The sequence below is a fragment of the Mucilaginibacter gilvus genome, assembly GCF_004054195.1.
In the GTDB taxonomy this organism is placed as follows: Bacteria; Bacteroidota; Bacteroidia; order Sphingobacteriales; family Sphingobacteriaceae; genus Mucilaginibacter; species Mucilaginibacter gilvus.
The window spans coordinates 57,672-173,014 of the sequence record NZ_SBIW01000012.1 but is presented as its reverse complement, the minus strand read 5'-3'; the positions used below and the strand labels follow the sequence as shown (position 1 = coordinate 173,014).

Here is a 115,343-nt window from a genome sequence, read left to right as displayed (position 1 = left end):
CCGATGCGCTTATTTTTACGATACCACTATGCCCTGCAACAAACGTACACCGGGCACGGGCTGCGGCGCGATGGGCGGTTATAACCGAATGCACGCTATTTTTGGTAGCAGTCCGCAATGTATAGCGGTACACCCAAGCGATATGTGCGTGGCACTCGCTGCGCTGGGTGCAACTGTAACCATCGCCGGTAAAAAAGGCGAGCGACATATCCCCTTTACTGAATTCCATCGCCTGCCAGGCGAACACCCCGAGATGGATAACCACCTCGCAACGGGCGAAATGATATTAGGCGTAGATATCCCGGATAACAACTTCGCAAAAAATAGCTATTACCTAAAAGTGCGCGACAGGCAATCCTACGCTTTCGCGCTTGTTTCGGTTGCCGCCGCGCTGGATCTTCGGGGTGGTGTGATCAAAGAAGCACGGCTGGCTATGGGCGGCGTGGCGCATAAGCCATGGCGCTTGTTCGATGCCGAAAAGTTTTTGGCAGGCAAAGCGCCCACCGAAGAAAACTTTAATAAGGCCGCACAGCTGGCTATGCAGAGCGCAAAGGCTTACGAGTACAATGCATTCAAACTAAAACTTGCCCCGGCTACTATTGCCGAGGCCTTAAAGCATGCGGGGGGCTTAGCATAATATGGAAACTTTAATGAACAAACCCATACCAACATCTGCCGACGGCATGAGCCGCGTAGATGGCCGCGCGAAAGTCACCGGCGCTGCCAAATACTCCGCAGAATATAACCAACCAAATATGGCCTACGCCGTATTGGTGGGCAGCACCATTACCAAAGGCACAGTTGCCACCATAGATACCAAAGCAGCCTCGGCTGCGCCGGGCGTATTGGCGGTGCTTACCTATTTAAATTCGCCAAAGGTGCCGGGGCATATTCCTACAAAAGCACAAAAACCGAGTTCAAAATCGGGGCCACTAAAGGTGTTTTACGATAATAAGATTCTGTACAACGGGCATCCCATTGCCATGGTAGTTGCTGACACTTTCGAGCGGGCGCAATACGGCGCATCGTTGGTGAAAGCCACTTATAATAAGGAGGCGCACGATACACAACCGCCAAAGAACATTACGCAGGGAGTTGGCGCGTGGGGTGGTAAAGATTTCACAAAGGGAACGGTTGATGCCTGGAAAACAGCCCCCATAAAACTGGAGCAGGAGTACACCCACCCCAGCGATGTACACAACCCAATGGAATTGCATGCCATCATAGCACGTTGGGATACGCCCGATAAACTTACCGTTTGGGATAAAACCCAGGGCACGCAGGCCACGCGCGATGATATTGCAAAAGCATTCAAGCTAAAAAAAGAAGATGTGCAGGTAAACTCGCAGTTTGTAGGCGGGGCTTTCGGCAGCGCTTTACAAGTATGGCCGCATGAGGTTGCCGCCATCCTTGGCGCACAGGTGGTAAAGCGCCCGGTAAAACTGGTACTGAGCCGGCCGGATATGTTCACCTCGGTAGGGTACCGCCCTTATACCTGGCAAAAAATAGGTATTGGCGCTACTACCGATGGTAAGCTGGTAGGTATTACGCACGAGGCGGTTGGACAAACATCCAGCTTTGAAGATTTTGCCGAAGGGCCTATCAACACCAGCAAAGGATTATATGCAAGCCCCAATATCACCACGCGGTATAAACTCTTATCGCTGGATGTGAACACCCCTACCTGGATGCGTGGCCCGGGCGAAGCTACGGGCGCGTTCGCGCTGGAATCGGCAATGGATGAATTGTCATATGCCCTAAAGATGGACCCCATCGACCTCCGCATGAAAAACTATGCGAAGACCGACCCGGACAACGGTAAGGAATACAGCAGTAAATTTTTAGATGAAGCTTACGCCATGGGCGCTGCTCAAATAGGCTGGGAAAACCGCCAGGCCCAGCCGCGTGCCGCAAGCCAAAACGGGTGGCTGGTTGGCTATGGTATGGCCGGAGGAATGTTTGGTGCCTACCGCGATGTGGCCGTAATAAAGGCCATGATGAAAGCCGACGGTACCCTAACCATACAGAGCGCCGTAAGCGATATAGGCCCCGGCACGGGTACCGCTATGGTACTCATAGCTGCTAATAAAATGGGGATTGATGCCGGCAAGATAAAATTTGAAATGGGTGATTCGTCGCTGCCGGATGCGCCAATGCAGGGCGGTTCGGCCACGGTTTCGGCAGTGGGCTCTGCTGTGCATGATGCCTGCACGGTTTTGAAAGAAAAATTTCAGCAGCTGATGGGCAACGGTGGTACTGATAAACCCGATTACGTAAAAATACTAAAGGATAACAACCTCCCCTCTTTGGAGGTGCTCACCAAATCGGCACCCGGGCCCGATAACCAAAAATATTCGATGCAATCATGGTCGGTACATTTTGTGAAGGTGCTGGTGCATCCGGCAACCGGCGTGGTTAAAATTGATAAGGTGGCCTGCGTGGCCGATTGCGGTAAAATTATCAGCCCCAAAACAGCCCGCAGCCAGGTAGTTGGCGGCGCTATTGGCGGTATTGGTATGGCATTGATGGAAGAAGGAATTATAGACCACCGTTACGGGCGCTACGTAAACAACAACTTTGCCGATTACCATGTACCGGTGAATGCCGATATCCCGCAGATAGATGCCATGTTTGTAAACAAACCCGACCCGTATATTAACCCTATCGGTGCAAAAGGCATGGCCGAAATTGCCCTGATAGGTATGGCACCCGCCGTGGCAAACGCGGTTTACAACGCTACGGGGAAGCGCGTTCGCGATTTGCCGATAACACCCGATAAACTCATATAATTCAAAAGGCGCAAATAACACGAATGAAGGAACTGATAGATATTGTTGCCGCTTACGATATAGCCGCCAAACAGGGCAAAAAAACTGCGCTGGCAACGGTAGTACAGGTAGAAGGTTCGGCCTACCGCAGGGCGGGCGCGCGGATGCTTATTACCGAGGACGGGCAACTTACGGGTGCTATCAGCGGTGGTTGTTTGGAGGGTGACGCGCTGCGCAAGGCCCGGCTGGTAATTTTACAGCAGGAACCCATGCTGGTAACCTACGATACTACCGATGATGACGATGCCAAACTTGGAGTAGGCCTCGGCTGTAATGGCATCATCCATATCCTTATTGAACCTATAAGTGGGGAACCTAACAATCCTATCCGTTTATTAAAAACCGTAGTTAACGGTCGCAGAAACGCGGTACTGGTAACCCTGTTTTCTGTGGAGGACAGGAAAGCGCCGCAACCCGGCACTTGTTTATCCTTAACTGAAAATGAACTATTGTTGAACAGGCTGGAAGGTTTGGCGCATCAGGCGCAGATAATTGACGATGCAAAACGGGTGATGGCGGATCAACGGTCTGAAACCAAATTTTATAATAATGGGATCACTTACACCGCCTTTGTCGAATTTGTAAAGCCGCTTATTTCGCTGGTGGTAGTTGGTGCGGGGAATGATGCTATTCCGCTCACCAAACTCGCCGCAGTTTTGGGCTGGGATACCACCGTGATAGACGGCCGCCCCAATTATGCCTTGCCCGAGCGTTTCCCATCGGCACAAAAAATAATTGTTGCCAAACCGGGGCAGGCGCTGTCACACATCAGCATAAATGAACACACCGCTTTTGTGCTGATGACGCATAACTACAACTACGAGCTGGCCCTGCTGAAAGAGTTATTGCCCCTGCAACTGAGCTATGTGGGCGTGCTCGGCCCAAAAAAGAAACTGGCCCGCTTGCTTGCCGAGATAGAAGACAGCGGCCAGCAAATAACCGAAGAGCAGCTTAAAAATATTTACGGCCCCGTAGGACTCGATATTGGTTCGGAAGGAGCGGAAGAGATAGCGCTTTCTATCGTTGCCGAAATAAAGGCCGTACTATCTAAGCGTAAAGGTAATTCGCTAAAATATAAACCGGCATCTATCCATGCGCCGCACTTGGCAACTATTGGTTAATTAATGGCAGGCATTATCGTATTAGCTGCGGGTAAATCTGAAAGGTTGGGGCAACCAAAGCAAAACCTTATTTTCCGGGGCAAAACGCTGCTACAGCGGGCCATTGATGTGGCGCTCGATTCGGACTGCCGCCCTATTATAATTGTGCTGGGGGCTAACGTGGATCAGATAATCATCCAGCCCAATAAAAAAATCACTATTCTGCAAAACCCCGGTTGGCCCGAAGGCATGGCTTCTTCTATCCGTTTAGCTGTAAGTGAAATGATAGAACAGAGAGTAGATAGCACCATCATGATGCTTTGCGATCAGCCTTTTGTTGATGCGGAACTCCTTACTGCCATGGCGAAAAAACAAAAAGACACCGGCCAACCCATCATCGCCTGCGCATATAAGGGGGCAGTTGGTGTGCCTGTATTGTTTGCCAAGTCGCTATATCCCGAATTGCTTTTGCTACAGGGGCGGGAAGGAGCCAGAAAGATCCTGCAAAATCACCCGGGGCATATCGCCCCGATACCGTTTGAGAACGGAGGGATAGATATTGACACCATGGAAGATTATGAAGGCCTTATTGGTCGCCAAAGTGTAAATTAACGGCATAATATGTTAATTTACTGTTAAAAGCGTACTAAAATCCGCAGCTATTTGCCTATCTTCATCAAGCTATTTCACAATGCGTATGGGCACCCGTCGTTTTTCGTTTTTCGTAAAAACTTTAATTCTTGCTGTAACTTTTTTGAGTTTTAATTTAAGCTCAGAAGCGCAGGTGCTATCGGCTGTATTACATGATGGATCTGCCGTTGATACCACGGGCAGATACCTGAAAGAAAACCCCGGCTTTATTGTCAACAGCTCGCTCACTGCAAAGAGTGTATTGAAAGACCCCGCGCTGGAGCAGAAACTACAAGTATCCATCCGCAAACCATCCGACCGCAACGCGCTGATGAAACACCTGCGGGAGATGAACATCAGTACCGACCTCGAAGCTAACCGCTCCAACAAAAAACTGCTTTATAACCTCGCCAGTACTTTTGCACGCTTAAAGATGTATTCGCTGGCCATGAAATGCTTTTTTAAAACACTGCAATACAATAAAGCCGATCAACCCGACGAGGCCGATACACTTGCCAGCACAACAGCCCTTCCGCCCGACTCGCTGAGCGCGGATGTAGCCAACCTCGACGAGCGCTACCTCAACTTTAACGACAAGGACGACACCGTGCTAAACCACCAGCCAGCCCTGCAGCTGCCCCTAAACGATAAAGAACCTCGGAGCCCGAAAATAACCTATCAGCATATTGTTGAAACTTTTAAGGATGGCAAAAAAGCGGTGGCTTATGCCATGCTCATACACGTAAAACAGCCGGTAGGCGGCAAGCCAAGGGTTTACAAATTCACTAACTCGGGGCATACTTTTATTACTCTCATCAAATACAACCGCGATTCTACCTACGTATCGCTTTCCTTTGGTTTCTACCCGGATAAAAACCACCCTTTCGCCGGCACGCCGCTATTCCCTTCATCAAACTCCACCTTTAGGGATGATGCTGAGCATAAATGGGACGAGGTAGCTGGTAAATTCATTTCTAAACGCAGGTTCGAGAAAATACTGGCGCTCACCAAAAATTACGATGGCCTGAAATACCATCTCAGCAAAAACAACTGTACCGATTTTAGCTTGAATGCCGCCCTTTTTGCCGACCTCAGCATTAACGAAACCACCGGTAAATGGCCGCTGGGGCATGGCAATAACCCAGGCATCACCGGGCAAAGCATGCTGCAAGGCAAAATAACCAACGGTAACAAACCCGACCTGGACGATGTGTTTATTAATGATACGGTGATCAAACAATAAAAAGTCTCCCCCTGTCCGCTTCAAAATAGCCGGGCGACCATTGCCGCCTTCAAAAATCGCCCTCCCCCCTAAACAAAAACCCGTTTTTCTTATTCTATTAAGCCGGGGTTAATATTCTGTGATAGAATATACCTCACCATACTTAAAATACATTTTTATTATCATATTTGGATGTAAGAATCCTATTAACCGAAATACACCATACTACTATGCAGGAATTAGACCCTACCATCCTTAAAAAAGCAAACTCTTGGCTCGAAGGAAATTATGATGCTGATGTGAAGGCACAAATTCAGAAAATGATAGACGATAAAGCGTACACAGAACTTACCGATTCGTTTTACCGCGACCTTGAGTTTGGTACGGGCGGCTTGCGCGGCATTATGGGCCCCGGCAGCAACCGCATCAATAAATACACCATCGGTTCGGCAACACAAGGCCTTGCCAACTACCTTAAAAAAAACTACCCCGGCGAAAAAATAAAAGTGGCCATTGCGCATGATAGCCGAAACAATGCCGACCTGTTCTCCGCCATCACTGCTAATGTTTTCTCTGCCAACGATATCCACGTTTACTACTTTAAAGCCCTGCGCCCTACGCCCGAGCTTTCCTTCGCGGTGCGCCATTTTGGTTGCAAAAGCGGGGTAATGCTTACCGCATCGCACAATCCGAAAGAGTATAACGGCTACAAAGCCTACGGCGACGACGGTGGCCAGTTTGTTGCCCCGCACGATGATGCTGTAATGGACGAGGTTGCAGCTATCAAAAGTATCGACGAGGTGAAATTCACCCGCGTAGATGCCAATATAGAAGAAATTGGCGAAGAGGTGGATGCACTTTATTTAGATAACATCACCACCCTTTCGGTTTCTCCTGACGCCATTAAACGCCAGAAGGACCTGAAGATCGTTTACTCGCCAATCCACGGTACGGGTATCACCCTGGTGCCGCAGGCTTTGGAGCGTTTCGGTTTTGAGAATGTAATTTTGGTTGACGAGCAATCCACGCCGGATGGCAACTTCCCAACCGTGGTTTACCCTAACCCCGAAGAAAAAGAGGCGCTTACCCTTGCCCTCAAAAAAGCACAGGATACCGATGCCGACCTGGTACTGGCTACCGACCCGGATGCTGACCGCGTAGGTATCGCCGTAAAAAACACCGAAGGCGAATTTGTATTGCTGAACGGTAACCAAACCGGTACCATGCTTATTAACTACCTGCTTACCGCATGGGAAGAAAAAGGCAAGCTTACCGGCAAGGAATACATTGTAAAAACCATTGTTACCACTTACCTTTTAGATAAAATAGCCGAAGCCAAAAACGTAACCTGCTACAACACGCTTACCGGCTTTAAGTACATAGGCGAACTGATGACCAAATTTGAGGGGCAGCAAACCTTCATCGGCGGTGGCGAAGAAAGCTACGGTTACCTCATCGGCGATTTTGTGCGCGATAAGGATGCTGTTGTTTCCAGCGCCTTTATTGCCGAGATGACGGCCTACTACAAAGATAAAGGGAGCAGCCTTTTTGAGGCTCTGCTGGATACCTACGTGCAGTACGGTTTCTACAAAGAAAAACTGATCTCGCTTACCAAAAAAGGCAAAACCGGTGCGGAAGAAATTGTGGCAATGATGGATAAATTCCGCAATAACCCACCTGCCGAACTGGGTGGCTCAAAGGTGATCACGCTAAAAGATTACGGAAAAAGCATAGAAACCGATTTGGCAAGCGGCACCAGCAAACCGATAGAATTACCAACCTCAGATGTGCTGCAATTCATCACCGAGGATGGCAGCATCATCTCGGCACGCCCATCAGGTACCGAGCCGAAGATCAAATTCTATTGCAGCGTAAACGGCAAACTGGCCAGCAAAGAAGCCTACGCCGAAACCGACAAAGTTTTGGATGATAAGATCAATACAATAATGAAGGATCTGGGGGTTTAAACCTTGGCTATTAAATATTGAAAGCCATCGGTTATAAAACCGATGGCTTTTTTGTTGTAACCGTATGCTGGTTGGCGGGAGCATACTTTCTTTCTCCCTCCGTCATTGCTAGGCACGAAGCAATCTCCCGAGAGAAAAGTTTACAACTGCAAATTTCAGAGATTGCTTCGTGCCTTGCAATGACGCTTTATTAGTCCTTTTGTTACCTCGGCAGGGTAAACCAAAAGGTGCTTCCTTTGCCTAATTCGCTTTCCACACCTATTTGGCCATCGTGTTTTTTGATGATCTCGGCAGAAATATATAACCCAAGGCCCAGACCGTTGTACGCCTGACCAGAATGGTCGGCACGGTAATAGCGGTCGAATATATAGGGTAGTTTTTCGGGGGCAATGCCGGGGCCGGTATCTTTAACAGACACCTTTGCGAACCCATCCAACTTTTCTACAATGAGATAGATCTCTTTAGAATCGGGCGCGTATTTTACGGCGTTGTTCACAAAGTTTACCACCACCTGGTCTACCCTGTGTTCGTCGGCGTGGATCTGCAGGTCCTTATCGCCGCTAAAAACCAACTCGTGCTTGCCGGCAACCCGTACGTGGTTGCAGCAAAGGTCCAGCATTTCGGCAATGGTGAAAGTGGTTTTGTTAAGATGCAGGTGCCCATCGGTAAGGCGATGAATATTTAAAAGCTCATCAACCAGCACACTCATTTTCTCCATGCTTCGGTTAGACTGCTCTATGAGCCTGATGTGCATGGACGAATATTCTTTATCTTTTATTTTATCCAACAACTGCAACGAGGCCTTTAAGCTGGTTATGGGCGTTTTTAACTCGTGGCTGGCAATGCTTAAAAAATCATCCTTTTGCTGTTCCAGCTTGCGTTGGTCGGTAATATCGGTGTTCGTGCCAAACCATCTAATCACCTCCCCCTTTTCATTTTTTGATGGGATAGCGCGCGACAAAAACCAGCGGTATTCGCCATCGGAACCTTTAAGCGGGAAGATATCCTCCCAAACAATGCCGTTGTTAAAATGGTAACTTACCTTTTCAGTTACCCGCTGTACATGGTCGGGGTGATGTACTTTTTGCCAACCCCAGCCAACCATGTCGCTTAGCGTGGTGCCGGTATAATCAAACCAGCGTTGGCTATACCAATAAATAGAGCCCGTGCCATCAGCCATCCAGGCCAGTTGTGGCATATTATCGGTTATCATACGTAGTGTTTCTGCTGAGGCTTCTATCTCTTCTATAGAATTCTGCAATTCGATTTGCGAAACTACCAACTCTTCATTAGATGCCGCCAGCTCTTCATTTACGTTTGCCAGGCTATTTGCGGACGCTATCAGCTCCTCCTGCGATTCCCGCAGTTCTTCGTTTGTTGCCGTCAACTCTTCGTTCATAGCATAAATTTCCTCGCGCTGCTCGTCGGCCTGTTTGGATAAGCCAAGGTGTTTGTCTATTTCATCCAGCGCCGATAGGCGTAGTTCAACCTGGTCCATAATGGCGGTAGCCATGCCTGCTAAAATAGTCTTCTCTTTTTCTGAAAAAGATCTTGCTTTTTTGTCGATGATACATAAGGTGCCTATCAGGAAACCATCGTAAGTAATAAGCGGGGCGCCTGCATAAAACCGCAACCCAAAATCGCCGGCCACGTTTGGGTTGGCCATAAGGCAGGGCTCTTTTAGCGCGTCTTCAAAAACGGTAACATCGTCGCTTAATACGGCAAGCGCGCAAAGGCTTTTGCCGCGATTGGCTTCTTTAGCATTACCCATGCCGACATTGGCCTTAAAAAAAACACGTTCTGCATCTACCAGGGACACCAAAGAAATAGGAACATTGAAAATTTGAGTACACAGCTTTGCAATATTATCAAACGACGCTTCGGACGGAGTATCCATAATGCGGTATCGTTTTAGCGCACTTAAGCGTTCTATGTCATTATCTGGAATGATGTTCATCCCAAAGGTGTTCTCAATCATTTAAATTGTATTAGTAGGGAGCGGAAAACAGCAATAAATATAATATTATTATTTGCCAAAGCAATTTGATATCGATTTTTGGAGTATAATTTAATTAAAAATAAAAAAACAGCCCGCTCTGAATCTATTTGAAAAGGACCCTGAGGATTTAGCACATTCCCGGATGGCGGGTCCATCAATGGTAATTCATTACCGCCCTAAAGCGCAGGGCTCTCTGTCGAGAGCCCCTGCAGGAACGGGATCCCACCGTACAGGTGTCTCTTTGAAAAGGCCCAGCGATAGAAAATTTCGCATTAGAAAGCACCTCACAGCGACATATATATATTCTGATGATGTTTAGTACTAATTTCCCTGGTATTTTGTCCTCCAGCGATATTCTGCCAGGATTTTATCCAGTTCTTTAAACTTAAATTCTTCGTTTTGCAGCTGTTTCACTAAGTCGGGCACGTCGGCAAATGCTTTGCTCAGCACTTCAATATAATTTCCTTTAGTTAACTCGTAAGTTGTATTACCGTCCTGGTACATCGGTATCGCTTTTGAGGAGGAGTAATACGGAGACATTTGCCAGCTATAATTATTTGTGATGTGTGAACCACCGTTGCCCATCGAATTATAGGACGGGCTTTGGCTTATCACCATTCCGCCGCTGGAGGTGGATTTGAATTTGTAATACAGGTGAGTTGTAGGGGTAACGGCGATGACCTTGCCAAAGTATTTTTTATTGTCCTTACCGTCCTGCGTGAGTACTGTTAGGCTGTCATTCTCATTCAGGCGTATCAATACCAGGGCTTTGATGTCTTCTATCTTGATCTTTTCCGCATCGGCGGTCTTTACTGTTTTGTAATAAAATTTATCGTCCGATGGTACAAAGGTGATAAGCCCGCGGACCTTTTTGCCGTCGTTATCATAAAAATAACCGCTGTTAAATACTTTTTGTGCTTTTGCAGATAACGTGCAGCAGCAAAGGAAAAGTAGAATAGTTTTGCGCATAAGGTTTAGTGTTTATGGGCTTAAATATACTCTTACAAAACTAACAAACACCGGAAAATGATTTTTTTTAACTCCGCAGGGCCGGTCCTTCCTGGCGAGGTACGAAGTTACCCATTTACAAAACACAAAAACCACCGGCTATTAACCGCTGGCTTTTGTAGTTGACAAATAAACGTTTATTTCTCCAATTCCTTTAACCAGGCGGCTACTTCCTCGCGGGCGGCGATGATCACCGGTTTGCCGCGCGGTAGTACATTTTCCATTGGCCGGGTTTGCGGCGGTATTCTTCGTCCAAAAATTCGCCGCCACTGGTTTTGGCGCTAAAATCTACCCTAAGCGCCTTGTGCTTAGCCTACCGGCAAGGTAATTAGCGCCTTCCAAAGCGATTATCATCGACAGCACAATAACTACCACGCTAAGGCCATCCGCTAACGGCATGAAAGAGGAATATAGCAAAGCGTAGAGCAGGCCGCCTAAAATAATACAGTAAAGAAACAGTTGAATAATTACAAAAAGCCAGGGGCGTTTGCCGAGCATGGTGGTAATCAGATTACCGGTAATAATGCCTGCGTATATACCATAAGCCATGCCGCTTTCGCGACTGCCCGTTATACTCACGGCAATAAAAATGCATACAAAAACAGAGAGGACGGTTATGCCTAATAGTTTTAAGTATAAAATTGGGTTAGCATACATGGGCCTGACGTACGAAGATGTACATTAATACATTGATACTGTTGACAAGGCAATACTAAATATTATTTAGCCTAAGTTTATAACAGCCTGAACTTAACCACCCCAGCTTGTTCCCAAACGCAAAGCGTTTTATTGTTGGCCAGCACGCTTGACTGCAGGAACGCCCCCTTATCTATGCTGGTTGTTTTTTTATTTTTGAGAGATACCACCCTCACGGTATCATTACTCTGATAGGTTACAGCAACGTTATCGCCCGTGCCGGCAATATCACAGTTGCGCCCTTTGGCTATAAAGATTTCGGGCTGGCCGGGCCGGGCGAAGTATACATCGCCTTTGCGTTGCCAGGTGGTATAAACAGCGTCCTTATCGCCCAACAGGATGCCGCCACCATCCATGGTACAGGCGTTCAATTTCCAGGTACTCAGGCCTAATTTTTCGGCTGCGCCAAAGGTTTTACCGCCGTTTACCGACCTGGCTACATACAGATCGCGCGATCCCATTAGCCAGTTACGAAACATGATAGCAACCTCGCCACCCTTAACCGCTATGTTGGGTTTGCAGCATTCGCAAACATGCCCATCGGGGCTGCGGTAGGCTATAATGTTTTTCCCCCAAGCCGAAGCACCTGGCTTTAACGACGCGAAGTAAACCTGGTTGTTGCCACCAGTGCGGGTATCCAGCCAAACGGCGTAAAAGTTATCAGCCTTATCGGCGGCGATGCTCATCAGCCCCTCGGGTGCCGAACCCCTTAGATCATTAACGGTGCCCAAGGTTGCCCAGTTCCCGGTAGCATGGTTAAGCCTGAACCAATGTATCGCCCCAGCCTTATCCATCGCCGTAATAACCGTACAACTGGCCGAGCTTGCAATTTGCGGCCCGCGGGCCATACCCAAATGCATATCCTTCACATGCGCTACCAATAATGGCTTAGAAAAACTCACCCCGCCGTTTGTTGATATAACGCAAAATATATCATCGGCCTCGCCATAGGCAACCCTAACGGTATTTTTGTTGTCGACAGCAATTTGCGGCTGTTTACCTGTGGCGATAGTATTGGAGTCGCTTTTTGCGAGCGACAGCAAAAACAGGCAAATAACCGGAAACAACAGCAGGAGTATTTTCTTCATCATACCTTAAAGCTACAGCTTTTGCGCTCATTAGCAAAATTATACGTGCTGGAGAACACTTGAAAACAATGGCAAGGATGTTTGAAAAGTTTCCCATAGGGAGGGGTGTACCATAGGTGTGCCAAAAAATCGATATTTAATAAAACCTCCTTTATTAGAAATTTCTGCGGAACAGAAAAATTCGACATCCAAACTACGGGATCTGATAACCGAGAGAAAAAATAAGGCTGCGGGTTTTGGTGCTGCTATAGTAATAATACGGGTTGTTGGGTTGGATATTGGAAAGACCCAATTCGTACCCGAAGTTAAACTGTAAGCCGTTGCTTATCCTAAAGCCAGCCAATAAGTTGGCACCGTAATCGAAACTTTTAAAACTGCGGAAACTTTTGTCGCCAAACTCATAGGATATAGGATCAAAATCGCCGTTATTATCAGGTCCGTTGTCAAGGGAGGCAGGGGTGAAGCTCGCCTTTAGCCCCTTTGCTATATAGGGACCGCCGCCTAAAAAGAAACTGCCCCCTTTTACGGGAAGATTGTAAATAACATTTATTGGAACCTGCAAATAAGATAACCGTAGCTTACCATAAGTGCGGAATACGATATCGCCCCCAAAGGTGTCTTCGGTAGTTTTGGCACCTTTGGTAACATAATTCACACCCGGTTGAAGCGAGATACGCCCAATAGTAAAACTGGCATAGGCACCGCCGGTAAAACCGGAAATAGCTTTGTCATCATTCGCGATAATAATATCTTCATTTCTTGGGCGCGAAAAACTTGTAACACCAATTCCGGCTTTAAAGCCAAAAGTAATAGGTTTCTCCTGTGCAAAGGTTGATAAGCCTGCCAATAAAAAGCATGCGAAAAGTAAAGGTTTAAGTTTCATTATAGCGTGGTTTGTATATACCTTACGCAGTTTAACGGGCGTATGTTACAGTGAAAATCACTTCCAAATCTTCGCCACATTTAATGCAGTTCTACCCTTTCTTCAAGGTTTGCTTTCGCAGCAAGCTGATGACCACATAGGCCCCAACCAGCGCAGGGAAAAACAACAGGAATGAGCGCTGCAGCAAAGTAAAAATAGGGATCATGCCATTGGGTACTATCTTGCGGAACAATACCGAAACCGCCAGTTCGGCAAAGCCGCTGCCGCCCGGGCTCGGTGCAAAATAGATCATGAACTGAATAAGCACCTGTATGCTGATCACCTGTACCAGGCTGGCGCTAAGCCCAAGGCCAAGCAAAATAACGTATTGCAGGCAGTACTTATTCAGGTAAAGCAGCGTGGTGATCACCAAACTCAGCGGGAACAAAAACGGGTGCTGCCTGATAATAACACTACAAGTTTGCTGGTATTTGCTGATACTGGTAAAAGAGTTTTGCGCCCAGTTGGCTAACTTATCCTTCCTTTTTGGGAAGATAATCGCCAGGCCGCCGGCAATTTTTTTGATGATGGCACCAACCCATAACGGTTTCCAAAATGCCAGCAAAAAAGCCAATAAAAATAACAGGAAAAAGCTAAACCCATACTTAAGCATGGCAGGGATAACACTACTGATAGCGCTGGTATCCATCAGCATAATAGCTACAAAGCCTGCCAATGGCATAAAAATCAGCGTAGCACCCATATTGATAAGGCTCACAGCAAAAGCATCAATAAATGTTACGCCGTTGCTGGTGTACACAAAAATTTGAGCCGGACCCGCGCCGCCATGTGCAGGGGTAACCGCGCCCATAAACATATTGGCCACGTTTGCCCTAAAGCTCACCCAATGCGATACGCCGGGTGCCAGCTTGCGGATGTAGATATGGTTTCGCCAGCTGCCCAGCATCAGATCTACAAAAAGCATTAAAAAGCAAATGGCCACGTATTTATAAGAAATATGCTGAAGCGCCTTTACTGTATCGCCGGTATTGTTGTAAAAAAATATACCGGCTATGGTAATAACCGTGATCAACGCGAACCAAAGAGCGCCTTTGATAATAACGCTTTTATTGAATACTTTATTTACTTCTTGCTTGTCTGCTTTAATGGCTTCCTGTTCAGTCATTTATAGATGCGAAATTTACTTGGCTAATATATTAAAATAATGGCTCGCCTTCCGATTTTTCAGGCACGATGCCTTTCCATTTCAGGATGCTGTCGAACAGGTCGGCGGTACGCGCCGGGCGGGTGTTCCAGCCTTTTTGGTTGTATATTAAAGGCACGTGAATGTGCTGGCGATGCAGCGACCCATGCGAGCCCAGGTGCTCGGGGTATTCCCAAAAATCGCGCAGATCGTAACCAACCGAGGCGCTTATCACAATATCCCCTGCCCTGCGGCTTTGGAAAAGTTGGTAGATCTGGAAGATAGCATCCGGGTAGTCTGTTTCAAAAGTGGCGTCCAATATAGCGCGGTGACCGGTGGCCTCAATTTTGCCACCGTACTTAAGCACATCAGCTGTTAATGGTTCGTAGGCGAAAACATCATCTTTCACCGCAATTTTGGCCTTACCCTCACGATTGTGAATGATGAAGGTTTGCTCCTCTTCGCCACGGTAAATGGCAAAATCTACTGCGTCTTCTTTGATCAGTTTCTCCAGGCGTTCCTGCCCCATGATCTTTACGATCTCTGCTTCGCGAAGCACATGGTCGCCCTCATGATCCAGCAAGTGAATACTGCCGAAGGAGTTACCCGATATCATCACCGCCGATTTTGGGTTTTGCTTCCAGATAACCGGGTAGTAAACAGATTTTAAGCCGTTGTTGGTCATCCAGTCGCCCAGGTCGAGGTGCTTGGTGGTTGGGGTAAGCCCATGGTCGGATGTCATTACAAACAGGGTATCGTCCCACCAGCCTTTATGCTCCAGTTTGGCGCGTACAGTGCCCAGGCTACGGTCTACAATTTTATAAGCTTCAATGGTGCGCTCATCGCGAATATGGTGGTAGTGCGAATCCCAATCCACACTTGGGAACACCGCGAACAGAAAATCGAAATCCTTACCGGCGTTCAGCATATCCATAATACGGTCATGCCCCTGCAGGTCTACCGGGTGGTGGATCTGTTTAAAATGTGCTTTGGTGTACAACCAGCCCTTGCCCTTTTTACCCAGATCGTATTCATCGGGTACGTTGCGGGTGATCATGTTGTACATATTGTACGATTCGCCCATCAGCTCAAACAGCGTTGGCTTATCGGGGTGCATATCGGTATTAAACCAGGCTGCTTCGGGGCCGCAGTAGCTGCGCATAGCGTTCTTGTTCCAGCGGGTGCGTTTAAATTCCTTTTTATCAAACCAGCGGATCCCGGTAATATCCTGCGTGCCGGGGAAGTGGCCGGTTAAAAACGGCAAATACGCCGGGCCGGTGGTAGAAGGGAAACAGGTAGTAGCCTTGCGGTAAGTACCTTCGTCTATAATACGTTTTATATTGGGTAAAAGGCCCTGTTCTATCAATTCGGGCAGTACCTCGCTATGGGCGCCGTCCACTAAATAAAACAGCACTCGCTTTTTGCTTTGCATCAGTATCAGTTATGTTAGCAGCATTCAAAAATTGACCAAATGTCGTTTTCGGTCAATTCCGCAAAGTTAAATTAATTTGCTTAGTGTGAAACAAAGTTTGGGTTTGTAACTGATAAATCACCATTGCATTTGTTAAATTTTAGATAAATTTATGAAAAAACGGACCCAGACCGACACTAACCAGACAATCGAATTACCTTTAATACGGATTAAGAATAAAAATTTAAATCGCCATTCTAAAGGCGATCCCAATTCAGCAGCAGAAATAAACTTAAAATTCAAAGTAATATAAGGAGCCCAAATGGTCTACACAATTCGGGCTTTTAATTGATTGTTATTTTGTTATTAACATCTACTCGCCATTCAAGTGGCCGGGGAGCTTAAGCGTGTTTCTTCACAATTGCCGCTAATTCGGCCAGATCGAAGGGTTTTTTTAAGTACCCATCGGCCAAGCCTGCTTCGGCAATTTCTTTAATGTTGCTAACCGCCGACACGATGATCACCGGGATATGGCTGGTTGCGGGGTTGGTTTTTAAGCCTTTGCTTAACTGCTGCCCGTTGGCATCGCTGCTCCAATCGGTAAGCCAGTTATCCAAAAGGATAATATTGGGGGCAATATCTGCAAGTTGTTTCAATATTTTAGCATTGTCGGATGATATTACCTCATAGCCTTCATCCTCCAGGGCAAGCGTAACTGCATCCCTTATATCTTTATCATCCTCAATAACTAAAACTTTCTTAGCCATAATATTCCTACAGGTTGTGGTATCGATACAAAACTTAACTTGACGATCTGTTTAAGATTAACATTAAAGCAGATAATTTGTTTATTACGAAAAGCAAAAAAACACTATATCAATCTGGTCAATATCTTCACTTCGGCAGGCTTTTTCAGCAGTGCTGGCGATATATGCACAAAATATTTATAATGAGGGGTTTCCATGTGGCGCGATAAAGCATCCTCATCCTTCCACTCCTCTTCAATTACGTAGCGGGTGGGCTCATCTTTATACTGATACAGTTCGTAGGCCAGGCAGCCCTCTTCCTTTACCGATGCATTCATCAATTTTTTTAATTCCGTATCAAAAGCCACCTCCGCATCTTTTTTACAATGCAGGCAGGCCAACAAACTAATGCTCATAACCGTGTTTTGTAGATTTAAACCTGCGGGCGGGGCTGTTTGTTTATAAACGGATTGTAATATTATTTATACCAAGTGCTGTTTAGCCTTTACAGTTTGAAAGCCATGGGCGCTATAACTCACAATCAATTGCACACCTAAATTTGTGTAAACCCTTAAAAATATTAACATATTGACTATCAAATATTTAAAAAGTTAACATTCGAAATTATGTTAACTTTTGTAAACTTTTTGTGAGCAACAGGAACAATTAAACAGCAAACTTCCTTATTGCAAACCGGACGTTCCGTCCAGATTGAAGCAGTTACGGCAGCGGGGTTCGTAACTTTCTTTTTCGCCAAGGAGGATCTGGCTTTCGTCGGGCACCAGGCGGTAAGAGTTTAGCGCCGGGCTGCCGCATTTTACGCACACGGCGTGTAATTTAGTTACCGATTCGGCCATCGCCATCAGTTCGGGCATGGTGCCAAAGGGGCGGCCTTTAAAATCCATATCAAGGCCGGCAATAATTACCCTGACGCCGCTGTTGGCCAGGCTGCTCACTATGCGTGGCAGATCGTCGTCAAAAAACTGGGCCTCATCAATACCAACAACTTGTATATGCGGGGCAAGGGGCAAAATAGCCGCTGCTTTATCTACCGCTTTGGAAGGAATAGAATTTAGGTTATGAGATACCAGGGCGCTTTTATCGTATCGGGTATCGGCCACGGGGCTAAATATCTCCACATGTACCTTGGCAATGCGAGCCCGGTTAACCCGCCTGATCAGTTCTTCGGTCTTGCCCGAAAACATCGATCCGCAGATCACTTCTATACTCCCGCCTACCTCGTTACGCCTTCTAAAAACTTCCTCTGTGTACAAACCTCAAAACTTTTGTGAGGGGCTAATATCAGAATTTTATACTATTTTTGATAAGCATTTTCCTAACATAATAGCATGAAGCAACAGGAAGTTTTTAAAAAGATAGGCGTAATAATACAGGAGATAAACGAACAGTATGAGTATCTGCAAGGTAGCATAGAAAACCTAAACGACCTGGAGCTTGAACTTTTTGTAGCTAACACCCATTTTTTAAAAGACCATGCCGAAATACTGCGCAAGCTGAACGCCATTAAAGGCCAGCCTGTTACTAAAAGCAGCATAAAGGATGAGCCCAAATGGTTTGAGCCGGTTGTACAGCCCGCCAAATCGGCCTCTGTTCCCTTTAAACAAGATACACCGAAACCCGCCTATAACGACAGTATTAAATTTGAAATAGTTCCGCAGGAAGAAGAATTACAGTTTGAACAACCCGAGCCAATTGAAGAGCCTACCCCTATTATAGACATCAGCGGCGATACGCCCGAGGATACATTTTCGTTTGAACGCGAAGAGCCGGAAACCATTCGCCATGAATTGATTTTGGATGAGGCTGATAATTTTGACGATGAGGAAGACGGACAAAGCGAGGATGAAGCCCTGTTGACGCCTGTAGCCGAAATAGCGGAAGAAAGCCCGGAACCGGAAAAGGAAGCCTCTGAAACCGAAGTTGACAGTACACAAGAAGAGGAAATACCCGCCGAAGCAGAGATAACCACTGGAGTTGAAGAGATACCCGAACCTGTAGCGGAAGCTGTTGAGCCGGAGCCTAAAGCTGAGCAAGACATAGAAAGTCCTGAGCCAGAACCTGAGCTATTTGAAGAACCAACGACAAAGGGCAAGAAGGTTTTAGCCGAAAGCATGGAAGATATACAGGTGGATAATCTGGAACCAAAAGCTAACGACAAAAAAAACAACGATGAGCAGCGCCCGCTTACGCTTAACCAGCGTTTATCGGCACAAAAAAAGGAAAGCAAAGCGGCAACCGAAGTGGAAGTGGCAGAGCCATTATCTGATATTAAAGCGGCTATTACCCTTAACGATAAACTCCTGTTTGTAAAAGACCTGTTTAAAGGATACAACCTTGCCTATACTGAAGCTATTGAAATTGTAAACCGTTTCAGCAATTTTGAAGAGGCCGATAGGTTCTTACAAAACAATTATGTAACCAAAAACAACTGGGAAGGCAAAAAGGAAACATCAGAGAAATTTTACGCGCTGCTTAAAAGGCGTTACGCGTAAATAACCCCCATACGGTTACTATCCAGTTTTAAGAGGATAAACAACAGCATGGTAAAGCTTAATAGCGATGAGCCGCCATAGCTGATAAAAGGCAGCGGTATACCAATTACCGGCATCACCCCTATAGCCATAGCGATATTGATAAGTACGTGGAAGAATATTACGGAGGCCACCCCATAGCCGTAAATGCGCGAAAATGGCGCACGCTGTCGCTCCGCTATCATAATAATACGCAGCAATAAAAACAGGTACAAGCCAAGCACCACTACGGAGCCTGCAAAGCCCCACTCCTCGCCTATGGTACAAAAAATAAAGTCGGTGCTCTGCTCGGGTACAAAAGCGTATTTTGTTTGCGTGCCCTGCAGGTACCCTTTACCCCATGCCCCACCAGAACCAATGGCTATTTTTGCCTGATTTTGATTGTAACCCACACCCTTATTATCCTTGGTAATTCCCAGTACCACATCAATACGCTTGCGCTGATGTGGTTTTAAGGCATGTTCATACAATGGTTTCACACCAAACACAAAGGCTATACTTATGGCAGCGCCAATAATTATTTTGAACACCAGCCCGCGGTTTCTTTTGATAGCTAACGCGAGGGCCACCGTTACGGCAATAATAGCGGCTACCACATACCAGCTATTAAACAGCAACGAAGTAATGAAGAGTGTAATAAGCAGGCCAACTACAATCAAAAAATATGGCGATAGGCCTTCACGGTACAATACAAAAATAAGCGAGCAGAATACCAGTGTAGAGCCATCATCGGGCTGTAACTTAATAAGCGCCATCGGCAGCAGTATGATAGCCCCCGCTATAAGGAACGATTTAGGATCGGTTACTTTTACGTTGGTTGCGCTGAGATACCTGGCCAGCAGCAAGCACGTTGCAAATTTGGCAAATTCCGAGGGTTGCAACCTAAACCCGCCCCCCATATCTATCCAAGCCTGGTTACCGCCTACATTGTGCCCCTTTACAAGCACAAGCAATAGCAGCAATGTAGTTGCCACGTAAAGCGCAGGGGCAAGGGCCGAAATGAAACGGCTCTCCAGCAATAATATAATGATGCCCAATACTATGGCTACAATAATGTAGATAAACTGCTTACCGTAACGCGTATCGGTATCAATAATACTGGGGTTGTTCTCGTCAAAAACGGCGGCATGGATGTTAAACCAACCGATAACGCACAATGACAAGAATAAGAATACCGTTAGCCAGTCCACATTTAAAAAGAAGCTGCGCTGCTGATTGTTATTGTAGCTCATCGTCCTTTCGTTTTGGCAGCATGGCTGTTGGCTTGCTTATAGGTTGGTTTTTGGGCGGCGTGTTCGACGCCGCTTTCAATTTCAATTTAGCTACAGAATCTGCAGAGGCTTTTTTAAGACTGTCTAAATGCAACTGCCTTTTTTCGGATGATGTTAACACTACCGGTGGCAGCAGGTTGGCATTCATGTAATACTCGGGGTTAATGCCCGATGATCGCGTGGAGATCTTGCCGGTTAAATATTTTTCTACCATAAAGCTGGCGATTGGCGCTGCCCATGTTGCACCCTGCCCTGATTTCTCTACAATAACCGCAATGGCAATTTTAGGGTTGTCGCGCGGAGCGAACGCTACAAATACCGAGTTATCTAACTGATTTTTCACCTGGGCGGTACCGGTTTTACCGCACATAATGATGCCCGGTATTTTTGAGCCATTAGCCGTACCCACATCCACTACCTGCTGCATCCCATCAATAGCCGGGCGGAAATACTGCGAATCTACCCCCACGTAATTACGCACGGTGTATTCATGCTTTATCACTTGCTTATCGCCGATGGATTTGATCAGGTGCGGTTTATAGTAGAAGCCCCGGTTGGCAATAATAGCCTCGATATTGGCCAATTGCAGGGGCGTTGCCGAAAGTTCTCCTTGCCCTATCCCTAATGATATAACAGCACTGGAGCGCCAGCCGCCTTTTTTGTAAATTTTATCGTAGTACTCGGCTTTAGGTAACAAGCCCCTGCTTTCGCTTGGCAAATCGAGGTCGAGACGACTACCTAAGCCAAATTTGGCCACTTTATCGCGCCATGCGTTGTACCCGGTATCCACATTGCGCGCCCCAAAACGGTTCACCAATTTTTCAAACACCATATTGAAATACCCGTTGCAGGAATGTGCAATTGCCTGGCTTAGTGCCACCGCGCCGTGTACCTCGTGATGAAAACATGGTATTCGGCGGTTACCTGCCTGGTAATAACCAGGGCATACATAAACTGTTTGTGGGGTGATCATTCCTTCCTGCATGGCTATCAACGCGCTCAGCGGCTTAAATGACGAACCCGGCGGGTACAAAGCCTGCACCGGGCGGGTAAAGAAGGGCTTGTATGGGTCTTTATATAATTTAGCGGCGTTATTACCACGCTCACGACCAACCAACAGGTTAGGGTCGTAGGTAGGGCTGCTTACAAAGGCGAGGATCTCACCTGTTGATGGTTCGATGGCTACAATACTGCCTATTTTATTACGCATTAAAGCTTCACCCAATTTTTGGATATTCATATCCAGCGAGGATACCAGCCTGTCGCCGGCTACCGCAGTGGTATCAAAAGCGCCGTTGGCGTATAAACCCTTGCGCGTATTGTGTGAATCTACCATCCAGGTTTGCACACCGCGCTGACCCCGCAAAACGGTCTCGTAAGATTTTTCCACACCAGTGATGCCCACGTAATCACCCGGGCTATAATATCCGCCGGAGCGTTTGATAATGGGATCGGTAACCTCGCCTATATAGCCCAGGAATTGCGCTGCTGCCGAATCGGGGTAAGTACGTACCGGGCGTTGCTGCGGGAAAAATCCGGGGAACTCCGATAGCCGTTCCTGGAAAGAAGCATATAATTGTGCCGATAATTGTTTTTCAAAAACCGAAGCGAGATACGGCGAGTACTTGCGGGCCTTTATCATCCGCTTATTGTAGCCTTCCTTATCAATACCCAGCAGTTTGCAAAACTCCACGGTATCAAATGGCGTAACCTGTTTCGGTATCACCATAATATCGTATACCGGTTCGTTCTGTACCATTATTTTACCGTTCCTGTCCAAAATGGGCCCACGGGCGGGATACAACATAATTTTACGTTGAACATTTTGGCTGGCGTAAAGCGCATAACGCACATCCACCACCTGTATATAAAACAAGCGGCCAAGCAGTACCAAAATAAAGGCTATGAAAATACCGGCAACAATATAGCGCCGCTCAAAAAAACTGTTCATTATCGCTCTTTCCTTCTGAAAAATAACAGCCCCGAAACCAGCATCAAAAATACTGTAAATATTGAACTCAATAAAAAGCGGCTTAGTGTGTATTGTATTTCAGTAATGCGAAAAACTTCGAGATTAAACAGGAAGAAGTGATGAAAAAGGGTAAGTACCAGCGCATAAGTAAAAAACCAGCGGAAACCCATAATGCTGAGGGTTGGCTCGGGCTCGTTATCGAAGCCATCTTTTTGCACCGTTATGCTGATAAACATTACACGCACCAAAGCAAGCACCGTACAAGCCGCGGCGTGCAGCCCCGGTGTATCGTAGAACATATCGATAGTTAACCCTAACAAAAACGACAGGGTAAATAACACTACGTTCGGTGTTTCGAAGGGCAGCAGCAGGATAAAAAGGATATACAGGTATGGTGTAGCCAGATCATAAAGCGCCACATTCTTCAACAGGAAAACCTGCAGGAAGATGAGCATGATAAAGCGCACCAGGTTCATCAGGATAATTCTACTCATCTTTTTTCTCCTGGGCCTCTAATCCCGCCTGCTCTGTAGCAAACTTATTGTTGATCACATACACGTACTCCAGCTTGCTAAAATCTACCGCCAGCGCCACTTCCATATTCAGGAAAAAACCGGCGCCTTTTGCATTCAGCTTGCTTACTTTACCTATCGGGATACCTGCCGGAAAAAGGGAAAGCTGCGAGGTAACCACCATTTCGCCAATTTTTGGCTGCGCGGTGTTCGATACATCTACCAGCAATCCTTTATGCGGATCCAGGTCGTCGCCCCATTCCAAATAGCCAATCTCCTTATTGGTAGCCAGCATAGCGCTAAAGCGCGAATCTTTATGCAACAGGGATTGCACAATGGCAATATGCTCGCCAACCAGTACTACCTTACCCACAACACCGGTACCCGTTATTACGCCCATCCCCTTTACAACGCCATCCTTACTCCCCTTGGTTATGGTTAAGTAGTTGTTGCGCTTGTTAACCGAGTTGTTGATCACCTTGGCATCAATGTACTCGTACTGTTGCTTGTAAATGGTATCGTTAACCACATGTTTGGCAACAGAATCTAAAAACTTGGAGGCGCGCAATTGGTTACGCAGGTCGGCATTTTCCTTCGCCAGCTGGTCATTCACCTCACGCAGCGAAAGGTAGCCCTTCAACTCGTCGGCCCGGTCATAAAACTCGCCGGTTACCTTATTGGTGCTATTGATGAATGTAGCCTTTTGAAAAGAGTTGTATTTAATATAAATAACAAGCGAAATTATCTCAAAAATGAGAAACAAAAAGAATGCGTTGTACTTAGTGATAAATATCAGGAGGTTACGCATCGGGATTGAGATATGAGATATGAGATGTTAGATATGAGATAGAACTCGGTTTGCTCCGGTCTCAAATCTCATATCTAACATCTCATATCTAAATTACTGCATAAGGAATTTAAAGTTACCAATATTCTTAAGGGCGGTACCGGTGCCGCGTACTACCGCGCGCAGTGGGTCTTCGGCAACGTGTACCGGCAATTTAGTTTTAGCAGCCACACGTTTATCCAGGCCGCGCAATAACGCGCCGCCACCTGTAAGGTAAATACCGGTTTGGTAAATATCCGCAGAAAGCTCCGGCGGGGTTATCTCTAATGCTTTTAAGATCGCTTCCTCAATTTTAGAGATGGATTTATCGAGGCAATGGGCAATTTCTGTGTACGATACGGTGATCTGTTTCGGCACACCAGTCATCAGATCGCGGCCTTGTACAGCGAAATCTGCAGGTGGTTCAGAAAGCTCAGGAAGAGCGGCACCTACTTCAATTTTTATCTTCTCGGCGGTACGGTCGCCAATCATAATATTGTGCTGGCGGCGAATGTACTGAACAATATCAGAGTCGAAGTTATCTCCCGCTACGCGGATAGACTGGTCGCAAACAATACCAGATAGGGCGATAACAGCAATTTCGGTAGTACCACCACCAATATCAATGATCATGTTACCCATTGGCTCTTCCACGTCGATACCGATACCTACGGCAGCGGCCATTGGTTCGTATATCAGGTACACTTCTTTAGCGCCTGCTATTTCGGCGCTGTCGCGTACCGCGCGTTTCTCCACCTCGGTAATGCCCGATGGGATACAGATAACCATACGCAGCGATGGGAAAAACCACCCTTTGCCCTGGTTTATCATTTTTATCATCCCGCGTATCATCAGCTCGGCGGCGTTAAAGTCGGCAATTACGCCATCTTTAAGCGGACGCACTGTGCGGATGTTATCGTGGGTTTTACCCTCCATCTGCATCGCCTGGCGGCCAATGGCAATAACCTTGTTTGTGGTACGGTCAAAAGCTACTATCGATGGTTCATCAACAACTACTTTATCATTATGTATAATGAGGGTATTGGCAGTACCCAAATCTATAGCGATTTCCTGTGTGAAAAAATTAAATAAACCCATTTAATGTGTGTTTCTATAATTTGCAAAGTTCATAAAAATAAGCGTAATTGTAGCATCTATTTAGAAGCATTTAACGTCTTTTTTACAACTCATTTAAAAATTATTTATTGTTGATGGCATGTTGAATAAAATTGTAATGCTACTCATTAGCAGTTGTATAATAATTTCCTGCTCTGCAATAAAACCTGCTCCTGATCCTGAATTTTATCGATATTCTGTCGCTTATAAATATATCGTTAAGCACAATCAAAACCTAAGAAAAGCCAGGGTTAGGACTATTGATTCATTAGAAGCAACACAACTATTAGATTTTTATTTAGAAATAGCCAGGGATTGGAAACTAAAAGAAAGAAATATAGTTGATAAGCTCGATAGCATTGATAAAAGTGCACCTAACCCGGTTTACAAGCCGTGGCTCAAGCGTTTAACCAATAGCCCCTCAAAGCCCCCCAAATTTGTGGTGTCTTTTTCTAAAACTTTTAACAACTATTTTACCGCAGAAGTGCTTTCTGTTATCTCGCCAAAATATAACTCGGCAAATGCACAAAGACCAGTGTTTGGCCGAAGCACTATATACTTATTCGCTTTTGGTAAAAACAACGAGATAATAAAAGTATACAGCTATGAACTCGCCTATAACTAATCTCTAATCACAGCCTCTAAACTAACCCTTAGTGCTTGAAGTGCCTCATCCCGGTAGTTACCATGGCGATGCCTTTTTGGTTACACATGTTGATGGAGTCCTGGTCTTTTATAGAACCGCCCGGTTGTAAAACAGCAGTGATACCTGCATCGGCAGCAATCTCCACACAATCCGGGAAGGGGAAGAAAGCATCAGATGCCATTACAGCGCCTTTCAGATCGAACCCAAAGCTTTCGGCTTTGATGATCGCCTGCTTCAGCGAATCTACACGCGAGGTTTGGCCAACACCGCTCGCCATCAGCTGGCTGTTTTTAGCGAAAACGATAGTGTTTGATTTGGTATGCTTTACCACTTTATTGGCAAAATACATATCTTTCAGTTCTTCGGTTGTAGCTGATTTTTCGGTAACCGATTTCATTTCAGCCGGCCCTTCAACCACGAGATCTTTATCCTGTTCAATAACGCCGTTCAGCAGGGTTTTGAATTGCTTGTTTGGCAACTCAACCCGGTTGCGGATCAGTACAATGCGGTTCTTTTTAGCGGTAAGTACTTTTAACGCATCGTCGGTGTAAGCCGGAGCGATAAGCACTTCGTAAAATATCTTATCGATCTCTAAAGCGGTTGCTTCGCAAATTTCGGCATTGGCTATCAAAACGCCGCCAAAAGCCGAAACCGGATCGCATGCCAAAGCATCTAACCAGGCTTCCTTAGTATGTAAACGACTGGCGATACCGCAAGCGTTGGTATGTTTAAGGATGGCAAAGGTTGGCTCGGTAAACTCATCTATCAAAGCAACGGCAGCATCTACATCTACCAGGTTGTTGTACGATAATTCTTTACCGTTCAATTTGGTGAACATGGCATCAAGGTTACCATAGAAGGTGCCTTTTTGATGCGGGTTTTCGCCGTAACGCAAAGTCTGGCTGGTTTGGATGCTTTGTTTAAAAACAGGCATCGGCTCAGTTTGATCGAAATACTGGAATATATGCGTATCGTAATTAGACGAGATATTGAACGCTTTTTGCGCGAAAGTACGGCGCTGATCAATAGTAGTAGCACCATGCTGGCTTTTTAGGATGTCTTCCAAAATACCGTAATCATTTTTAGAGGCAACGATAACCACGTCTTTAAAGTTTTTTGCTGCCGCGCGGATCAACGAGATGCCGCCGATATCAATCTTCTCGATGATATCTTCCTGGCCTGCGCCAGAATTTACGGTTTCTTCGAAGGGGTACAGGTCCACAATTACCAGGTCAATCTCGGGGATTGCGTATTGCTCCAGTTGCTGTGCATCACTATCTAAACCACGCCGCGATAAAATACCACCGAACACCTTTGGATGCAGGGTTTTTACACGGCCGCCCAGTATAGATGGGTACGAGGTAAGGTCCTCAACAGCAATCACATCAACCCCAAGGTCGCGGATAAAAGTTTCGGTACCACCGGTTGAATATATGTTGACACCAAGGCGATTCAGCTCGTGAATTATCGGCTCGAGGTTGTCTTTGTAATAAACAGAAATAAGGGCATTTTTTATTTGAACAGACTGGCTCATTTGCAGGGCTTTTTTTGAGCCGCAAAGGTATGGATTAGAGTTTAGAGATTTGTGATTAGAGAACAGTTTTTTTTAAGTAGTTTATAATTGATGCTTAGGCAGATAAAAACGACTTATCGCCATAAAATTGGTGCCTTATTTGTAGCGTTATGGCGGGGTGGCCCGTAATGTTAAAAAAGGCCGACAATGAAAACTTTAGTCAAACTATTAGCAATGGCAATATTGCTGTTTTTAGCCGCTTGCAAAAAAGAAAGTAAGCCTGTAGCAAACGCCACCCTTTCGGGCAAGTGGCAGGCCCAAGTGCAAACTACTGATGGTACCGGTATGCCTGTACGCATAAGCCCGCCCACACCGGGATACCTGCAATTTAATGCCGATGGCACTTTAGAGGGTACGGTTTTGGATAATTATGAAAGCTACGTGATAAAAGATAGCGCAACCCTTGTTTTTACCGCCAACGACCATACAACCACGCAGAATTACCGGTACACCATAAATGGCAACGAACTAAACCTGGTGCCCGACGGCCCCATACGGTGTTTTGATAGCGGTTGCGGTTATTACTTTACCAAGGCCAACTAATATCGCCTAAAACAAATACCTACACATGAAAACTATTGTAAAACTAACAGCAGTTGCCCTAATTTTACTTATCGCCGCCTGCGGGAAAGAAAGCAAGTTCCTGGTGAACACTTCGCTGCAGGGCAAATGGAAGTTATCTGCTACCTATGCCGACCCCGGCGATGGCAGCGGAAAATATTTGCCTGTAAGCGCCTCCAATACCGAGTATGTACAGTTTAAAACAGACGGAACATTGGCAGGCACAGCGTTTGTTAATTACGAAAGCTATGCAGAAAAAGACAGCGTCACCCTAATTTTTACAGCAACTGACCATATCACCAAACAAAACTTCCGGTACAGTATAAAGGGCAATGAACTTACCATGAGCCCCGCCGGCCCAATCATGTGCATTGAGGGCTGCGGTGAAAGATTTACAAAAATTGATCAATGAAACAAGCCATGAAAACGATCATAAAAATTTCATTTGCACTATTCGCCATCGCTGTTATCGCGGTAGCATGTACAAATAAACAAGGTGCCGTACCAAACGCGTCGCTAACAGGCAAGTGGCGCTATATAGGTAGCCGCATGAGCAGTGGCGGCCCACAGTACTTTGTGCCCGCTACCAATAGTAACGGCTATTTACAATTGAATGCCGATGCATCAATGTATTGGAAATTACCTGATAATAGTACAGGTTCTTATGTTAAATATACGGTTTTAGACAGTGTAAAGTTGAAGCTAAGTTCGGCGGACGGCAAAGAATACGAAGATTATTACTATAAAATTAAAGGCGATTCGTTATCGCTGGGCATGGCAGGGCCAATTGTTTGCTATGAAGGTTGTTCGGAACATTTTGTGAAGGTGAAGTAGTTTCAGCAAAGTGGGTTTGCGTTTATGAGCAAAGCTTGCTATTTTAGGGCATCACAATCATACCGTCATGGTCACTAACCTGCAATTAACCGCTACAGTTGAGATTTCCCTAAGTAAACAAAAAATGCTACTGATGGCTGCCGGCTCGCTGGCCTTTGTTGCGGCAGGTTTTTGGTTTATTACCCATCCTGGTATCAGGCTATTCGGCAACAAACCTTACCCGGTATTCACTTATCTCATTGGTTTTGCGGCAGTAGCTTTCTTTGGGTTTTGCGCATTTTGCCTCATCAAAAAACTATTTGACACCAAGCCGGGGCTGGTTGTAAATGAGGAAGGCATTATAGATAATTGCAGCGGTTTCTCATTCGGCTTTATCCCCTGGGCAGATATCGAGGATATTTACGTAATAGAAATTGGCAGGCAAAAATTGATCATCGTGTTGGTGAATAACCCCGAAGTCTACATCAACCGCCAAACTAATCCGCTGATGAAAAAAATGGCGGCAATGAATTATCGTAGTTATAAAACTCCAGTAAGTATCACTGCTAATACGCTGCAGTATGATTTTGAGGAATTGTATGTGTTGTTGAGGGCCCATGTGGAAAAGCTAAATTTTAACAGGAATGAATAAAATCTCGTTTGTAACCGGTGCAGTCACCATTGCCATATTTTGCTTTAGTTGCGGAATCAAAAAGGCGGAATCAAAAAAGTTTTCTATAGTTGGAACTTGGCGCTATTTTTCCAATTCGGGAAACAATGGCGTCAAAAGCTACATTGACACAGTGCCTAATACTATAAATCAATACTTGATCTTTTACGAAAAGGGGGAATTGAAAGGAGACTATCTTCCAAATGGGTTTTACAGGTTAAAAAGAGATACGCTAATAATTAAAACAACTCAAAACGCCATCTTAAAATATAGGTGCACATTTAACGAAAACACTTTATACATAAGCCCCGCAATGATTTGTGATGAGGGATGTCCTATTGAAAAGTTTATGAAACAAAACTAAGCCTCAATAATCTTAACTTAGTATTATGACAACGGTTATCGTTCAATCTGATTCGGAGAAGAAAACTTTATTGTTAATGCAATTGGCCGAAGAGTTAGGCTTATCTCCGGAAGCGCAAACCTTCCATGATTTGACTGTAAATGATATGATGACAGGCATTGGCAGGAAAGCAACAGATGAAGAATTAATTACTTATCTTAACAAGCGTATGGATGCCCCCCTTTAGATTTTGAAGAGGCCTTCTCAAAATATAGAAACTCAACTAAGCTCTAATCTCCGGCCTCTAATCCCTAACTCCGCATCTTCTTCAGCAAATTCTCTATCACCTTTGGGAAATGCATATGCTCCAGTTGCTGGCCCTTAAATTTAACGATCTCGAGAGTATCACCGGGCTCGATCTTAAATTTCGACTGGTGAATAACCTCCCCCTCGTCAAACTCGGCATTTACAAAGTGAATAGTAATGCCCGATTCTTCTTCGCCCGCAGCTAAAATAGCCTTGTGCACATTATCGCCATACATACCCTTACCGCCAAACTTAGGCAACAGCGCCGGATGCAGGTTAATGATCTTGTTGGGGAAAGCGTTCAATAAGCTTTTTGGTACCAGCCACAGGAAACCGGCCAATACAATAATATCTACCTGCAGGTTTTTCAGCAGCGCTATTACATCGTCGCTATCGTAAAATTCAGCGCGGTTGAATATATGCGAGGGGATCTCAAAATTATCGGCACGCTGTAAAACGTAGGCTTGCGGGTTATTGGTAAGTATCAGTACAACCTCAGCATCGGCATTACGTTTAAAATGCTCCATTATCTTCTGAGCGTTGGAGCCTGATCCGGAAGCAAAAATGGCGATTCTCTTTTTCAAAATAAATGGTAGCTATGGTACTGCAAAGTATAAAAATTTAACAAGTTATCGTGTAGTTACTTCTTTTTGGCGTATAAATCCCCAACGATAGATGGTTCGCGGCTGGTTAGATGTGTAATAAGCTTGCGTATCGCCGGTTTGCAATACCATTGAAAACTCGCCAAGGTTACTTATCTGCGCGTTGGCAAATGGTTTTGAACTACCCGCTGTGCTGTTATCCAAACAAACCATATCGGCAAATAGCGTGAGTTTTGTATCGCTTAAGCTGTAAGTACCCCTGGAAATCGTCTGATCCTTGCAATCGAAATTACTGTAGGTGCAGCTGCCATCTTTATAAAACTTAAAAATTTGGGTCGTGTCGCAAGTTATGGTATCGGTAGATTGCTGGGTATCGCCTATATAGTTATATACCTGTACCGATGCCAGCTCCCATTGCCTTATGGTTAACAAATTGGGGATATTGCTTTGATCTGTTTTTTTACAGGAATTAACCGCAAACGCAACAAGTAACAATACAGGTAAACACCAAAAACTTATCTTTTTCTTCATCCTTAATTAATTGCAAAAATAGGAATTCCCTTTACATACAAGCCCACAGCAATCAATATAACTCCATTAGCCCGTCATTATTTTACACAGGGTTATATTGAGTTGATTAGTTGATTACATTATAAAGTTTTAAATTGCACCTCATAAAAAACCGAAATAAATTAAGCGCTGTTAATTACCCACCCCATCAACCATTCGCCAGACCACCCAACTATGCGCATACCTTATCTATTACTTAAGGCTGAATTGAAAAGGGTACTGCTCTCCCTCGGCCTTACAGAGGACAAAGCGGATGCCAGCGCAGGCATATTTGCCGATAATAGCCGCGATGGCGTCGCCTCGCACGGATTAAACCGCTTCCGTGTATTTGTTGATTACTTAAAGGAAGGATTAGTTACGCCCAATGCCGACCCTACGCTGATCAACGCATTTGGGGCGGTAGAACAATGGGACGGTAATTTTGCAACCGGGATGCTAAACGCGCGCCTGAGTATGGACAGGGCAATTACCCTTGCCCATGAGAACGGTATTGGCTGCGTGGCCATTAAAAACACCAACCACTGGATGCGGGGCGGCACCTACGGCTGGCAAGCTGCGGAGGCTGGCTGCGTGGGCATTTGCTTTACTAATACCACAGCTAATTTACCTCCCTGGGGAGGCACCGAACCACGGCTTGGCAACAACCCTTTGGTAATATCGGTACCGAGAGCGGGCAGCCACATTGTACTGGATATGGCCATGACTCAATTTTCTTTTGGCAAACTTTGGCAGCACGAAGCACAAAATAAACCGTTACCACTACCCGGCGGTTACGATGCTGAAGGAAATTTAACTACCGATGCCGCGGCTATTTTAGCAACAAAAAGAGCCTTGCCCATTGGTTTCTGGAAAGGCTCGGGCTTGTCGCTGGTGCTGGATCTGCTGGCTACTATCCTTAGTGGCGGAAGTTCAACCGCCGCGGTTACCCAAAGCGGGCGAAAGGAAACTGGTGTATCGCAGGTATTCATCGCCATAAAGGCTAATGATGAACAAAACGAGGCATTGATAAACGATATCCTCGCCTATACTAAAACCAGTGCTCCTATAGATGGTAGCGAAATTTTATATCCCGGCGAAAACATGCTGCGCACGAGAGAGAAAAGCATGACTGACGGCGTTTTGGTGGATGAAGGGATTTGGGAAGAGGTAAAGGGGATGTAATAAAAAAACCGCTTCTTACCTCACCAATCCCTCAAACTTCTCCCAAAAACCGTCTTTTGGTAATGGAGCTACAATCAGTATCGGTTCGTTTTTTACGGGGTGTATAAATTGCAGGCGGCGGGCATGCAGGCAAATGCTTTTGCGCAGGCTGCCACGTGGGTAACCATATTTATTATCGCCAACAATGGGGCAGCCAAGGGTTGATAATTGCACCCGAATCTGATGAGGGCGACCGGTGATGGGGTCAACCTCTATTACATAGTAGCCATCCAGTTCGCCCACAAGCTTATAGCTCAGTTCCGAGCGGAGGCTTCCCTGTACTTCTTTATCGTGGGCCTTGGTAACGTTTTTCTGCGGATTTTTTATCAGCCAGTGTACCAGCGTGCCAGCTTCGGGCTGGGGTCGTTTACGGGTAATGGCATAATAGGTTTTATGCATTTCGCGGCCTTTGAACAGCTTATTAATGCGCTCCAGCGCCTTGCTGGTTTTGGCGAACAGGATCACGCCGCTTACGGGCCTGTCCAGCCGGTGTACCACCCCCAGGAAAGCACCGTTGGGTTTACTGTATTTTTGGGCGATGTATTTTTTCACCTTCTCGTCCAATGGCTCATCCATGGTATCGTCTACTTGCACAATATCGCCGGCGCGTTTGTTTACGGCTATGAGGTGGTTATCCTCGTAAAGGATATCCTTATCAGTAATATCGTGGTTGGTATAATTATGTTCTGGGCGGGCCAATTTTATTTCGGATTTCGGATTTTCAATTTCGAATTTATTTTTTCCTTTACAGCAATGCAAAGCTCCCCCTTCAGGGGGCTGGGGGGGCTCAATACTCCTCTTTCTCGTTCGGGAAATTATTCGCCCTTACATCGCTTACGTAGTTTTTTATTGCGCCGTCCATTACATCGTAAAGATTGGCGTACTGGCGCAAAAAGCGGGGTTTAAAGCCTTTATTAAGGCCCAGCATATCGTGTATCACCAATACCTGGCCGCTGCAATGCTGCCCGGCGCCTATACCAATGGTTGGGATATTCAGGCTTTCGCTTACTTCTTTAGCCAGTTTGGACGGGATCTTTTCCAGCACAATGCCAAAACAACCCAGCTCCTGGAGTTTTAAGGCATCTTCTTTTAGTTTTGCCGCTTCGGCATCTTCCCTGGCGCGAACCGTGTAAGTGCCAAATTTATATATCGACTGCGGTGTAAGGCCCAAATGGCCCATTACCGGTATGCCCGCTGTAAGTATCCGGCTGATAGATTCTGCAATCTCTACCCCGCCCTCCAGCTTCACGGCGTGTGCACCAGCTTCTTTCATAATCCGTATGGCCGAAGCTAAGGCCTCTTTTGAGTTACCCTGGTACGAGCCAAAGGGAAGATCTACCACCACCAGCGAGCGTTTAGCTGCCCGCACTACCGATGCGGCGTGGTATATCATCTGGTCTAAGGTGATGGGTAGCGTGGTTTCGTGCCCTGCCATAACGTTGGAAGCCGAATCGCCAACTAAAATAATATCGGTACCGGCGTTATCTACTATTAACGCCATCGAGTAATCGTATGCAGTGAGCATGGCAATTTTATCGCCGCGGTTCTTCATTTCCTGCAGGGTGTGCACGGTAATGCGCTTTACTTCCTTGTTTACCGACATAGCTTTTTAGTTGGTGTAATTTCTGCCCGCAAAGTTAGAAACTCATTCGGGATTTATTCGAATGAAAAAACTTAACCATTGCTTTACATTTATTTAATATTTTATACTTTAGGGGCAACCCAATTATATCATATAATACTATCCAATTTTAATGGCCGATAAAATATATCCCTGCGTGTACTGTGGTAAACCTATGAATCATACCGATCGTAAGCCGCGTAATTTTTATCTCAAGAAATTCCTCCCGTTTTTACCGGTAAGGCCCTTTTGGTGTACCCATTGCCTTAAAACAACTTTCTTTTGGGGTAACAGCGGCAAATAAGTTCTTAAGGCTTCGGGGTGATATTTTAAAAAAATCGGGGGTGGGTATTTTCAATTCGAAATTTAATAACTACTTTTGCGGCGTGAATAAAGAGGTGTTTTACTTCAATCTTCCGTCCAGTTTTCACGGAGCTTCGTGCCAGAAAATCCGAACGAATTACCCTTTCAATTTTTTTGCAAAATGAACCACTACACCAAATTGCCTGCTATATTATTATTAGCCGATGGCACCGTATTTTACGGCAAAGCCGCCGGCAAAATAGGCACAACCACCGGCGAGATCTGCTTTAATACCGGGATGACGGGTTACCAGGAAATTTTTACCGACCCATCATACTTTGGGCAAATAATGGTGGCTACCAATGCCCACATTGGTAACTACGGTATTGCTAACGAAGAAGTAGAATCGGGCCAGATACAAATAGCCGGCTTGGTTTGTAAGAACTACAACATTGCCTACAGCCGTAAACAAGCGGATGAATCCATACAGGATTATTTCCAGGGACAAAACATCGTAGGTATCTCTGATATAGATACCCGCCAACTGGTGCGCCACATACGCGATAAAGGCGCCATGAACGCCATCATCTCCTCAGAAATATTGGACCTGGAAGAACTGAAAGCCAAATTGGCCGAAGCACCCGACATGGATGGTCTGGAACTTTCTTCGCAGGTATCAACTAAAGAAACCTACACCTTTGGTAGCGAAAGCGCTGCTTACCGTGTAGCTGTTTTAGACCTTGGTGTTAAAAAGAACATCCTGCGTAATTTTGATGACCGCGATGTTTACGCGAAGGTTTACCCCGCAAAAACCACCTTTGCCGAAATGGAAAAGGATTTTGCGCCATCAGGATATTTTATCTCTAATGGCCCCGGCGATCCATCGGCCATGCCTTACGCTATTGATACCGTAAAAGAAATATTAACTGCCGATAAACCATTGTTCGGCATCTGCCTTGGCCATCAGTTGCTGGCTTTGGCTAACGATATCCCAACTAAAAAAATGTTTAACGGACACCGTGGTTTAAACCACCCGGTAAAGAACGTGATTATTAACCATTGCGAAGTAACTTCGCAAAACCATGGTTTTGGCGTAGTTCCGGAAGCTGTTAGGGCGTCTGAAAAGGTTGAGATAACCCACGTAAACCTTAACGACCAGTCGATAGAAGGTATCCGTGTAAAAGGTAAAAAAGCATTTTCGGTACAATACCACCCGGAATCATCTCCCGGCCCGCATGATAGCCGCTACTTATTTGACGATTTTATTAATTTGATGAAATAATTATTGGGGACTACCCCAATTAAGATCGATTCACAGATTTCTTATACATAAGGCCTTTCAAGATAAAAACTTGAGAGGCTTTCACTTTATAAGACTCGGAATTATTGCTTGCCAATCTTGAGCGTTAGCAATAAAATTTATCCTACGGCAAATGCCTATCAAACCATTAATTAGAGAGAAAATATCGTACAACATGTAAAATAACCATGTTTACCAACCCGCTTTTTTACTGATAGTAATAGGGTATTTTTACGGTAGTAGTATCTGATTTCCCTATATATTTTTGACATAAACATTTAAAATCTTATCGTCATGAAATATACACTATTACTTATCGCTTTAATTTTTAGCTGCATGTCTGCATTTTCACAATCTGTAGATAAATCCGTCTACGATAACGTATATACCTTCCGAACATCTGAAACCTTGCTGAAGTGCAGCGGAAATGGTGTGGCTATATTAGGTTCTGATACCGATATACCAGCAGATGTCGAATTTAGCGTAACAAAAATTTTAGATGACGGTAGCCTGGTTATTCAATTTATAGAGTGGAGAATTTCTGACAGCGATGTAAAGGTTCAAAATACAGCGTTAAATAAATCGTTGGTAAGTACGGCAACTGATAATTCCGGTAAACCAGGCAAAAAAGACATTTTCTTTAAGTTATCACTTAAAGAATTCAACAACGATTGCGAAAAGGAAGTTAATGCCCACAGTTTTACATTGGGTGCATTAGTTTTACCTATAAAACTTAGGTTTGGTGGCAATACAAGTAATCCCGCACACCATCGCGATTTTACCTTTGCAAACGATATAAGTATTGGGCTATCTGCGGGCTATAAATATTCTCCAAATAAAAAGTATTCCCACAATATTTTAACCGGTATAGCGCTAACCTCTGTAAGTGTTACACCCACAAATACTAATAAAACGGTAACCACAGAAAGTAACCTTGCAGCAATTACTTGGCATTTTGGCTATTTGTTTCAGATAGATAATTTCCAAATAGGCGCCTTTACCGGTATCGATTACTTGGCCGGTGAGGTTGGGCGTAATTGGGACTACAAAAACAAGCCGTGGTTTGGCATTGGACTTGGCTACTCCATTTTTAAATCTAAAAGTTCTTCCGATAAGCAGTAAATGGCTAATCAGTTATAGTCATTTTAAAAAAGGCTGCTCTACTTAACAAGACTCGAAAACTCGTGGCAAACACGAAGCGGCGAACGCCTCTTCTTGTAAAACATATCTACTGGAGTATCCTTCGGCACAAATTAAAACGCATGGGTTTTGGAATTAGAAACCAACAATTATAATTGTTCAAAATAAACCATCGCACATCCGCATAGTCAATAAATAAATGGCCATGCGGATTTTTTACGTAGTGCTGCCCGGTAATATTAGATCGGTAAATAGCACACGGTGCATTCGCACACCAAAAAACGCTGCTTACCGATAGCCGCGCATTTCACCGATATCACCTACCCCACTCATTCCCCCTAAAAATCCATTCACCGACATTTTGCAACACTTCACCTAATAACGCTAACCGATTTTTGCCCGCTGATGCACCTTTGTACTGTAAAACAACACAAAAACATCATGACAACCTCGCTTACCATACCTTCTCTTTACTCAATGATAGCCCTTGTAGTTACCGCCGTAATAGTTATCAGCATAGGTTGCTTAACCTGCTAAATTGGCAGGCATATTGCTTCATCCCCGGCAAACACTACTAATATGAAAAAGGGAGATACCGTACACTGGCAATGGGGTGCATCTGAAGCAGAAGGCAAAATACAAAAGAAGCATACCCAAGCTGTTACCAAAACCATAAAAGGCACAAAAGTAAAACGCAAGGCAAGCGCAGATGAGCCGGCGTTCGAAATAAAGCAAGCCAACGGCAGCAAAGTGCTAAAATCTGAAAGCGAATTGAAGAAGGGCGGGAAGTAGTATACATTGTTATTCCGAACATATTGCAACGCCGTCCCCATTCCGTTGCTCCCGTTAGGAGCAACCGCTTTGTAACAAACAAAGGATAAGATTTCATGCGCCGTTAGGTGCTATCCTTAGCCCATTTACTGAGGGTTGCACCTACCGGCGCAATTACTATCGGGGTTCTGTTTTTCTACTAAACGGTAGCGCCGATTTGCGCATGGCTATCCAATCTTCATCCCATACACCGCTAACAATTTTACGCTTACAAAATCTAATGGAATTTTAATGCCCTAACCTAAGCCAATATACAAATACCATAAATCCATTGCTATATTTACGGTATGGCAAAACAACCTATTATCACGGTTAATAATCTTACCAAAAACTACGGCGATTTCGCCGCCGTAAAGGGCATCAGCTTTGAGGTTTATGAGGGCGAGATCTTCGGCCTGCTTGGGCCCAACGGTGCTGGCAAAACCACAACACTGGAGATCATAGAAACACTGCGCGAAAAAACATCGGGCGAGGTTATGGTTGATGGTTTTTCGATAGATAAGGATGCCGACAGTATTAAAAAAATAATAGGTGTGCAATTGCAGGCCGCCGGCTATTACCCCAATTTAAACCTGTCGGAATTAATTTCCCTGTTCTGTGGCTTGTATGGAATCACCAAAACGCCTATGGAAATGCTGGAAAAAGTAGCCCTTACCGATAAGGCAAAGGCTAAATACAAAGAACTTTCCGGCGGACAAAAACAGCGCTTCTCCATAGCTACCACATTAATAAACGACCCACGCATTATATTTTTGGATGAACCCACCACCGGCCTCGACCCACAAGCCCGCCGCAACCTTTGGGACCTGATCCGCGAGATCCGCGACAATGGCACCACCGTAGTGATAACCACCCATTACATGGACGAAGCCGAAGTACTGTGCGACCGCGTGGCATTTGTAGACGGCGGACATATTGTAGGTATAGATACTCCCGACCATTTTATAGATAAATTACTGGAAAGCGGTTTCGAACGTAAAAAGCAGGTAAAGGATGCCAACCTGGAGGATGTTTTCATCAACCTCACCGGCAAGGAATGGCGGGAAGGATAGGCCCCCAGCCCCCTGAAGGGGGGGAGCAGAAGTTCGCACAATATCCACACCAATGAACTATTGAACCAATGAACTAATGAACAAATACAGTAACACCCGTGCAACGCTGGCCATTGCCAAAGCAAGCTTCCGTTCTATCATCCGCAGCCCATCGGCGGTGGTGTTTAGTTTAGCTTTCCCGCTGATATTTATTTTGGTGTTTGCTAATATTGGCGGCGGCGGGGTAGCGGTCGATGTAGGCGTGGCTAAGGGCAGCGATACGCTTAGTCCGGTTTATACGGCTTTGCGAAAGGTTAGCGTTATAAACCTGATCACTACCCAAACCGCGGATGAGATGGGCAAGAATCTTTCTAAAGGAAGCATTGATGCCATTATTGACATAAAAAAGAATGTTATAGATCCGTCGCAATCGCCAGTTGGCCCGCAAAAATCTCCCTTTACGGTTAACGTGCAGTATACTACCTCATCGTCAAAAGGCGCCATCCTCAAATCAGTTATTGTAAATATCCTGAACGAAATAAATTCAACATACCAGCAAATGAGCGGGCAAATGCTGCCTCCGCCTGCTGCCGAGCTTAGAGAAACAACCGTATCTGGCCGTGCCTACAAATACATCGATTTTATCCTTCCGGGGCAGTTGGGTTTCTCGTTGCTGAGCAGCGGGGTATTCGGTACCGCCTTTGTATTTATCAGTCTGAGGCTTACGCTGGTGATCAAACGCTTTTTTGCCACACCTGTTAAACGCTACAGTATCGTATTGGGCGAAGCATTAGCCAGGCTTACTTTTTCGCTATTGGGTGCTGTATTCATTATTATGGTGGGGCACTTTATGTTTGGCTTTACGCTGATACATGGCGTAGTTACTGTACTCAATATGCTCGTCCTTTCGGCCATAGGGCTTATTATCTTCATGGGCTTTGGCTTCACCGTATCGGGCATTGCCAAAAATGAAAGTACGGTACCCCCACTATCCAATATCATCACACTGCCCCAATTTTTACTATCGGGCACGTTCTTTTCGGTTACTGCCTTCCCAAAATGGCTACAATACGTTAGTAACGCCCTGCCGCTTACGCACCTTAACAACGCCATGCGCAAGGTTGCCTTTGAAGGCGCCGGCCTGGGCGATGTTACCCACCAACTATTCATCTTGCTATTATGGGGAATAGGCGTTTACGCCGTTGCGGTAAAAACTTTTAAATGGGAGTAGCGGGATTAGAATCGAGAGTTAAGAAGCAACAGAAGAATAGAGCAGAAACGACAAAACCCCATGTCGTTTCGATGAGCAGATGAGGTGGGAGTGCGCGGAGGTGCGAAGAGAAATCTTACATACCACGCTTCGCGGACTTGCATCGTTGCACATCGCTCGTAGAAGATTTCTCCACACGCCGCGCTCTTGCCCTACCCTGTTCGTTCGAAATTACAAGGTGAGGAGGCATTAAGCCAACCACCATTTACTCTCCTCGTTTATAATTTCCCACCTGGCTAACATCTGTGCGCTCAGGCGGGGTTTCAATACGTTCTTTTAACGCTGCCCTAAAAGCGTTAAAAGCGGGCATTTCTGTGAATTGGTTATTGGCATCGTCGCTATCAAAAGCTATCATATGCATAAAAGAGCTATCGCCGGTTTTATAAACTACATATTCTATGCCAGTGGGTTTCTCTACCTGTAATTGTGCAAACATGTCTCTTATTAGCCCCTCGTTCTCGTTTGCGCGTCCTTCTTTTACGGTGTACTGGATAATGGAATGCTTCATGGCTGGTTGTTTTTTTAATTTAGACCAAAGCTAAGGCGGAGTCTTGATTTTGGGTGAGGTGCATACGCGACAGGTTGCGGGGTTAAACAAGCCAAACCGTTAAGATCATCCTTAAAAACCCACAGCAGCGCAAAAGAAATGGTTATCCCCACATCAATTTAAAAACCAATTCTTAACATTATAATAACATTAAGACAGATAATGTTAACATTTAGATAACACTGTGGTAATACATTTGCATTAAAATAATATTAAGTAAATGTTAAAAAATACCGCCCCCGTACTGTTAACCCTCATCATGGTGTTACTGTTCAACACCGCAAACGCTCAAAATAATAAAACAGGTACATGGGGCATTGCCACCATAGTTTTACCTGGCGACAGCACCCATCATTGGGGTGGGTACGTAGAACTGCAGGGGCGTACCAATACCTTGTTTAACCAGTTTTTTTATTACGAAACAAAAGGTGGGATAAGCTACGATATCGCAAAGAATTATACAGCGCTTATAGGTACCGGGCGTTATGTAACCTACGATTATAATAATTTAGACGCGCCGCCAACGGTTAAAGAGTTTAGGATGTGGGAACAGTTGACCATCAACTCGTTTTTAGACCGGATAAAAATAGAACACCGTTACCGCGCCGAACAACGCTGGCTTAACGGCATCTACCGCAATCGCTTCAGGTATCGCCTAAACCTGGTGATACCATTAAACCATAAAAAAATAGAGGCAAAAACTTTTTTTGTATCGGTATTTGATGAGATCTTTCTGAATAATAACGCGCCTCACTTTGAGCGTAATCGTTTTTCAGCGGCCTTTGGGTACCAGTTTGATAAATCATTAAGTGTGCAGGCCGGCTGGTTGGATCAGTATAATTACAGCCTTACCACCGCAGGGGCCAAAAACAACCTGGCAATAACCGTTATGTATCGTATAAACCGTAAAAACACCAAGCCTAAGGAACATATACCAACCACAATTGATTAATAATCATAACAAATAGAAAATTTACGTTGCGATTTGCTGATTTTGCGCTTAACTTAGCCGACCAAATTAGTATAGTAATCCAAAAAATACAACAATAATAAATTATGAGCTTAATAATTGATGTTCATGCGCGCCAGATACTTGATTCGCGCGGTAACCCTACAATTGAGGTAGATGTTTTAACCGAAAATGGCGCATTGGGCCGTGCTGCAGTACCTTCTGGTGCTTCAACCGGTATGCATGAAGCTGTTGAGCTTCGCGATGATGACAAAAAAGTATACATGGGTAAGGGCGTTTTAAAAGCTGTTGCCAATGTAAATGATAAAATTGCTGCAGAACTTAAAGGCATCGATGTATTTGAGCAAAACCTGATAGACAAGCTCATGATTGACCTTGACGGTACCGAAAACAAAGGTAACTTAGGTGCTAACGCTATTCTTGGTGTGTCTTTGGCCGTTGCTAAAGCTGCCGCGCAGGAAAGCCGCCAGCCTTTATACCGCTACATTGGCGGCGTAAATGCAAACACCCTGCCTATCCCGATGATGAACATTGTAAACGGTGGCTCGCACTCTGATGCGCCTATCGCTTTCCAGGAGTTCATGATCATGCCTATCGGCGCTTCTTCTTTTTCTGAAGCATTGCGTTGGGGCACCGAAGTGTTCCACAACCTTAAAAAGATCCTACACGACCGCGGCCTTTCTACCGCAGTGGGCGACGAAGGTGGTTTTGCACCAACCTTTGATAGCACAGAAGATGGCGTTGAAACCATCCTGAAAGCGATTGAAAAAGCTGGCTACAAACCAGGCGAAGATATCTTCATCGCTTTTGATTGTGCTGCTTCTGAGTTTTACAAAGACGGCAAATACGATTACACCAAATTTGAAGGCGAAAAAGGCGCTATCCGCACCAGTGCAGAGCAAGCCGATTACCTTGCCGAACTTTGCGCTAAATACCCTGTTATTTCTGTAGAAGATGGTATGGCTGAAGACGATTGGGCAGGCTGGAAATTACTGACCGAGAAAATTGGCAGCAAAGTACAGTTAGTTGGCGATGATTTGTTTGTAACCAACGTAAAACGCTTACAGCAAGGTATTGATAACGATACGGCTAACTCTATCCTGGTGAAAGTAAACCAAATAGGCAGCTTAACCGAAACCATCAACGCGGTTAGTTTAGCACAAACCAACGGTTATACCTCGGTAATGAGTCACCGTAGCGGCGAAACTGAAGATGTTACCATTGCCGATTTAGCTGTGGCCTTAAACTGTGGCCAGATCAAAACCGGTTCGGCTTCACGTTCAGACAGGATAGCAAAATACAACCAGTTATTGCGCATTGAAGAAGAATTGGGCGATTCTGCACGTTTTATTGGTAAAAACTTTAAGTTTTTAAAGAAATAGTAGCTCCATCCCCCTAAAGGGGGGAGATAAAATACGAAGCCCCGAATTATCGGGGCTTTTTTGTTGCCGAATTATTAACTTACAAGCCTCATAACCTCATTACATGAATTGCTTTAACCATGTTACCAAACCGGCAGTAGCTATTTGCAAGAATTGCAATAAAGGCCTTTGTCCGGATTGCCTTACAGAAATTAAAAATGGTATTGCGTGTACGGCAACCTGTATAGACGAAGTAAAATCAATAAATGAATTAATAGAAAGAAATAAGAATTTATCTAAAAGGGCCATTAGCACTTACAACCGGACGGTTTTTATTTACGGTTCTATAGGGTTGCTATTTATTTATGCGGCATACATATATCCCGACCTCAATTTATACATGTATCCTGCAGGCGGGTTATTTTTATTAATAGGTATCTTAACATTTATTGCAAATAGAAAGCGTTACAAAAGCAATAGTTGAACCACACAACTTCTATAGCCCCGTTTTGCCGGAGCTTTTAACATCCCATGTTGTAGTATCCTCACCACAACATTATTAGCATTTCTCAAATTCTCTCTTTACTTTCGTACCAATGAAATTAAAAGGATTATACCGGGCCGTTGTTATTTTAGTTATTCTCGCCCTTAATATTGGTTGCGACCAGGTTTCCAAATCCATCGTGCGCAAAAAAATGAGCTACGATGAACCCATCAGCTTTATACAGAACCATTTTACCCTTATTAAAATAGAGAATACCGGCGCTTTTTTAAGCGTTGGCGATACGCTAACAAACCCATACCGTTTTATCCTGCTTACCCTTTTACCTGTTCTTTCGCTGTTGGCGGGCACCATATTTATGCTTACGCAAAAGAATTTCAGCAAGCTCATCCTTGGCGGCCTTATTTGCGTTATCGGTGGTGGCATCGGTAATATTTACGACCGTATTGCCCATGGCTCGGTAACCGATTTTATGCACATCCGCTTTGGCATCTTCCAAACCGGCATTTTCAACGTGGCCGATGTATCCATTATGGTAGGCATCGGGCTGATACTATTGGATGCGGTAGTGAAGAAAATGGAGGAAAGGCGATTAGAGCGGGAACAATCGTTAAAAACGGCAGAAACTGAATAAATAACCTTATGGACGAGTTCGAGGTAGCCGGCTATGGCGATTTTATAAAAATTGTGCTAACGGAGATTTATCATTTCCGGATGGATTTGCACATCTGAAATCTGCACATCTGCACATCATTCCCTGCACATCTATCTGTCACATTCCGCCGCAAAACTACCCGCCTACCCTACTTCTTAATAAAAAGCGTATATTTGCAGAAATAATTACCCGTTGATTTACGGTTTTGATCAATAGACACTCTTCAGATCCGCTTAATGCTTCGCGTTAGCAAACAATACATACAATTCAATACATGTCATTCGAAAATTTAAATTTAATTGAGCCTATTTTAAAGGCTTTAAAAACAGAGGGTTATACAACCCCAACACCAATACAAGAACAAGCAATTCCTTTTATATTACAACACCGCGACCTGCTGGGCTGCGCCCAAACCGGTACCGGTAAAACGGCTGCCTTCGCTATCCCTATTTTGCAATTATTGTTTTTAGATAAGCAAAAGCACAAGGAGCAAAAATCTATAAAGGCCCTTATTTTAACCCCAACCCGCGAACTGGCCATCCAGATAAGCGAGAGCTTTACCGCTTACGGTAAAAACACGGGTTTGAAAAACCTGGTTATCTTCGGTGGTGTATCGCAGGGCCCGCAAACGGATGCTTTGCGCCGTGGCGTTGATATCCTGATCGCAACCCCGGGTCGTTTATTGGACCTGATGAACCAGCGTTTTGTACACCTGGACCAGATAAAAATGCTGATCCTGGATGAGGCCGACCGTATGTTGGATATGGGCTTTGTACATGATGTAAAAAAGATCATCGCCAAGGTTCCTCAAAACAGGCAGACTTTGTTCTTTTCGGCTACTATGCCAAACGAAATTCAAAGCCTGGCCGATTCTATTTTGCAGAAACCTGCTAAGGTAGAGGTTGCGCCTGTATCTTCTACAGCCGATACCATACAGCAGTCGTTATATTTTGTGGAGAAGAACGATAAGCGCCTGTTGCTTAACCACATCTTGAAAGATAAAAACATTAAAACCGCCCTGGTATTTACCCGTACTAAGCACGGTGCCGATAAAGTAGTGAAAGACTTGGTTAAAGCCGGCATCACTGCTGAGGCCATCCACGGTAACAAATCGCAAAATGCCCGCCAGCGTGCGTTAAGTAACTTTAAAAACCGCACCACGCGTGTTTTAATTGCTACCGACATTGCTGCCCGTGGGATCGATATAGACGACCTTACGCACGTAATTAACTACGAAATCCCTAACATCCCCGAAACCTATGTACACCGTATTGGCCGTACAGGCCGCGCGGGTGCAAGCGGCATAGCCCTTACGTTTTGCGATGGCGAGGAAGAAATAGATTTCCTGAAAGATATTCATAAGCTGATAGCCAAAGAGATTCCGGTTGAAGAAGAGCACCCTTACCCGCTAAGCATACAAGCCATGACGGAGAAGATGATGAGCAAAGCCAAAAACGCACCTGCAAAGGGTAAAAGCGGTGGCGGTGGTGGTTCATCACGTGGCGGTCGCCCAAGTGGCGGTGGCAACCGTAACGGTAGTGGTGGCGGCAGATCTGGCGGTGGCCGTAATGCTGCTGGTGGTAGCAAAGCAGGCGGTGCCAGCGGTATGAGCGGTGCAGCCGGTAAATATACCGGGAGAAAGTAAAGAGTTGCGAGTGGTTAAGTGTTGAGTAGTTTTAAAACCTCCAAATCAATCGTGTCGCTCGCAAAGTAAACTCACCCCGACAGCACTCCGTGCGTCGACCCTCTCTGCTCCGCGAAGAGGGTTAAGGAATAGAATTTTAATAGCGATGGTTTGAAACCCATCGCTATTTTGTTTTACAATAACCGTAATTATCGCGGCAATGGTCTTTGTCTTGATTCTTGTCTCTTGATTCTTGTCTCACTACCCTACCCTGTTAATAAGTTAATAACGATATTTGCGCCGCTCAGATAAATTAAATAGCTTTATAATTAAATTCAGTACGCGCCGATGAAACGTTTTATCAACCTTATCAAAAACAAATTTTTTCTGATAACTGTCATATTTGTTGTTTGGATGATCTTTTTTGATAAAAACGACCTATTCTCGCAATATCAATACAAGCAACAGCTGAGTAAGCTGGAACAGGAGCGTGATTTTTATAAGGCCGAAACCGCCAAAGTAAACAAAGACCTGGACGAACTCACCTCAGATAAAGCCAAACTCGAAAAATTCGCCCGCGAAAAATACCTCATGAAAAAAGATAACGAGGATGTTTTTGTAATAGAGCACGAGAAGAAAAACTAAATTTTGATGTGCAGATGCGTGGATATGCAGATGTGCAAATGATAAAAGCCTTTCAAGTTTAGCTTGAAAGGCTTTGTTTTTTTATACGCACGTTATTGCAACAATATCTGCAGAGCCGCTCTATCTATCTCTTCGCCAACACGCTCACCGCAATAGCAATACCTATTACAACCAGCAAAAATAACCAGGTAGTTTTGTGGGCGAAATTAAACGTCCATCCCCAGCCAAAACGTTTGGTTACCACGAGTTTTGGGTCGGAGGGGTTATAATAGAACATGCGCCATATCCAGTGGCTTGCATCGTTTTTATCTAATTCGCTCATATCTTTGTATTCCAAAATTTAAAAATCTGCACATCTGCACATCTGTACATCTGCACATCCGCCTATCCGCCTGTACCTTGTTTGGTATCTATTTTGGGTACGGAAAACATCGCCTCTTTGATAAGCTTAACCGGAGCGTTGCCATAGCCCAGAAACTTCTCGTTAAACTCTTTAATGCGGTATTTATCGCCCTGTTTCTTTTTCCACGCTTGCTGCAGATCGTTAATTTCCTTATACCCGGAAAAATAGCTGGTGAGTTGTACACTGCTAACGCTTACCCGTTTCCATTTGTTATCAGCTTCGGCTTGTTGCTGGAAAGCCTCGTGAGTAAGTATCTTCACCGCCTGCTCCTTGGTCATGTTACTGGTGTGTACGCTATAATCTAAAATAGCATTACATACCGACCGCAAGTGCCATTTGTACCACATCAGGCGCATCTCCGGCTCTTTATCGCCAAAGCCGGCATCCAGCATCATCTGCTCGGTATAAACCGCCCAGCCCTCTATCATGGCACCATTGCCAAACACAGACTTTACAATACTTGGCGATTTATTGGCATACACTAATTGTGTATAATGCCCCGGTATAGCCTCATGGATGCAGAGTATCTGCAAAATATACTGATTGTATTCGCGCAGGTAGCTTTCGGCACGTTCCGGCGACCAGCCCGCAAGGCTACCTACATTGTAATAAGTATTGCCGCCCTTATCATAAGGGCCAGGCGAACTTACCGATGCGCCGGCCACACCGGCTATGTAACCGGGTTCTTTACGTACAATAAGCGGCTTGCTTGGGTCGAGTGTTAAGAGGTCCTTACTTTTTATAAACGTAGTTAGCTTTGGCAGTTCGGCTTCAATGGCAGATTGAAACTCCGATGGTGCCACATGTTTGGTAGATAGTGTATCTATCATTTGCCCTATCAGATCCAGCGAATCTGCAGGCATCGCTTTGGTCCCGAAATATTTTGGCCACAACGTTCGGCTGATCTTGGCCATCTCGCGGTGCAGGTATTTTTTGCGCTCCATAGCGGCATTGAAGATCTGTTGCGCGGTACTTTCCGACTGGATCTCGTACTTAAATTTGTTTTCGTAGTATTCCTTACCCAGCCTAAAACTGCGGGGCTTATCGTTCTTCATTACTTTTAAATAAGCCACAAAACCCTTTATCGCATCAACCGAGATGCGTACGCGATCCAGCATTTGCTTTTGCTCAGCATCCGGAATCTTTGTTTTTTTAAGTGAATCGGCAAAGTCGCTTTCTATAACGCTCAGCCCGCCGTTGTGCTGGTCAATCGCCAGTTTAGTAAGCTCTACAACCGGGTTTTTAAGCTGTTTTTGGGCTTCCTTGTAGTAAGCCGGAATAAACGCCATACGCTGATAAAAACTGCGCAAGCGTTTCTCCAGCGGGGCGTAATGTTCGTTCAGAATAAGCGCAAAACCGCCTATAACGTTATACGATGCCGGGTTCCATTGATATTCGCGCAGTTGCTCCAGGTTCCATTGGATAGATTCGAGCTGGTTCTGCATCATGCGGTGATCTATCTTGTTAGCATCAGATAAGGTGCCAACTTCAAAACGACTGAGCGAATCCATGTGCACCTTAGTAAATTTGATGGCCTTTTTGCGGTTATCATCATTGGGGATAAGCAGTAAACTATCGTATTTATGGTAGCCGGCTGTGGTTGCCCATTCGGGGTTCTCTTTCCAAAAATCCTCCAAAAAATGGTCTTCGTATAGCTGGAAGGCTGCATCATCCTTCGCCGAAAGCGGCTCGGATGATTGCCCGTCTTTTTTACAGGCCGAAAACGCGGCTACGTACAGGGAAAGTAAAAGTAGTTTTTTTATCACCTTAGTAAGGGTTTGCTTTGGTTTATAAACTTAGAAAATTTGCCGCATATAAATCAAATATGCCGCGATTTTGTTACTAAGGAAAGCTTTTACTTATGGATGATCAGCATAAAATACTCGGAGCCGAACTGGAGAAACTGATAATTGGTGGCGGCGCACATGCCACACTGGCGGATGCCTTGAAAGACATACCCGCCAAATACCGTGGCATAAAACCCCATAACCTGCCTTACAGTATATGGCAACTGGCCGAGCATATCCGGATAGCGCAATGGGATATGCTGGAATTTAGTAAAGATGGCACCCATCAATCGCCAAAATGGCCCGATGATTACTGGCCAAAAGAAAGCGAACCCAAGGATGATGCCGCCTGGGATAAGACCATCGAACAGATCCACGCAGACAGAACGCAGTTTTTAGCGCTGCTGAAAAACGAAGATATTTATAAACCCATCCCCCATGGCACCGGGCAAAGCATCCTGCGTGAGGCTTTGCAGGTAGCTGATCATAATGCCTACCATACTTCGGAAATTATTTTACTGAGGAGATTGCTGGGAATATGGAAGTAAGCCCCCCAACCCCCTAAAGGGGGAGCAGGAGTTAGGCACAGTACATCAAGACATAACAATTAAGGTAAAAGTAAAGCCCAGCTAAACTATTACCCGGGCTTCAATACATTTCAAAAGTTCCCCCTTCAGGGGGCGGAGGGGGCTTTACTTTATCCCATTCACAAACTCAACAATGGCGGTTACCAGTTCTGGTTTGAGTGGGAGCGTGGGTTTGTTATAAGTGGTCATATTTTGCTCACGGTCGGCGGGGGCTTCTTTCAATATGTGGTTCATACCTGGTATAATCACCAGCTTAGCGTCGGAATCGGCTTTTTTTAGTTTTTCCGCATCGCTCACGCCTACCTGTATATCTGTTGTTCCCTGTAAAATGAGTGCAGGCACCTTTACGCTTTTCATCATCCGGATTGGATCGTACCTAAACCACGACATGAGGTAAGGCTGTATGCTTGGCCTGATGATTGAATACAATTGTGGGTCGATGTAATCGGTGGTTTTACCTTTCCTCAAGCTATCAACAACCGTTTTATACTGATCGGCCAAAAACTTCGGCATCGATTTTTCTACCTGCCCCTGCACTATTTTTTCGGCAGTTTGCCCTGCCCCTGCTACGGAAATAAATCCTTTCACCGGTTGGTCGCGTAGGGTAAGCAAGCCAACCAGTGAGCCTTCGCTGTGCCCTAAAACAATAACTTTAGAGAAACGGGGGTCATCATGCAACATATTAACCAAGCCCACTGCATCATCTACATAGTCAGTAAAACGCAGTTCTTTTTCTTTGGTAGAGCTTACGCTCTGGCCAACCAAACGTTTATCATAGCGTAAAACAGCAATATTATTTTTACCCAGTTCGTTAGCCAGCATTTTATAAGTATTGCCATTTAAGCCCAGTTTGGGGCTGTTGCCATCGCGGTCTGTAGGGCCCGAACCAGGGATAATAAGCACCACCGGCACTTTACCATTAGCATTTTTGGGGATACTTAGCGTACCGGGGATAGTGCCGGTAAACATTTTAAACAAAACCGGCTCCTCGGTAATTGATGCATCCATCTGGATGGTTTTGGCAGCCTCCTGGTAAGGCGAAAAAAATACGCCAACTAATTTATTCTGGCTGTTTAGCGATAGGTTTAGCAAGAATACCGCGTTGGCAAACGTCGCCTTATAAATAGCAGTTGGTGCCACATAACGGTCTACCTCTGTTTTATTTAACACCCCCAGTTGTGCCTTTATCTGGGTGGTTGATTGGTTCCATTTATCAGCGGCTATGGTGGCCTTCATTTCGGGCGCAAACATGGCGTAAATACTATCGGGCTGATTGTTGTTATAAAACTGTTTAAACTTAGTCAGTACAGGCGTAAAGTTTGCGGGAACCGTTTGCGCCATTGCGCCGATAGCTAAAAACAGCACTATTGCAGTGGTATATATTCTTTTCATCCGGGGTTAACCTGTTTATACTTTGGGGATACTAATGCGCGAATTTACTAAAATTTGAAAGCTTTTTTTATTCCATGTATTTATAACTCAAAGCAACATTTATTATTATAATTCGTAAAAAGCATATTAAACATATTATAAATTTAATATTTTGTTAAATTTGGATTTCCTAAACACACAATATCGAATAAAATCTACTAATAGTTAATGAGGGTTAAAAAAGGGTGTTTGCTACTTGCAATGGTGGCCGGTTTTTATAGTTTTTGTTTCGCCCAAACCAACTCGTCCATACTCAGGGGTAACATTTACTTACAAAATAATACCGCCGCCGAGGCAGCTACCGTTATATTGTTAAACCAGGCAGATTCGGCTATCGTGATGTCGGCATTGGTGAATAGCAAGGGCGCTTTCGAATTTCAGCCTGTTCGGCCGGGTGCTTACCTGGTGCTGGCCTATCATCTGGGTTATATCAAAGCTTATTCTTCCGTTTATAAAGTACCCGCAGGGCAAACAGTTACTATACAGCCCATTTACATGCAACCGCTTAATACCGAACTGAAAGAAGTTGCCGTGGTAGCCAAAAAAACCTTTGTGGAAGTAAGGCCCGGTAAAACCGTTATTAACCCGGCAGCCAGCATTACGGCTGATGGTAAAAACGTGCTGGAGATATTGGCGCAATCGCCGGGCGTTAAGGTGAGCAATACCGATGATATCAGCATCAGCGGCAGGCAAAGCGCATTGGTACTTATAGATGGTAAAACCACCAGCATGACCGGTGCCGACCTTGCCACTCTCCTACGCAGCACCCTGGGCAGCAATGTAGACAGGATAGAATTGATCACCGGCGGCTCTGCCAAATATGATGCTTCAGCGGGCGGCGTTATCAATATTATTTTAAAGAAGGGGAAAAATATTGGCACCAACGGTACTGTAAACTTAACCGCCGGCTTCGGAAAATATTACAAGGGTGTTGCCGGCTTTACCTTTAACAGCCGTAGCAAGTATGTAAATATATTCGGGCTGTATAACGTAAATGTTAATAAAACTTACCGGGGCTTTGATAGCTATCGCAATATCAACTCCGGCGGGGTATTAAGCAGCTATAACCTTAACTACTATGGCAAGCAGGAAACTATTAACCACAATTACCGTCTCGGGGCTGATTTTTCGCTGTCGGCCAACCACACGCTTGGTGTTCAGGTTTACGGTTTTGTAAACAATAACGATTTCAGCAAAAACAACCACCTTAAAATAGCCAACCAAGGGCACCTCGATTCGGTGATCCAGGTAGGCTCATCCGTAGAACGCGATCTGCGCAACATTAATTATAACATCAACTATACTGGCAAACTGAATGAGGCCGGCAGGGCCGTATTTGCAAGTATTACTTATCTGCCTTATACGAGGCGCTCTAATGAGTATATCAATAATATGTTTTTTGATGCGTTGGGCAACAAGTACCGCGCCGATAACCTATTGCAAAACCTTTCACCATCGCACCGCCGCAACTGGACGGGCCTTTTGGATTATTTAAACCCTTTAAACAAAACATCTAAACTTGAAGCAGGCATAAAATTCAGCCACACAAAAAGCGATAACAATCTCATTTTTGGCCCTCAGGTTAATGGCGTTTACACAGTAGATCCCATATTCAGCAATAATTTTGTTTATAATGAGGATGTAAATGCGGCCTATTTAAACTACACCGCGGCATTTGGTAAGTTTGATATGGTGGCCGGGCTGCGCGGCGAGTACACGCACTCGCAGGGGCAATCTATAGGCGCTGCATCAACCATCACCACGATAAATACATTCAATTATTTTAAGGTGTTCCCCAACTTACTGCTGCATTATGTGCATAATGACAAAAACGAATACACCCTAACCTTTGTCCGCGGTATTTTAAGGCCCGATTATGAGAGCCTCAACCCTTTCCTGTATTATGTAGATCCGTACGATTTTCAAAGTGGAAATCCATATTTAAAGCCCGAGTTCAGCAACACCATAACGTTAACCTACCTTTACAATCAAAGCATATCGGTATCGTTATATGCTGCTAAAACTACCGGCGCGAATTTTTCCTTTTATACCCAAAACGACGCTACCAAAGTAAACCTTACCACCACGCGCAACCTGGGCGATGTAAAAGATATCGGCGTTCAAATTAACACGCCTTATACTTTCACCAGTTGGTGGAGTGGCGAGCTTGATGTAAACGCAGGCTACTACCAATATACTACTTATCCCGAAAATGGCGACCTGGATAAAGGCACCGGCGACCTTATCATCAATTCTACCCAAAACATAAGCGTAAGCAAGCGCCTCGCTTTGGAAATAACCGGCTTTTACGAAACCGCCAACCAGTACGGCATCAGGCGCTTTAGCCCAAATTACTATCTCAACGCAGGCTTAAGCACCCCGGTATTTGGCAAACGCGGGAAATTAAGCCTTAATGTGTCGGATATTTTTAACACTAACCGTGATAGGGCCTACACTGCCTACCAAAACATTGATCTGCGCATTACCGGCAAACCCGAAACACGGATAGCAAGGATTAGCCTAAGTTACCGGTTTGGTAAAACCACGGTAAAAGCTGCCACTAAACACCAAACCGGCACCGAGCTGGAGCAGGACAGGATGCGTAAAGGTGCCAATTAAGTAAAATAATAATTTAAAAAGACATCATGTATTGGGTGTTGCGGGTTAGCCTACTTTTTTCTCTTTATACTTTCCCTTTATTTTGGTGACAAAGAAATTACCCAGCGACGGGCTGCCCAGAAACCTTTTTAAGGCCGATGGTTTAAAGTTGAGGTATTGCCAAACGCCGCTATGCTCTTTAAATTCAAGCTCCAGCGTATGCGTTTCCGCATCGTAACCAATGCTTTCTAAAGCGGATGATTGTACAGGCTGCCTTTGCATATTTATATAGCAAGGCAAAATAAAAATGGTTTTAAAAACTTACCCGGCGTGGCCGCTAAGCATACTGCTGAAGATAATAAGCAATACCACCAGTGTAATGCCTACATACAGGTAATCCTTCTCCAGCACAAAACCGATGGCCGAAAATATTACCCGGATAACAGGCGTAGCGATGAGCAAAATGATTCCCGCCTGGATGATGGCCCTGCCCCTTAAAGTAAAAATGCCGTTGATGATGCCTGAAGCATTATGCACAAAATCGGGAACGCCTTTAAAAGTGTGGTAGTCGGCAGTAGCGTGCCCGTGGCGATAGATGTAAAGTACACCACCTAAAAAAACGACCGTCATGGAGATGAATACCCCCGCGCGTAAGATCCACCCGATGATGGATTGCATATCCTTTTCTTTGAAGCTTGTGTTGGTCATTGGGTCATTGGGTCTTTGGGTCATTAACCCTACGACAAAAGCAAAACTACGAATTTAAACACGTACTTGCAGGCGAATTACAATCAATTAGGTTTATGAGAGACCCCGCCAAGTTGCCATAAATAAAAGAACAAAACACTCCGTTAGGAGTATGTTGTTTATAGCAAATATTTAAAATGATTTTGAGCTCCGTAAGTACCTCCTATCGCAAGCAAATTAGTTCCCTGCGCGGATACTGCGCTCGCTGAGTTGTTTGATCACTTCGTCGTTAAAAGCCCGTTCGCTTTTGTAAAGGATACTGATCTTCGACGAGGGGATGATCTTTAAAAACTCATCCAGATAACGCCTTTTGGTGGTAAGCATCTGGTTGTCATAATAAAGTTCTTTTTCTGCACTTCCCGATGCACTTTTACTATTTAACCTTTTCAGGATACGTACGGCCTTTAGTTCTTCCTGGTACTGATGGTACAGCGGCCAGAATTTATCGGCCTCGTCATCGGTAAGGTCCAGCTGCTGCGATAAAAACTTATTGCGGGCAGCTTCTATTTTTTGGCCCACGCCCTTATTGTTCCCGGGCTGTAAATTCCTTTTTACGCCGTTAGTTGGCTGCAAATTATTCGTAGGGATTTGCGCAGAGACTTCATAGCCGGCGGCAACGGCAATAACAATTACAATAACTATATATCTGAATAATTTAATCATTACGTACGGGGTAGCGTTAATTAACATCAATATAATCGCTGAGGTCTTCGTCCAGCGCCTTGGTATTAATTTGTTTATCATCTTGTATCATCCCGGTTGCATCGCCGGCATCTACATTCAGCTCAAGGTAATCTTTTATTTCGTCAACAGGCACATTTGCCAGCGCGCTATGCAGTAAAGTTTTTTGGTGCGATACTGTGGGTACCACTACCTCGCTGCCGCTTTGCCTTAAAAAGGCACCTGTACCAACAATTAAAGCCAGGCATGCAGCTGTCGCGTACTTAAACGTATTGCTGGCAAATAACTTCCTTACAATAGTTTTGCGTATTACAACTTCCTTATTTACTGTTTTATTTAGAATATTTCGATTTAGCATTTCGAAATAGTTTTCCGGAACAGCAAATCCTGTAATTTTTTCTTCCAGGATCTCTTCAACTGCTATGCGGGCGGTTATCTGCTGTTGCATACCGTTAAAGTAACCCTCAGACACGGCAAAAAACTCTTCGCCTTTAGCAAGCTCTTCAATATTTATTCGGCTTTGAATTTTGCTTGTCAACTCATCAAAGTAACCGGCAGGCATGGCAAAACCATTATCCTCCGCCTCAATATTGATTTGAGCAGTAATATTCGCCGAAAGTTCATCAAAATAATTTGCAGGCAAAGCAAAGCCATTGTGCTCCGATTCTGCATCAACCCCGATGTTTACACGGCTGGTAATGTTTGCCGTAAGCGCATCAAAGTAATTTGCAGGCAACACAAAGCCGTTATGCTCCGCGTTTGCGTCCACATCAATGTTGGTCCTGCTGGTGATGTTTGCCGAAAGCGCATCAAAATAATTTGCAGGTACCGTAAAACCGTTTGCCGGGTCTGTACTTTTTAATTCATCTAACTTAACCAATGATAAAATGCGCTGACCGGCTTGTTCAAAATAGGCAGACGGCACTGTAAACGGGTTATTTCGGGTAAACCGTTTAAGTGACATTTCATCGTCCCCCCACTCCTTATTCTCCATATCGCTTTTCATACTCTGTTATAGATGAATAAAATTACCAAAGGTTTAACGTTAATTCAAAATTTAATCAGTATTCGTCACAAAAGCCTCTATCTTTTTCACAGCCAGGTGAAACGATGCCTTTAAAGCGCCCACACTGGTACCCAGCACCTCGCTCATCTCGTCGTACTTCATATCATCAAAGTACTTCATATTAAACACAAGGCGCTGTTTATCAGGCAATGTAAGTATCGCTTCCTGTAATTTACGCTGAATTTGATCCCCGGTGAACTGGTCCGAACTTGATAGCGTGTCCGCCAACTCATAGTCCACATCATCCAGCGAAATATTATTCTTCTGCTTCTTTTTATTTAAAAAAGTGATGCACTCGTTGGTGGCAATGCGATACATCCAGGTGTATAGCTGGGCATCGTTACGAAAGCCGGGCAGGTTCTTCCAAACCTTAATGAATACGTCCTGTGTAAGGTCGTCGGCATCATCATGGTCTATCACCATGCGGCGCACGTGCCAGTATATTTTTTGCTGATACTTCTTCAGCAGCATATTAAATGCTTCGTTGCGGGTTTTTTCGTCCCTAAACTTGCTGAGTATCTCTTCGTCTTCTGCCTGTATGGCCATCTATCAAAATTTATCTTTTAAATAAATATAAAGCTTTTTTGTTTTAATATGTTTTGCCGACAGTTATTTTACCAGTTCCAACACCTGTTGCGATGAGGCTTTGGTATCCACCTTATCAATCACGTGGTCAATAACGCCGTCGCCGTTAATAACAAATGTGGTGCGCGCGGTGCCCATATACTTTTTGCCGTACATATTCTTCTCTTTCCAAACATCATAAGCTTCAACAATGCTATGGTCGGTATCGGCTATCAGCGTAAAGGGCAGGCTGTATTTGCTCTCAAACTTTTTGTGCGATTTCTCGTCGTCAACGCTCACGCCAATTACATCAAAACCCTGGCTCAACAGCGATTGATAGTTATCCCTAAAATCGCATGATTCGGCCGTGCAGCCCGGGGTATCATCCTTTGGGTAAAAGTAAAGGATCACGTTTTTGCCTTTATAATCTGACAAGGAAACTTCCTTACCATTTTGGTCTTTCGCGGTAAAATCGGGGGCTTTATCGCCGGGTTGAAGAGTTGCCATGTTTATCTTGTAAATTCTGCTGTAAACGTAGTGCTATTATTTTTTGCATCTATCACCGTAAATTCAAAATTATGCTTTCCGGGTGCAATATCGTTAGTAAAAGTATAACTTAATATTCTTGTTTTATAACTCCATTCTACCAGTACCCATTTCCCGTCTATTTTACCGGCAAAACTTTTAACGCCCGATAGGTTATCGCTCATGCGCAGCCTGATGGCGCTTATGCCTTTTAGGTTACTGCCATTGCGGATGTTGATGGGTGTGATAACCGGCGGTACGGTGTCTATCCGGATATAAAAATCGCCAAAGGCTTTAGCGGTGGCCTTTATAAAGCCCGCATCGGGCTCGCCGCCAATACTCCCGGTAGCCGCATTTACTATAACGGCTTTATCTGTATAAGCACCCAGGCTGATATCGGGTTTTATCCAGATATCGTAACCGTCATGTATGGGCGTAAACTTGTTATGGATACGGTGCGTTACCGAGTAAGCTCCTGGTTTTGCAGGCAGGCTGGAATATAAGAAGTCAAGGTCATCGTACAGGTTCCCGGTAGGGATCTGTATTTTCAGGCGGTCGGTATTGAATTCGTTTAAATCGTTAAAATAGAACATTTTGCCTGCTGGTTTAGCCGGGGCGAGGTTATTGGCAACAGAGCTTGATTGCACCTTCACTTTCAGGGTTGAGGTGTTGCCTGCAATATCCTTACATACAAATTCTACATCGTGTACTTCGTTATCGTTAAATGGGATGATGCCCCTGTTAACCGATTGCGGATACAGTGATATACGGCCGCCTGGAAGGATAAAGCATTTTTGTATGGTGCGGTGGCTAAGTAAAAACGTGGGGTAATCTATATAAGCGTTAATCGCGTGGGTTTGGTCGAACGCGAAACGCTCCACCGCGAAGGTGTAAACAGGTCTGCCATCCAGCTTTACTTCGATAGAATAAACACCGTTGTGGTTGTTTGATGAGCTGTTTTGATCTGTTACGGCAATACCGAACCCTGTGTTGCCGCTCAGCTGGAGCACCTGGGGTTTTAAAAGGTGATAATTACCCGCGGCACCAGCTACGCCTAAAAACTCCTTAGGGGTATTCTCGCTAAAGGGGTTACCGTTTAAATGATAAACGCCGATAGCTGTAATGCTCGGCGGTACTTCATCCGGAATGGTAAGCCCGAATAACTGGGGATTAATGGTTTCTTCGGTAGCGGTATCTCTTAACTCAAAATGCACGTGAGGTCCTGCGGATGCACCCTCGTTGCCAGACACGGCCACCACTTCCCCTTTTATCACCTTAAACGTTCCGGCAGGTACCCGGATATCTGCCTCGAAGGTTTGATTTTTGTATTGATAATCGCGGATGTATTTAAAAACCTCAGGCGTAAAACTTTGGATATGGCCGTAAACCGAAGTGTAGCCATTTGGATGGGTGATGTACAACGCCTGCCCAAAACCGCCGAACTGAATCCGCAAGCGTGAGATGTAACCGTCGGCTACCGCGTGTACAGGATAGCCGGTACGCTGCATGGTTTTAAAATCGAGCCCGGAATGAAAGTGGGCGGGCCTCAGTTCGCCGAAAGAGCCGGCCGTAACAGGCGCGAGATCTAAAGGGTAGCGGAAATAACCTTGCGGGTATTGTTTGCTTTGGATAATATCCTGAGCGTTTGTAATGGTGCCCCAAAGTAACAACAGCACCAATGCCGCGTAAATTTTACAATTCTTTATTAACGATCTGTCCTTACTGCACGGTCTAACTGGCATACTTTATAAATTTTGTTTAGATAACCACCTCGTGGCGGTTTTGTTGGTTGGATTATCTACGGTTTTTTTTAGTCCTCTCTTTATAGAGGGCGCGCGGTTGCTCATGCGGTGGCAGAAGGGGGTTTCGCTCGCTTTGCCGGTTGACTCACCCGGGTACGCGTCGCTGCCTCACCCTCTCTAACTGCGGTAAAGAGGGTGAGGAGATTATTTTTTAACGCTTCTGCTTAGCAGGCAGATGTGTAAATTATCGACTATCTTATTTCACCTCAAAATCAAACATCTTTTCGCCTTCCAAATAACCCTGCAATTTATCTCCTATAGCTACTTTGCCTACGCCCTGCGGGGTGCCGGTAAATATCAGGTCACCTTTTTTTAGGGTGATGTATTGCGATACAAAAGCGATGATGCGCTCGAAGGAAAAGAGCAAATCTTTAGTGTTGCCATGCTGGCGGGTTTCGCCATTCACATCAAGCTTAAAATTCAGTTCGTACAAATTAGCAAAAGCTGCTTTTGGCAAAAAGTTACTCACCGGTGCCGAGTTATCAAAGGCCTTGGCCAGTTCCCAAGGCAAGCCTTTTTCTTTATGTTTTGATTGGATATCGCGAGCGGTAAAATCAACGCCTAAAGCTATTTCGTCGTAATAGTTGGCCGCGAATTTTTCGGCAATATGCTTGCCTTCTTTGCAAACCTTCAACACGATCTCTATCTCGTGATGTACGTCCTGCGAAAACGCCGGGTGATAAAAGGGTTTATTGTCTTTTAAAAGCGCGGTATCGGGCTTCATAAATATCACGGGGACGCTGGGCACGGGGTTGTTCAGTTCTTTAGCATGTTCGGCATAGTTGCGGCCAATGGCTATTATCTTCATAAGTAAATAGAATAAAGCCGAAAATAGAAACTCTAAGCCCTAAATCCTAAATTCTAAAGAAAGTAAATGCTGAATTCTAAGCCCTAAATATTAAGAAAAGCAATTCGGCTCCCCTTGCAAGGGTTGGAGAGCTCTGTTTATAGTAAAGAGATCCGCTTGTTTACAGATTCGGTACCAACGTTTATACGCAGAAAGTAAAAACCGCGGTTAAGCCTGCCGTTTACGTTATAAGTGATGCTTTGATCGCCGACTTCAACACGCTGCGACAAAAGGATAAGTACATCGTTACCAAGCATATCCATTATTTTAATATTAACAAAAGCTTCGCGCGCCACGGTGTATTTTACATTGAGCACATCATTAACCGGGTTTGGATAAACCTGTACGTTTGATAGCAGTTTATCTGATGCCGTTAGCGACCGCCCCGGCGCAACTGATATGCGGGTAGTTGAAATAACAGCAGGTTTTATAGGAGGTAAAGATAAATGCAGGATATTTTTATTCATGGGCTTAGCTTTGCCCTTAATGTACCGCAGGTAGGAAGTATCCGTTTTTTGGGCAACTACTCCTTTTGCAAGCGCAAAGTTTACCATCACTGCAAGCAGTGCTAATGTAAACCAGGAATTAAGTTTAGTAAATTTTCTACCCATATCAATATTACATGCAAAAGTATAAATATTGTGCGCTACAATTCATGTTATCATGAATTAATAAATAGTTTTAACAATTTTTAACAAAATACACATTTTCCAGTTTATTTTAACAAACTTATATCTATTGACTTATACGATATACAATAGTTTAAGTTGCCTGCATAATATCTGATACGACCGCTACTTATCCACACTAAATTGAGGGTTCAAAACCGCCTACCCGGGCAGAAAACTGTGCTTTACAGGCAGAATTTCGTTAAAACTCCTGGCAATCAGTCTCCGGCAAGTAAATAAAACATAAACGAAAATTGAAAGTTTACTAAATCATTAAGGCTTTTTATTGCACAGTTTAAAAATTATGCAAATAATGCTTTGCTTTCTGCACAATTCGATAAATGTTAACCAGCCAAATACGCAATTTTAAAATTACGGTTGTGCTAATGTAATTTTTATAAATTTGTAAACTTTTTAAAACACTGTGTCAAATCATAAAGATCTGCAAAAACTAACGGCCGCTGGGCTGCTAATTAGTTTAGGAATAATCTACGGAGACATTGGTACTTCTCCCCTGTATGTTTTTAAAGCCATTGTTGGTTCAGAACATTCAAACTTTTCGCAACGTATTTCCGAAACCTTGGTATTAGGAGGCGTATCCCTCATCTTCTGGACGCTTACGCTGCAAACCACGCTCAAGTACGTAGTAATAACCTTAAGGGCCGATAACAAGGGCGAGGGTGGCATTTTCTCCTTATTCTCGTTAGTGCGCCGCAAAGCCAAGTGGCTTATTGTGCCTGCCGTCTTAGGCGGTTGCGCCTTGCTTGCCGATGGTATCATCACCCCGCCAATTACCATATCATCGGCCATAGAGGGTTTGAAAACCTACTACCCCGAACTGCCAACCGTGCAAATTGTTATAGCCATTATAGCGGGGCTGTTTATTATACAGCAATTCGGCACGTCACTGGTGGGTAAAGCTTTTGGACCTATCATGTTCATCTGGTTTACCATGATGGGCGTTTTGGGTATATCGTATATTATACAAATGCCTTCTATACTAAAGGCCTTAAACCCATATTACGCCTACAACCTGCTTACCAGTAATTACAACGCCTTCATCATATTGGGAGCGGTATTTCTGTGTACTACTGGTGCCGAGGCTTTATATTCCGATTTAGGCCACTGCGGGCGTAAAAATATCCAGATCAGCTGGATATATGTTAAAACTTGCCTTATCCTAAATTACCTTGGGCAGGCGGTTTGGCTTTTACAACGCGAAGGCCAATCTATCGATTTAAACGCCAACAACCCGTTCTATAAGATCATGCCCGAGTGGTTCCTGATATTTGGTATAGGCATAGCCACCATAGCGGCGGTAATTGCCAGCCAGGCGCTTATTTCGGGTTCGTTTACCCTGATAGCCGAAGCGGTGAGGCTAAACTTATGGCCCAAAGTACGCATCAACTACCCGAGCGAGCAAAAAGGGCAATTGTATGTACCCAGTGTAAACTGGCTGCTTTGCTTTGGCTGTATCGGTGTAGTGTTACTGTTCCGTCATTCGGCTAAGATGGAGGCGGCATACGGTTTAAGTATTACCGTAGCCATGTTAATGACCACCATCCTGGTATCAAAATTCCTGCAACGCAAAAAGGTACCAACCTATATCATCGGCACATTTTTAGGACTTTATTTACTGATAGAAGGCACATTTTTGCTTGGAAATCTGGTAAAATTCGTACACGGCGGCTGGTTTACCCTATCTATCGGCCTGTTCCTGTTCATCATCATGTGGACCTGGCACACCGCCCGCAAGATCAAGAACCGCTATGTAAAATTCATTGAGGTAGATGATTACTTCAATATCATCAAAGAAATGAGCGAGGACGAAACAGTCCCCAAATACGCTTCGCAGCTTATATACTTAACCAGCGCCAACTTCAATTCCGAAGTGGAATCTAAGATCATCTATTCTATACTGCAAAAACAGCCCAAACGCGCCGACGTTTACTGGCTGGTACACGTTGATGTGGTGGATGAACCTTACAAAAGCGAATACGAGGTTGACTTTTTGATCCCTGGTAAATTGATCCGCGTTGACTTTAAACTTGGTTTCCGGGTAGAGCAGCAGATCAATCTATTGTTCCGTAAGGTAGTGGAAGACCTGGTGAAGAATGGCGAAGTAGATATTACCAGCACTTACAAATCGTTAAACAAGCACAAAATTGTGGGCGATTTTAGGTTTGTGGTGATAGAGAAAGTTTTATCGCGTTCGCATAACCTGTCCTTCTACGAAAAGGTGGTAATGTTCATTTATTCGTACATGAAAAAGATAAGCCTTTCGGAAGAACGCAACTTTGGTCTCGATCTGAGTTTTGTAACCGTAGAGAAAGTACCTCTGATGCTTACCTCGCCAGAGTCGGTAAACCTTACAAGGGTCGTTTAATTAATCCAACTTATATAAAAGGTTGCCCGTTTAAGTGGGCAACCTTTTTTGTTTATATGATGTTTACAACGCAGAGACAGACCAATAATTAAACAAATTAGTCATACAAGTAAGAGCAATTTTATGTTAACCCTCGTCAACATTCAACTTGTTGATTATTAGTATTTTATAAAATACAATTTTGAATTATGTTAAGTTATGTTAACCCTGATTGTCAGCTTTTTTGAGCGAAGACCTTTCGGGTAGATAACCCGTAACATCCCGGAGCGAGCCTGCAAATCTTCTTAAAACCCAAAGAGCCTTAAGTTTATCACTTGGGGCTCTTTGTATTAAACCCGGTAGGTTTTACTTCTCTATTTCGACTTTCCGCTTTTCCAATCAAGCTATGCTTATACCCATAAAGCACGTAGATCACCAACCCTATTAACAGCCAGGCGAGGAACCTGATCCAGCTTTGGTAGGTGAGTTCGGTCATGAGGTAAAAGCAACTCAGGAGACCTAAAACAGGTATCAGCGATAGATTGCGTACAACAGCGGCTACCGTCAGCGCGGCGGACAATATAATAAACAGGAAGAAAGGGAATTTTTCGTGTATGTTTTCCCCGGCCAGAATATTCAGAAATGGTTTCCAAAACAGGTAAATCATCCCTATAAAAATAAACGGAACCACAAATTTCGCGTTAACATACGGCAGGTGAAACTTACCTTTTACGGCTGCTTCTCTCGGCATTAACAATACGCCACCGCAAACCAATACAAAGGCGAATAAAGTACCAATACTCGTAAGATCGGTTACTTCGGTAAGGTTTAAAAACAATGCGGGTATCGCCACCACAAAACCTGTTACAATAGTTGCAAATGATGGGGTATGGAATTTAGGGTGAATGCGGGAGAATGCCTTAGGCAGCAGGCCGTCGCGGCTCATACTCATCCAGATGCGCGGTTGCCCTAACTGAAAGATCAGCAATACGCTGGCGGTTGCAATAACCGCGCTGATAGATATCACGTAACTGATATTTTTCAACCCCACTTTAGCGAATACGAACGCCAGCGGGTCGCCCACCTGCAGGTCTTTATAGTTCACCATACCGGTTAATACCAGTGATATGAGGATGTATAACACGGTACAGATCAGCAACGAATAGATCATCCCACGCGGTAGATCTTTCTGCGGGTTTTTGCATTCTTCTGCTGTGGTTGAGATGGCATCAAAACCGATGTAAGCAAAGAACACACCCGATACGCCTTTCATCACACCCTTAAAACCGTTAGGCATAAAAGGGTGCCAGTTGGCAGGCGTTACGTAAAAGAATCCTATCGCGATAACCGCTATCACAATTACTACCTTTAAAATCACCATAGCGTTGGTGGCTTTTTTTGTTTCGCGAATGCCGATATAAACAAGGTAAGTGATGATAAACACAATACCTAAAGCCGGTAAATTAGCGATCAGTTTTATATTGCCTAAACCCGGTGCATTAGCCCAGGCAACGGCCGCGCTCTTCATGTTATCGGTTATCTCGCCGAGCTTGCCGGCCGCTGTAAGTTCCTGGATCTTCTCCTGTGCGCGGAATGCCGAAAAGTAGTCCATGGTGAGGTACTCGGGCATGTGGATATGGAAACCCTCCAGCAGGTTTACAAAGTAGGTGCTCCAGGATATGGCTACCGCGATGTTGCCTATGGCGTATTCCATCAACAGGTCCCAGCCTATGATCCACGCGATGAGTTCGCCAAACGACGCGTATGCATAAGTATAAGCACTACCCGCAACGGGGATGCGCGAAGCAAATTCGGCATAGCATAAAGCAGAAAAACCGCAGGTTACTGCGGTTATAATAAATAATATAGATACCCCGGGGCCACCATAAAACGAAGCTTCGCCGATAGTGGAGAAGATGCCCGCGCCTACAACCGCGGCTATCCCCATCAGGGTAAGGTCTTTTACATTAAGTTCTTTTTGGAGTTGGGAAGCGCTGCCGGGGTGTTCGGCATCGCTGAAACCACATTCAACGTCGGCTAATATTTTGGCTACAGATTTTTTTCGGAATATGCTTTTAGACATATATTTTGATCAGTTTTAGTTCTTCAAACCAAACATAACCATTTTTTTGCATTGAAAAACTATATGCGTTACTTTGTGCGCAATGAAAACAGGCTTTAAGGATGTTTTATACCGGGTAAGATATTTTTTTGTACCCTACCTCGTTGTATTGTGCGCCTGTTTAATTATTAAGCTGCTTTACACACGCCAGGAAATATACTTTGCCGTAAATGGGGTTTATAACAGCGCAGGCGATTTCCTTGCCCCCTACGTTACCGATATCGGCGATGGGCTCACCATTATAATCCTCTCGCTTATACTGGCCCTTTACAGTTACCGCAACGCCTTTTTACTCTTCACCAGTTTTTTAACAACCGCGTTAGTGGCACAAATACTTAAGTACAGCATTAACAGTCCAAGGCCCCGCGCTTATTTCGACAGCGAGGTAACACGCCTGCGTTTTGTAGAAGGTGTGCATGTAGTGGCCGGCATCCAGAGCTTTCCGTCGGGACATACGGTGACCGCTTTTTCTGCGGGGATAGCGCTTACCTATTTGATTAAAAACAAATTGTGGGGAACTGCTTTGCTACTGTTAGCCATGCTGGTGGGTTACTCGCGCATGTATCTGAGTCAGCATTTTTTTGAGGACGTTACCGCAGGCTCGGCCATAGGCGTAGTGATCACCATAATATGGCTTGCTTTTATGGATAGCAAGCAATTTTTAAGATCCCCCCGTTGGAACGGGGGGATTATTAAACAGAAAAGGAATTAGCGTTCTAACTGCTCCCTTAATTTTTTATTGCGGCGGGTAATGTAGAATACAATAATGCCAATAAGCAAAAGGCCGATCACCACCCCGGTTATTAAACGCGGCGAAATCCCCTTCGCGTTAGACAAGTATTGATCAGTACGTTTCAGCTCCGGCGATATCACGATGGAACCCGAAAACTTCTTGTACTCGTCTTTGATGAGTTCGGCACGGTTCTGCTGGTAGTAATACTCAAAGGTGTAGGTCACATCCTGTGTGTATATCACTATAAAATTACGGAACTGCACACCGGCACCCTGGTCTGTAGACAGAGTAAAGGTTTTTGCCTTCAGGTGCCCCATAGTAGTATCGCGCACGTTTAATGCATCCGAACCTTCTGCCTGGCCTTTGATGCCTTTGATATAATCTTTCAGCACTTTGTTGAGGTCACGTTCCTTTTTTAAAGGGGTGTTGTTTTCGGCATTTGGCTGCCTGATAACTACCATGTAACCCAAATTTGTATTGCCCGAATATATTTGTTGCCCGAGGGTATCCTTCTTAGTAAATGTTTCCGGTAATGAAACCGCGACAAGGCTATCTATCTTAACAGGCTTTAATGGGGCCTGCGCAAAGCCTGCAGCCGATAAAATCAGGAGGCTAAAACTTATCAATATCTTTTTCATAGTTGTTCTAACCTGAAAAACACAGATAAGTTTTAGAACAGTTGTATTTATGAGATAAGTATTATAATATTTAAGGAGATTATTAACTAATTCAGACGGCTGCGGGTAAGGGTTCATATTTCCAAATTCACGTATTTAGTTGCACCCGGTTCGATAAGATCATTATATTATCTCCCCGTAAAATGAAGTTGAAAAATCATTTCCTCGATATCCTTAATAACCTTGCCCTGTTGTATTGCTGCAATAAGATGGGATAGATATTGTAGACGATATTGGCCGATAAAACTATAATGGCGAGAGTAAATTGCGAACCCAAAAGAGCGTATGCAGCAGTAAGCACGAAAAATATAAAGCAGATGAGGTGGAAGCGCTCGTACATTATAATAGTGTTTTGGTACTGCAGTGCTGTGGTCTTACTTTTTATCACTTTATAATCGGGATCGCCTTTGCGAATGTAGCGGCTTGCGTATTGCCCGTTCTGCACAAACTTGCGGACGAGTTTTACGCCCAGTCGCTCGTAAAACTTAGGGTTGCTGCTCAGCTGGATTAAACTTGCCGGAAATATCTGACTTAAAACGCTCAGCATCAGGAAAACACAAAACCATAATACAGAGTAATGGTTTGCCCAAACGGTAATAACCGGCGTAAAGCAAAGTATCGTCCAAAAGAAGTTTACGGCCTGGTTCATTTAAGTGTGAAGATACGAAAAGTGTTATTAACGACGGTGGGTAATATCCCGCAGACGGCGGTGAGGACACCCGCAGAGGGGCCGGAAATAAGCGCCATTGCGAGGCACGAAGCAATGACGCGTGGGATATGGTTTCCTGTCATCCGGAGCCTGTCGAAGCATTGGCAGATATGCACCGCGGTTAGGCCTTCGACAGGCTCAGGTTGACAAACAACCTATATCTTATCCATCTCCGCCTTTACAAACTCGGCAAGCTCTTTTACATAACCTGCGCTGAAATCGAATTTGATGCCGGCGGTTTCGTAGATCTCGGTAATGGTTTTGGTGTAACCCAGTTTCAGGGCATCCAAATATTGCTGAAGTCCTTTCTCAGGGTTTTCTTTATAGTTTTTCCAAACGGCAATAGCGCCTAACTGTGCCATACCGTATTCGATGTAGTAGAAAGGCACTTCAAAAATGTGCAGTTGTTTTTGCCACAGGTTTTGCTCGGCTTCGGGGTTAACGCTCCAATCTACAAAGCCGGCGCCAAATGGCTCGTAGATCTTTAACCAGGCATCGGTGCGCTCGGCATCTGTATGGTCGGGATTGGTGTAGATCCAATGCTGAAACTGATCTACCACGGCTACCCAAGGCAGGGTTTTCAATACATCAAAAAGCTGATCGCGCTTGGCGCGTTTAAGGTCTTCCTCATTATCAAAATACACATTCCAGTTATCCATAGAGATCAACTCCATCGACATGGACGCCAGCTCGGCAACCTCGCTTGGGCAATGTTTAAAATCGTTAAGTTCCAGGTCGGCAGTAAGGAAGGTATGCGCCGCGTGGCCGCCTTCGTGTACCATAGTGGTTAAGTCACGGAAGGTATTAGCCGAGTTCATGAAGATGAAAGGAGCTCCGGTTTCCGATAGCGGGTAGTTATAACCACCCGGTGCCTTGCCCTTACGGCTTTCTACATCAAACAGGTTATTATCCTTCATGATCTCCAAACGCTCGCCCAGGTAGCTATTGATGTTGGTAAAACACTGGATTGATTTTTCTACCAGCTCGGCACCGCTGTTAAATGGTTTAAGTGCGGGTTTGCCCGATACATCAACATCCATATCCCATGGCTTAAGCGAATCCACGCCTAAGGCCTCTTTACGTTTCTCAGCCTGCTCGCGCAGGATGGGTACAATTTCGGTTTCGATAGCGGCGTGGAATGCGTAACAATCCTGCGGGGTGTAATCAAAACGGCCAAGGGCCTGGAACATATAATCGCGGAAATTCTCGAAACCTGCATTCAGGGCCACCTTATGGCGCAGTACACGCAGGTGATCGAACAAGGTATCCAGCACGGTTTTTTCCTGCAGGCGGCGGGCGGTTATTTTCTCCCAAACTTCCTGTCGCTTGGCGCGATCGGTACCTTTTAAAAATACCGAGGCCTGCTCCAAAGTATACTCCTTTTCGTCAATATGTACCGACATAGCGCCGGTTATCGACTGGTATTTCTGTTGCTCTACCTGGATCTCGGTTTGCAGCGGGATGTTCTCCTCGCGGAAAAGCTCCAGCGATTTTTTTACAGCGCGCAGCATAATGTAGAATTTCTCTTCACTCAGTTCGCCAACGTAATCGCTGTTAACCAGCTTTTTGTTCAACTCGTTGTTGTATGGCGCGGTTTTAGGCTCTATCTCGGTAGCGAAATACTGGAAAATTTCCAGCAAATCGGGGTTCATGGTATCGCAGGTCATGCGGATGTAGCGCCATGCGAAATCCTCTTCCAAAGCGGCTTGCAGCTCACTGCTATCTTTCAGCCATTGCTCTAATTCTTCAACAGAATTGATAGGTCGGTTGGTGAGTTCCTGGTAAATCGGTTCCAGCGTTTCCCATTTAATCTCGAGATCGGCGGGGATATAATGTCTTGTTTTTTTATGAATCATGGTTTAATGATGTGCAGATATGCGGATGTGCAAATATGCAGATTAGTAGGGAAAGTCCGCAAGACGGAAAGACAGAAAAGTCCGCAGAAAAAATCTTACGGACTTTCGAACTGCGGACTTGCCGACTTCTTAAACCGACTTATACAACGTCTCCGACATCTTTTTTATCCCTTCGGCATACGATGTTGGCTTAAAATTAAACCGTTTCTCAAACTTGCTCGAGTCGAAGATATAATCATGGTCGTACTGGTAATACATCTCTACCGTACCGGCAACTACCTTCATAAATTTCCCTATCACCCACAGCATCCATTTCTTCAGACTGAAGTAGCTCGGCTTGGTTTTGTAAATAGCGGCCGCCATTTCTATATACTGCTTTCCGGTGAGCGCGGGTGTTGTCGGCAAGTGCCATACCTGGTTATCGGTATCGGGGTTTTGCCCTAACAAAAACATCGCTTTGCCGGCGTCTTCAATATAAATAAAACTGTGTTTGGTATTGGCATCTCCTATCCATTGGGCCATTTCTTTTTTGGCGTATTTGGCAAGCACCATCATATCGAAAAAGCTGTTAGTGCTGTCGGTACCATAAAAATCGGGGGCACGGGCAATGCTGGCTTTAAGGTTGCCGGCTTTTACCTCATTCATAAGCACATTGGCAACACCTACGCGCACCTTGCCTTTTTCGCTGTTTGGGTTGTAGGGAGTATCTTCTGTCATTGGCCCATCCACAAGGCCATAGCTATAAACGTTATCGAAAAATATCAGCCTGGCATTATTCTCTTTAGCAACCGCTACCACGTTTTTAATGATGATGGGCCATTGTACTTTCCATACCTCGGCATCGTATACAATGCCGGCGCATAAATAAATGATTGTTGAGCCTTTGGAGGCTTCGCTTAGTTCCGTTAAAGTTAAAAGATCGGCTTTTTTCCAGGTAGTGTTTTTGCCTGCTATTATCTCACGCCTGCTCACCAGGCGAATAGTATCGTTATTGCTTTCTAACTGGCGGGTTAGCGCATTGGCTACCGGGCCGCCTGCTCCTAATATGGTGTGTATCATTTTTGTTGTTTTTAAGTATGATACAAATGTAGGGCAAGCCTGAAAGCCAAAACGTTAACAAAAGATAAGAAAACGTTTATTTCGGATTTCAGATTTTCAATTTCGGATTTTTCTTTTTGTATCGTAAACTAACAGCACGACTAATCCTTATGATGTGTAGCTATTAAATTCTGTAAATCCTGATTCGAACGTTCTATTTACTTCTCCGTCAAGATCCTTTTCCTGATCCTGGATAACGATACCGGCGTTATCCCCAAAAAATTGGCAATGTAATGCTGGGGCATCCGCTGTAATACTTCGCGGCCGGTTTCCAGCAGTTTAAGGTAGCGTTCCTCGGGTGTTTGGGTGATGAAGGACGAAACCCTGTCTTCGTAGCAAATAAGGTAATGCTCGGCAATTAAGCGGCCAAAGCGTTCCATTCTGTAGGCCAGCATGGGGTTGTTCAGCATCAGCTCCATGTTTTTTTTGGTGATAACTATGATCTGGCTGGGTTCCAGGGCTTCAATGTAATTAAGCGCCGGTTCGCCGGTAAGAAAACTGGTGTAGCTACTTACGTAGTCATTCTCGAAACTGAAGTAGTTAGTAATATCCGCTCCATCTTTAATATGATAGTAACGTACCGATCCCTTCAGCACAAAACCCACATGGTTACAAACTTTACCTGCTTCGGCAAAAAGTTGTTTCTTTTTAAAATTATGTACGCTGATGTGCTGGATAAAAACGATCCACTCGGCCTCGTTAAAAACCACGTAGGGTTCCATACCTCTGCGCAAGGCGCCCAATTGTGCTGATGTTAGCGCATCCATACCCTATCCATCAAAAAGAACGCTGCAAATACCACACTGGCGATACCGTTGGTGGTCATGAAGGCGATGTTCACGCGGCTCAGGTCGTTTGGTTTAACCAGCAGGTGCTGGTAAATAAGCATGGCACAAAAGAAGGCTATACCGATGTAATAAAGCAGGCCCACGTTGGTATAGAAAACAGGCATTACAATAAATGCCGCTGAGAACACATGCAGCAGGGTTGAAAGTCTTAAAGCGTTCACTTTACCCAGCCATGCCGGGATTGAGTGCAGCTTTTCGTTCCGGTCGAAATCTTCATCCTGCAAGGCGTAGATGATATCGAACCCGCTTACCCAGCATAATACTGATAGGGAAAAGAACACCGGTGTTAAGGCAAATGCCCCGGTAACAACCAGGTACGCCCCAATAGGTGCCAGCGACAAGCCAAGGCCCAAAACCATGTGGCAAAGTGCCGTGAAACGTTTGGTAGCGCTATATCCCAATACCACCAATAATGCAATTGGCGACAGGTAAAAGCAAAGCGGGTTGATGAACCAGGTAGTCAAGATAAACAAGCCGCAATTTGTTAAAGTAAATGTTAACGCCGCCGCTGGACTAATGCGCCCTGCCGGGATATCGCGTTGTTGGGTACGCGGATTTTTGGCGTCGATGTTCCTATCCAGATAGCGGTTAAATGCCATAGCCGAGTTGCGTGCGAACACCATGCAGAAAAGCATCATCACCAGTTTTTGCCATTCGAATTGATGGTTGGTGGTGGTAACTGCCAAAAAAAAGCCGATAAAGGCAAATGGCATGGCAAATATAGTGTGGGTAAAAGTTACGAGCGAAAGGTATTTTTTCATTGTTTGTTTTCTTTCTTAATTCCCCTCTCGAGAGGGGTTAGGGGTGTGTTCGCCACCCAGCTTAATAAATTATATGCCTATAATAGGCTTAGGAAGTGTATTAGCCTATTGTCAAGTTCACTAACACAGGGTCTACTGCCGCACCATTCTTTTTCGCCCACCCTCAAACGAAGAGCGGAGTTGTAGTAGAGATTAATAACCTCGCTTCCCCTCTTGAGAGAAGTCAGGGGTGTGTTTCGCCGCCAAAGCCACCCTTATATTCCAAGATATAAGTTTCAATTGTCCTCAAAACATTCCCCATATCTCTTCTAACCTCCATTTCGGTAAAACGCATTACCGTTAAATCGTATTCCGCCAGTTCCGCTTCCCTTAACACATCTAAATTATATCGTTCTTCGTTATTGTGGTAATGGCCATCTATTTCAATTATCAAATTTAATTCATAGCAATAAAAATCTACTATATAATTTAACAATGGCTTTTGGCGATGAAAGTCAAAGCCAAACATTTGTTTGCCATTTAACTCTTTCCAAAGCAACACCTCGCCGGGCGTGCTATCATTACGGAGTTTCCGGGCTAATAGTTTAAGGTTTGGGTTATATGGAATTATTTTACGCTTCATTAACAATGAATATTCTCAGTTGCTTGTCCGCTTCACTAACACACCCCTGACCCCTCTCAAGAGGGGAAGCGCGGTTCAATATTAACTATTTCATCGGTTTATAATACTCTTCATCAAACACCGGCGGGGTAAAATCGCGGTTGATGCCATCGATAAATTCCAGGATCTCGTCGCGGCCCATTAAGGTTTCTGATGAGGTTATAAAATACTGGGGCGCTTCTTCAAAGGTGGTAAGTATCGCTTTTCGGAATTTGGCGATGTTTTGGTCTGTTTTTATGCTGCTTTGCTTATCTGCTTTAGTAAAAACCAATACAAAGGGCAGGCCTTTTTCGCCCAGCCAGCTGCAAAATTCCAGGTCTATCTTTTGCGGCTCCAGGCGGCTATCTATTAGCACCATTACGCATTGCAGGCTTTCGCGTTTATCCAGGTAACTGCGGATAAATTTATTCCAATCCTCCTTTTTGCTCTTAGAGATTTTAGCGTAACCATAACCCGGCAAATCGACAATGTACCAAAGCTCGTTTACCATAAAATGGTTAATAAGCTGGGTTTTACCCGGCGTTTGCGATGTTTTTGCAAGCCCCTTTTTCTGCACCAGCATGTTTATAAGGGATGATTTCCCAACATTGGAGCGCCCTATAAACGCAAACTCTGGTTTAATGGGGATAGGCAACCTGGAGATCTGGGTATTGCTGCAAATAAAATCGGCCGATTTGATGATCATCCCGCAAAGGTAAGTTTATTTGTTGGAAGGTTGTAGGGGGTTGGAAGGGTTGGAAGGTTTGGAAAAGTAGGAAGAAGTTGGAATGCAGAAAGCCCCTCGTTACATCCTGCCGCTTGGGAAGTTTATGGTGGGGCTGTCATTCTTCTTTTTATTATCGCCCTTAACGGTTGATTTGGTAAACTTAAATTGCAGCGTCAGCAGAAAATACCGCCTGATGATCTGCGATTGGGTATCGGTAATAGAATTTTGATTGATGGAACGATAGGTATTAATGTTTTGGTTCAACAGGTCGTAGCAGGATAGTTTAATCTCACCCTTATCCTTTTTCAAGAACTGGCGGGCCAGACTGATGTTCAGCAGGTTGCTGCTTTTTTGAAAACCGGCCGGCACCAGCGGATTGTAGTTGTAAGTGTAGTTACCGTCGATATTGGTTTTAAAAGGCATGTTCACCCTAAAATGCGTATCGAAGGCATGGGTAATGTATTTCTGGCTCCCGTAGTTAACGCCGCTGTAGGTGGTATAAACATAGCTTAACCTATATTCCGGACTAAACTCCACAATGTCTTTATAATTAAAGGTAATGTGTTCGTTCAACGAGCCCCGGTACGAATCCTGGAAACCATCCATGCGGTTCAGAACAAAAAAATCGTGGCCTTTTGTAAGGTTGATGTTTGTTGAAGCATCAAACTGCACATCCCCATCCTTTTTAAATTGTTTATTAATGTAACCGCTGATGTTGATATTGTACCTGCCATTGCGGTTGATGGGTGTACTGGTCTCTACCGATTGGGCATCCAGCGTACGCTGCCTGAAAACGCTGTTTTCGTAAAATGCAACCGAAGCCCGGGCGTTCATACTGGTGCGGTTCTGAAAGTTGTATTTGGAATAGTTTATACTGAAAGAATTACTGCTGGTGGCCTTAAGCGCCGGGTTACCGGTAACAGAATATGATGGGCTAAAAACCACCGTGTAAGGTACAATATCGCCAATATTTGGTAAAAAGGTATACCGGGAATAATCTGCGGAAAACCCTTTCATATTTAAATTGATGGAAGGCATAAAGAATACGAAATGCTGATCCAGATCGGCAGCGCCACGGCCAAACATATTATTCACCTGCTGAAACTGCATGTTGAAATGCATCCGCAGGTTAATGTCTTTTGGCAGTTCAAAGCTCAACCCCGGGTTAATGGTTTGCATCCATTTATCGCGCGACAGATCATTGCTTTTTTCCAGCAGAAAACTATCGTACTCGCCGGTGGCGGGGTCGTAATCGTAAGTGGATATCTTATCGAGGTTGTGGCCATAAGCCCCCTGCGCGGTAAGGTCGGCTTTCACAATTTTAGATAAAGGGTAAGTGATCCCTGCCGACAAACTCACATCCGTACTGCGCGACCGGTTATCGCCAAGCTGCCTAAAGGCGTACGATGGCAGCGCCGCTACGTATGAAGTAAGGCTGGTATTATCGTAATTGGTATTGTTACGCGGGCTGATGCTGACGCTGTGGTCGATATTGAATGACGCACCTTTCTTTTTAAGCTGGCGGTTAAAGTTTAGCGCCTGCGAGAAGCTTACGGTAGTGCCTTTGCCATTGGTGTTGCCTGCCGAATTGTTGATAGGATCGGTAAAGTTGCTGTAGCTATTGCCGGCACTTTGGTTTGCGGATGTATTATTGCTGATGTTGATGTAAGGCGTGTATCTTAAACGCGTTTTAACATCGGGCTGCCAAACTACAGTGCTGCTAATGGCATGGCTGCTGTTATCGCCATTGCGCTTATTGGTTGAGTTGGTAAACACCGTTGTATCACCCAGGAATTGCTGCCTTTTGATGAGGCTTTTATACTCCGTGTTTTCGTTTTTATAGATATAGGCAAGGTTTACTTTCAATTTCTTGCCATAATCGGTATTGATGTTGATGCCCGCGTTGCTGGCTTTTTGTTTGCCGGTACCCCCGCCGCCAAAAGCGATGCCTGCCCGGGATATGGCTTCCCCGCCGCGGTTTAAACCACCGCTGCCGTACAGGTCGTTAAAATCGAACCCGGTATTGTTCAGATCATTTGATGAACCCAGGATGCTTATCTGCAAAGTATCCCTGAAGGTATTGATAAGCCCGCCCGCCTGGTAATGCCCGCTGGTTCCAGCACCCGCATAGCCTTTTCCAAAAATGCTTTTCTTGAAAGCCTTTTTAAATTTAAGGTTGATGATCTTATTCAGTTTAGCTTCGGGTATGAGGTGATCGGGGTCGTTCTCCCTATCGTCATACACCTGTATCTTGTCTATCATATCGGCATCAATGTTTTTGGTTGCCATGCGGGTGTCTGATGAGAAAAACTCCTTGCCATCCACCAGCACCTTGGTAACGTCTTTACCCATTACCGTGATGCCGCCATCGCTGCCTACTTCCAGTCCGGGCAGCTTTTTCAGCAGGTCCTCCACCACGGCGTTTGGCCTTACCTTAAAGGCTTCGGCATTAAATTCAATGGTATCTTTCTTGATCACAATGGGCAGGCGCTCGCCTTTTATCACCACCTCGTTCAGTTCCTTAATATTTAATTTAATGGTGCCCAGATCCAGCGCATCTGTTTTAAGGGTTACTATTTTCCGGTAAGGCTGATAAGCCACAAAAGATATAAATACTTTTATAGGGATCCCCTGCGGAATGTTATGCAGGGCGAATGCGCCGTTCTTATCAGTAATGGTATAAGAGAGCAGGTGGGAACTTGTGTCCCGATTATCTAAGATCGCAACGGTTGCAAATTCAATAGGCTTGGCACTTAACGAATCTACTACTTTGCCCTTAACGTTGGCTTTATTTTGCGCTCTGGACTGGATTGCGATAATGAAAAAGAGCGAAAAAAGCAGGTATCTATACATATAAAGGTATTAGGCGGATGTTTAATTGCCTAAAAATCTATAAAATGTTTTGGATTATGCTTACCCGTTAACATTCATTAACTATTATTAAAGAACGTTAACAATAAAGTTACATGACGAATACATTGTAATTTAAATGTTTAAACATTTAAATTACATACCCTCAACAAAACAAAACTTTCAAGCTTGTAACTTTACAACATTGCAACAACGAACATTACAACAACTATAACATGAGCGATTATAAAATACCCGCGCAAACCCGCATCGGGCACGTGCATTTAAAAGTGAGCGATCTGCAAAAATCACTGGCTTTTTACGGGGACCTGCTGGGCTTTGAGGTACAGATGATGTACGGCGACCAGGCAGCCTTTACCTCTGCCGGTGGTTACCACCACCATATTGGTTTAAACACCTGGCACAGCAAAGGTGCCTCTCCCGCGACGGAATATGCGCCGGGCCTTTACCACACTGCTATTTTATACCCCGAAAGGAAAGACCTTGCCGCTATACTACAACGACTGATAGATGCCAAATACCCAATCACCGGGGCATCGGACCATGGCGTATCAGAAGCGATTTACCTGGACGACCCCGATGGTAACGGCGTAGAGCTTTACTGGGACCGCCCGAAAGAGCAGTGGCCAATAAACGAAGCGGGCGAAATGACGATGTTTACCCGCAGCCTTAACCTGCCCGGTCTATTGGCCGAACTGAAATAACTATTCGTTCAGCATATATTTTTCGATGCCGGGCGCTGGCTGCCAGTCGCTTTTGGGTTCGTAATAATGCCATACCAGCGCAGATACTTTGCGGATAAGCACATAGGCTTCGTTATCCGTTACCCAGCGCTGGTCTTTATTATTTTTTGTAATGATGGAGAACACGTAATCGCCATGCGGGGCGCTAACCAGTACGGTTTCGGACCGGGACTCATCTACAGCGCCCTGCTTGGACAGGCATTGTACGTAGGGCGGAATTTGCGAAAGGGCGGTATTATCCCAATAAATGCGGTTCAGGGTGCGGCTCATGCGCTCGCTGGCTGCCGGGCTAACCACCTGCCCGTTGCGGATCATGGTGAACAGCTTACACATTTCGTAGGGTGTAGTAACGCCCCAGCCATATATTTTGCGCATGGCTTCACGACCGGGGGTGCGCGAGTTTACCCTCATATTTTTAAAACCGTTGCTATCCAGCCAGTTGTTAATGTGTGTACCGGTTACCAGTTTTTGCAGCCACAAGCTGGCCGTATTATCGCTCATGGTAATCATCAGCATAGCCACCTTGCTCAGCATAATGGTGTCTTTATCTTTAAACGAGCCGAGGATATCCTCACCCGCATACAAAAGCGAATCGCGGTATGCGAGTTTTTGGTTGTACTTTAATTCACCCTTCTCTATTTTATCCATTAATCCGCTCAGGATGCTTACTTTAATCATGCTGGCGGTAGGGAACAAAGTATCCTGGTTAATGGCTACGGTTTTGCCGGTTTTTAGATTCTGGACGTAAATGCCTGCTTGTCCGTTAAAGCCCTGCAGTGCAGTTTGCAATTGTGCGGTGAGCTTTTTATCGGTTTGGGCGAAGGAGTTAACAGTTAGCAACAGAAAGGCGGCGAGTAAAAGTTGTTTCATGGAGGGACTGGGTTTGATGGAAATAAAGTTAGCAAATTTTAATTACCACCACGTCTTTGCGAGGAACGAAGCAATCCTATACTTGCTATAACCGCTTTGCAATTACCACCTCTCCTATCGGGAGAATGCTTCGTTCCTCACAACAATGACGCAAATTTATTAGGTGCTCCCAATTCCCTATCTTTGCCCTCTCTATGAAATACCTGCGCTGGCTTTTGCTTCCGTTTTCGTTAATATACGGCTTGGTTGTGCTGCTGCGCAATTGGTTTTATGATGCGGGGTTGTTTAAAAGCCGCGAGTTTAATATGCCTGTGATCTGCGTTGGAAACCTCGAGGTGGGTGGCGCCGGTAAAAGCCCCATGACCGAATACCTCGTACGCCTGCTTAAAACAGATAACCAACTCGCCACTCTCAGCCGAGGCTATGGTAGAAAAACCAAAGGATTCCTGACTGCCACCACGGCGGCCACGGCTACCGAACTGGGCGACGAGCCCGCACAGTTCAAGCATAAATTCCCGGATATTACCGTGGCCGTTTGCGAGGATCGGGTGGCGGGTATAGAACAACTCAAAGCATCGCATGATCTGATCATCCTGGATGATGCCTACCAGCATCGCGCTGTAAAACCGGGCTTCAATATTTTGTTGTTCGATTATAATAAGCTGTTCCATCCGCGCTTTGTTTTACCAGCCGGCAACCTGCGCGAACCGTTCAGCGGCAAATGGCGGGCGGATATGATGGTAGTAACTAAGTGTCCACAAAACCTCTCCGAAGAAGAAAAAACAAACTGCTACCACCGGTTGAACCCGCAAAGCTGGCAGCCTTTATTTTTCACATCCATAAACTACTTGCCTTTGCAGGATATGCATCAGCAGCCCATCGGCTATAAGATAGATGCCGATACCACCGTGTTTTTGCTTACCGGCATAGCCAACCCGGCGCCATTGGCTGGCCATTTAAAAACGGTTACCAGCCGTATCATCCACCACAATTATCCCGACCATCACCAGTTTACCTTAAAAAATATCGCTAAACTTGCTGCGGAGTTTTCTGCCTGCAAATCACAAAAAAAAGTAATTATCACAACAGAAAAGGATGCGCAGCGTTTAGGGGTACATGAACTGCTTCCCGCTGTTTCGCGGCTGTTTGTTTTGGTGATGCCGATAGGTATTGAGTTTTTGGGAAACGCGCAGCAAAGCTTTAATGAATTAGTTATAAATTATGTTAGAAAGTATTCAGAATAGTACCAGTTACATTAAAAAACGCATTGGCGATTTTGTGCCCGAGTGCGGCATCATTTTAGGCACCGGCCTTGGCGGCCTGGTGAACGAGATAGAGGTTGAAAAACAGCTGATGTACAGCAACATCCCCGATTTCCCAATGTCGACCCTGGAGTTCCACTCCGGTAAACTGATATTTGGCACATTGGCAGGCAAAAAAGTGGTTGCCATGCAGGGCAGACTACACTATTACGAAGGCTACACCATGCAGCAGATCACCTTACCGGTTAGGGTGATGAAGATGCTGGGCATCCAAACGCTTTTTGTTTCCAACGCCAGCGGATCACTTAACCCGGCAATAAAAAAAGGCGACCTGATGGTAATTGAAGACCATATTAACCTGCAGCCTGCAAACCCGCTTATTGGCCGTAACGATTCGGATATGGGCCCGCGTTTCCCGGATATGAGCCAGCCCTACAGGCGCGACCTGATTGAAAAAGCTTTAAAAATAGCATCAGCAAATAACATCAGCTGCCATAAGGGTGTTTATGTTGCGGTAACCGGCCCTAACCTGGAAACCCGTGCCGAATACCGGTACCTGCGCATTATAGGCGGCGACGCGGTAGGCATGAGCACCGTACCCGAAGTTATTGTAGCCAATCACATGGGGATCCCTGTTTTTGCGATATCCGTTTTAACAGATGAAGGCTTCACCGACGAATTGCAGCCGGTTTCCCTGGAAGACATCCTGGCCATAGCCCACGAGGCAGAGCCTAAAATGACAAAAATACTTAAAGAACTTATTGCAGGGCTTTAATGGGGGCTAAGTTTAAATACATATTACTCGTATTGATCTGCGCATCCGTGCAGGCGGCTTTTGGGCAGGTGCCAACCACCTACCCTGGCCAGCAATCGCGCGAGCCTGTTTACACGCGCGATACCAGCAACAGGATAAAGAGCACTCGCCCCGGCGATTCGCAAAATATTGATTCCATCCGAGCCCGCGAAGAGCGCAAAAAAGACTCGGTTGTGTTCACTTCCAAATTTATTAAGGTAACCAGTGAGCGGTTATTAAGCGATAGCACGCAGCTTTTCCCGCTGGATACAGGTTTGGTGAATTTTGAGAATTATAGTCCGCTTAATCAGCCGCGCAACCCTAAAGTACATTTAGGCTACCTGGGCACCCCTCAGCGCGACCTCCTTTTTAACCCGCGTAAAACCATAGGCTTTGATGAAGGGATGCACGCCCTTGATGCCTACCTGGTAAACCCGCAGGATATGAATTATTTTAATGCCCGGGTACCCTACACGTTACTCTCGCTGTCAAATACACTCGGCAGCACCAAGGAGCAGTATTTTAAAACCCTGCACACCCAAAACGTTAAACCCAACTGGAACATTGGGTTCATCCTCAACTTTAATGGCTCACGCGGGTATTACAGCAGCAATAACGTATTAAAGCAAAACGTAAGCGGGTTTAATGCCGGCTTTTTCTCCTGGTACCACTCGGTTAACCAACGCTATAACATGTTGGCCAATATACTCTTTAACAACCTTAAAACACCCGAGACCGGTTCGCTGGTAGAGGATGATGTGTTTAATACGCTTACATTTAATAAGACCACACAGCCGGTTAAACTGCCCAGCAGCTACAGCGACTGGAAAAACACCGGCTTTTACATCAAGCAATTTTACTACATCGGGCATATTGACAGCCTTAAAAAAGGCACAGGAAGCACCAATGTTTTGCCCACTCAACGTGTTGCTTATACTTTTTACTACAACACGCGTAAATACAACTACCTGCAAAACGATCTGGATACCTACCGCGTGTTTCCCGATTATTATTTCAGTGCAGGCCGCTCGCGCGATTCCCTTAACGTTGTACACCTGCAAAACGATTTCTCCTACAGTTTTTACCTGAGGGGAAAATCATTAAAAATGGTGAAGAATGAACTGAAGCTTGATGTAGGGCTAACGCAGGATTTTTACAAATACAGTCAGTTTGTGAGCGATACCACCCTCAATGAATTTGGCCGTAAGGTGTTGAGACCGTCTAAGATGCAAAACTCAACTTTTCAAAACATTACGCTGAAGGCACGCCTTGGCTACCGCTTTAGCGACAGGATAAACCTGGATGGGGATATTAAGCAGATAGTACAGGGCCGCGATTTTGGCGACCTGCTATATGATGCAAAACTTACCCTCGCGGGTGGTAAAAAAGCCGGCAGGATTGTATTGGGCGCTTACCTCCAAAGTAGCTCGCCTGGGCTCATTTATACCGACTGGATAAGCAATCACTATATCTTCCATACCGATTTAAATAACCAGAAGATAACCAACCTATCGTTTAACTATGTTAACGACCTGCTAAAACTCGATCTGAAGGCCGAATACTTTTTAATAACCGATTACCTGTATTTTGCAGCATCCAATGGTGGGGTTGATGCTGCGCCACAGCAGTTTGGCAGCAGTATTAATATGCTTAAGCTAAGCGTGGGCAAAAACCTCACCTGGCATAAGTTCCACTTTGATAATTATGTGGTTTACCAAAAATCAGATAACTTAACTCTTTTGCGCACGCCCGAAGTTTACACCTACAGCAGCATCTACCACAATTCAACCCTGTTTGAGGTGCTTAAATCTGAATACGGAGTAAGCCTGCGTTACAATACCGCTTACACAGCGCCGTCCTACGCGGTTGGCCTGGGCCAGTTTTACAATGGTGCAAACGTAACCTTTACCTCCTACCCTATTGCCAGCGTTTTTTTTAAAGCCACGCTGCAGCGCACCAATATTTTCATCCAGTACGATTACGCCAACCAAGGTCTGTTCACTAAAGGTTATTATACCGTGAACCGCTACCCGCAACAGGATGCCGCTTTAAAATTCGGCGTGGCGTGGACGTTTTATAATTAAAAGCCCCCCAGCCCCCTGAAGGGGGAGCAGGATTTAGATACAAGAAATCAGGACAAAAAACAAGGCCCAACTAAGTGATTTAGTTGGGCCTCAAGCGTTTCAAAAAACTCCCCCTTCAGGGGGCTGGGGGCTCGCCTACGTTTTCTGCTTCTTCTTATTGGCTGCCGGGAATAGCACGTTATTCAGTATTAACCGGTAACCCGGCGAATTGGGGTGGAGCTTAAGGTCGGTGGGCGGATCACCAACGGCGTGCTGGTAATCTTCGGGGTCGTGCCCGCCGTAGAAGGTCCACTGGCCCTTGCCAAATTCGCCGTGGATGTAACGGGCCTCGTTCCCTGTTTTCATTTCGCCCATGATGGTAACACCGGGCTTTAAACGGTTTTTATTAAAAGCGGTAGTGAGACCCATAAAGCCCTTGATCACCTTATCGTGGTTTTGAGTGAGCATACTTGGTACCACATCCCACTTGGCCGAAAAATCGAACAGGGTGAAGAAATCACGCGTGCGTTCAACCTGCCGGGTTGGCGTTACATCAATATTACTGAACTGGTGCGACTCGGGGTTCATATCCAGCTGAAAATTCTGGAAAGCGAAGGTTTGAGTATAATCAAGCTTGTTTTGGGCTGCGGGGTCAACGGCATCGCCATCAAACATTGGGCCGCAGATATCGGTATTGGAGGATGCCAGAGCGATATCAAAGGTATCGGTACCGCTGCACATGGCAAACAGGAAGCCGCCGCCCGCGCAAAAATCGCGGATATGCTCGGCAACAGCCAATTTCATTTGCGATACCTTTTGAAAGCCCAGCTTTTTGGCCATCGCGTTCTGCGATTTCACATCATCATTATACCATTGCGCGTAACGGTACGCTGCATAGAACTTGCTGAACTGTCCGGTAAAATCCTCGTGGTGCAGATGCAGCCAGTCGTATTTAGGCAGGTCGCCTTTTATTACTTCTTCGTCGTACAATACCTCGTAGGGGATCTCGGCGTATTTTAAAACTAGGGTAACGGCATCATCCCAGGGCAGCTTACTTTTTGGCGAATACACGGCCATTTTAGGCGCTTTCTGCAGCTTTACCAGGTCCATGTTAACAGATGGGTCGCTTACTTCGGTGATGATCTGCGTGGCTGCGGCATCGGCAATTACCTGGTAGCTTACACCACGAATCTTACATTCATCCTCAATGTTCTTATCGTACTTCATCATAAAGCTGCCACCGCGGTAGTTTAGCAGCCAATCAACTTCCTGCTGGTTCTTTAATACCCAAAAAGCTATTCCGTACGATTTCAGGTGGTCTTTTTGCTCCTCATCCATTGGGATAAGAATGGAGGCCGCCGTTACTAAGAAAGGCAAAAGGAGAAATGTAAAAGCTAAAACGTATTTATAGAGTGGTTTGATCACTTTGATTTGCTTGATGATTACCAAATGTAACGATTAAACAATAAATGTATTACAACCATATAAATTGGTTAGTTCATTTTGCTTACTTTGGGATTACTAACGCCAAGACATGAATCGACCCAAATCCTTATTTAAAGCCGTATTTATCATTGCAGTTTTCTTTGGCTTTGTTGGCTCCACTAAGGCGCAGCAACAAGGCGATCCGCCTACTGTAAGGGAATTAGTTGTGGGCGCCTTCCAAATAACCCGGACTAATCTTATCTCACTAATTATTTCTTCTGATAGCTTAATGGTATTTAAAACAGAAAAAAAAGTAAACGGCTTGGATAATTATATCGGGGTGGATAATTATAAATCAACAGTGCAATTAATTGGCGACGACAAGGATCTCCAATCCGCGAGGTTTACTTTCGCTTTCACTACAGAACATGATGTAAATAAGCTTCAATATATGCGGATGTCGTATTTCGTGGTAAGCATTGCCGGGAAAAGTGGGTTAGATTGGTTTTACGGCCCTTCCGGTAAATTCTCCAAAAACCCAACGGAAGCTATAAATGAACACCAACAGTTGGATTATTTAAATGCCGATTTTAAATATGACCCAAAGGATAAAGCCATTTCTATCATCTTCACAAAGTTTAAATAGCGACTGCATTATTTAGTTTATTCTGCAATTATTTAATTCAAGTTATCAGAATTCAGACAACACTGCGCAAGGGATTGGCGCGGATACCGGCCCTGAGCCTAATGCCTTGTACTCGTATGAGCTGAAAGCCCGGCCCAAAGGGTGCGCCCCACAGAAAGAAAAATCAAAAGTTCGCACCCTTTACCTTTTACCTTAACTTCTCGTTTTAACCTTAATCTACCCCCTTTCACCTTTCACCTCAAATGATTAACTTTGCACCCTATTTAAAATAATTATGAGCAAAGCAATTATTAAAACCGAAAAAGGCGACATGACCGTTGAGTTTTTCGATAAAGATGCACCAAACACTGTAGCTAACTTTTTAAAGCTGGCTAAATCGGGCTTTTACGATAACGTTATTTTTCACCGCGTTATCCCTAACTTTATGGTTCAGGGTGGCGACCCAACCGGCACTGGTGCTGGTGGCGCAGGTTACAAAATTGACTGCGAGCTAACGGGCGAAAACCAGTACCACGATCGTGGTGTGTTATCAATGGCACACGCAGGCCGCAACACAGGTAGCTCACAATTTTTCATTTGCCACAGCCGTGCAAACACCGCGCATTTAGACCGCAACCACACCGTATTTGGTAAGGTTGTAGAAAACGTTGACGTAGTTGACGATATACGCCAGGGCGATAAAATTTTAGGTGTAGAAGTGTTAGAAGATTAAATAGTTTTGAGTGGTGAGTTTTGAGTGATAAGGGCTCAAAATTTATCACTCAAAACCCATAACTAAATAAAATGAATTTACAGGGAATAGTTGCGGTATCGGGCAAACCGGGTTTATGGAAAGCGCTTGCGCAAAACAAAACCGGCTATGTTTTAGAAAGCCTTGATGAGCAAAAAACCAAGCTGATAGCTAACTTAAGCACCGCTAAGCTGGCCGCTTTGAACGAGATCACCATCTTCGGACTGGAAGAGGATATTAAACTGGTTGACGTATTTGAACGCATGAAAGCCTCCGCCACTGTACCTGGTGTAAAGGATGATGGCAAAGCAATGCGCAACTTCTTCCGCGAAGTAGCGCCCGACCATGATGAGGAAAAAGTGTACGCAAGCGACATGAAGAAGATCATCAACTGGTTCCTGCTATTAAAGGATCTACCTTTGTTCAGCGAAGAGCTGCCAACTGCACCGGTAGCAGCTGAACCTGTTAAAGAAGAAGAAGTTGCGGAAGCAGTTGCAGTAGAAGAAGCCCCAAAAGCTAAAGCTAAAAAGCCTGCTGCTAAAAAAGCATAAGGAATTTTTTACTATTTAAAGAGGCTGTATCATATTGGTTTTGATACAGCCTCTTTTTTTTTTGCTGCGTGTAAGTCGCCAAAAAACAACCATAAAGTGTTCACGCCGCACATATGAACACCGTGAACATTTATAAATAACTCATAATCAAATTTTTACAAATTACGATATGGTGTCAATATCTTGTCACCAACAATGTGGCTGCTGTTAATTATCTTCGCCTACGCGTCTATCGCATCATAAACAATAACCTTTTCCCAAAGGTGGCTATGATCTTTAATGAATTGCTGGTGTATAGGATGGCTTTGGTAGGCGGCCTGGCTGGCGAGGTCTGCAAAGAGCATTACTTCTGATACGGCCCAGCTGTTATCTACCACATCGCGTTTTTCGGTGCTTGCTACCACGCCTACACGCAGTTCTTTTATCATGGGTATTTTAACCAGGCTTTTTACGCCGGCAACCAGCATATCGCGGTCTTCTTTAGAGCCCGGGTTCTTCAACCAAAATAAGGCATGGTGAAGGATAGGGTATTTAGGGTCTAATTCTGCTAACGGCGCAGCCGATGCTACCGCCGTACCGGCAACTACTGTTGCTGCGGTGGCTATAAATTTTCTTCTGTTGGTGCTCATGTGTTTTAATTAGCTTAGATTATTTTTATCAGCACTTGGGCTGCTTACATTCCTCGTCCTCAAACTCCGGCTCGAAAGTGCTGTGGCTGATAGATAGATGCTCCAGGCGATGGCGCAGGTCGTGCTTAATGTTATCGAAGTTTGTCATGTCCTCTGGCTTTACCACCAGGTGGGCGGTAAGGGCATTCTCGGTGGTGCTGAGGGCCCAAACGTGCATGTGGTGTACATCTACCACGCCTTCTGCTTTCTTCAGTTCGGCCTTAATTTTGGCAAGGTCCATTTCTTTGGGTACGCCGTCCATTTCCAGGCGCAGGCTATCTTTCATCAGGCTCCAGGTGCCGGTTAATATCACTATGGCAATAATAATGCTCACAGCACTATCTACCCAATACCAATGGCTAAAGTAGATGATAACGCCCGATATTACCACGCCAAGCGACACGATGGCATCCACTGCCATGTGGATGTAGGCACCTTTTACGTTCAGGTCGGTATCTTTATCTTTAACAAACAGCCAGGCGGTAAAACCATTAATGGCAATACCCGAAAAGGCCACCCAGGCAATAGTGGTACCGGTAACATTCTCCGGATGCAAAAAGCGCAGTACCGCCTCATAAACAATAAAACCAACTGCTACAAAAAGTATAACAGCATTAAAAAACGACACGATAATAGTGGAGCGCTTATAGCCGTAGGTGTATTTACTGTTCGATTTTGCCTTGCTCATTTTAAAAGCCAGCAGCGCCAGGGCAAGCGAGGCCACATCGCTCAGGTTATGCCCGGCATCTGTTAGCAGGGATAACGAACCGCTGATCAATCCGGCTATTACCTCTACAATCACAAAACCCGAGTTTAATACAATTCCCCAGATAAAGGCGGTATTCAACTGATCCAGCTTGGGGGCGTGGTCGTGATGATGATGGCCAGAGTGGTCGTGACTGTGCATGGTGTAAAGGTATTTAATTGATTTGAAAATTAGGGAATTTGAAGATTTGAAAATGGCTGAGTTCAATTTTCAAATCTTCAAATTCACTCATCTTCAAATCAAGCTATTGGTGATGATACGGCTCTCCTTTAATAATGGTAAATGCCCGGTACAGCTGCTCCACAAAAAACAGGCGGACCATTTGGTGAGAGAACGTCATGCGGCTGAGAGATATTTTATCATTGGCGCGCTGGTAAACAGATTGGTCGAACCCGTAGGGGCCGCCCACTATAAACACCAGGCTGGCTACCGAACCGATGGCGCGCTTATTTAAATAGCTGGCAAACTGCACGGAGGTGAATTCCTGCCCGGCCTCATCCAGCAAAATAAGGTGATCCTGCGGGGTAACTTTTTTAAGGATGAGCTCAGCTTCCTTTGTTTTCTGCTGATCTTCGGTAAGGGCCTTGGTATTTTTTAGCTCGGGGATCTCGGCCAGTTCCAGTTTGGTATAGTGCTTTAGCCGTTTCACATACTTTTCTATGCCCTCTTTTAAATAAGCATCTTCGGTTTTGCCAACGGTTATAAAAGTGATCTTCATTAGAGGCGCTAAATGTTGCGTATTTGTTGTAAAATTGAAAACTTGTAAAACATCCCAAAATTAAGGTTTTACAACAGCTAATGGAACAGGATATTTTAACCCAGCACACACAGGCCGCAGCGCTTGCCCAACAACAGGCAGATAACTTTGCCACACAAGCAAATACCTACTCTCTTTACCGTTTAGGCATCTTTGCTTTGTTTATCGTGGCCATTGTTTTAACCGTGAGCCAGGACAATATCCTGATACTGGTAGCCGCCTTATTGGTGCTTGGCTTTGTGTTTGCCAAATTGGTGGGAAAACAAAACGAATTTGAGACCGCCAAAAAGTATTACCTCGACCTTAAAAAGGTGAACGAGAACGAAGCCGCAAGCATAGCAGCCCACAGCAACATGTACCCGGATGGCAGCTGGTTTGCAAACGATAAGCACCATTACACCGGCGACCTGGATATTTTTGGCAAGGGCTCTCTGTTTCAACTCATTAACCGGGGCGCTACCTCGCAGGGGAATAACAAACTGGCCAACTGGCTACTGGCCCCCGAAAAAAAGGAGGTGATCCTTTCCCGCCAGGAAGCGGTAAAAGAGCTTGCCGCCAAAGCCGAATGGAAGCTAACCTTTCAGGCCAACCTGCTTTTCTCGCTGAAACAGCACCGCGACCAGGTTACCAACCTCATCACCTTCTTGAAAACGCCGGTAGAACTTGATAACGAAAAATTTTTGCGCGCATACAGCCAGGCAGCGCCATTTGTATTGATGGCTATGCTGGTTGCCGGGTACTTTTATACGCCCATATTGTATGTGGTAGTGCCCGTAATGTGGTTCAACTACCGGCAGGCTTCCACACGAACTAAAATAGTGCAGAAAACCGACCTGATAGCCGGTAAAATAGATACCGCCCTCCAGCATTTTGTGCTGGGTTTTCAAAATATAGAGCAAGCGGAGTGGAACGCCGACTACACCCAAAACATCAGCAAAAAGCTAAAAGACGCCAACGGACAGGTAGTTTCTGCTCAGATAAAACAGCTATCCCTGCTTATCAATAAACTCAACTACCGCCTCAATATGATATTGATGGTGCTGCTGAACGCCATTTTTATATGGGATATACGCCAGCTGATGGCCATTGAGGCCTGGAAGAAGGCCAACCACGAGAATTTTGAAACCGCCTTTGATGTGATTGCAGAGTTTGAAGCCCTCATTAGCCTTGCCGTACCCGCCATCAACTACCCGGACTGGACCTACCCTATTATTGCTGATACCAAAGGTTATACCCTGACTGCCAAAAACATAGCCCACCCGCTTATCCGTGGCAAGCGGGTTGATAATGATTATGAACTAAACAATGCCTTTAGCGTTGATATTATAACCGGCAGCAACATGGCTGGCAAGAGCACTTTCCTGCGCACCATTGGCATTAACACCGTTTTAGCGCTGGCTGGGGCACCGGTTTGCGCCGGGGCGATGGAAGTATCAGTTATTACCATGGTGACCTACATGCGCATTAAAGATAGCCTGAACGAAAGCACATCTACCTTTAAGGCAGAGTTGGACCGGCTACAGATGCTCCTTGCCGCTGTGGAGAACCAAAGCAGGGTTTTCTTCCTGATAGACGAGATGCTGCGCGGCACCAACTCCGTAGATAAGTACCTGGGTAGCAAGGCTGTAATAGAGCAACTCATCGCCAAAAAAGGCGTGGGCATGGTGGCTACACACGACCTGCAGATAGCTCGACTGGAAGATAAATACCCAGCTTACATCCGTAATTATTATTTTGACATACAGGTTATCGGCGGCGAAATGCTGTTTGACTACAAGATAAAACACGGCGAATGCAAAACCTTCAACGCGTCGCTGTTGCTGAAGCAGATAGGGATTAACGTTGCTGCGGAGTAAAGGATAGAATCAAGGGGTAAGAAAAAAGAAAAAAATTGCTGCAGCTTAAATTAAATTGCAGTTGAACGCTGCTCGCTGCGTACCACGAGTTGAAAATTCGCGGTAGCTACAAAGGCTCCAATACAAACAAAGCGAGCCTCCCGTTTTACCGGAAGGCTCGCTTTTGTAATATAACTTTCGTCTTGTTTCTTGACTCTTGATCCAACAACCTATCGGCCGCCGGCTGGTGCGCCACCGCCGCCCATACCCTGGTCGCCTTGTTTCATATCATCGTTGTTCACGCCGCTCTTTTTAGGCTGGCTAAAGCTTAGCTTACCAAAGCTGTAGCTAAACGTTACACCATATGAACGGAAAGGTAACTGGAACGAAGTGCTCGACCTGAAATCTTTGCCCTCGGTTTTAGAGTTAAAACCTTTATATTCTGCAAACGGACTGATGATGTTTACACCGATAGACATTTTCTTTTTAATCAATTGTTTTTTTACACCAAAACCAAGGATGCTAAAGGTTGGCGTTTGGCCCTGTATGGTGCGGCGCGATGAACTACCGAAGGCAAAAGCTTCTGCTATAAAGTTATTTGGCAATGTAGCGCTGGCTCTTAAAAAACCACCATATTGTATGTAAGTACCATTCTGGCTCTGATCTTGCAGGAACCTGCCTGTTGGATCGGGCTTGTAAGTATAAGCATTTACGCTACCAATAATGGTTATGGCTTTTATTGGGTTAATAGTACCAAAAAAGCTACCGCCAAACGAATTATTGTTACCAACGTTTTGGAAAGTAGTAAGGGTACCGCCCTGCGACCTGTCTAAACCAGTTATAGGATCTTTAGTTTTTACGGTTATGGTATCAGCAATACCCTCTATTAAACCCGAAGTGCGTTTATAATACACAGACACGTTTACGATGGAGGTTTTAATAAAGCTGTTTAACCCAAGTTCGAGCGTTTGCGATACTTCCGCGTTAAGCGTAGGGTTACCCACCTGCTGGGCCAGTATATTACTTTTGTTAACAAAGGGGTTTAAGAATTGCAAACTTGGACGGGTAATACGTTTAGAGTAACCCAGCTTTATAGTGTTTGACGCGTTTAGTTTCTTTTGAATGGTTAAGCTTGGTACATAGGTGTTATAATTCTGATCGAACGGAGGAAGGCTTTGGTTCGCGTTAAACGGCTCGCCGTGGATATCCGTGTTCTCTAACCTGAAACCGGTTAATAACGACCAGCCTTTGGGCAAAGTAGTGGTAAGCACTGAGTAACCAGCTAATACGTTTTGGTTATATTTATAAACATTTGAATTAGCAGCGCTGATTATAAACTGATTACCGGTATAATCGTAAAAATCAGACGTGCTGTTTATCCTCCTGAAGATGCTCTTACCACCTGCTTCCAGCTTAAATACCTTATTTATAGGCAATACATAATCGGCCTGTACCGTGTATTCATTGCTTTTACCGTCAATATTGTTTTTGATGTTTGGCTGTACCGCTGTATACAAGTTGATGTAATTGGTTATACCCGAATTATGGCTCCATTGGGTTGAGAAAGAGATCTCGCTGCCTTCTTTTTTAAATTTGTGCGTATAATCCAGGTTCCAGTCAAATCCATCTATCTTATTGTTTGAAACCGAGTTGCTGCTATACGGGGCCTTTGCCGTTATATCGTTTATGGATGTATTACCAAAGCTTATCTGGTTAAACTTAAACGTGGTGTTAATATTATTAAAACCATTGAACTGGTAACCTGCACCAACCGACCCTACAAGCGCGTGCCTGGTAAGCCTTCCCGTACCTACAGATGAGGTAGAAAGATCAGGATGCGCGAAGTTTTCGTAAGTGGAGGCGTTTTTTGTGTTTTGCGGCCATGACGCGTTACCGCCTATGTTGGTATTAAAGTTAAAACGGTTTTTATTATAGTTTAAATTTAAGTTACTGTTATTTTGGCGTGTACCAAAACCAGTATTAATACCACCGCTTAAACCCGAAACGTTTGATTGCTTGGTAATAATGTTGATGATCCCTGCCGATCCTTCCGCATCGTATTTGGCAGATGGCGAGGTGATCACCTCGATGGTTTTGATCTGGCTGGCCGGAATAGATTTTAATACATCGCTTAAGCTGGCCGCTGTCGCGCCCGATGGCTTGCCATTGATAAGTACGCGAACGTTGTTATCGCCACGTACAGATACGTTACCGTTAATATCTACAGCAACCAAAGGTACTTTAGATAACAAATCGGTAGCGGTACCACCTGCGGCGGTAAGGTCTTTTTCGGCATTGTAAACTATCTTATCAATCTTATTTTCTATCAGCGCCTGCTGCCCAACAATTTGTACCTCTTTTAAAGCACGTGCGCTTGGCGGCAAAATAAGGCTTCCCAGGTTAGCATCCGGTTTTGAGGCCGTGGTGGTAACCGGGTCGATAGTTTTGGTTTTATAACCTAAGAAAGATATGGTGATCTTGTAACTGCCAGATTTGATGTTATCAAGCTTAAAGTTTCCTTTTTCGTCGGTTAAAACACCGTTGATAGGCACAGTACCACCGCTTTTAAATACGCTGATAGTAGCATAGTCAACCGGTTTTTTAGTTAGGGAATCTATAACCGTACCGGCTATCTTCCCGAGTATAGATGAGCCGCCACCACCGCCAACGCCAAACTGGGCATTAGCTGTAAATGAAGCACAAATTATTATTAAAAGTAAAATTATACGTCTCATATTAGTTCATTTTCGTAATTGGAGGCGAAAATGGATAAAATGTTACAAGCAATTCAACCTTTTTTGTAAAATATTAATAACTGTAATGTATATGTTACACTAAGCTGATAATCAACTATAAACAATGCGTTTTGAGAGCTTCAGGAAGGGGGCTTCTACCGCTAAATAGAACACCCAGGCGAAAACGATGCTCACAATTATGCCCGTTCCAAACTCCAGCGCCTTAAAAGGCAGTGTTTTTGGCAGGCTTTGCCCCATGTATACAACCAGGTTGCTGCCAATGGTATCGTGAGTAAGGTATAGTGAAAAAGAAATGGTAGAAAAAAACTTAATTATACCGTTTGCTTTTAGCGGCAGTGCCAGTAATAAAAGTGCAAACAATGCCGTGCATGTTTCGCGCCAGCCAGAATTAAAGCAGCTGATATAAATGATAGGAAGGCTGATGAGCAATGCCAATAAAGGCTTTATTTGTTTGGAAGAGTACAGAAAATATAACATGCCCAAAGCAAAAACAGGGAACATGGGTAACATTGTCGACCAGGGGAGATGCACAAAATACGATACAATGCTTAATGCCAACAGGAAATAAGCGCCCCATTTGCTATTGACGAGCGGGAAGGCCAGCGCCACAAACAAGTAAAACTGAAATTCGATGCCGAGCGTCCAGTATACCGGGTTAACATAATTGTTACCGTTAAAATTGTTGAGGTATGCCAAATGCCCCAGTAGATTTGGCCAATCGGGCTTAATTTCCTGCAAATAGCCAAGCCGTGTATAAATTAGGTTTAACAATAGCACTAATGCAATTGATAAAATATACGGTGGTTCTATACGGCTGACACGTTTTGCTATAAACGTTGGCGCCATGCGCCAGATATAATTTTTAGGAATGGCCTTGCAAATGATAAAGCCCGAGAGCAGGAAAAACATGTAAATCCACAACCAGGCATACTTTAATCCCGGAAGCGACTTCCCGCCCAAATGGAACAGTGTTACACCAACACAGGCAATAGCGCGGATGTAATCTACTTGGTGGATGTGTTTGGGCTGGGTCATTGAAAAAGCGCTTTGTTATTGGAGTGTTTAATAGCAATGAACCCGTCGTCATGTGAATTTATTTCGGCACCCCACATGCAAAGTGATTAGCTGCGCAATCGGTTAAGCGAGGTAGTTACCCCTCCCGTGGGATGTTGAAACAAGTTCAACATGACTACCTTTTTAAATGATCGGTTGCCTGTATATAAAAAGTAGCGATGAGCTTGAACCCATCGCTACTTTTTTACACCACAATATTCACAATCCTGCCTTTTACTACAATAACCTTTTTAGGGGCTTTGCCGTCGAGGTATTTTAGTACGTCGGCGTGTGAGCGGATAGCGGCTTCAATCTCGTCATTGCTCAGGCTTAATGATAAACTTACGTTGGTTTTCATTTTCCCGTTGAACGATATTGGGTAGCTAAACTCATCCTCCACCAAATAGGCCGGGTTAAATGTTGGGTAAGCTGCATAAGATAAGGTGCCGGCCTGTTCGCCCAGCATTACCCAAAGCTCCTCGCAAATGTGTGGCGCGTATGGTTCCAGGATGATCACCATATTGTGCAGGATGGCGCGTTTGTTACATTTAAGGTCGGTAAGCTCATTCACCGCAATCATAAAGCTGGATACGGAAGTATTGAACGAGAAACGTTCGATATCCTGCTCCACCTTTTGGATGATCTTGTGTAATGATTTTAGCTCCGCTTTGTTAGGCTCGGCACTGCTTACGGTAAAGTTCCAGTCCGCATCATGAAACAATCTCCAGAATTTACGCAGAAATTTAAACACACCTTCAATACCGTTGGTATTCCAGGGCTTGCTCTGCTCTAACGGACCAAGGAACATTTCGTACATGCGTAAAGTATCGGCGCCGTAACGCTGAGCCAAATCATCCGGATTCACAACGTTGTAGTATCGTTTAGACATCTTTTCAATCTCAACCCCGCAAACGTATTTGCCATTCTCGAGTATAAACTCCGCGTCTGCGAAATCCGGCCTCCACTCTTTAAATTTATTCAGGTTAAGCACATCGTTCTCAACAATGTTCACATCCACGTGTATTGGTGAAGTATTGTGTTCCTTGATCAACCCATGGGAAACAAAGGTGTTTGTGCCCTTACCTTCTTCATCAATAAGGCGGTACACAAAATTACTCCTCCCCTGTATCATCCCCTGGTTTATCAGTTTTTTAAACGGTTCTTCCTCGGGTGTTTTACCAATATCCTTTAAAAACTTGTTCCAGAAACGGCTGTACAGCAAGTGACCGGTAGCGTGTTCGCTACCGCCAATGTACAAATCAACCGCTTTCCAGTATTCTATGGCTTCTTCCGAAGCAAATTCAGCATCATTTTGGGCATCCATGTAGCGGTACCAGTACCAGCTGCTGCCTGCCCAGCCAGGCATGGTGCTCAGTTCGTACTCGTAGGTAGCCTCACCCCGGCCCTCTCCAGAGGAGAGGGAGGTGTATTTCCAACCCGCAGCACGGGCCAAAGGTGGTTCGCCTGTTTCGGTTGGCAGGTATTTATCAATTTCGGGCAATATCAACGGCAGTTCGCTTTCTTCTATCAGGTAAGGCAAGCCATCTTTAAAATAAACCGGTACCGGTTCGCCCCAGTAACGTTGGCGGCCAAAAATGGCATCGCGCATTCTAAAGTTCACCTTCGCTTTGCCCGCGCCAACCTCTTCCAGTTTGGCAATTACGGCGGCGGTGCCAGCCTTGTAATCCAGGCCGTTCATAAAGTCCGAATTGATGTATGTACCTTCCTTGGTCGGGTCGGCTTCGGTTTCTATATTTTGTATATCAATGATAGGCACTATCGGCAAATCGAAATGCTTTGCAAAAAGGTAATCGCGCTGGTCGCCACTTGGTACGGCCATTACGGCACCGGTACCATAGCCAGCCAATACGTAATCGGCTATCCAAAGCTGTATCTTCTCGCCGTTCAGCGGGTTTAATACATAGCTACCCGTAAAAGCGCCCGATACCGTTTTGGTATCAGCCATCCTGTCCAGTTCGCTTTTCTTTTTGGTTTTGGCAATGTACTCCTCCACGGCGGTTTTTTGCTCCGGCGTGGTCAGGCTTGCTACCAGTTCATGCTCCGGCGCCAAAACCACAAACGTAACTCCAAAGATGGTATCTACACGGGTGGTGAAAACCTCTATGTAGTTAGCCTCACCCCGACCCTCTCCAAAGGAGAGGGAGGTAGCTGCGCTTTCTTCTGAAGTCCTCTCCTTTGGAGAGGATTTAGGTGAGGCTATCGGAAACCTAACAGATGCACCCACGCTTTTGCCGATCCAGTTGCGCTGCATTTCTTTTAAAGGCTCGGGCCAGTCAATGGTGTCCAAACCTTGCAGTAAACGCTGGGCATAGGCAGTGATGCGCATGCTCCACTGCATCATTTTCTTTTGCTCCACAGGGTACCCGCCGCGCTCGCTAAAGCCGTCTTTTACCTCGTCGTTAGCCAGTACGGTACCCAGGGCGGCGCACCAGTTAACGGTACTTTCGCGCAGGTAGGTTAGGCGGTATTTTAATAGTTCGGCTTGTTGTTCCTGTTCGGTAAATGCTTTCCACTCATCAGCGGTAAAACTTAGTATTTCTTCGTCGCACACAGCGTTGATGCCGGTGCTGCCTTTGCTTTCAAAATGCGCAACCAATTCGGCAATCGATATCGCTTTGTCGGCCTCTTTGTTATACCAGCTGTTAAACAGCTGCATAAAGATCCACTGCGTCCATTTGTAATAACCCGCGTTGCTGGTACGCACCTCGCGGCTCCAGTCGAACGAGAAACCGATCTGATCCAACTGGCGGCGGTAGGTGGCGATATTATCCTCGGTGGTAACCGATGGATGCTGCCCGGTTTGTATGGCGTACTGCTCGGCCGGTAGCCCGAAGCTATCGTACCCCATCGGGTGCAATACGTTAAAGCCTTTTAAGCGTTTATAACGCGCAAAAATATCAGAAGCTATATAGCCCAGCGGGTGGCCAACATGCAGCCCCGCACCACTTGGGTAAGGGAACATATCCAGCACGTAGTACTTGGGTTTATTGGTTTTATTTTCGGCTTTAAAGGTGTGGTTATCCGCCCAAAACTGCTGCCACTTTTTCTCTATATCCTTAAATTGATAGTCCATTTTATTAATTGCGCATGTGAGGGTGCGAAAATAATAAAAATGACGGTTAGTTTGGTAGAGTTTGTGGGTTTAGGTTTGAGGTAAGTTAATTAGGGGTTAGAAGGGAATGCCACGACCGGGTCATTGTTTTAAATTCTGAAAATTCTTTAATTCAGAAAATTCTGATTCAGACAATGGCGATGCCTGCGGGCCGGGCTATGCACTGCAACTCCTCATTCCATGCTGCTGATAGAAGCAGCACTTCATTCCGGGGTTTCCGTTCCTATCCCTATCGCGGGTTTCTGAGGATGATTTTGGGGATTAAAGAATTTTCATGATTTTGATTGAAATAGCACGCAGACCTAACGAAGCCCGTTTTTAAATCGGCCTTGGCCTGTTCGGCAACTACAGGCACTGCTAAAGCACGATCCTTCATAGAACAGGGCGCAGCCGGGAGTTTCTTTTGGTTACTTTTATTTGCGGAAAAGAAAAGTAACATCCACGGGCCAAACCACAACCACATATCGCTCCTAACGAAGCACTAAAGAACCCACACGTGCTTATAAAAGCACAAACGGCGAAACCCCCTTCCCCAAGGAAGGAATCGCACAAGCCCCCTTCACGCCCAAAAGCTCACAATCAACCAAACTATTTTTACCTTTGCCCCATGCTTACCCTTCGCCAGCTATTTTTAAACAACAACGCCCAAACCACCAACTTCCCCCTGCTGCTGGAGTTTGAGCGTGCCGAAGGCGTTTATATTTATGATCAGGAAGGCAAGCCCTTTACCGATCTTATTTCCGGCATTGGTGTAAGTAACCTGGGGCATAGCAATCCGCAGGTAATAGCGGCCATAAAAGAGCAGGTTGATAAATACATGCACCTGATGGTATATGGCGAATACGTGCAAACCCCGCAGGTAAAGTTTGCAGAGAAGCTTATAAGCATTCTGCCCCAAAACCTCAGTTCCGTTTACTTCACCAACTCCGGCGCCGAAGCGGTAGAAGGCGCGTTGAAACTGGCCAAACGTTTTACCGGCAGGCAGCAAATTGTGGCCATGCACAACTCTTACCATGGCAGCAGCCACGGTGCGCTCAGTGTAATGGGCAACGAGGAATTTAAGCAGGCCTACCGCCCATTATTGCCGGGTGTGAACTTCATCCGCTTTAACGAGGCTGAGGATCTGCAATTCATCACCACCGAAACCGCCTGCGTTATTGTAGAAACTGTACAGGGCGAGGCAGGCATCCGCGTGCCGGATGTGGCATATATGCAAGCTCTTCGTGCCCGCTGCACCGAGGTTGGCACGCTGCTGATACTGGACGAGATCCAGGCAGCATTTGGCCGTACAGGGAAGCTGTTCGCCTTTGAGCATTTTGGGATTGTGCCGGATATATTGTTGTTGGCTAAAGCGCTGGGCGGAGGTATGCCGGTGGGTGCCTTTATTGCTTCGGTTGAGGTCATGTCGGCATTTAAAGAAAACCCGATATTGGGGCACATCACCACCTTTGGCGGGCACCCGGTTTGCTGCGCCGCAGGGCTGGCCGCGCTGGAAGTTCTGCTGAATGATAAACTGATAGATGGTGTGGAAGCAAAGAATCAGCTTTTCCATCAACAGCTTACTCACCCGTCCATCAAGGGCATTCGCGGCAAAGGCCTGATGCTGGCTGTAGAATTTGAAAGCTTCGACCTGAACAAAAAAATAATAGACCGCTGTATAGAAAACGGCGTAATTACCGATTGGTTTCTGCATTGCAGCAACTCTATGCGCATTGCCCCGCCATTAATTATTACCGCTGAGCAGATCAGCCATGCCTGCGCGGTAATTATGGAGGCTATTGATTATCATACCGATACAAGGGCCTAACCTCCAGATTCTCTCCATAATTTTTAATTATTACTATAATCCCTGTGTAAAAACACGGTTACCAAAATCTATTCCCAGTTAATTGGTATAGTTTATGCACTATAGGTTGTGCCCACGTAAATATTGCTTTTTACACTCGTAAATATGGCTTTTAAGACCATAACTGCATATTTTTTGGGTCAATACGGTTCAATTGTATCACAAAAACAAAACATACGGCACAACATCTACCTATGAAAATCGCCTATATATCTACCTATCCGCCCCGCGAATGCGGTATTGCCACGTTTAATCAAAACCTGATGCACGCCATCAACGCAAATTTCCCTAAACGGAAAACATTGCTGGAAGGTGGTTTCGTGGTTGCCCTTAATGACTCCGAGAACCTGCAGGAATACGAATACCCCGATGATGTAAAATACGTGATCCGCCAAAACCATCAGAAGGATTACATCCGCGCCGCAAATTATATCAATACCAGCGCGGTAGACGCGGTAATTTTAGAGCACGAGTTTGGCATCTACGGCGGCGAAAGCGGCATCTACATTTTGCCGCTCATCAACCGTTTAGAAAAACCGCTGATCTCTATCCTGCACACCATCCTGAAAGACCCAAGCTATGTACAGCGCATCATCATCCGCGAAATTGCCGAGCAATCGTCAAAAATCATTGTAATGAGTAAACGGGCAGTGGAGTTTTTGGTGAATATATACGAGATCCCTGTAGAAAAGATCCAGATCATTGAGCACGGGGTACCCGATCTGGAAGCCCCCGAAGAAAACCCTGTTAAAAGCCTTACACCGTTTAAAAACCACCGCGTAATGCTAACCTTTGGTTTAATAAGCCGAAACAAGGGTTTAGAAACTGTAGTGAAAGCCCTGCCAAAAATAGTGGAGAAACACCCCGATGTAATGTACGTGGTGCTGGGCAACACCCATCCCGGGGTAGTTAAACACTCGGGCGAAGAATACCGCGACCACCTTAAAAGCCTGGCCGCGCAACTGAAGGTATCACAGCATTTAGCCTTTATCAATAAGTTTGTTGCCGAGGATGAACTGATAGATTACCTTACCGCTGCCGAAGTATATGTAACTCCATACCTGAACGAGGCGCAGATCACCAGCGGTACCCTATCCTATGCCGTTGGCGCAGGAGCAGCCGTAGTATCAACCCCTTACTGGCATGCTACTGAACTGCTGGCAGATGACCGTGGTCGCCTCTTTGATTTTAAGAATGCCGATGCATTGGCAGAAACCGTTAATGAATTACTGGACGACGATGCTCTGCTGAATGAGTTAAAAGAAAACGCTTACGAGTACGGCTTGCATTTACGCTGGCCGGTTATCGGTTCGGAGTTCATCAAAGTGGCACAAGAAGCGGCCGCAACGCATGATTTTAGCGACAAGATATTAAAGAACAGCATTGTAGACCCCGAAGTACTGCCCAAATTTAGCCTGGCGCACGTAACCCGTTTAACTGATGATACCGGTATTGTACAGCACGCCAAATACGGCATCCCCAATTTAAAGGAGGGATATTGTGTTGATGATAATTCGCGTGCGCTTATTATGGCTTTAATGGCCTACCAGCGTAACGGCAGCCAGGAAGCTTATCGTTTACTGCCCATCTACCTCAGCTATATTCACTATATGCAAACCGATGATGGCAATTTCCGTAATTTCCTCAGCTTCGACAGGCGATACCTGGACGAGGTAGGTACCGAAGATTCCTTTGGCCGCACCATTTGGGCGCTTGGCCATCTCATCAGCTGCGCCGCAAGCAACTCTTACCGCGAATTTGCGCTGGAGCTTTTCCACCGATCATACCCGCACTTTAAGGCGCTTAGATATTTGCGCGGTTTGGCCAATACGATCATCGGTGTTAGCTTATATCTGCAGGCTTTCCCAACCGATGAAGGCATGGTACAGGAATTAAAACGCATGACACAGCCATTGATAGACGCTTACAATAACACCCGCAGTGATGACTGGGAATGGTTTGAGGAAAGCATGACTTATGATAACGCTATATTGCCTTTAGCCCTTTTACATTCCTGCGAAATAACCGGCAACGAAGAGGCCAAAAAAATAGCGCTTACCACCATGGCGTTCCTTGATAAGCTAACCTTATCAAACGGCTATTTAAGCCCGGTTGGTAATGATGGCTGGTACTACCGCGGAGGCAAGTTCCCAACGTTCGATCAGCAGGCTATAGAAACTATGGCCATGGTGCTGATGCATTTTCAGGCTTACCAGATCTTCCGCAAGCCGCAGTATATCGAAAAAATGTTCCTGAGTTATAAATGGTTCCTGGGCGAAAACACTTTGCGCGCGCCGCTTTACGACCACGAAACCAAGGGATGCTGCGACGGTTTGCTGCCAACCGGAATTAACCGAAACCAGGGTGCCGAGAGTACGCTGGCTTACCTGATATCGCATCTAACCGTATTAAAAGCCTTCGAGTTGGAGTACGAGTATAATAAGATTGAAGAACACGTAAAGATTTGCTAACGTGAGAGCAGCCATATTAGCACCCGTTGCCTGGCGCACACCGCCCAGGCACTACGGGCCCTGGGAACAGGTAGCATCAAACATTGCCGAAAGCTTGATAAAGCTGGGCGTTGAGGTAACCTTATTTGCCACGGGCGATTCTATCACCTTAGGGAAACTGGATGCTATTTGCGAGCAAGGTTACGAGGAAGACCGCACCCAGGATGCCAAAGTTTTAGAGTGCCTGCACATCAGCAACCTGATGGAAAAGGCGACGGACTTTGATATTATTCATAATAATTTCGATTTTTTGCCGCTGACGTATTCCGCGCTGGTCAAAACACCCATAATTACCACCATACATGGTTTTTCGTCGCCGCGCATTATACCAGTTTATAAAAAATATAATTCCATCGGCCATTACGTATCCATCAGCAATGCCGACCGCAGCGCCGAACTGGAATACATCGCCACGGTTTATAACGGCTTAAACACCGCCGATTTTAATTTCACCGAAATGCCGGAAGATTACCTGCTATACTTTGGCCGCATTCACCACGATAAAGGCGCTGCTGAAGCCATCCAGATAGCCAAAAAAGCAAAAAAGAAACTACTGATCGCCGGTATTATTCAAGACGATAATTATTGGAAAGAAAAGGTTGAACCTTATTTGGACGAGCAGATCAAATACATTGGCCATGCCGGTCCCGAAAAACGAAACGAGCTTTTAGGTAAGGCCATTGCTCTGTTGCACCCCATTAATTTTGCCGAACCTTTCGGGATGAGTGTAGCTGAGGCGATGCTTTGCGGTACGCCGGTTATTGCGTTTAACAAAGGTTCGATGCCAGAATTGATCCAACACGAAAGAACAGGCTTTTTGGTTAACACGATAGATGAGGCTGTAAACGCCGTATCGCAGCTAAATAATATCAGCCGGCAAAGATGCCGTGACTGGGCCGGTTCTCAATTCTCTGCAGAGAAGATGGCGGATGATTATTATAAATTGTATCAGCAAATATTAAAATAAAGCGCTATTCCCGTTACCGCGAGATTAGCGAGAGCGCATCTCGTGGTAGGCATGGCAGAAGCTTCCAACTTCCGTCAGCTGAAAGCGGCCCTTATACGCGCCATGCGTTAAAAACCGCGGCAGCAAAAAAACACTCACTACTCTCCACTCACTACTCACCAACCTACCCAATATCCCTCAGGCCTTCGCCAATGGTAAGGTGGCTCAACTCCGGCTGATTATCGTAATTGATCAGCGGTCTCAGTTTGGTTTCGTTGGGTTGCATGTAAGATTTCTCTACCACCTCTTCGTTGTAAGAACCCAGATCTGCCGGGCGGGCGTAGCTATAACCCAATCGTTTATTTTCCTCCTCAATAAAGGTAAACAGGTCACCCAGTGCCGAGTGAACCGCCTGCAGGAATTTGTAACTGGTTGATGTAAGGGCTTTCCCCGTATCATCAGGACCTTTGCCTGGCTCGCAAAAGTTAAGGCGGGTAATTACGCCGTTTGTTAATTCAACCTCAAACTTGCCTTCGTTATGCCAGGTTAAATTATTTTTTATTTCTCTATAGTGATCCATTTTGTTTGGTAATTATTTTTGCACGGGGTATTTTTTAACAGCCACATTATTAGTTTAATAAGGGCTCTTAATGGTTCATGCAATGTGTGTGCCAGCCAACCTTCTAATGTGTGTTTATCGGAATTGTTAAGGATTTTATTTTACACGGTTAATTAATCATTAAAAAAATTTAACGTTTATTAATAATTCTGGAGGAAAAATCCTAAATGTGCTTAAAATGAGGTTATCCCGGCAACTTTTATAGCTAAGCAGCGCACGGCTGTTCAGAAATACATACACTGCGTTAAGCTTCATTTATACTTATTTTTTTATAAAGTGCATTATGGTTTCACCCGATCACCTGCAAGGCAGTAAACCAACGAGCAGGAAAGGGCAGCAGTTTTTTAAGAAAATAGTGATCAAAAAGATAAAAAGCTATGGAAGTAAGCCTATCTGTCAAAAAAATTATTCCAATTATTTGATAACGCGTGTCCTACTGGGTAACATATAGCTACAACAGGGCAAATTCCAATCATTTGCCGGGTAATAATGCGGTACATTTACTTATCTATTTAGTTTCCGTGTGTAATATGCAAACCGCAAACCGCTCTTTCCGTAATGTTTTCTTCGAGATGTTTCTTGCATTGGCTTTAATTTCCGGCACCTCACTTTATGCTCAAGATCCCTGGAAAAACCTGGAGAAAAGGCCATCTACCCTCAACCTGGATAAAGGCCTGTTAACTTTCAACACACCCGCGTTCCGCCTTAAATTGGTAAAGGCTTCGCAAACCGTTGCCGCACTGGAACCTAATACCGAGAAGGACTTTGATTATACCCCCGCCGCGCGCCTGGCACAGCGCAGCAGCAACGGCATGTATCATTTGGGCGATATCAACCTGCGTTTAAAAACCGAAGGCGATACCGCCTGGGCAAAATACGCCACTGCCGCCAACCGGGCCGATGTAATTCCTTTAGAAACAAAACAGGCGGGGGTACTCGCCGCGGCAGATCTGTCGCCTACCTTGCCAGCCAACATCCCGCTGAATGTGCAACGTTACTGGCAAGTAGTTAACGGCAATTTGGTGCTGCTATTCAAGTTGAAAAATACCGGCAGCCATACGGTGGAGATAGGCGCTTTAGGCCTGCCCATGATATTTAATAATATTTTGCAGGGCGAGGAATTGGAACAGGCCCATGCCCACAACGTATTTTACGACCCATACATTGGTAAGGACGCGGGTTATTTACAGGTTACCCGACTGAGCGGCAAAGGCCCGGTGTTGCTGGTGACGCCCTATGGCCGCTCGCCATTTGAGGCTTACAACCCATTATTAACCGACCATACCCCAAAAGGTATAGACTTTGAAGGCTTTTACGAATGGATGGTGCACAGCAAGGCCTACGCCGAAACCGATTGGAAAAAAGCTGAGCCATGGAATAAGCCAACCTCAGTTTACATAAGACCCGGCCAAACGGCGGAGTATGGTGTTCAGTTTGTACTGGCCGCTTCTATTAAAGGCATCGAACAAAAACTAATTGAGCAGCGCCGCCCCGTTGCGGTAGGCGTACCGGGGTATGTGCTGTCGCAGGGCACCGATGCAAAGCTTTTTTTAAACTACAGCAAAAAAGTGAAGAGTTTACAGGTGGAACCCGACGGGGCTTTAAGCGTTAGCCCAACTACCGCCGAAAATAAAAACCTGCAAGCCTACACCGTAAAGGGGTTGCAATGGGGACGCGCGCGCTTAACCATTATTTATACCGACGGGTTATACCAAACCATCAGTTATAAAGTGGTTAAAGCTGAACATGACCTGGTGAAAGATTATGGCCGCTTTCTTACCCACCAGCAATGGTTTAATAAACCCGATACCTTCCACCGCAACCCATCGGTTATCACTTACGACTATGAGAAGAAACAACAGGTTACACAGGATAGTCGCGTTTGGATAGCCGGGCTAAGCGATGAGGGCGGGGCAGGTAGCTGGCTGGGTGCCATTATGAAACAACTGGTACAGCCCGATAAGGCCGAAATAGCCAAACTGCAGGAATTTGTGAACCACACGCTGTTCGGCAATATTCAACATAGCGAGGGGCCGCAAAAGTACGGCGTGAAGAAAAGCGTGTTTTATTACCAGCCCGATAGCATCCCCAAAGGAACTTATAGCGACAGCCTCAACTGGAAAACCTGGGCTGCCTGGAGCCACAAGGACGCCAATGATGTTGGCCGCTCTTATAATTACCCGCACGTTACGGCGGCGCATTGGGTAATGTACCGTTTGGCCCGCAATCACAATGGGTTAGTTACACAACAAAATTGGCAGTTCTATCTGAACAACTCTTACGAAACGGCCATGGCCATGGTAAAGCAGGCCCCTTATTACGCCCAATTTGGCCAAATGGAAGGAACCATATTTTACCTGCTGCTGATGGATCTGAAGGCCGAAGGTTGGGGCGATAAGGCGCTCCCCTTAGAAACAGAAATGCGAAAACGCGCCGACCACTGGCGCACCCTGCAATACCCCTTCGGCAGCGAAATGCCCTGGGATAGTACCGGGCAGGAAGAGGTTTACAACTGGTCGGCCTACTTTGGGTATACCGATAAGGCGGAGGTAACCATTAACGCCATACTGGGCTATATGCCAACCGTACCGCATTGGGGGTATAATGGTTCTGCGCGCCGGTACTGGGATTTTTTATACGGCGGCAAGCTCTCCCGTATTGAGCGGCAGCTACACCACTACGGCTCGGGCTTAAACGCCATCCCGGTACTCAGCGAATACCGCAGTCATCCCGATGACCTGTATTTATTACGTGTGGGTTATGGCGGTTTAATGGGTTCGGTAGCCAACATCACGCAGGATGGTTTCGGTCCCGCGGCCTTCCATTCTTATCCATCCACCCTCAAGATAGATGGTCTCTCCGGCGATTACGGGCCAAACTTTTTTGGTTACGCGGTAAACTCAGCTACTTATATCACCCACCATAAAAACTTCGGCTGGCTGGCCTTTGGCGGGAATTTGAAAAAGGATAGTCGTGCGATAAAGGTGGATATCACCACAGCATCGGCACAACGGGTATTTATTGCACCTGCCGGTCTTTGGCTTACATTGGATGCCGGTACTTTTAAAAGTATTAGCTATAACCCGGCTAATGGCAAGGTAGTAATTACTTTAAATATAGCTGATGAGTTTACGCCAAAGGCATATTTGCACATGCAGCAAGCGGTAAAAGGTGGGCAGTATAAGTTAAACGGAAATTTTGTTTTGGAAAGAGGAGCGAATGTAGTGCCGCTGGGTTCGAAAACAGTTGAGTTGACTCTAATTAAATAACGGTTAATTTCATAAGCCAAAACGGCCATCGTTGTTCGCGATGGCCGTTTTATGCGTGAAGACATTAGATTAATCTATGCCGTCTGCCTTCAACTTATTCAACAGTTCATCCAGATCCACTTCTGCAAAGGCTGTTGATGAATCAGATACACCGTATGGGATGATGAGTTTGTTATTGTGGATGAGCGCACCGCAGGAATACAATACGTTTGGTACGTAGCCCTCGCGCTCGTCGCTGTTGGGGATCAATAATGGCTCTTTCAGACGACCAATCTCTACAGCCGGGTCGTCAAGTTTCAGCAGACTTGCACCCAGCACATAGCGGCGCATTGGGCCAACGCCGTGGGTGATCACTATCCAGCCGTCCTTTGTTTCTATCGGCGAACCGCAGTTACCAATCTGTACAAACTCCCAGCTAAATTTGGGGGTTTGCAGCAAAACGGGCTTCTCCCAAATATTTATCTTATCCGAGTACATGATGTAGTTGTTGCAACCATCTATCCGGCTTATCATCATGTATTTGCCGTTCACTTTACGGGGGAACAATGCCAAATTTTTGTTCTGGGCACCGGCACCATAAAGCGGCATGATCTTAAAATTATAAAAATCGGTAGTTTGCAGCAGCTTGGGCATTATCAGCGCGCCATCATAAGCGGTATAAGTTGCATAATAAACAGAGGTTCCATCTTCATTTTGGAATTGCACAAAGCGCGCGTCCTCAATACCTTTACGCTCGTACTCGGAGATGGGGAAGATCACCCTGTCGGAGATATCCGTATCCAGCGAGAAAACAATTTCATAGTACGAATCGGCCAGCCAAAGCACCTTATCATATTCCAGGCGCTTCATATCGCTCTCCTGTAGTTTCTGCGAATCGAGGATGATGCGGCGCAGGTTAGAATATTCAAAATGATGGTCGAGCTTGCTTTCCAATTCATGCAGCACATCTATGTTGATCTGCGTGATGGCAGCCTTATCAAAAAACAGTTTCTTGTTGTACACCGCGTTGCGCACTATCTCCGCCTCATCTATATAGCTCCCGGCAGGCAAAACGGTAATGTTATTGTTCTTATCGATCAGCGCCCTACGAAAGGTGATAGAGGAAATGTGCCCCTCTCCTACCGCCCTGAAGCTGATGATAACGCGGCGCTGCCCGTCTTCCAGCTCGGTTTGATCCGGGTCCTCCACAATGGAAGGATTAAAGAACGCTGCCGATTCGATAGAATATTCGTGGGTAAAATAAGAACCTATAAGGAGCTTACGATAAACCGTCAGGGTGTCGAAATCAATACCCAGTTCTTCAAAAAGTGGCTTTAACTTGCTGCAGTGGCGGTTTAAAACCCTGGTAATGTTACGATGGCGTTTAGAATATTCCTGCAACAACGGCGAAACAATGCCAAATGCAACCTCTTCGCTGATGCCCATTACCCTTTGCAAAACTTCCTTAGCACGATCGTTCCCGTTAAAAAAGAATCTCGCAATTACACGCTTAGGATCGGGATTTACTCTTACTGGTTTTCTCTCTATAGAAAGTCTCATCAAAAAAATAGTTTATTATTTAACACCATTGGCGCTAAATTGATTTGTCAATTTTACAAAACCTTAACCAAGGTGAAATTATCCTGAATAATCGGGCTAAGCACTGCATTTAACGGATCTTTTTAAATAAAAGCGTTTAACTATCGGATAAGATTTAAGGCAAAAGGTTTAATAGAACCGACCGCTTAAGCCATCCGGTTGCGTTTGATCATATATTCGTTCAGGATGCTGTTGTAGCCCTGCTCAATATCAGCGTCCACAATATCAATATGATACTGGGCACATTTCAGCTCCAGCTGATGGCGGTATTCTTTAAGCGATGTGATATAGCTTTCGCGGATTTTATTGGGATGCACACGCACTTCTTCCCCTGTCTCTATATCCACAAAATGATGGGGCCGGTTATCAAAATTAAAATCCAGCTCCTTTTGTTTGCTGGTTACGTTAAAGATAACCACCTCGTGCTTTTTGTACTTAAGGTGCTGTATGGCAGCAAAAAGCTCCTGTGTTTTTTGTGGGTTGAGGCTATTTTCCAGCATATCGCTAAAGATGATCACCATCGAACGCTGGTGAATTTCGCCCGCCAAATGATGCAGCACGGTAGAAATATTGGTAGTTGTATTTTGCTTCGGGTTATTATAGCTCTTCTCCAGCTGCGCGTACAGGTAAAACAAGTGCGCCGATGTGGATCGGGCCGGGCTCATCCAGTCCATCTTATCCGAGAACAGGCACAGTCCAAAAGCATCCCTTTGTTTTTTAAACAGGTACATCAGCGACGCAATGGCATACACCGAGAATTGCAGTTTATTAATACCCTCAGCAGGGAAATTCATGGACGATGAGGTATCCAGCAGCAAATAGCAGCGCAGGTTGGTTTCTTCCTCAAACTGTTTTACAAACAGCTTATCAGTTCGGGCAAGGAGTTTCCAATCGATGTTTTTTACCGATTCGCCATTGTTATACAACCGGTGCTCAGCAAATTCTACCGAAAAGCCGTGGAAGGGGCTTTGGTGAAGGCCTGTTATAAAACCCTCAACAACCTGCCGGGCAAGCAATTCCAGGTTTGCCAGCTGGCGTACATGTTGGTTGTTGTTTAACTGAGGCATAGGCCAAGGTAGCAATTTCGGTATAAAAACGTAACGCTAATTTAGGAAGGATCATTTTAGCTATCATGAGAAGCCTCTCCTAAATGGCGAAGCCCTCATGAAATAATCCCCTCCTGAGGAGAGGACTTGAAAAAATAATTGGGATTTGGTTAAATATATCCTTCTCCTTTGGAGAGTAATAGCCCATCAAACGACAGATTTCATAAAACGTTCCGCTGGAACGTGAAAATTGCCGTTATTTTTTTACCCATGAGACGTTCCTAAGGAACGTTTTTGTTTTTTTCATCCCTTCGGGATGTTTTATGGGTAGAAAATACCAAAGAACCCTCTAACGTTCCAGAGGAACGTCTTATGAATTATCCGCCTGTCTAATGACGTGCTATTACTCTTTGGAGAAGGTGCCAAAAGGGCGGATGAGGCCCCCCTAAAACCTCGTGTAAAACGCTGTTTGTATAATATGGTTAACGGTGTAAGCGGTAGTCTGTTTAGTGTATTGGTTCATGTAGCCCAATTCCGCGTCGAACTTTTTATTAAAGCGGAATCCGATTGCGGCGTAAGCACGGTTTTGGTCGAAGAAGTGTTTGTTCACTTTATCCTTGTTCTGCACGTTTACAAAAACTTCGTTCTGCAATGCAAAGAACGGACCTTTGGTAAACACCGAATCGCTTTTAAAAGGCACCACCGCCCGGGCAAAATAACGCAGGCGTTGCGAAAAATAACTATCGGTAGCCGTAGCAGAGGTATTACCCAAAAAGCGTTGCTCTAACCGGAAACGATGCTGTAACGAAACAGTTCTGCTTAATTTTTGATTGATGATAAACTGCTCCCATATCCGGCTCTCCGGACGAAAAGTGGAAGCACCACTTGCCGACCTGCCATTGGTGGCGATGTATGCATACCCCACGGCGCCTATCTTATTTTTTGAGAAATAATAATTTATCGATGGGCGAAGCAGCACGTTCCGGAGGTAATCCACCCGGTCTGCCGAGCGGAACTGCGCATCAAACGAGGCTCCCCAATGCTGCGAAAATCGTTGGGTGTGGAACAGAGCAGCCCAGGCGGCAGATTGATTGTCCTGAGCGAAAAGTTTGCAAGGTGCTAAAAATGTAAAAAGCAGCAAAAGCTGGAGTAGTTTATTCTTCATAAATAACGGATAGATACAATAAATGTATGCGATAAAACAAATTGCCGGGCGTGGGGGGCACACTCGTTAAGGCAGCTGATGCGGCAAAATTAATATATTTTGTTAAAAATGCTAATCCTTAAACTTCGCTACCCGCTTTCGCCCCAGGTCGTAACTTAAGCGGAACGCTTCCTGGTTGCTGCCACTGCTAAACGGCGTTTGGTGGAAACTCACGATAAACTGCCCGGTTATACCTTTGTATAAAAAAGGGGTGTAGATGATATCCAGCCGGTTATAGGTTTTATATTGATAATAGGCATCACCATAGGAGATGCTATGCCCCTCGCCTTTGTAAAACTCATCGTACAGGGCAAAACGCTTATAGCTTAAATAGGCGTTGGCAACAAAGCCCGTAGGTTTTTTAAAGCCCGAAACATTACGCTCACGCTCGAACGACATCATGCCCCCTGCTTCAAAATTCAAGGAATCGAGGAAGGTTTTATGGCTGAAATTGGCCCCCAGTTTTACTTGTATGGCTCCGTTATCTCGGATATGGTCGTCGGGGATGGGAACGGCCGGCCCTGCATCGTGCAATAAAAAGAAATATTGTGAAAGGTAGAACGGCCCTTTTGCAAACGGCTGGTACTTACCCGAAAAGCCGAACAGGAACTGCTCGCGTTCGGTATCGGTTTGGCGACTCACCCAGTCTATCCACACCGTTTCATTAAAATTACGGGTATGGTATTTCGCCAGTAAGCCCTCTACGTTCGGCCTAAAATAGCGTAACGTATCATTCAGCATGGCGCGGGGATAATCGGTCAGCAAGCCTTCGCGCGGGAACTCACCGGCGTTAAATAACCAGCGTTTGCCGGTATGATTAAAGTAAGCTACCGGGTTCACCTTTAAAAAATAAGGTTTCGCGCCAAACTCGTGCAGGCCGTTTACACCCACAATAAAGCGGTTGGCGCTATCCAGGTTCAGCCCAAAATCGAGCGCGAGCCTGGTGCCCGAATAAGTGCGCGAACGGATGAGTGATTCTTTATACTCCCGGTTATCAAAAAAAACCGATCCATTAAAATGTACATCCACCGTTTGGGCAGCAGCGGCGCGGGCAATTAAAACAGTAACTATGAGTAAGTAGATCTTTTTATGCATCGTATCAATTTATTATTCAACTGTAAATTTTATCAGGCGACTGTTCTTGCTTCCCCTAAACGGTTCGGTACGGATAGAGAACATCAGGTAATAGGTTCCTTTCTCCCTGGGGGCGATCACCGCTGTTTTATACAACTTGCTCTCGCCCGGGTTAAGGCTGATGCTGTTAAACCCGGCATCCGACTGCTGCACGTCGGCAATATCTGTAGGACCGGTAAAAAAGCAGCCCTCCAGGTAAACCGGGTGCGTATACCCAACGTTGGTAAAATTAACATCGTATGTGTAAGGGTTGGTTATACTAAGGTCAAATTCTACTTTTTGCCCGGGATGCGCGGTCACCGGCTTTGTCTTAGTGTCAATAGCTATCTTTTGATAGGTACGCGCGTCTTCTACCCAGGCACCGTACCAGGTACCAACTTCGCCGGTAATGGTATCTGTTTTATAGCCTTGCAGTGGGTCGCTCAACACCAGGTAAACGCGTTTGTGTTGCAGGCTATCCTCCATGGGCCATATATCAAACATGGTGCGGCCGTAGTACCGCGAATCGTAGGCGAAACCTTTTAGGGTATGGTTGTAAAAATCGTACTTAGATGGATTTTGAAAGCCATCGTCCATCACCATCCAGGCATCGCCTGCTTTTTCGTGCACTTTTGCCGCCCATTCGCGGAAACCGAAATAGGTTTGCAGCGCCTGCACCTTTTTGATGAACGGCAAGCCCAAAACCAGCGAGATCCGCAGCACCAAAATGAGCACGATATTGGCAATAGCGACATTGAAGAGCCATTTGGGATGATTGTTATTCCGGTGCAGATTGATCATCACCAACGCTACCAATGGGATAAAACCAATAAGCGTATAGTGCGGCTGCACATTGGCGAAAAACGTATTCACACAAAAGAAACCGAAAGTACCGATGGCGTTAAACACCAGCGCGCGGCTAAATACATCGGTAATTTTGGTGCGGAATGCTTTATAAAACAAGTACCAGCTAAGGAGTATCCCGCCAAGTAAAAGCTGGCCCGAAAGGTACTCGATAGTGAAGGAGACATTGTAGATCTTGTCAGATGAGCGCTCGAACAACTGGTAATTTACCGCCGGGAAATTGCGTTGAGCCTGCCATAAAATATGCGGTGTAAAACAAATTAGTCCGGTTACAATAGCGAGGTAAAAAGAGGGACGTTTAAAGAGTTTAAAGTTGGATAGCACCGTGAAGCCCACAAGCAGGATCCCGTGGTATTTGCTGTAAAGCAGGCAGGCAACCGCCACGCCAATGATGAACGCCGTAAGCCAGCTATCCTTTTCTGCATACTTCTGATAGAAATAATAAAACACCGCCGCGAAGAAAAACAGCGGCGCATCGGGCGTGGTGGTAAAGCCGTATACATGGAAAACCAGCACGCAGGAGGTGAGCAAAATAAACCACTTGGGCGTTACCGTGTATTTTTTAACGATGAGCCAAAGCAGGTAAAGAGCCAGACTATTGGTGAGCACCGCCACCAGCCTCGCACCAAATTCGTTATGGAAAAGGGTGTAGCCAATTTTGATGAACACCGCCATCATAGGCGGGTGGTAAAAGTAGCCCCAATCCGGCTTTTGGGCGTAAAGCCAGTAGTAAGCTTCGTCGCCATGGAGTTCTAAAACAGCGGCCTGCAGCAGGTTCAAAACCGTCCAACAGGCGATGAAATACCATATGGGTTTATTGGATTGAATGGGATTACCTGCAGTATTAGCCATTGAACAGATTATGCTGCAAAGGTAAAATAAATGCGTTAAGGCTGCGGCGCATAATGGTTATGATTATTTTAAGAAACGGCTGTACAATTCATATAAAAATTGAATATTTGACCCATGACAAAACAACAATTCGATACCATTAAACAGCCCCGTTTAATGGTATTAAACCTATTAGAGAAATTCACGCTTGAGCAAATAAACGCCATCCCCGCCGGCTTTAACAACAATATTGCCTGGAACCTTGGGCACATGCTGGCCGCCCAGTTGGGTATTTGTTACAAACGCGCCGGACTGGAAGTTGATGAAAGCTTTTACCAAACCTACAAACCGGAAAGTAAACCAGAGGGCCCTATAACCCAAGAGCAATTCGACGAAATAAAAGAAAAACTGATCAGCAGCCTCGACCAATTGGAAAAAGATCACCAGGCCGGTATTTTTGTCAACTACCCCACCTGGAGCACCCGCTATGGCGTAGTTATAAGCAGTATCGACGACGCGATTTCCTTTCTGCCGTTTCACGAAGGGCTGCATATTGGGTACATTATGGCGATAAGGAAGTTAGTGTAGGGCATCTAATTCCATTAAGAGGAAACATTGATTACTTGAAAGAACGATCATGAATTGGATTATTCGGAAGACTAAAAAAATGCAATATCACACAGACCTGAGTGTGATATTAAATCCGATCCACGATTATGTTGCGGATTTTAATTGGTTATTCTCCGATTTAGATTTCATGTCCGGAGAGGTAACGCCATTCAATTTCGAAGACGAGTATTTTTTATTGACCGGTGAAGAAATGCTGCAGATTTTAACGAAGCATATCCAGTTTGTTTGGGGTGTGATAATTGCGATACCTTACAATGTCGAAATTACGATTGATGAGAATGCAATACCTTTTGCCGAGGGCAACGAGTTAATATGGAAAAACGGTAACCTTCAACACCCTGATGCTGCAATAGAGATAATTTGTTTTGATAGCGGGTATACGATTGTAAAATTCACGGATGAACGGCTATCAGCTAAATTTAAAGCATATTTTGGAGATGAGGCGATTGAATTGGGGAAGTTCACATGAAAATTTGCTAAGGGGTAAAGCTGCATTTCGCCAGACATTTATTTTTCTGCCGATTTTGCAACCGCCTCTTCAATATCCTCTTTTATGAATATCCATTCCTTACTTTTCAGACAAATCGGATCAAAATCGTTGTCAGCCGCTGAAAACTGTGTGAAATTTTTGCGGATGAGCGGTTCATCATGTGTCCATTCAAAACGTTGCTGATGCAAAGCGATCATATTATTAATGGTAAATCGGCCTAACAATTCGTGTAGGTCCCAAAAATCTTTTTTTCTGCCGCCGCGTTGTACTATGTCTACCTTCATGGCTATTATCTCCTCTATGGTCGCCATTCTTACGCCCTCTTCTTCTTTTGCTGGTTGAAAAAATGGATCCATAGTATAGTACAGATCCAGCTTTACAACCTCAATTGGATTACCTCCAACCAGGTAAGATCTTCCAAGGCCGGGGTTACCACCAAATTCGCCTTCAACATATGGATAATTAAGTTTTAGATAATCCTCAATCGCATCAAAGTCAACGCTGCCATAGTCACTATCGGTAAACATATCAATATCTACAGACATTCTGTGCCCCAGTTGCAAGCTAAGCGCTGTTCCGCCAACAAGCCGAAAGTCGCTTAACTCCTCGGCCTTCATTAACTTAAGCAATGTTTCCTTTAACAAGCTATCAACGGTGTTCCAATAAATCATAATTATATCTGGTTATGATCCATAATATTTAGCCTGCCCTCATCATCACTACCTATGGCGGCACTTACTTGTTTCTTCCCGTAAAATCGGATCATCTCTTGCCGTTCATGCTCATTACCCCTTTCGAACACGCGTTTTATAACGGCTTGCTGTTGTTTTCGCCAATCGATTTTATCCATGTCTGTGTCCCAGAAAATAGCTCGCCTCAAGATCCTCAGATCGGGATGGTCGTTTAATTTTACCTTCTGCTTTTCTTTATTGATCTCATAATAGGCCTGGAGAATTAACATCGTACCTTCCTCCATTTGCAAAGCATCATCTATCTTTAATGATAGGGCGGGTGTTAAACCTCTTCTGCCTTTGGTTATTTCATTTAAAATTTGAGGATATTCTTTTAGAGAAAGGGCAAACGGCCCCTTTCTGATATTCCTTTTTTTAAGTTCCCGCTCTAATATTAAACCGGGATGAATCCCTTTATATTTTTCTATTAACGACATCACAAGAGCAAATGTAAACAAATTTGTTTATTCAAAAATATTTATAAAAAAATCACCCACAAAAAAAGCCCGGCATAACCGGGCTTCCATATTTAAAAGGAGGACGTTTACACGCCTAATAACAATCTCGTAGGGTCTTCCAGTAATTGTTTAACGCGTACCAGGAAGCTTACCGATTCGCGGCCATCAATGATGCGGTGATCATAAGACAGGGCAAGGTACATCATCGGGCGGATCACCACTTGTCCGTTTACGGCAACAGGGCGCTCTATAATGTTGTGCATACCTAATATGGCACTCTGTGGTGAGTTGATGATCGGGGTAGACATCATGGAACCAAATACACCACCATTGGTGATGGTGAAGGTACCGCCTGTCATCTCGTCGATAGTCAGTTTGCTTTCGCGGGCTTTGCCTGCTAAAACAACAATGGCTTTTTCAATTTCGGCAAGGCTCATGCTCTCCGCGTTGCGGATAACGGGAACAACCAAACCTTTTGGTGCAGATACAGCGATAGAGATATCTGCAAAGTTGCTGTAAACCACTTCTTCGCCTTCTATACGTGCGCCAACAGCCGGCCACTCTTTAAGGGCCTCCGTAACTGCTTTGGTAAAGAACGACATGAAGCCTAAGCCTACGCCATGCTTCTCTTTGAATTTATCTTTGTATTTGCCACGCAGTTCCATAATTGGCGACATGTCCACTTCGTTAAAAGTAGTTAACATCGCGGTTTCATTTTTCACAGCAACCAAACGCCTTGCTACGGTTTTACGCAGAGAAGACATTTTTTCGCGGCGATCTGAACGCGGACCAACTGGTGCAGAAGATGCGGCGGCAGGGGCAGCAGGTTTTGCGGCCGGAACAGGTGCAGCAGGTGCAGGTTTTTGTGCCGATAAAGCATCACCTTTGGTAATGCGGCCATCAACGCCGGTACCGTTTACAGATGCGGTATCAACGCCTTTTTCGGCTAATATTTTTGCAGCGGCAGGCGATGGCACACCCGATGCATAAGTTGTTCCTTTTGATGGAGCAGTTTGTGGTGATTCGTTAACCGCATCGGCAACTGCAGGGGTTACGGCGGTAGCACCTCGGGGTGCTTCACTGCCACCACCTTCAATAGTACAAACAACAGCGCCAATGGGAAGGGTATCGCCTTCATTGGCTATAGTTTTTAGCGTTCCTGCTTTTTCGGCAGTAAGCTCAAATGTTGCTTTATCTGATTCCAGTTCGGCAATGGCTTCATCCATTTCAACGACATCACCGTCTTTTTTGATCCAGCGCGAAAGGGTTACTTCTGTAATAGATTCACCTACCGTTGGCACCTTTATTTCCAACAATGATGGTGCAGCAGCCGGGGCCGGTGCGCTTGCAGGAGCAGCCGCAGGGGCTTCTTCTTTAGCGGCAACAGGTGCGGCAGGTGCTTTATCGGCAGCAGTTGCAGCAGCGCCGGAGCCTTCTTCTATAATAGCAACTACGGCTCCAATAGGCAATACATCGCCTTCTGCAGCTTTGGTGGTTAAAGTCCCGGCTTTTTCTGCGGTAAGTTCAAAAGTTGCCTTGTCTGATTCCAGCTCGGCTATTACTTCGTCCATTTCCACATGGTCGCCGTCTTTTTTCTTCCAGGCAGATAATGTCACTTCGGTTATGGATTCGCCTACCGGCGGAACTTTTATTTCTAAACTCATGTTATTTAGTTATGTGTTTTTGAGTTGTGAGTATTGAGTTTTTATATCGCGCATTAATATCGGTATAAGTAATAAAGAAGTGTTATGATACTCATAACTCAACACTCACTACTTAAAACTAATACCTCAATCCGCCCCGGCGTTAGCCATTTTTTCGGTTGTTTTTTTTATAGCTGCTTTTACCGCTTTACCGGCAGGGGTATCAAATGCCTTGGTAACAATGTGGGCCTGCTGCGCGGCGTGTTGTTTGGCAAAACCGGTAGCCGTGCTACTCCCCTCTAAACGA

104 protein-coding genes (2 of these 104 cut by a window edge) are annotated in these 115,343 nt (G+C 45.1%); 43 read left to right on the top strand and 61 right to left on the bottom strand.

Annotation, left to right across the window (positions count from 1 at the left end):
- From EPL05_RS20585 to EPL05_RS20560, 6 genes are all read left to right on the top strand, one after another.
- Nucleotides 1-637: the 3' portion of an FAD binding domain-containing protein gene (locus EPL05_RS20585; RefSeq protein ID WP_128535883.1), read on the top strand. Its footprint begins 344 nt before the window's first position; 637 of the gene's 981 nt are visible here — the last part of the coding sequence; the start codon falls outside the window, past its left edge; its stop codon occupies nucleotides 635-637.
- Between the two features lie 13 nt (nucleotides 638-650).
- The gene (locus tag EPL05_RS20580) at nucleotides 651-2,789 is read left to right on the top strand and encodes a xanthine dehydrogenase family protein molybdopterin-binding subunit (protein WP_128535882.1); all 2,139 of its coding nucleotides are present in this window, start codon (nucleotides 651-653) and stop codon (nucleotides 2,787-2,789) included.
- A gap of 23 nt (nucleotides 2,790-2,812) precedes the next feature.
- Nucleotides 2,813-3,949 (top strand): XdhC family protein, encoded by a 1,137-nt coding sequence (locus EPL05_RS20575; protein ID WP_128535881.1) that lies wholly within the window; start codon nucleotides 2,813-2,815, stop codon nucleotides 3,947-3,949.
- 3 nt (nucleotides 3,950-3,952) lie between these two features.
- Nucleotides 3,953-4,540 (top strand): nucleotidyltransferase family protein, encoded by a 588-nt coding sequence (locus EPL05_RS20570; protein ID WP_128535880.1) that lies wholly within the window; start codon nucleotides 3,953-3,955, stop codon nucleotides 4,538-4,540.
- Nucleotides 4,541-4,682: 142 nt separating this feature from the next.
- A complete protein-coding gene (locus EPL05_RS20565; RefSeq protein WP_128535879.1) occupies nucleotides 4,683-5,801 on the top strand; it encodes a hypothetical protein in 1,119 nt (372 codons plus the stop codon).
- A gap of 209 nt (nucleotides 5,802-6,010) precedes the next feature.
- Complete coding sequence (locus EPL05_RS20560; RefSeq protein ID WP_128536082.1) at nucleotides 6,011-7,747, top strand: phospho-sugar mutase; 1,737 nt, start codon at nucleotides 6,011-6,013, stop codon at nucleotides 7,745-7,747.
- 202 nt (nucleotides 7,748-7,949) lie between these two features.
- On the opposite strand, the gene EPL05_RS24100 is transcribed toward EPL05_RS20560, so the two are convergent.
- The 10 genes from EPL05_RS24100 to EPL05_RS20510 form a co-directional block, all read right to left on the bottom strand.
- A complete protein-coding gene (locus tag EPL05_RS24100) occupies nucleotides 7,950-9,725 on the bottom strand; it encodes an ATP-binding protein (protein WP_166727770.1) in 1,776 nt (591 codons plus the stop codon).
- A 342-nt stretch (nucleotides 9,726-10,067) separates the two neighbouring features.
- A complete protein-coding gene (locus EPL05_RS20550; protein ID WP_128535878.1) occupies nucleotides 10,068-10,715 on the bottom strand; it encodes a hypothetical protein in 648 nt (215 codons plus the stop codon).
- A 327-nt stretch (nucleotides 10,716-11,042) separates the two neighbouring features.
- Nucleotides 11,043-11,411 carry a hypothetical protein gene (locus EPL05_RS20545; RefSeq protein ID WP_128535877.1) on the bottom strand — a complete coding sequence of 123 codons (369 nt, stop codon included), beginning with the start codon at nucleotides 11,409-11,411 and terminating at the stop codon, nucleotides 11,043-11,045.
- Nucleotides 11,412-11,488: 77 nt separating this feature from the next.
- Nucleotides 11,489-12,541, bottom strand: a complete 1,053-nt coding sequence (locus EPL05_RS20540) for a hypothetical protein (RefSeq protein ID WP_128535876.1) — start codon at nucleotides 12,539-12,541, stop codon at nucleotides 11,489-11,491.
- Between the two features lie 190 nt (nucleotides 12,542-12,731).
- The gene (locus EPL05_RS20535) at nucleotides 12,732-13,421 is read right to left on the bottom strand and encodes a porin family protein (RefSeq protein ID WP_128535875.1); all 690 of its coding nucleotides are present in this window, start codon (nucleotides 13,419-13,421) and stop codon (nucleotides 12,732-12,734) included.
- A 91-nt stretch (nucleotides 13,422-13,512) separates the two neighbouring features.
- Entirely contained in the window at nucleotides 13,513-14,586 is a 1,074-nt protein-coding gene (locus EPL05_RS20530) for a lysylphosphatidylglycerol synthase transmembrane domain-containing protein (RefSeq protein WP_128535874.1), read from the bottom strand.
- 31 nt (nucleotides 14,587-14,617) lie between these two features.
- Nucleotides 14,618-16,036 carry an alkaline phosphatase family protein gene (locus EPL05_RS20525; protein WP_128535873.1) on the bottom strand — a complete coding sequence of 473 codons (1,419 nt, stop codon included), beginning with the start codon at nucleotides 16,034-16,036 and terminating at the stop codon, nucleotides 14,618-14,620.
- Nucleotides 16,037-16,416: 380 nt separating this feature from the next.
- Entirely contained in the window at nucleotides 16,417-16,782 is a 366-nt protein-coding gene (locus EPL05_RS20520; RefSeq protein ID WP_128535872.1) for a response regulator transcription factor, read from the bottom strand.
- Nucleotides 16,783-16,886: 104 nt separating this feature from the next.
- Nucleotides 16,887-17,177, bottom strand: a complete 291-nt coding sequence (locus tag EPL05_RS20515; RefSeq protein ID WP_128535871.1) for a putative quinol monooxygenase — start codon at nucleotides 17,175-17,177, stop codon at nucleotides 16,887-16,889.
- Between the two features lie 267 nt (nucleotides 17,178-17,444).
- On the bottom strand, nucleotides 17,445-18,035 hold the full coding sequence (locus EPL05_RS20510; RefSeq protein WP_128535870.1) for a thymidine kinase: 591 nt from the start codon (nucleotides 18,033-18,035) through the stop codon (nucleotides 17,445-17,447).
- A gap of 75 nt (nucleotides 18,036-18,110) precedes the next feature.
- Between EPL05_RS20510 and EPL05_RS20505 the strand changes: the two genes are divergently transcribed.
- A complete protein-coding gene (locus EPL05_RS20505; RefSeq protein ID WP_128535869.1) occupies nucleotides 18,111-19,274 on the top strand; it encodes a hypothetical protein in 1,164 nt (387 codons plus the stop codon).
- Here EPL05_RS20505 and rodA read toward each other — a convergent pair.
- From rodA to EPL05_RS20480, 5 genes are all read right to left on the bottom strand, one after another.
- Complete coding sequence (gene rodA / locus EPL05_RS20500) at nucleotides 19,265-20,545, bottom strand: rod shape-determining protein RodA (protein ID WP_128535868.1); 1,281 nt, start codon at nucleotides 20,543-20,545, stop codon at nucleotides 19,265-19,267. The genes EPL05_RS20505 and rodA overlap by 10 nt on opposite strands.
- The gene (gene mrdA / locus EPL05_RS20495; protein ID WP_128535867.1) at nucleotides 20,532-22,535 is read right to left on the bottom strand and encodes a penicillin-binding protein 2; all 2,004 of its coding nucleotides are present in this window, start codon (nucleotides 22,533-22,535) and stop codon (nucleotides 20,532-20,534) included. The genes rodA and mrdA overlap by 14 nt, the downstream gene beginning before the upstream one ends.
- On the bottom strand, nucleotides 22,535-23,050 hold the full coding sequence (locus tag EPL05_RS20490) for a rod shape-determining protein MreD (RefSeq protein WP_128535866.1): 516 nt from the start codon (nucleotides 23,048-23,050) through the stop codon (nucleotides 22,535-22,537). Before EPL05_RS20490 ends, mrdA begins: the two co-directional genes overlap by 1 nt.
- Complete coding sequence (mreC, locus tag EPL05_RS20485; RefSeq protein ID WP_128535865.1) at nucleotides 23,043-23,876, bottom strand: rod shape-determining protein MreC; 834 nt, start codon at nucleotides 23,874-23,876, stop codon at nucleotides 23,043-23,045. The genes EPL05_RS20490 and mreC overlap by 8 nt, the downstream gene beginning before the upstream one ends.
- A 93-nt stretch (nucleotides 23,877-23,969) precedes the next feature.
- Nucleotides 23,970-24,992, bottom strand: coding sequence for a rod shape-determining protein (locus tag EPL05_RS20480; RefSeq protein ID WP_067054626.1), 1,023 nt, complete (start codon nucleotides 24,990-24,992; stop codon nucleotides 23,970-23,972).
- 118 nt (nucleotides 24,993-25,110) lie between these two features.
- On the opposite strand from EPL05_RS20480, the gene EPL05_RS20475 reads away from it, so the two are divergent.
- Nucleotides 25,111-25,635: a hypothetical protein gene (locus tag EPL05_RS20475; RefSeq protein ID WP_128535864.1), complete on the top strand. Its 525-nt coding sequence runs from the start codon at nucleotides 25,111-25,113 to the stop codon at nucleotides 25,633-25,635.
- 28 nt (nucleotides 25,636-25,663) lie between these two features.
- Here the strand turns inward: EPL05_RS20475 and purH are convergent, their stop codons facing one another.
- On the bottom strand, nucleotides 25,664-27,190 hold the full coding sequence (purH, locus tag EPL05_RS20470) for a bifunctional phosphoribosylaminoimidazolecarboxamide formyltransferase/IMP cyclohydrolase (protein WP_128535863.1): 1,527 nt from the start codon (nucleotides 27,188-27,190) through the stop codon (nucleotides 25,664-25,666).
- Nucleotides 27,191-27,376: 186 nt separating this feature from the next.
- Here purH and EPL05_RS20465 point away from each other — a divergent pair, with 186 nt between their 5' ends.
- From EPL05_RS20465 to EPL05_RS20440, 6 genes are all read left to right on the top strand, one after another.
- Nucleotides 27,377-27,772, top strand: a complete 396-nt coding sequence (locus EPL05_RS20465) for a lipocalin-like domain-containing protein (RefSeq protein ID WP_128535862.1) — start codon at nucleotides 27,377-27,379, stop codon at nucleotides 27,770-27,772.
- A 25-nt stretch (nucleotides 27,773-27,797) separates the two neighbouring features.
- A complete protein-coding gene (locus EPL05_RS20460; protein WP_128535861.1) occupies nucleotides 27,798-28,202 on the top strand; it encodes a lipocalin family protein in 405 nt (134 codons plus the stop codon).
- Nucleotides 28,203-28,210: 8 nt separating this feature from the next.
- On the top strand, nucleotides 28,211-28,624 hold the full coding sequence (locus EPL05_RS20455) for a hypothetical protein (protein WP_128535860.1): 414 nt from the start codon (nucleotides 28,211-28,213) through the stop codon (nucleotides 28,622-28,624).
- A gap of 67 nt (nucleotides 28,625-28,691) precedes the next feature.
- Nucleotides 28,692-29,255 (top strand): STM3941 family protein, encoded by a 564-nt coding sequence (locus EPL05_RS20450; RefSeq protein WP_128535859.1) that lies wholly within the window; start codon nucleotides 28,692-28,694, stop codon nucleotides 29,253-29,255.
- On the top strand, nucleotides 29,248-29,637 hold the full coding sequence (locus tag EPL05_RS20445; RefSeq protein ID WP_128535858.1) for a hypothetical protein: 390 nt from the start codon (nucleotides 29,248-29,250) through the stop codon (nucleotides 29,635-29,637). The genes EPL05_RS20450 and EPL05_RS20445 overlap by 8 nt, the downstream gene beginning before the upstream one ends.
- A 25-nt stretch (nucleotides 29,638-29,662) precedes the next feature.
- A complete protein-coding gene (locus EPL05_RS20440; protein ID WP_128535857.1) occupies nucleotides 29,663-29,863 on the top strand; it encodes a hypothetical protein in 201 nt (66 codons plus the stop codon).
- A 64-nt stretch (nucleotides 29,864-29,927) separates the two neighbouring features.
- Here EPL05_RS20440 and purN read toward each other — a convergent pair whose 3' ends face one another.
- Nucleotides 29,928-30,506: a phosphoribosylglycinamide formyltransferase gene (gene purN / locus EPL05_RS20435; protein WP_128535856.1), complete on the bottom strand. Its 579-nt coding sequence runs from the start codon at nucleotides 30,504-30,506 to the stop codon at nucleotides 29,928-29,930.
- A gap of 45 nt (nucleotides 30,507-30,551) precedes the next feature.
- A complete protein-coding gene (locus EPL05_RS20430) occupies nucleotides 30,552-31,055 on the bottom strand; it encodes a hypothetical protein (protein ID WP_128535855.1) in 504 nt (167 codons plus the stop codon).
- A gap of 213 nt (nucleotides 31,056-31,268) precedes the next feature.
- Between EPL05_RS20430 and yiaK the strand changes: the two genes are divergently transcribed.
- A complete protein-coding gene (gene yiaK / locus EPL05_RS20425; protein ID WP_128535854.1) occupies nucleotides 31,269-32,255 on the top strand; it encodes a 3-dehydro-L-gulonate 2-dehydrogenase in 987 nt (328 codons plus the stop codon).
- A 15-nt stretch (nucleotides 32,256-32,270) separates the two neighbouring features.
- On the opposite strand, the gene EPL05_RS20420 is transcribed toward yiaK, so the two are convergent.
- Complete coding sequence (locus EPL05_RS20420; RefSeq protein ID WP_128535853.1) at nucleotides 32,271-32,993, bottom strand: RluA family pseudouridine synthase; 723 nt, start codon at nucleotides 32,991-32,993, stop codon at nucleotides 32,271-32,273.
- Nucleotides 32,994-33,081: 88 nt separating this feature from the next.
- Nucleotides 33,082-33,897, bottom strand: coding sequence for a 3-methyl-2-oxobutanoate hydroxymethyltransferase (gene panB, locus EPL05_RS20415; protein WP_128535852.1), 816 nt, complete (start codon nucleotides 33,895-33,897; stop codon nucleotides 33,082-33,084).
- A gap of 502 nt (nucleotides 33,898-34,399) precedes the next feature.
- On the opposite strand from panB, the gene carA reads away from it, so the two are divergent.
- The 5 genes from carA to EPL05_RS20390 all read left to right on the top strand — a co-directional run bounded on the left by carA (nucleotide 34,400) and on the right by EPL05_RS20390 (nucleotide 39,751).
- Complete coding sequence (carA, locus tag EPL05_RS20410; RefSeq protein WP_128535851.1) at nucleotides 34,400-35,500, top strand: glutamine-hydrolyzing carbamoyl-phosphate synthase small subunit; 1,101 nt, start codon at nucleotides 34,400-34,402, stop codon at nucleotides 35,498-35,500.
- Between the two features lie 312 nt (nucleotides 35,501-35,812).
- Nucleotides 35,813-36,640 (top strand): hypothetical protein, encoded by an 828-nt coding sequence (locus EPL05_RS20405; protein WP_128535850.1) that lies wholly within the window; start codon nucleotides 35,813-35,815, stop codon nucleotides 36,638-36,640.
- Between the two features lie 597 nt (nucleotides 36,641-37,237).
- A complete protein-coding gene (locus tag EPL05_RS20400; protein ID WP_128535849.1) occupies nucleotides 37,238-37,450 on the top strand; it encodes a hypervirulence associated TUDOR domain-containing protein in 213 nt (70 codons plus the stop codon).
- A 326-nt stretch (nucleotides 37,451-37,776) separates the two neighbouring features.
- Complete coding sequence (locus tag EPL05_RS20395; protein WP_128535848.1) at nucleotides 37,777-38,541, top strand: ABC transporter ATP-binding protein; 765 nt, start codon at nucleotides 37,777-37,779, stop codon at nucleotides 38,539-38,541.
- A 76-nt stretch (nucleotides 38,542-38,617) separates the two neighbouring features.
- Nucleotides 38,618-39,751 carry an ABC transporter permease gene (locus EPL05_RS20390; protein WP_128535847.1) on the top strand — a complete coding sequence of 378 codons (1,134 nt, stop codon included), beginning with the start codon at nucleotides 38,618-38,620 and terminating at the stop codon, nucleotides 39,749-39,751.
- A gap of 244 nt (nucleotides 39,752-39,995) precedes the next feature.
- On the opposite strand, the gene EPL05_RS20385 is transcribed toward EPL05_RS20390, so the two are convergent.
- Entirely contained in the window at nucleotides 39,996-40,298 is a 303-nt protein-coding gene (locus tag EPL05_RS20385) for a hypothetical protein (RefSeq protein WP_128535846.1), read from the bottom strand.
- Between the two features lie 259 nt (nucleotides 40,299-40,557).
- On the opposite strand from EPL05_RS20385, the gene EPL05_RS20380 reads away from it, so the two are divergent.
- The 5 genes from EPL05_RS20380 to EPL05_RS20360 all read left to right on the top strand — a co-directional run bounded on the left by EPL05_RS20380 (nucleotide 40,558) and on the right by EPL05_RS20360 (nucleotide 46,094).
- The gene (locus EPL05_RS20380) at nucleotides 40,558-41,289 is read left to right on the top strand and encodes a DUF2490 domain-containing protein (protein ID WP_128535845.1); all 732 of its coding nucleotides are present in this window, start codon (nucleotides 40,558-40,560) and stop codon (nucleotides 41,287-41,289) included.
- A 104-nt stretch (nucleotides 41,290-41,393) separates the two neighbouring features.
- Nucleotides 41,394-42,689: a phosphopyruvate hydratase gene (gene eno, locus EPL05_RS20375; protein WP_128535844.1), complete on the top strand. Its 1,296-nt coding sequence runs from the start codon at nucleotides 41,394-41,396 to the stop codon at nucleotides 42,687-42,689.
- A gap of 575 nt (nucleotides 42,690-43,264) precedes the next feature.
- Entirely contained in the window at nucleotides 43,265-43,804 is a 540-nt protein-coding gene (lspA, locus tag EPL05_RS20370; RefSeq protein WP_128535843.1) for a signal peptidase II, read from the top strand.
- A 295-nt stretch (nucleotides 43,805-44,099) separates the two neighbouring features.
- Nucleotides 44,100-45,470, top strand: coding sequence for a DEAD/DEAH box helicase (locus EPL05_RS20365; RefSeq protein WP_128535842.1), 1,371 nt, complete (start codon nucleotides 44,100-44,102; stop codon nucleotides 45,468-45,470).
- Nucleotides 45,471-45,797: 327 nt separating this feature from the next.
- Nucleotides 45,798-46,094 carry an FtsB family cell division protein gene (locus tag EPL05_RS20360; RefSeq protein WP_128535841.1) on the top strand — a complete coding sequence of 99 codons (297 nt, stop codon included), beginning with the start codon at nucleotides 45,798-45,800 and terminating at the stop codon, nucleotides 46,092-46,094.
- A gap of 124 nt (nucleotides 46,095-46,218) precedes the next feature.
- Here EPL05_RS20360 and EPL05_RS20355 read toward each other — a convergent pair whose 3' ends face one another.
- Nucleotides 46,219-46,416: a DUF5808 domain-containing protein gene (locus EPL05_RS20355; RefSeq protein ID WP_128535840.1), complete on the bottom strand. Its 198-nt coding sequence runs from the start codon at nucleotides 46,414-46,416 to the stop codon at nucleotides 46,219-46,221.
- A gap of 62 nt (nucleotides 46,417-46,478) precedes the next feature.
- Nucleotides 46,479-48,263, bottom strand: a complete 1,785-nt coding sequence (locus tag EPL05_RS20350; protein ID WP_243837338.1) for a DUF885 domain-containing protein — start codon at nucleotides 48,261-48,263, stop codon at nucleotides 46,479-46,481.
- Between the two features lie 95 nt (nucleotides 48,264-48,358).
- Here EPL05_RS20350 and EPL05_RS20345 point away from each other — a divergent pair, with 95 nt between their 5' ends.
- Nucleotides 48,359-48,832 carry a DinB family protein gene (locus tag EPL05_RS20345; RefSeq protein ID WP_128535839.1) on the top strand — a complete coding sequence of 158 codons (474 nt, stop codon included), beginning with the start codon at nucleotides 48,359-48,361 and terminating at the stop codon, nucleotides 48,830-48,832.
- 144 nt (nucleotides 48,833-48,976) lie between these two features.
- On the opposite strand, the gene EPL05_RS20340 is transcribed toward EPL05_RS20345, so the two are convergent.
- Complete coding sequence (locus tag EPL05_RS20340; RefSeq protein ID WP_128535838.1) at nucleotides 48,977-50,263, bottom strand: serine aminopeptidase domain-containing protein; 1,287 nt, start codon at nucleotides 50,261-50,263, stop codon at nucleotides 48,977-48,979.
- Between the two features lie 207 nt (nucleotides 50,264-50,470).
- Here EPL05_RS20340 and EPL05_RS20335 point away from each other — a divergent pair, with 207 nt between their 5' ends.
- The gene (locus EPL05_RS20335; RefSeq protein ID WP_128535837.1) at nucleotides 50,471-52,921 is read left to right on the top strand and encodes an outer membrane beta-barrel protein; all 2,451 of its coding nucleotides are present in this window, start codon (nucleotides 50,471-50,473) and stop codon (nucleotides 52,919-52,921) included.
- A 45-nt stretch (nucleotides 52,922-52,966) separates the two neighbouring features.
- Here the strand turns inward: EPL05_RS20335 and EPL05_RS20330 are convergent, their stop codons facing one another.
- The 9 genes from EPL05_RS20330 to EPL05_RS20290 form a co-directional block, all read right to left on the bottom strand.
- Complete coding sequence (locus tag EPL05_RS20330; protein ID WP_128535836.1) at nucleotides 52,967-53,182, bottom strand: KTSC domain-containing protein; 216 nt, start codon at nucleotides 53,180-53,182, stop codon at nucleotides 52,967-52,969.
- 39 nt (nucleotides 53,183-53,221) lie between these two features.
- Entirely contained in the window at nucleotides 53,222-53,608 is a 387-nt protein-coding gene (locus EPL05_RS20325; RefSeq protein WP_128535835.1) for a DUF1634 domain-containing protein, read from the bottom strand.
- 216 nt (nucleotides 53,609-53,824) lie between these two features.
- A complete protein-coding gene (locus EPL05_RS20320; RefSeq protein ID WP_128535834.1) occupies nucleotides 53,825-54,310 on the bottom strand; it encodes a hypothetical protein in 486 nt (161 codons plus the stop codon).
- A gap of 16 nt (nucleotides 54,311-54,326) precedes the next feature.
- Entirely contained in the window at nucleotides 54,327-55,334 is a 1,008-nt protein-coding gene (locus tag EPL05_RS20315; protein ID WP_128535833.1) for a hypothetical protein, read from the bottom strand.
- Nucleotides 55,335-55,385: 51 nt separating this feature from the next.
- Nucleotides 55,386-55,940, bottom strand: coding sequence for an RNA polymerase sigma factor (locus EPL05_RS20310; protein WP_128535832.1), 555 nt, complete (start codon nucleotides 55,938-55,940; stop codon nucleotides 55,386-55,388).
- A 63-nt stretch (nucleotides 55,941-56,003) separates the two neighbouring features.
- Complete coding sequence (gene bcp / locus EPL05_RS20305; RefSeq protein WP_128535831.1) at nucleotides 56,004-56,465, bottom strand: thioredoxin-dependent thiol peroxidase; 462 nt, start codon at nucleotides 56,463-56,465, stop codon at nucleotides 56,004-56,006.
- Nucleotides 56,466-56,467: 2 nt separating this feature from the next.
- Nucleotides 56,468-58,225, bottom strand: coding sequence for a M23 family metallopeptidase (locus EPL05_RS20300; RefSeq protein WP_128535830.1), 1,758 nt, complete (start codon nucleotides 58,223-58,225; stop codon nucleotides 56,468-56,470).
- Between the two features lie 256 nt (nucleotides 58,226-58,481).
- On the bottom strand, nucleotides 58,482-59,093 hold the full coding sequence (locus EPL05_RS20295; RefSeq protein ID WP_128535829.1) for a fumarylacetoacetate hydrolase family protein: 612 nt from the start codon (nucleotides 59,091-59,093) through the stop codon (nucleotides 58,482-58,484).
- 137 nt (nucleotides 59,094-59,230) lie between these two features.
- On the bottom strand, nucleotides 59,231-59,743 hold the full coding sequence (locus EPL05_RS20290) for a T9SS type A sorting domain-containing protein (RefSeq protein WP_128535828.1): 513 nt from the start codon (nucleotides 59,741-59,743) through the stop codon (nucleotides 59,231-59,233).
- 481 nt (nucleotides 59,744-60,224) lie between these two features.
- Between EPL05_RS20290 and EPL05_RS20285 the strand changes: the two genes are divergently transcribed.
- On the top strand, nucleotides 60,225-62,186 hold the full coding sequence (locus tag EPL05_RS20285) for a KUP/HAK/KT family potassium transporter (protein ID WP_128535827.1): 1,962 nt from the start codon (nucleotides 60,225-60,227) through the stop codon (nucleotides 62,184-62,186).
- Between the two features lie 310 nt (nucleotides 62,187-62,496).
- Here EPL05_RS20285 and EPL05_RS20280 read toward each other — a convergent pair whose 3' ends face one another.
- Nucleotides 62,497-64,248: an amino acid permease gene (locus EPL05_RS20280; RefSeq protein WP_128535826.1), complete on the bottom strand. Its 1,752-nt coding sequence runs from the start codon at nucleotides 64,246-64,248 to the stop codon at nucleotides 62,497-62,499.
- A gap of 82 nt (nucleotides 64,249-64,330) precedes the next feature.
- Here EPL05_RS20280 and EPL05_RS20275 point away from each other — a divergent pair, with 82 nt between their 5' ends.
- Nucleotides 64,331-64,999 carry a phosphatase PAP2 family protein gene (locus EPL05_RS20275; RefSeq protein ID WP_128535825.1) on the top strand — a complete coding sequence of 223 codons (669 nt, stop codon included), beginning with the start codon at nucleotides 64,331-64,333 and terminating at the stop codon, nucleotides 64,997-64,999.
- Here the strand turns inward: EPL05_RS20275 and EPL05_RS20270 are convergent.
- From EPL05_RS20270 to EPL05_RS20230, 9 genes are all read right to left on the bottom strand, one after another.
- Complete coding sequence (locus EPL05_RS20270; RefSeq protein WP_128535824.1) at nucleotides 64,996-65,658, bottom strand: hypothetical protein; 663 nt, start codon at nucleotides 65,656-65,658, stop codon at nucleotides 64,996-64,998. The genes EPL05_RS20275 and EPL05_RS20270 overlap by 4 nt on opposite strands.
- A 196-nt stretch (nucleotides 65,659-65,854) precedes the next feature.
- Nucleotides 65,855-66,346 (bottom strand): glycosyl-4,4'-diaponeurosporenoate acyltransferase CrtO family protein, encoded by a 492-nt coding sequence (locus EPL05_RS20265; protein WP_128535823.1) that lies wholly within the window; start codon nucleotides 66,344-66,346, stop codon nucleotides 65,855-65,857.
- A gap of 215 nt (nucleotides 66,347-66,561) precedes the next feature.
- A complete protein-coding gene (locus EPL05_RS20260) occupies nucleotides 66,562-68,262 on the bottom strand; it encodes a M3 family oligoendopeptidase (RefSeq protein ID WP_128535822.1) in 1,701 nt (566 codons plus the stop codon).
- Between the two features lie 129 nt (nucleotides 68,263-68,391).
- A complete protein-coding gene (locus EPL05_RS20255) occupies nucleotides 68,392-69,321 on the bottom strand; it encodes an NAD-dependent epimerase/dehydratase family protein (protein ID WP_128535821.1) in 930 nt (309 codons plus the stop codon).
- Between the two features lie 197 nt (nucleotides 69,322-69,518).
- Entirely contained in the window at nucleotides 69,519-70,127 is a 609-nt protein-coding gene (locus EPL05_RS20250) for a Crp/Fnr family transcriptional regulator (RefSeq protein ID WP_128535820.1), read from the bottom strand.
- The gene (locus tag EPL05_RS20245) at nucleotides 70,115-70,969 is read right to left on the bottom strand and encodes a UbiA-like polyprenyltransferase (protein ID WP_128535819.1); all 855 of its coding nucleotides are present in this window, start codon (nucleotides 70,967-70,969) and stop codon (nucleotides 70,115-70,117) included. Before EPL05_RS20245 ends, EPL05_RS20250 begins: the two co-directional genes overlap by 13 nt.
- 223 nt (nucleotides 70,970-71,192) lie before the next feature.
- Nucleotides 71,193-71,591 carry an endonuclease domain-containing protein gene (locus EPL05_RS20240; RefSeq protein ID WP_128535818.1) on the bottom strand — a complete coding sequence of 133 codons (399 nt, stop codon included), beginning with the start codon at nucleotides 71,589-71,591 and terminating at the stop codon, nucleotides 71,193-71,195.
- Nucleotides 71,592-71,676: 85 nt separating this feature from the next.
- The gene (gene yihA, locus EPL05_RS20235) at nucleotides 71,677-72,315 is read right to left on the bottom strand and encodes a ribosome biogenesis GTP-binding protein YihA/YsxC (RefSeq protein ID WP_128535817.1); all 639 of its coding nucleotides are present in this window, start codon (nucleotides 72,313-72,315) and stop codon (nucleotides 71,677-71,679) included.
- Nucleotides 72,316-72,414: 99 nt separating this feature from the next.
- Complete coding sequence (locus EPL05_RS20230) at nucleotides 72,415-75,189, bottom strand: TonB-dependent receptor (protein ID WP_128535816.1); 2,775 nt, start codon at nucleotides 75,187-75,189, stop codon at nucleotides 72,415-72,417.
- Between the two features lie 233 nt (nucleotides 75,190-75,422).
- Between EPL05_RS20230 and EPL05_RS20225 the strand changes: the two genes are divergently transcribed.
- Nucleotides 75,423-75,911 (top strand): VOC family protein, encoded by a 489-nt coding sequence (locus tag EPL05_RS20225; protein ID WP_128535815.1) that lies wholly within the window; start codon nucleotides 75,423-75,425, stop codon nucleotides 75,909-75,911.
- Here the strand turns inward: EPL05_RS20225 and EPL05_RS20220 are convergent, their stop codons facing one another.
- Nucleotides 75,912-76,820 carry a serine hydrolase gene (locus EPL05_RS20220; protein ID WP_128535814.1) on the bottom strand — a complete coding sequence of 303 codons (909 nt, stop codon included), beginning with the start codon at nucleotides 76,818-76,820 and terminating at the stop codon, nucleotides 75,912-75,914. It abuts the gene before it with no gap.
- 194 nt (nucleotides 76,821-77,014) lie between these two features.
- Here EPL05_RS20220 and lpxK point away from each other — a divergent pair, with 194 nt between their 5' ends.
- Genes lpxK through EPL05_RS20205 form a run of 3 tightly spaced genes read left to right on the top strand, consistent with a single transcriptional unit; the run spans nucleotide 77,015 to nucleotide 80,959 of the window.
- Nucleotides 77,015-78,064 carry a tetraacyldisaccharide 4'-kinase gene (lpxK, locus tag EPL05_RS20215; protein ID WP_128535813.1) on the top strand — a complete coding sequence of 350 codons (1,050 nt, stop codon included), beginning with the start codon at nucleotides 77,015-77,017 and terminating at the stop codon, nucleotides 78,062-78,064.
- On the top strand, nucleotides 78,042-78,857 hold the full coding sequence (locus tag EPL05_RS20210; RefSeq protein WP_128535812.1) for a purine-nucleoside phosphorylase: 816 nt from the start codon (nucleotides 78,042-78,044) through the stop codon (nucleotides 78,855-78,857). The genes lpxK and EPL05_RS20210 overlap by 23 nt, the downstream gene beginning before the upstream one ends.
- Nucleotides 78,857-80,959 (top strand): putative porin, encoded by a 2,103-nt coding sequence (locus EPL05_RS20205; RefSeq protein ID WP_128535811.1) that lies wholly within the window; start codon nucleotides 78,857-78,859, stop codon nucleotides 80,957-80,959. The genes EPL05_RS20210 and EPL05_RS20205 overlap by 1 nt, the downstream gene beginning before the upstream one ends.
- Nucleotides 80,960-81,094: 135 nt before the next feature.
- Here EPL05_RS20205 and EPL05_RS20200 read toward each other — a convergent pair whose 3' ends face one another.
- The gene (locus tag EPL05_RS20200; RefSeq protein ID WP_166727781.1) at nucleotides 81,095-82,276 is read right to left on the bottom strand and encodes an asparagine synthetase B; all 1,182 of its coding nucleotides are present in this window, start codon (nucleotides 82,274-82,276) and stop codon (nucleotides 81,095-81,097) included.
- Nucleotides 82,277-82,472: 196 nt separating this feature from the next.
- On the opposite strand from EPL05_RS20200, the gene EPL05_RS20195 reads away from it, so the two are divergent.
- From EPL05_RS20195 to EPL05_RS20185, 3 genes are all read left to right on the top strand, one after another.
- Nucleotides 82,473-83,009, top strand: coding sequence for a hypothetical protein (locus EPL05_RS20195; RefSeq protein ID WP_128535810.1), 537 nt, complete (start codon nucleotides 82,473-82,475; stop codon nucleotides 83,007-83,009).
- Between the two features lie 274 nt (nucleotides 83,010-83,283).
- A complete protein-coding gene (locus EPL05_RS20190) occupies nucleotides 83,284-83,721 on the top strand; it encodes a peptidylprolyl isomerase (RefSeq protein WP_128535809.1) in 438 nt (145 codons plus the stop codon).
- A 71-nt stretch (nucleotides 83,722-83,792) separates the two neighbouring features.
- Nucleotides 83,793-84,290, top strand: coding sequence for a DUF5606 family protein (locus tag EPL05_RS20185; RefSeq protein ID WP_128535808.1), 498 nt, complete (start codon nucleotides 83,793-83,795; stop codon nucleotides 84,288-84,290).
- 221 nt (nucleotides 84,291-84,511) lie between these two features.
- Here the strand turns inward: EPL05_RS20185 and EPL05_RS20180 are convergent, their stop codons facing one another.
- The 3 genes from EPL05_RS20180 to rlmH all read right to left on the bottom strand — a co-directional run bounded on the left by EPL05_RS20180 (nucleotide 84,512) and on the right by rlmH (nucleotide 86,442).
- Entirely contained in the window at nucleotides 84,512-84,919 is a 408-nt protein-coding gene (locus EPL05_RS20180; protein WP_128535807.1) for a Dabb family protein, read from the bottom strand.
- 28 nt (nucleotides 84,920-84,947) lie between these two features.
- On the bottom strand, nucleotides 84,948-85,865 hold the full coding sequence (locus EPL05_RS20175) for a cation diffusion facilitator family transporter (protein ID WP_128535806.1): 918 nt from the start codon (nucleotides 85,863-85,865) through the stop codon (nucleotides 84,948-84,950).
- Between the two features lie 103 nt (nucleotides 85,866-85,968).
- The gene (gene rlmH, locus EPL05_RS20170; protein ID WP_128535805.1) at nucleotides 85,969-86,442 is read right to left on the bottom strand and encodes a 23S rRNA (pseudouridine(1915)-N(3))-methyltransferase RlmH; all 474 of its coding nucleotides are present in this window, start codon (nucleotides 86,440-86,442) and stop codon (nucleotides 85,969-85,971) included.
- An 80-nt stretch (nucleotides 86,443-86,522) separates the two neighbouring features.
- On the opposite strand from rlmH, the gene EPL05_RS20165 reads away from it, so the two are divergent.
- Entirely contained in the window at nucleotides 86,523-88,337 is a 1,815-nt protein-coding gene (locus EPL05_RS20165; protein WP_128535804.1) for a MutS-related protein, read from the top strand.
- A gap of 209 nt (nucleotides 88,338-88,546) precedes the next feature.
- Here EPL05_RS20165 and EPL05_RS20160 read toward each other — a convergent pair whose 3' ends face one another.
- The 3 genes from EPL05_RS20160 to leuS all read right to left on the bottom strand — a co-directional run bounded on the left by EPL05_RS20160 (nucleotide 88,547) and on the right by leuS (nucleotide 95,219).
- Entirely contained in the window at nucleotides 88,547-91,051 is a 2,505-nt protein-coding gene (locus tag EPL05_RS20160; protein WP_128535803.1) for a TonB-dependent receptor domain-containing protein, read from the bottom strand.
- 111 nt (nucleotides 91,052-91,162) lie between these two features.
- Entirely contained in the window at nucleotides 91,163-92,107 is a 945-nt protein-coding gene (locus EPL05_RS20155) for an acyltransferase family protein (RefSeq protein ID WP_128535802.1), read from the bottom strand.
- Nucleotides 92,108-92,330: 223 nt separating this feature from the next.
- The gene (gene leuS / locus EPL05_RS20150) at nucleotides 92,331-95,219 is read right to left on the bottom strand and encodes a leucine--tRNA ligase (protein ID WP_128535801.1); all 2,889 of its coding nucleotides are present in this window, start codon (nucleotides 95,217-95,219) and stop codon (nucleotides 92,331-92,333) included.
- A 646-nt stretch (nucleotides 95,220-95,865) separates the two neighbouring features.
- Here leuS and EPL05_RS20145 point away from each other — a divergent pair.
- The 3 genes from EPL05_RS20145 to EPL05_RS20135 all read left to right on the top strand — a co-directional run bounded on the left by EPL05_RS20145 (nucleotide 95,866) and on the right by EPL05_RS20135 (nucleotide 100,581).
- Nucleotides 95,866-97,065, top strand: coding sequence for an aspartate aminotransferase family protein (locus EPL05_RS20145; RefSeq protein WP_128535800.1), 1,200 nt, complete (start codon nucleotides 95,866-95,868; stop codon nucleotides 97,063-97,065).
- Between the two features lie 233 nt (nucleotides 97,066-97,298).
- A complete protein-coding gene (locus EPL05_RS20140) occupies nucleotides 97,299-99,575 on the top strand; it encodes a glycosyltransferase family 4 protein (RefSeq protein ID WP_128535799.1) in 2,277 nt (758 codons plus the stop codon).
- Between the two features lies 1 nt (nucleotide 99,576).
- Nucleotides 99,577-100,581 carry a glycosyltransferase family 4 protein gene (locus EPL05_RS20135; protein WP_128535798.1) on the top strand — a complete coding sequence of 335 codons (1,005 nt, stop codon included), beginning with the start codon at nucleotides 99,577-99,579 and terminating at the stop codon, nucleotides 100,579-100,581.
- Between the two features lie 163 nt (nucleotides 100,582-100,744).
- Here EPL05_RS20135 and EPL05_RS20130 read toward each other — a convergent pair whose 3' ends face one another.
- A complete protein-coding gene (locus EPL05_RS20130) occupies nucleotides 100,745-101,140 on the bottom strand; it encodes a hypothetical protein (protein WP_128535797.1) in 396 nt (131 codons plus the stop codon).
- A gap of 569 nt (nucleotides 101,141-101,709) precedes the next feature.
- Here EPL05_RS20130 and EPL05_RS20125 point away from each other — a divergent pair.
- Complete coding sequence (locus EPL05_RS20125) at nucleotides 101,710-104,448, top strand: DUF5695 domain-containing protein (protein WP_208394797.1); 2,739 nt, start codon at nucleotides 101,710-101,712, stop codon at nucleotides 104,446-104,448.
- 69 nt (nucleotides 104,449-104,517) lie between these two features.
- On the opposite strand, the gene EPL05_RS20120 is transcribed toward EPL05_RS20125, so the two are convergent.
- The 5 genes from EPL05_RS20120 to EPL05_RS20100 all read right to left on the bottom strand — a co-directional run bounded on the left by EPL05_RS20120 (nucleotide 104,518) and on the right by EPL05_RS20100 (nucleotide 111,105).
- Complete coding sequence (locus EPL05_RS20120; protein WP_128535796.1) at nucleotides 104,518-105,987, bottom strand: glycoside hydrolase family 130 protein; 1,470 nt, start codon at nucleotides 105,985-105,987, stop codon at nucleotides 104,518-104,520.
- A 185-nt stretch (nucleotides 105,988-106,172) separates the two neighbouring features.
- The gene (locus tag EPL05_RS20115; RefSeq protein ID WP_128535795.1) at nucleotides 106,173-107,093 is read right to left on the bottom strand and encodes a DUF58 domain-containing protein; all 921 of its coding nucleotides are present in this window, start codon (nucleotides 107,091-107,093) and stop codon (nucleotides 106,173-106,175) included.
- Nucleotides 107,094-107,517: 424 nt separating this feature from the next.
- Nucleotides 107,518-108,237 carry a DUF2490 domain-containing protein gene (locus EPL05_RS20110; protein ID WP_128535794.1) on the bottom strand — a complete coding sequence of 240 codons (720 nt, stop codon included), beginning with the start codon at nucleotides 108,235-108,237 and terminating at the stop codon, nucleotides 107,518-107,520.
- A gap of 111 nt (nucleotides 108,238-108,348) precedes the next feature.
- The gene (locus EPL05_RS20105; protein WP_128535793.1) at nucleotides 108,349-109,371 is read right to left on the bottom strand and encodes a hypothetical protein; all 1,023 of its coding nucleotides are present in this window, start codon (nucleotides 109,369-109,371) and stop codon (nucleotides 108,349-108,351) included.
- 12 nt (nucleotides 109,372-109,383) lie between these two features.
- Complete coding sequence (locus tag EPL05_RS20100; protein ID WP_128535792.1) at nucleotides 109,384-111,105, bottom strand: ArnT family glycosyltransferase; 1,722 nt, start codon at nucleotides 111,103-111,105, stop codon at nucleotides 109,384-109,386.
- A 114-nt stretch (nucleotides 111,106-111,219) separates the two neighbouring features.
- Here EPL05_RS20100 and EPL05_RS20095 point away from each other — a divergent pair, with 114 nt between their 5' ends.
- Nucleotides 111,220-111,672 (top strand): DinB family protein, encoded by a 453-nt coding sequence (locus EPL05_RS20095; protein WP_128535791.1) that lies wholly within the window; start codon nucleotides 111,220-111,222, stop codon nucleotides 111,670-111,672.
- Between the two features lie 49 nt (nucleotides 111,673-111,721).
- Nucleotides 111,722-112,183, top strand: a complete 462-nt coding sequence (locus EPL05_RS20090) for a hypothetical protein (protein WP_128535790.1) — start codon at nucleotides 111,722-111,724, stop codon at nucleotides 112,181-112,183.
- Nucleotides 112,184-112,221: 38 nt separating this feature from the next.
- Here the strand turns inward: EPL05_RS20090 and EPL05_RS20085 are convergent, their stop codons facing one another.
- The 4 genes from EPL05_RS20085 to EPL05_RS20070 form a co-directional block, all read right to left on the bottom strand.
- Complete coding sequence (locus EPL05_RS20085; RefSeq protein ID WP_243837337.1) at nucleotides 112,222-112,821, bottom strand: nucleotidyl transferase AbiEii/AbiGii toxin family protein; 600 nt, start codon at nucleotides 112,819-112,821, stop codon at nucleotides 112,222-112,224.
- Between the two features lie 56 nt (nucleotides 112,822-112,877).
- Nucleotides 112,878-113,372 (bottom strand): helix-turn-helix transcriptional regulator, encoded by a 495-nt coding sequence (locus tag EPL05_RS20080; protein WP_128535788.1) that lies wholly within the window; start codon nucleotides 113,370-113,372, stop codon nucleotides 112,878-112,880.
- Nucleotides 113,373-113,479: 107 nt separating this feature from the next.
- Nucleotides 113,480-115,057: a 2-oxoglutarate dehydrogenase complex dihydrolipoyllysine-residue succinyltransferase gene (odhB, locus tag EPL05_RS20075; protein WP_128535787.1), complete on the bottom strand. Its 1,578-nt coding sequence runs from the start codon at nucleotides 115,055-115,057 to the stop codon at nucleotides 113,480-113,482.
- 126 nt (nucleotides 115,058-115,183) lie between these two features.
- Nucleotides 115,184-115,343: the 3' portion of a 2-oxoglutarate dehydrogenase E1 component gene (locus EPL05_RS20070; RefSeq protein WP_128535786.1), read on the bottom strand. 2,660 nt of this gene lie beyond the right edge of the window; 160 of the gene's 2,820 nt are visible here — the last part of the coding sequence; its start codon lies beyond the right edge, outside the window; the stop codon is at nucleotides 115,184-115,186.

What these genes read in the sequence shown, in the direction of transcription:
- EPL05_RS20185 (WP_128535808.1), top strand. Translation starts at nt 83,793, where the DNA reads ATGAATTTACAGGGAATAGTTGCGGTATCGGGCAAACCGGGTTTATGG.
- EPL05_RS20280 (WP_128535826.1), bottom strand. Translation starts at nt 64,248, where the DNA reads ATGTCTAAAAGCATATTCCGAAAAAAATCTGTAGCCAAAATATTAGCC.
- EPL05_RS20445 (WP_128535858.1), top strand. Translation starts at nt 29,248, where the DNA reads ATGAATAAAATCTCGTTTGTAACCGGTGCAGTCACCATTGCCATATTT.
- EPL05_RS20240 (WP_128535818.1), bottom strand. Translation starts at nt 71,591, where the DNA reads ATGAAGCGTAAAATAATTCCATATAACCCAAACCTTAAACTATTAGCC.
- mreC (WP_128535865.1), bottom strand. Translation starts at nt 23,876, where the DNA reads ATGCGTAACCTCCTGATATTTATCACTAAGTACAACGCATTCTTTTTG.
- EPL05_RS20275 (WP_128535825.1), top strand. Translation starts at nt 64,331, where the DNA reads ATGAAAACAGGCTTTAAGGATGTTTTATACCGGGTAAGATATTTTTTT.
- EPL05_RS20400 (WP_128535849.1), top strand. Translation starts at nt 37,238, where the DNA reads ATGAAAAAGGGAGATACCGTACACTGGCAATGGGGTGCATCTGAAGCA.
- EPL05_RS20090 (WP_128535790.1), top strand. Translation starts at nt 111,722, where the DNA reads ATGAATTGGATTATTCGGAAGACTAAAAAAATGCAATATCACACAGAC.
- eno (WP_128535844.1), top strand. Translation starts at nt 41,394, where the DNA reads ATGAGCTTAATAATTGATGTTCATGCGCGCCAGATACTTGATTCGCGC.
- EPL05_RS24100 (WP_166727770.1), bottom strand. Translation starts at nt 9,725, where the DNA reads ATGATTGAGAACACCTTTGGGATGAACATCATTCCAGATAATGACATA.
- EPL05_RS20455 (WP_128535860.1), top strand. Translation starts at nt 28,211, where the DNA reads ATGAAAACGATCATAAAAATTTCATTTGCACTATTCGCCATCGCTGTT.
- EPL05_RS20190 (WP_128535809.1), top strand. Translation starts at nt 83,284, where the DNA reads ATGAGCAAAGCAATTATTAAAACCGAAAAAGGCGACATGACCGTTGAG.
- EPL05_RS20365 (WP_128535842.1), top strand. Translation starts at nt 44,100, where the DNA reads ATGTCATTCGAAAATTTAAATTTAATTGAGCCTATTTTAAAGGCTTTA.
- EPL05_RS20130 (WP_128535797.1), bottom strand. Translation starts at nt 101,140, where the DNA reads ATGGATCACTATAGAGAAATAAAAAATAATTTAACCTGGCATAACGAA.
- odhB (WP_128535787.1), bottom strand. Translation starts at nt 115,057, where the DNA reads ATGAGTTTAGAAATAAAAGTTCCGCCGGTAGGCGAATCCATAACCGAA.
- EPL05_RS20550 (WP_128535878.1), bottom strand. Translation starts at nt 10,715, where the DNA reads ATGCGCAAAACTATTCTACTTTTCCTTTGCTGCTGCACGTTATCTGCA.
- EPL05_RS20465 (WP_128535862.1), top strand. Translation starts at nt 27,377, where the DNA reads ATGAAAACTTTAGTCAAACTATTAGCAATGGCAATATTGCTGTTTTTA.
- EPL05_RS20245 (WP_128535819.1), bottom strand. Translation starts at nt 70,969, where the DNA reads ATGAAAAAATACCTTTCGCTCGTAACTTTTACCCACACTATATTTGCC.
- EPL05_RS20390 (WP_128535847.1), top strand. Translation starts at nt 38,618, where the DNA reads ATGAACAAATACAGTAACACCCGTGCAACGCTGGCCATTGCCAAAGCA.
- EPL05_RS20515 (WP_128535871.1), bottom strand. Translation starts at nt 17,177, where the DNA reads ATGAGCATTAGTTTGTTGGCCTGCCTGCATTGTAAAAAAGATGCGGAG.
- EPL05_RS20315 (WP_128535833.1), bottom strand. Translation starts at nt 55,334, where the DNA reads ATGAAAAGCGATATGGAGAATAAGGAGTGGGGGGACGATGAAATGTCA.
- EPL05_RS20230 (WP_128535816.1), bottom strand. Translation starts at nt 75,189, where the DNA reads ATGTATAGATACCTGCTTTTTTCGCTCTTTTTCATTATCGCAATCCAG.
- EPL05_RS20355 (WP_128535840.1), bottom strand. Translation starts at nt 46,416, where the DNA reads ATGAGCGAATTAGATAAAAACGATGCAAGCCACTGGATATGGCGCATG.
- EPL05_RS20505 (WP_128535869.1), top strand. Translation starts at nt 18,111, where the DNA reads ATGAAGCAACAGGAAGTTTTTAAAAAGATAGGCGTAATAATACAGGAG.
- EPL05_RS20535 (WP_128535875.1), bottom strand. Translation starts at nt 13,421, where the DNA reads ATGAAACTTAAACCTTTACTTTTCGCATGCTTTTTATTGGCAGGCTTA.
- EPL05_RS20325 (WP_128535835.1), bottom strand. Translation starts at nt 53,608, where the DNA reads ATGACCAACACAAGCTTCAAAGAAAAGGATATGCAATCCATCATCGGG.
- EPL05_RS20430 (WP_128535855.1), bottom strand. Translation starts at nt 31,055, where the DNA reads ATGAAGAAAAAGATAAGTTTTTGGTGTTTACCTGTATTGTTACTTGTT.
- leuS (WP_128535801.1), bottom strand. Translation starts at nt 95,219, where the DNA reads ATGGACTATCAATTTAAGGATATAGAGAAAAAGTGGCAGCAGTTTTGG.
- rodA (WP_128535868.1), bottom strand. Translation starts at nt 20,545, where the DNA reads ATGAGCTACAATAACAATCAGCAGCGCAGCTTCTTTTTAAATGTGGAC.
- carA (WP_128535851.1), top strand. Translation starts at nt 34,400, where the DNA reads ATGAACCACTACACCAAATTGCCTGCTATATTATTATTAGCCGATGGC.
- EPL05_RS20330 (WP_128535836.1), bottom strand. Translation starts at nt 53,182, where the DNA reads ATGCAAAGGCAGCCTGTACAATCATCCGCTTTAGAAAGCATTGGTTAC.
- EPL05_RS20580 (WP_128535882.1), top strand. Translation starts at nt 651, where the DNA reads ATGAACAAACCCATACCAACATCTGCCGACGGCATGAGCCGCGTAGAT.
- EPL05_RS20255 (WP_128535821.1), bottom strand. Translation starts at nt 69,321, where the DNA reads ATGATACACACCATATTAGGAGCAGGCGGCCCGGTAGCCAATGCGCTA.
- EPL05_RS20540 (WP_128535876.1), bottom strand. Translation starts at nt 12,541, where the DNA reads ATGATGAAGAAAATACTCCTGCTGTTGTTTCCGGTTATTTGCCTGTTT.
- EPL05_RS20460 (WP_128535861.1), top strand. Translation starts at nt 27,798, where the DNA reads ATGAAAACTATTGTAAAACTAACAGCAGTTGCCCTAATTTTACTTATC.
- EPL05_RS20405 (WP_128535850.1), top strand. Translation starts at nt 35,813, where the DNA reads ATGAAATATACACTATTACTTATCGCTTTAATTTTTAGCTGCATGTCT.
- EPL05_RS20115 (WP_128535795.1), bottom strand. Translation starts at nt 107,093, where the DNA reads ATGCCTCAGTTAAACAACAACCAACATGTACGCCAGCTGGCAAACCTG.
- EPL05_RS20165 (WP_128535804.1), top strand. Translation starts at nt 86,523, where the DNA reads ATGGAACAGGATATTTTAACCCAGCACACACAGGCCGCAGCGCTTGCC.
- lpxK (WP_128535813.1), top strand. Translation starts at nt 77,015, where the DNA reads ATGAAATACCTGCGCTGGCTTTTGCTTCCGTTTTCGTTAATATACGGC.
- purH (WP_128535863.1), bottom strand. Translation starts at nt 27,190, where the DNA reads ATGAGCCAGTCTGTTCAAATAAAAAATGCCCTTATTTCTGTTTATTAC.
- EPL05_RS20560 (WP_128536082.1), top strand. Translation starts at nt 6,011, where the DNA reads ATGCAGGAATTAGACCCTACCATCCTTAAAAAAGCAAACTCTTGGCTC.
- EPL05_RS20380 (WP_128535845.1), top strand. Translation starts at nt 40,558, where the DNA reads ATGTTAAAAAATACCGCCCCCGTACTGTTAACCCTCATCATGGTGTTA.
- EPL05_RS20265 (WP_128535823.1), bottom strand. Translation starts at nt 66,346, where the DNA reads ATGAACCAGGCCGTAAACTTCTTTTGGACGATACTTTGCTTTACGCCG.
- EPL05_RS20300 (WP_128535830.1), bottom strand. Translation starts at nt 58,225, where the DNA reads ATGCCAGTTAGACCGTGCAGTAAGGACAGATCGTTAATAAAGAATTGT.
- EPL05_RS20225 (WP_128535815.1), top strand. Translation starts at nt 75,423, where the DNA reads ATGAGCGATTATAAAATACCCGCGCAAACCCGCATCGGGCACGTGCAT.
- EPL05_RS20175 (WP_128535806.1), bottom strand. Translation starts at nt 85,865, where the DNA reads ATGCACAGTCACGACCACTCTGGCCATCATCATCACGACCACGCCCCC.
- EPL05_RS20250 (WP_128535820.1), bottom strand. Translation starts at nt 70,127, where the DNA reads ATGGATGCGCTAACATCAGCACAATTGGGCGCCTTGCGCAGAGGTATG.
- EPL05_RS20570 (WP_128535880.1), top strand. Translation starts at nt 3,953, where the DNA reads ATGGCAGGCATTATCGTATTAGCTGCGGGTAAATCTGAAAGGTTGGGG.
- EPL05_RS20125 (WP_208394797.1), top strand. Translation starts at nt 101,710, where the DNA reads ATGCAAACCGCAAACCGCTCTTTCCGTAATGTTTTCTTCGAGATGTTT.
- EPL05_RS20530 (WP_128535874.1), bottom strand. Translation starts at nt 14,586, where the DNA reads ATGACTGAACAGGAAGCCATTAAAGCAGACAAGCAAGAAGTAAATAAA.
- EPL05_RS20155 (WP_128535802.1), bottom strand. Translation starts at nt 92,107, where the DNA reads ATGACCCAGCCCAAACACATCCACCAAGTAGATTACATCCGCGCTATT.
- lspA (WP_128535843.1), top strand. Translation starts at nt 43,265, where the DNA reads ATGAAATTAAAAGGATTATACCGGGCCGTTGTTATTTTAGTTATTCTC.
- EPL05_RS20270 (WP_128535824.1), bottom strand. Translation starts at nt 65,658, where the DNA reads ATGAAAAAGATATTGATAAGTTTTAGCCTCCTGATTTTATCGGCTGCA.
- EPL05_RS20210 (WP_128535812.1), top strand. Translation starts at nt 78,042, where the DNA reads ATGTTAGAAAGTATTCAGAATAGTACCAGTTACATTAAAAAACGCATT.
- EPL05_RS20520 (WP_128535872.1), bottom strand. Translation starts at nt 16,782, where the DNA reads ATGGCTAAGAAAGTTTTAGTTATTGAGGATGATAAAGATATAAGGGAT.
- EPL05_RS20105 (WP_128535793.1), bottom strand. Translation starts at nt 109,371, where the DNA reads ATGCATAAAAAGATCTACTTACTCATAGTTACTGTTTTAATTGCCCGC.
- EPL05_RS20295 (WP_128535829.1), bottom strand. Translation starts at nt 59,093, where the DNA reads ATGAAGATAATAGCCATTGGCCGCAACTATGCCGAACATGCTAAAGAA.
- EPL05_RS20195 (WP_128535810.1), top strand. Translation starts at nt 82,473, where the DNA reads ATGAATCGACCCAAATCCTTATTTAAAGCCGTATTTATCATTGCAGTT.
- EPL05_RS20340 (WP_128535838.1), bottom strand. Translation starts at nt 50,263, where the DNA reads ATGAAAAGAATATATACCACTGCAATAGTGCTGTTTTTAGCTATCGGC.
- EPL05_RS20120 (WP_128535796.1), bottom strand. Translation starts at nt 105,987, where the DNA reads ATGAGACTTTCTATAGAGAGAAAACCAGTAAGAGTAAATCCCGATCCT.
- EPL05_RS20490 (WP_128535866.1), bottom strand. Translation starts at nt 23,050, where the DNA reads ATGAGTAGAATTATCCTGATGAACCTGGTGCGCTTTATCATGCTCATC.
- EPL05_RS20525 (WP_128535873.1), bottom strand. Translation starts at nt 16,036, where the DNA reads ATGCAAAGCAAAAAGCGAGTGCTGTTTTATTTAGTGGACGGCGCCCAT.
- EPL05_RS20320 (WP_128535834.1), bottom strand. Translation starts at nt 54,310, where the DNA reads ATGATTAAATTATTCAGATATATAGTTATTGTAATTGTTATTGCCGTT.
- EPL05_RS20260 (WP_128535822.1), bottom strand. Translation starts at nt 68,262, where the DNA reads ATGATTCATAAAAAAACAAGACATTATATCCCCGCCGATCTCGAGATT.
- yiaK (WP_128535854.1), top strand. Translation starts at nt 31,269, where the DNA reads ATGCGCATACCTTATCTATTACTTAAGGCTGAATTGAAAAGGGTACTG.
- EPL05_RS20360 (WP_128535841.1), top strand. Translation starts at nt 45,798, where the DNA reads ATGAAACGTTTTATCAACCTTATCAAAAACAAATTTTTTCTGATAACT.
- EPL05_RS20545 (WP_128535877.1), bottom strand. Translation starts at nt 11,411, where the DNA reads ATGTATGCTAACCCAATTTTATACTTAAAACTATTAGGCATAACCGTC.
- EPL05_RS20140 (WP_128535799.1), top strand. Translation starts at nt 97,299, where the DNA reads ATGAAAATCGCCTATATATCTACCTATCCGCCCCGCGAATGCGGTATT.
- EPL05_RS20160 (WP_128535803.1), bottom strand. Translation starts at nt 91,051, where the DNA reads ATGAGACGTATAATTTTACTTTTAATAATAATTTGTGCTTCATTTACA.
- yihA (WP_128535817.1), bottom strand. Translation starts at nt 72,315, where the DNA reads ATGATCATCAAATCGGCCGATTTTATTTGCAGCAATACCCAGATCTCC.
- EPL05_RS20480 (WP_067054626.1), bottom strand. Translation starts at nt 24,992, where the DNA reads ATGGGTTTATTTAATTTTTTCACACAGGAAATCGCTATAGATTTGGGT.
- EPL05_RS20220 (WP_128535814.1), bottom strand. Translation starts at nt 76,820, where the DNA reads ATGAAACAACTTTTACTCGCCGCCTTTCTGTTGCTAACTGTTAACTCC.
- EPL05_RS20205 (WP_128535811.1), top strand. Translation starts at nt 78,857, where the DNA reads ATGGGGGCTAAGTTTAAATACATATTACTCGTATTGATCTGCGCATCC.
- EPL05_RS20335 (WP_128535837.1), top strand. Translation starts at nt 50,471, where the DNA reads ATGAGGGTTAAAAAAGGGTGTTTGCTACTTGCAATGGTGGCCGGTTTT.
- EPL05_RS20080 (WP_128535788.1), bottom strand. Translation starts at nt 113,372, where the DNA reads ATGTCGTTAATAGAAAAATATAAAGGGATTCATCCCGGTTTAATATTA.
- EPL05_RS20385 (WP_128535846.1), bottom strand. Translation starts at nt 40,298, where the DNA reads ATGAAGCATTCCATTATCCAGTACACCGTAAAAGAAGGACGCGCAAAC.
- EPL05_RS20095 (WP_128535791.1), top strand. Translation starts at nt 111,220, where the DNA reads ATGACAAAACAACAATTCGATACCATTAAACAGCCCCGTTTAATGGTA.
- rlmH (WP_128535805.1), bottom strand. Translation starts at nt 86,442, where the DNA reads ATGAAGATCACTTTTATAACCGTTGGCAAAACCGAAGATGCTTATTTA.
- EPL05_RS20310 (WP_128535832.1), bottom strand. Translation starts at nt 55,940, where the DNA reads ATGGCCATACAGGCAGAAGACGAAGAGATACTCAGCAAGTTTAGGGAC.
- EPL05_RS20395 (WP_128535848.1), top strand. Translation starts at nt 37,777, where the DNA reads ATGGCAAAACAACCTATTATCACGGTTAATAATCTTACCAAAAACTAC.
- EPL05_RS20345 (WP_128535839.1), top strand. Translation starts at nt 48,359, where the DNA reads ATGGATGATCAGCATAAAATACTCGGAGCCGAACTGGAGAAACTGATA.
- EPL05_RS20085 (WP_243837337.1), bottom strand. Translation starts at nt 112,821, where the DNA reads ATGAAGGCCGAGGAGTTAAGCGACTTTCGGCTTGTTGGCGGAACAGCG.
- EPL05_RS20100 (WP_128535792.1), bottom strand. Translation starts at nt 111,105, where the DNA reads ATGGCTAATACTGCAGGTAATCCCATTCAATCCAATAAACCCATATGG.
- EPL05_RS20575 (WP_128535881.1), top strand. Translation starts at nt 2,813, where the DNA reads ATGAAGGAACTGATAGATATTGTTGCCGCTTACGATATAGCCGCCAAA.
- panB (WP_128535852.1), bottom strand. Translation starts at nt 33,897, where the DNA reads ATGTCGGTAAACAAGGAAGTAAAGCGCATTACCGTGCACACCCTGCAG.
- EPL05_RS20200 (WP_166727781.1), bottom strand. Translation starts at nt 82,276, where the DNA reads ATGGATGAGGAGCAAAAAGACCACCTGAAATCGTACGGAATAGCTTTT.
- bcp (WP_128535831.1), bottom strand. Translation starts at nt 56,465, where the DNA reads ATGGCAACTCTTCAACCCGGCGATAAAGCCCCCGATTTTACCGCGAAA.
- EPL05_RS20450 (WP_128535859.1), top strand. Translation starts at nt 28,692, where the DNA reads ATGGTCACTAACCTGCAATTAACCGCTACAGTTGAGATTTCCCTAAGT.
- EPL05_RS20290 (WP_128535828.1), bottom strand. Translation starts at nt 59,743, where the DNA reads ATGGGTAGAAAATTTACTAAACTTAATTCCTGGTTTACATTAGCACTG.
- EPL05_RS20110 (WP_128535794.1), bottom strand. Translation starts at nt 108,237, where the DNA reads ATGAAGAATAAACTACTCCAGCTTTTGCTGCTTTTTACATTTTTAGCA.
- mrdA (WP_128535867.1), bottom strand. Translation starts at nt 22,535, where the DNA reads ATGAACAGTTTTTTTGAGCGGCGCTATATTGTTGCCGGTATTTTCATA.
- EPL05_RS20475 (WP_128535864.1), top strand. Translation starts at nt 25,111, where the DNA reads ATGTTGAATAAAATTGTAATGCTACTCATTAGCAGTTGTATAATAATT.
- EPL05_RS20440 (WP_128535857.1), top strand. Translation starts at nt 29,663, where the DNA reads ATGACAACGGTTATCGTTCAATCTGATTCGGAGAAGAAAACTTTATTG.
- EPL05_RS20180 (WP_128535807.1), bottom strand. Translation starts at nt 84,919, where the DNA reads ATGAGCACCAACAGAAGAAAATTTATAGCCACCGCAGCAACAGTAGTT.
- EPL05_RS20145 (WP_128535800.1), top strand. Translation starts at nt 95,866, where the DNA reads ATGCTTACCCTTCGCCAGCTATTTTTAAACAACAACGCCCAAACCACC.